At 43.9% G+C, this 115,343-nt stretch carries 77 protein-coding genes and 3 tRNA genes; 40 read left to right on the forward strand and 40 right to left on the reverse strand.

The annotated features are described in order from the left end of the window. Positions 1-284 (reverse strand): hypothetical protein (locus T489_RS13315; protein WP_031580103.1); only part of this gene is annotated, 284 nt, incomplete at its 3' end. 99 nt (positions 285-383) lie between these two features. On the opposite strand from T489_RS13315, the gene T489_RS15085 reads away from it, so the two are divergent. Beyond that, on the forward strand, positions 384-635 hold the full coding sequence (locus T489_RS15085) for a hypothetical protein (RefSeq protein WP_198020381.1): 252 nt from the start codon (positions 384-386) through the stop codon (positions 633-635). 132 nt (positions 636-767) lie between these two features. Here T489_RS15085 and T489_RS0100015 read toward each other — a convergent pair whose 3' ends face one another. From T489_RS0100015 to rlmD, 5 genes are all read right to left on the reverse strand, one after another. Then, positions 768-980, reverse strand: coding sequence for a hypothetical protein (locus tag T489_RS0100015; RefSeq protein WP_031578007.1), 213 nt, complete (start codon positions 978-980; stop codon positions 768-770). 202 nt (positions 981-1,182) lie between these two features. Further along, positions 1,183-4,410, reverse strand: a complete 3,228-nt coding sequence (locus T489_RS0100020; protein WP_031578008.1) for a protein kinase domain-containing protein — start codon at positions 4,408-4,410, stop codon at positions 1,183-1,185. Positions 4,411-4,512: 102 nt separating this feature from the next. Then, a complete protein-coding gene (locus T489_RS15730) occupies positions 4,513-4,845 on the reverse strand; it encodes an IS3 family transposase (RefSeq protein WP_051621645.1) in 333 nt (110 codons plus the stop codon). A 17-nt stretch (positions 4,846-4,862) separates the two neighbouring features. After that, positions 4,863-5,306 carry a recombinase family protein gene (locus T489_RS0100030; protein ID WP_051621647.1) on the reverse strand — a complete coding sequence of 148 codons (444 nt, stop codon included), beginning with the start codon at positions 5,304-5,306 and terminating at the stop codon, positions 4,863-4,865. 268 nt (positions 5,307-5,574) lie between these two features. Next, on the reverse strand, positions 5,575-6,915 hold the full coding sequence (gene rlmD, locus T489_RS0100035) for a 23S rRNA (uracil(1939)-C(5))-methyltransferase RlmD (protein WP_031578010.1): 1,341 nt from the start codon (positions 6,913-6,915) through the stop codon (positions 5,575-5,577). Between the two features lie 311 nt (positions 6,916-7,226). Between rlmD and T489_RS0100045 the strand changes: the two genes are divergently transcribed. After that, positions 7,227-7,616, forward strand: coding sequence for a (deoxy)nucleoside triphosphate pyrophosphohydrolase (locus T489_RS0100045; protein WP_031578011.1), 390 nt, complete (start codon positions 7,227-7,229; stop codon positions 7,614-7,616). A gap of 106 nt (positions 7,617-7,722) precedes the next feature. On the opposite strand, the gene T489_RS0100050 is transcribed toward T489_RS0100045, so the two are convergent. Next, entirely contained in the window at positions 7,723-9,177 is a 1,455-nt protein-coding gene (locus tag T489_RS0100050; RefSeq protein ID WP_031578012.1) for an SEL1-like repeat protein, read from the reverse strand. 740 nt (positions 9,178-9,917) lie between these two features. On the opposite strand from T489_RS0100050, the gene T489_RS0100055 reads away from it, so the two are divergent. The 4 genes from T489_RS0100055 (at position 9,918) to T489_RS0100090 (ending at position 17,874) form a co-directional block, all read left to right on the forward strand. After that, a complete protein-coding gene (locus T489_RS0100055) occupies positions 9,918-10,796 on the forward strand; it encodes an NAD(+) kinase (protein WP_031578013.1) in 879 nt (292 codons plus the stop codon). 331 nt (positions 10,797-11,127) lie between these two features. Beyond that, on the forward strand, positions 11,128-12,801 hold the full coding sequence (gene recN / locus T489_RS0100060) for a DNA repair protein RecN (protein WP_031578014.1): 1,674 nt from the start codon (positions 11,128-11,130) through the stop codon (positions 12,799-12,801). A gap of 2,075 nt (positions 12,802-14,876) precedes the next feature. Beyond that, on the forward strand, positions 14,877-15,128 hold the full coding sequence (locus T489_RS0100085) for a hypothetical protein (RefSeq protein WP_031578015.1): 252 nt from the start codon (positions 14,877-14,879) through the stop codon (positions 15,126-15,128). 409 nt (positions 15,129-15,537) lie between these two features. Then, positions 15,538-17,874 (forward strand): S8 family serine peptidase, encoded by a 2,337-nt coding sequence (locus T489_RS0100090; protein ID WP_157608016.1) that lies wholly within the window; start codon positions 15,538-15,540, stop codon positions 17,872-17,874. A 131-nt stretch (positions 17,875-18,005) separates the two neighbouring features. Here the strand turns inward: T489_RS0100090 and T489_RS0100095 are convergent, their stop codons facing one another. From T489_RS0100095 to T489_RS0100105, 3 genes are all read right to left on the reverse strand, one after another. Continuing rightward, the gene (locus T489_RS0100095) at positions 18,006-19,496 is read right to left on the reverse strand and encodes a hypothetical protein (RefSeq protein WP_031578017.1); all 1,491 of its coding nucleotides are present in this window, start codon (positions 19,494-19,496) and stop codon (positions 18,006-18,008) included. 354 nt (positions 19,497-19,850) lie between these two features. After that, positions 19,851-21,146 (reverse strand): TerB family tellurite resistance protein, encoded by a 1,296-nt coding sequence (locus T489_RS0100100; RefSeq protein WP_031578018.1) that lies wholly within the window; start codon positions 21,144-21,146, stop codon positions 19,851-19,853. A gap of 459 nt (positions 21,147-21,605) precedes the next feature. Continuing rightward, positions 21,606-24,545, reverse strand: coding sequence for a sulfatase-like hydrolase/transferase (locus T489_RS0100105; RefSeq protein WP_031578019.1), 2,940 nt, complete (start codon positions 24,543-24,545; stop codon positions 21,606-21,608). Positions 24,546-25,459: 914 nt separating this feature from the next. Here T489_RS0100105 and T489_RS0100110 point away from each other — a divergent pair. From T489_RS0100110 to T489_RS0100165, 10 genes are all read left to right on the forward strand, one after another. After that, positions 25,460-28,714, forward strand: coding sequence for a protein kinase domain-containing protein (locus T489_RS0100110; RefSeq protein WP_031578020.1), 3,255 nt, complete (start codon positions 25,460-25,462; stop codon positions 28,712-28,714). 208 nt (positions 28,715-28,922) lie between these two features. After that, a complete protein-coding gene (locus tag T489_RS0100115) occupies positions 28,923-30,650 on the forward strand; it encodes a coiled-coil domain-containing protein (protein ID WP_031578021.1) in 1,728 nt (575 codons plus the stop codon). A gap of 152 nt (positions 30,651-30,802) precedes the next feature. Continuing rightward, positions 30,803-31,573, forward strand: a complete 771-nt coding sequence (locus T489_RS0100120; RefSeq protein WP_031578022.1) for an FHA domain-containing protein — start codon at positions 30,803-30,805, stop codon at positions 31,571-31,573. Continuing rightward, positions 31,570-32,178, forward strand: coding sequence for a 4Fe-4S single cluster domain-containing protein (locus tag T489_RS0100125; protein WP_031578023.1), 609 nt, complete (start codon positions 31,570-31,572; stop codon positions 32,176-32,178). Before T489_RS0100120 ends, T489_RS0100125 begins: the two co-directional genes overlap by 4 nt. A gap of 2 nt (positions 32,179-32,180) precedes the next feature. Next, complete coding sequence (locus tag T489_RS0100130) at positions 32,181-34,103, forward strand: AAA family ATPase (RefSeq protein ID WP_031578024.1); 1,923 nt, start codon at positions 32,181-32,183, stop codon at positions 34,101-34,103. Continuing rightward, positions 34,100-34,855: a PP2C family protein-serine/threonine phosphatase gene (locus T489_RS0100135; RefSeq protein ID WP_031578025.1), complete on the forward strand. Its 756-nt coding sequence runs from the start codon at positions 34,100-34,102 to the stop codon at positions 34,853-34,855. The genes T489_RS0100130 and T489_RS0100135 overlap by 4 nt, the downstream gene beginning before the upstream one ends. A gap of 304 nt (positions 34,856-35,159) precedes the next feature. After that, the gene (locus T489_RS0100140) at positions 35,160-35,726 is read left to right on the forward strand and encodes a hypothetical protein (RefSeq protein ID WP_031578026.1); all 567 of its coding nucleotides are present in this window, start codon (positions 35,160-35,162) and stop codon (positions 35,724-35,726) included. 1,065 nt (positions 35,727-36,791) lie between these two features. Beyond that, positions 36,792-37,388, forward strand: coding sequence for a hypothetical protein (locus tag T489_RS0100145; protein WP_031578027.1), 597 nt, complete (start codon positions 36,792-36,794; stop codon positions 37,386-37,388). A 328-nt stretch (positions 37,389-37,716) separates the two neighbouring features. Beyond that, positions 37,717-39,054, forward strand: coding sequence for a Na+/H+ antiporter NhaC family protein (locus T489_RS0100155; RefSeq protein ID WP_051621648.1), 1,338 nt, complete (start codon positions 37,717-37,719; stop codon positions 39,052-39,054). Positions 39,055-39,612: 558 nt separating this feature from the next. Then, complete coding sequence (locus tag T489_RS0100165; protein ID WP_031578029.1) at positions 39,613-41,310, forward strand: AAA family ATPase; 1,698 nt, start codon at positions 39,613-39,615, stop codon at positions 41,308-41,310. Positions 41,311-41,656: 346 nt separating this feature from the next. On the opposite strand, the gene T489_RS0100170 is transcribed toward T489_RS0100165, so the two are convergent. The 8 genes from T489_RS0100170 to aroG all read right to left on the reverse strand — a co-directional run bounded on the left by T489_RS0100170 (position 41,657) and on the right by aroG (position 52,815). Next, entirely contained in the window at positions 41,657-43,012 is a 1,356-nt protein-coding gene (locus T489_RS0100170) for an NAD(P)/FAD-dependent oxidoreductase (protein ID WP_031578030.1), read from the reverse strand. A gap of 334 nt (positions 43,013-43,346) precedes the next feature. After that, positions 43,347-44,693, reverse strand: coding sequence for a zinc ribbon domain-containing protein (locus T489_RS0100180; RefSeq protein ID WP_031578031.1), 1,347 nt, complete (start codon positions 44,691-44,693; stop codon positions 43,347-43,349). Between the two features lie 462 nt (positions 44,694-45,155). After that, positions 45,156-47,621, reverse strand: a complete 2,466-nt coding sequence (traN, locus tag T489_RS0100185; protein WP_031578032.1) for a conjugal transfer protein TraN — start codon at positions 47,619-47,621, stop codon at positions 45,156-45,158. A 765-nt stretch (positions 47,622-48,386) separates the two neighbouring features. Beyond that, the gene (locus tag T489_RS0100190; RefSeq protein WP_031578033.1) at positions 48,387-48,920 is read right to left on the reverse strand and encodes a flavodoxin family protein; all 534 of its coding nucleotides are present in this window, start codon (positions 48,918-48,920) and stop codon (positions 48,387-48,389) included. 61 nt (positions 48,921-48,981) lie between these two features. Continuing rightward, entirely contained in the window at positions 48,982-49,509 is a 528-nt protein-coding gene (locus tag T489_RS0100195) for an O-acetyl-ADP-ribose deacetylase (RefSeq protein ID WP_031578034.1), read from the reverse strand. A gap of 78 nt (positions 49,510-49,587) precedes the next feature. Next, a complete protein-coding gene (locus T489_RS0100200; RefSeq protein ID WP_031578035.1) occupies positions 49,588-50,208 on the reverse strand; it encodes a DNA-3-methyladenine glycosylase I in 621 nt (206 codons plus the stop codon). Positions 50,209-50,415: 207 nt separating this feature from the next. After that, on the reverse strand, positions 50,416-51,648 hold the full coding sequence (serA, locus tag T489_RS0100205) for a phosphoglycerate dehydrogenase (protein ID WP_031578036.1): 1,233 nt from the start codon (positions 51,646-51,648) through the stop codon (positions 50,416-50,418). A gap of 96 nt (positions 51,649-51,744) precedes the next feature. Further along, on the reverse strand, positions 51,745-52,815 hold the full coding sequence (gene aroG, locus T489_RS0100210) for a 3-deoxy-7-phosphoheptulonate synthase AroG (RefSeq protein WP_031578037.1): 1,071 nt from the start codon (positions 52,813-52,815) through the stop codon (positions 51,745-51,747). A gap of 731 nt (positions 52,816-53,546) precedes the next feature. Between aroG and T489_RS0100220 the strand changes: the two genes are divergently transcribed. Then, positions 53,547-55,331, forward strand: coding sequence for an ABC transporter ATP-binding protein (locus tag T489_RS0100220; protein ID WP_031578038.1), 1,785 nt, complete (start codon positions 53,547-53,549; stop codon positions 55,329-55,331). A 132-nt stretch (positions 55,332-55,463) separates the two neighbouring features. After that, positions 55,464-57,338: a peptidase U32 family protein gene (locus tag T489_RS0100225; protein ID WP_031578039.1), complete on the forward strand. Its 1,875-nt coding sequence runs from the start codon at positions 55,464-55,466 to the stop codon at positions 57,336-57,338. 63 nt (positions 57,339-57,401) lie between these two features. Here the strand turns inward: T489_RS0100225 and T489_RS0100230 are convergent, their stop codons facing one another. After that, entirely contained in the window at positions 57,402-57,785 is a 384-nt protein-coding gene (locus T489_RS0100230) for a VOC family protein (RefSeq protein ID WP_031578040.1), read from the reverse strand. 315 nt (positions 57,786-58,100) lie between these two features. On the opposite strand from T489_RS0100230, the gene T489_RS0100240 reads away from it, so the two are divergent. Further along, the gene (locus tag T489_RS0100240; RefSeq protein ID WP_031578041.1) at positions 58,101-59,552 is read left to right on the forward strand and encodes an NCS2 family permease; all 1,452 of its coding nucleotides are present in this window, start codon (positions 58,101-58,103) and stop codon (positions 59,550-59,552) included. Positions 59,553-59,775: 223 nt separating this feature from the next. Here the strand turns inward: T489_RS0100240 and T489_RS0100250 are convergent. The 3 genes from T489_RS0100250 to T489_RS0100270 all read right to left on the reverse strand — a co-directional run bounded on the left by T489_RS0100250 (position 59,776) and on the right by T489_RS0100270 (position 61,844). After that, positions 59,776-59,863 (reverse strand) — tRNA-Ser (locus tag T489_RS0100250). A 696-nt stretch (positions 59,864-60,559) separates the two neighbouring features. Further along, positions 60,560-60,647 (reverse strand) — tRNA-Ser (locus T489_RS0100260). Between the two features lie 369 nt (positions 60,648-61,016). Further along, positions 61,017-61,844: a vWA domain-containing protein gene (locus T489_RS0100270; RefSeq protein WP_051621650.1), complete on the reverse strand. Its 828-nt coding sequence runs from the start codon at positions 61,842-61,844 to the stop codon at positions 61,017-61,019. A gap of 402 nt (positions 61,845-62,246) precedes the next feature. Here T489_RS0100270 and cmk point away from each other — a divergent pair, with 402 nt between their 5' ends. Together cmk and T489_RS0100280 are read left to right on the forward strand one after the other, a co-directional pair. Further along, a complete protein-coding gene (cmk, locus tag T489_RS0100275) occupies positions 62,247-62,927 on the forward strand; it encodes a (d)CMP kinase (protein ID WP_031578043.1) in 681 nt (226 codons plus the stop codon). A 121-nt stretch (positions 62,928-63,048) separates the two neighbouring features. After that, the gene (locus T489_RS0100280; protein WP_031578044.1) at positions 63,049-63,375 is read left to right on the forward strand and encodes a TusE/DsrC/DsvC family sulfur relay protein; all 327 of its coding nucleotides are present in this window, start codon (positions 63,049-63,051) and stop codon (positions 63,373-63,375) included. Between the two features lie 581 nt (positions 63,376-63,956). On the opposite strand, the gene feoB is transcribed toward T489_RS0100280, so the two are convergent. Next, positions 63,957-66,302 (reverse strand): ferrous iron transport protein B, encoded by a 2,346-nt coding sequence (gene feoB, locus T489_RS0100290; protein ID WP_051621651.1) that lies wholly within the window; start codon positions 66,300-66,302, stop codon positions 63,957-63,959. Next, positions 66,303-66,527, reverse strand: coding sequence for a FeoA family protein (locus T489_RS0100295; RefSeq protein ID WP_031578046.1), 225 nt, complete (start codon positions 66,525-66,527; stop codon positions 66,303-66,305). It abuts the gene before it with no gap. 544 nt (positions 66,528-67,071) lie between these two features. Here T489_RS0100295 and T489_RS0100305 point away from each other — a divergent pair. Beyond that, positions 67,072-67,162, forward strand: a tRNA-Ser gene (locus T489_RS0100305). A gap of 633 nt (positions 67,163-67,795) precedes the next feature. Here T489_RS0100305 and T489_RS0100310 read toward each other — a convergent pair. Continuing rightward, complete coding sequence (locus tag T489_RS0100310; RefSeq protein WP_031578047.1) at positions 67,796-69,214, reverse strand: MocR-like pyridoxine biosynthesis transcription factor PdxR; 1,419 nt, start codon at positions 69,212-69,214, stop codon at positions 67,796-67,798. Between the two features lie 303 nt (positions 69,215-69,517). On the opposite strand from T489_RS0100310, the gene pdxS reads away from it, so the two are divergent. After that, entirely contained in the window at positions 69,518-70,423 is a 906-nt protein-coding gene (gene pdxS, locus T489_RS0100315; RefSeq protein WP_031578048.1) for a pyridoxal 5'-phosphate synthase lyase subunit PdxS, read from the forward strand. Between the two features lies 1 nt (position 70,424). Continuing rightward, positions 70,425-71,012, forward strand: a complete 588-nt coding sequence (gene pdxT / locus T489_RS0100320) for a pyridoxal 5'-phosphate synthase glutaminase subunit PdxT (RefSeq protein WP_031578049.1) — start codon at positions 70,425-70,427, stop codon at positions 71,010-71,012. A 231-nt stretch (positions 71,013-71,243) separates the two neighbouring features. On the opposite strand, the gene T489_RS0100325 is transcribed toward pdxT, so the two are convergent. Then, the gene (locus T489_RS0100325) at positions 71,244-71,762 is read right to left on the reverse strand and encodes a hypothetical protein (RefSeq protein WP_031578050.1); all 519 of its coding nucleotides are present in this window, start codon (positions 71,760-71,762) and stop codon (positions 71,244-71,246) included. 301 nt (positions 71,763-72,063) lie between these two features. Continuing rightward, positions 72,064-72,702 carry a metal-dependent hydrolase gene (locus T489_RS0100330; RefSeq protein ID WP_031578051.1) on the reverse strand — a complete coding sequence of 213 codons (639 nt, stop codon included), beginning with the start codon at positions 72,700-72,702 and terminating at the stop codon, positions 72,064-72,066. A 317-nt stretch (positions 72,703-73,019) separates the two neighbouring features. On the opposite strand from T489_RS0100330, the gene T489_RS0100335 reads away from it, so the two are divergent. Both T489_RS0100335 and T489_RS0100340 read left to right on the forward strand, forming a co-directional pair. Then, positions 73,020-73,466 carry a BspA family leucine-rich repeat surface protein gene (locus T489_RS0100335; RefSeq protein WP_031578052.1) on the forward strand — a complete coding sequence of 149 codons (447 nt, stop codon included), beginning with the start codon at positions 73,020-73,022 and terminating at the stop codon, positions 73,464-73,466. 283 nt (positions 73,467-73,749) lie between these two features. After that, positions 73,750-75,039 (forward strand): MalY/PatB family protein, encoded by a 1,290-nt coding sequence (locus tag T489_RS0100340; protein ID WP_051621653.1) that lies wholly within the window; start codon positions 73,750-73,752, stop codon positions 75,037-75,039. 91 nt (positions 75,040-75,130) lie between these two features. On the opposite strand, the gene T489_RS13325 is transcribed toward T489_RS0100340, so the two are convergent. From T489_RS13325 to T489_RS0100370, 5 genes are all read right to left on the reverse strand, one after another. Further along, on the reverse strand, positions 75,131-75,355 hold the full coding sequence (locus tag T489_RS13325) for a hypothetical protein (RefSeq protein WP_037318312.1): 225 nt from the start codon (positions 75,353-75,355) through the stop codon (positions 75,131-75,133). A gap of 294 nt (positions 75,356-75,649) precedes the next feature. Continuing rightward, entirely contained in the window at positions 75,650-78,334 is a 2,685-nt protein-coding gene (locus tag T489_RS0100355; protein ID WP_031578055.1) for a conjugal transfer protein TraG N-terminal domain-containing protein, read from the reverse strand. Positions 78,335-78,534: 200 nt separating this feature from the next. Beyond that, on the reverse strand, positions 78,535-79,623 hold the full coding sequence (gene aroC / locus T489_RS0100360; protein WP_031578056.1) for a chorismate synthase: 1,089 nt from the start codon (positions 79,621-79,623) through the stop codon (positions 78,535-78,537). Further along, the gene (gene prmB / locus T489_RS0100365) at positions 79,623-80,621 is read right to left on the reverse strand and encodes a 50S ribosomal protein L3 N(5)-glutamine methyltransferase (RefSeq protein WP_084155351.1); all 999 of its coding nucleotides are present in this window, start codon (positions 80,619-80,621) and stop codon (positions 79,623-79,625) included. Before prmB ends, aroC begins: the two co-directional genes overlap by 1 nt. 481 nt (positions 80,622-81,102) lie before the next feature. After that, complete coding sequence (locus tag T489_RS0100370) at positions 81,103-81,300, reverse strand: DUF1107 domain-containing protein (protein ID WP_031578058.1); 198 nt, start codon at positions 81,298-81,300, stop codon at positions 81,103-81,105. Between the two features lie 833 nt (positions 81,301-82,133). On the opposite strand from T489_RS0100370, the gene T489_RS0100375 reads away from it, so the two are divergent. The 10 genes from T489_RS0100375 (at position 82,134) to T489_RS0100425 (ending at position 93,102) form a co-directional block, all read left to right on the forward strand. Further along, on the forward strand, positions 82,134-83,093 hold the full coding sequence (locus tag T489_RS0100375; RefSeq protein WP_031578060.1) for an AAA family ATPase: 960 nt from the start codon (positions 82,134-82,136) through the stop codon (positions 83,091-83,093). A 93-nt stretch (positions 83,094-83,186) separates the two neighbouring features. After that, positions 83,187-84,080 carry a DUF58 domain-containing protein gene (locus T489_RS0100380; RefSeq protein WP_031578061.1) on the forward strand — a complete coding sequence of 298 codons (894 nt, stop codon included), beginning with the start codon at positions 83,187-83,189 and terminating at the stop codon, positions 84,078-84,080. A gap of 3 nt (positions 84,081-84,083) precedes the next feature. Next, the gene (locus T489_RS0100385) at positions 84,084-84,539 is read left to right on the forward strand and encodes a DUF4381 domain-containing protein (protein WP_031578062.1); all 456 of its coding nucleotides are present in this window, start codon (positions 84,084-84,086) and stop codon (positions 84,537-84,539) included. Further along, positions 84,527-85,525 (forward strand): VWA domain-containing protein, encoded by a 999-nt coding sequence (locus T489_RS0100390; RefSeq protein WP_031578063.1) that lies wholly within the window; start codon positions 84,527-84,529, stop codon positions 85,523-85,525. The genes T489_RS0100385 and T489_RS0100390 overlap by 13 nt, the downstream gene beginning before the upstream one ends. After that, positions 85,518-87,179, forward strand: a complete 1,662-nt coding sequence (locus tag T489_RS0100395) for a vWA domain-containing protein (protein WP_031578064.1) — start codon at positions 85,518-85,520, stop codon at positions 87,177-87,179. Before T489_RS0100390 ends, T489_RS0100395 begins: the two co-directional genes overlap by 8 nt. Continuing rightward, positions 87,173-88,819: a BatD family protein gene (locus T489_RS0100400; protein ID WP_031578065.1), complete on the forward strand. Its 1,647-nt coding sequence runs from the start codon at positions 87,173-87,175 to the stop codon at positions 88,817-88,819. Before T489_RS0100395 ends, T489_RS0100400 begins: the two co-directional genes overlap by 7 nt. Positions 88,820-89,158: 339 nt before the next feature. After that, on the forward strand, positions 89,159-89,578 hold the full coding sequence (locus tag T489_RS0100405) for an H-NS histone family protein (RefSeq protein WP_051621654.1): 420 nt from the start codon (positions 89,159-89,161) through the stop codon (positions 89,576-89,578). 232 nt (positions 89,579-89,810) lie between these two features. Further along, positions 89,811-90,107, forward strand: a complete 297-nt coding sequence (locus T489_RS0100415; RefSeq protein ID WP_051621656.1) for a hypothetical protein — start codon at positions 89,811-89,813, stop codon at positions 90,105-90,107. Positions 90,108-90,632: 525 nt separating this feature from the next. Continuing rightward, entirely contained in the window at positions 90,633-91,298 is a 666-nt protein-coding gene (locus T489_RS13930; protein ID WP_051621657.1) for a rhomboid family protein, read from the forward strand. A gap of 187 nt (positions 91,299-91,485) precedes the next feature. Continuing rightward, complete coding sequence (locus T489_RS0100425) at positions 91,486-93,102, forward strand: methyl-accepting chemotaxis protein (protein ID WP_031578069.1); 1,617 nt, start codon at positions 91,486-91,488, stop codon at positions 93,100-93,102. A 107-nt stretch (positions 93,103-93,209) separates the two neighbouring features. Here T489_RS0100425 and pyrF read toward each other — a convergent pair whose 3' ends face one another. The 6 genes from pyrF to T489_RS0100455 all read right to left on the reverse strand — a co-directional run bounded on the left by pyrF (position 93,210) and on the right by T489_RS0100455 (position 102,477). Beyond that, on the reverse strand, positions 93,210-93,920 hold the full coding sequence (pyrF, locus tag T489_RS0100430) for an orotidine-5'-phosphate decarboxylase (RefSeq protein WP_031578070.1): 711 nt from the start codon (positions 93,918-93,920) through the stop codon (positions 93,210-93,212). A 73-nt stretch (positions 93,921-93,993) separates the two neighbouring features. Then, the gene (locus T489_RS0100435; RefSeq protein ID WP_031578071.1) at positions 93,994-95,208 is read right to left on the reverse strand and encodes a tetratricopeptide repeat protein; all 1,215 of its coding nucleotides are present in this window, start codon (positions 95,206-95,208) and stop codon (positions 93,994-93,996) included. 25 nt (positions 95,209-95,233) lie between these two features. Further along, complete coding sequence (locus T489_RS0100440; RefSeq protein WP_031578073.1) at positions 95,234-95,572, reverse strand: lipopolysaccharide assembly protein LapA domain-containing protein; 339 nt, start codon at positions 95,570-95,572, stop codon at positions 95,234-95,236. Between the two features lie 182 nt (positions 95,573-95,754). Next, complete coding sequence (rpsA, locus tag T489_RS0100445; protein WP_031578074.1) at positions 95,755-97,419, reverse strand: 30S ribosomal protein S1; 1,665 nt, start codon at positions 97,417-97,419, stop codon at positions 95,755-95,757. Positions 97,420-97,689: 270 nt separating this feature from the next. After that, positions 97,690-101,625 (reverse strand): ATP-dependent RNA helicase HrpA, encoded by a 3,936-nt coding sequence (hrpA, locus tag T489_RS0100450; RefSeq protein WP_031578075.1) that lies wholly within the window; start codon positions 101,623-101,625, stop codon positions 97,690-97,692. Between the two features lie 204 nt (positions 101,626-101,829). Then, on the reverse strand, positions 101,830-102,477 hold the full coding sequence (locus T489_RS0100455) for a flavodoxin (RefSeq protein WP_051621659.1): 648 nt from the start codon (positions 102,475-102,477) through the stop codon (positions 101,830-101,832). Between the two features lie 414 nt (positions 102,478-102,891). On the opposite strand from T489_RS0100455, the gene T489_RS0100460 reads away from it, so the two are divergent. Continuing rightward, complete coding sequence (locus T489_RS0100460; RefSeq protein WP_198020382.1) at positions 102,892-104,586, forward strand: alpha-amylase family glycosyl hydrolase; 1,695 nt, start codon at positions 102,892-102,894, stop codon at positions 104,584-104,586. 178 nt (positions 104,587-104,764) lie between these two features. Here T489_RS0100460 and T489_RS0100465 read toward each other — a convergent pair whose 3' ends face one another. Next, on the reverse strand, positions 104,765-105,706 hold the full coding sequence (locus T489_RS0100465; RefSeq protein ID WP_031578078.1) for a hypothetical protein: 942 nt from the start codon (positions 105,704-105,706) through the stop codon (positions 104,765-104,767). Positions 105,707-106,206: 500 nt separating this feature from the next. Here T489_RS0100465 and T489_RS0100470 point away from each other — a divergent pair, with 500 nt between their 5' ends. The 3 genes from T489_RS0100470 to T489_RS0100485 all read left to right on the forward strand — a co-directional run bounded on the left by T489_RS0100470 (position 106,207) and on the right by T489_RS0100485 (position 113,700). Then, positions 106,207-107,961: a potassium/proton antiporter gene (locus T489_RS0100470; protein WP_031578079.1), complete on the forward strand. Its 1,755-nt coding sequence runs from the start codon at positions 106,207-106,209 to the stop codon at positions 107,959-107,961. A 538-nt stretch (positions 107,962-108,499) separates the two neighbouring features. Next, on the forward strand, positions 108,500-112,567 hold the full coding sequence (locus T489_RS0100480; protein ID WP_031578081.1) for an SEL1-like repeat protein: 4,068 nt from the start codon (positions 108,500-108,502) through the stop codon (positions 112,565-112,567). 149 nt (positions 112,568-112,716) lie between these two features. Continuing rightward, positions 112,717-113,700 carry a glycosyltransferase gene (locus T489_RS0100485; RefSeq protein ID WP_031578082.1) on the forward strand — a complete coding sequence of 328 codons (984 nt, stop codon included), beginning with the start codon at positions 112,717-112,719 and terminating at the stop codon, positions 113,698-113,700. A gap of 101 nt (positions 113,701-113,801) precedes the next feature. On the opposite strand, the gene T489_RS0100490 is transcribed toward T489_RS0100485, so the two are convergent. Then, on the reverse strand, positions 113,802-115,328 hold the full coding sequence (locus tag T489_RS0100490) for a fumarate hydratase (RefSeq protein WP_031578083.1): 1,527 nt from the start codon (positions 115,326-115,328) through the stop codon (positions 113,802-113,804). Between the last annotated feature and the right edge of the window lie 15 nt (positions 115,329-115,343).

The following is a 115,343-nucleotide window of genomic DNA, read 5'->3' on the forward strand; positions in this document are numbered from 1 at the left end:
ACGATGGAATTATCATGCTCTTTGGCGGTATGAACAGTCGTAGCCGGAGGCACTTCAATCATGAAAAAGGAACTGCTTTCAGTGGTATCATCAGCTGACGGCTCTTTACATTTACCGGAACCACCACTGATAAGACCGAGTTCTCTCAATCTGCTGATTCTTTTCAAATAAGTCTTATACGATATTCCCTGTTCTGAAGTCCACCGAGTGGTGCTCAGACCGCTGCTCTGCTGTTCATAATACTGATTCAGCCACAGCTGATGCCTTGGATGTGTTTTAGTCATAAGATTATCTCCGTAAAATACGGTGACATCTTAAAGCGTTGTTTTTGGAAAATGAATAACCCTAATTGCCTATACGCTTACAATGTATTTTGGTTAGAAGTGGTAAAGGAAAAAAATTATAGCTGGTTTAATTTGAGGTTAAATTCCACGGAAAACAATCCACACGAGGAGGAAAAGCTCCGCAAACAGGAAGATGAGCTTCAGCAGGAGCTCATCAGCCTGGCTGAATCCAGGAAGAATTATAGCCATATTGTTTCAAAGCTTCAGAAGGTACGGGAAGAACAGACAGAACTGGAGAACAACCGGAATCGCGTTCACTCTCCACTATTTTCAGCATTTTCGTTTATGTAGCCGGCCACTGAGCAGTTAAACCTTAGTCTGCTACGAGGCTCGATGGCTTGTAAATATGCAGACAAATACCACATAATATTATCACCCACCAGCGGAAACGTCGCGATCTGTGACAATTCTTCTTCGACATTTTTATTTATTAAAATTTCTTGATTTTGCTATATTTTCAGCCATTTTTGAATATTTTTCTTCAGCAGCATCATGAAGTTCCTGTGCGGCCTCATAATTCCCTCGTCTCTCTGCTTTTTTGTAGAGATGCCAAAGCCTTCCTGCTTCTCTCTTGTTTTCAGAAGCCCTTCTTTCATATTCTCTCTTAATATCGTCGTTTTCGTCATACCATCCCATAAACACCTCCCAAAATACAATCGCCTTTTACTTAAATTTTACTGTTGTTTTTTTTATAACTAAGTTTAAATTAAATAATTGTGAACTGTTTATTAGATATAACTTATATCTCATACATTGTTGTTATCTTATCGTAAACATGTAAACAACGAGGAGTATATAAAAGAGGGAATCGCGTTCACTCTCGTATTGTATTTAACACTTAGGTAATATCGACCCACATAGCAACGCGTACAGCACAGGAGTGATTTTCACCGCTTTCATAATCGTACTCACTCATTGCGTTTCTTTTTCCTCCGAAATCAATTTTTCCTTTTGAATCAACATATGATACCCATGTTTGATAATATCCTATCGTTCTTAACCACCAATCACACATGCCATATTCATCTTTTACTAAAAATTTTTTGGACAGTCGAAATGAAGGAAGACTACATTTTCTAAGTTCTTTTTGAAGATATCTATGGACTTCGTTTATGCTAAGGATAAATATTTTATCCTCTGTTGGATTTCCTGAATTAGCACTTTCTAGTTCCTGAAGTTGTTCTTCATGCCATTTAATTCTGTAGTTTCGTCTTTCTTCATATTCTTGATCTTTATCTACTTTGGTAAGGGAATTAAATATTGCTGTTAAATTTCCGGCTATTGTATTAGACTCATAATCTATTCTGTTTGCATTACTTTCTTCCAGACGCTTTAAACTTTCTTCATGACTCTTTCGAATAAAACTGATATAGTTCTCTTTGTCTGGATTATCGTAATTAAATAAAGAAGAAGATAATATAATTTTCTTTTCGTTTTCGGAAAATGAATTACGTAAGAAATCTGAGTTTAACCATTTTCTTAAAGATGATGTTTCCCATGTGCATGCCGAACCTCCTTCATTGAAATTTTTGCATGCTATAGCATTACAAGATAACAATAAAACCTTCTGATCTTTTTCAACATCCAATACAATCCATTGAATAGGCTCATGAGTATAGGGGTTTATACCCAACTCAACTTTTTCTCCTTTAGTTAACGGAATCAATTGTACTGATTCATAATATTTATGTAGTTCGTCTATAAAAAACTTTTGCAGATCTGATTTCAAACCTTTGAATGCTTTTTTCATGTCATTGACGGATTTAAAATCTGAGAAAAAATTTAATAACTCAGGGCTATAGATTATTTCATTTTTATTTTTTTCAAATAATTGGTATTTAATACCTTCAAAAAAACCATTTTTTCCGTCGGAAATGTAACATTGTTTTACAAAGTTAAAAAACTGATTTAGATCCTTAAAAATATACCTATCATTCACATAGAATAAATTGTCTACGTAATTTGAATATTTTTCAATAATACCAATCTTTTCAACATTTTGGCCAGATAAGGGATCTATTGTATAAGGTGATGATAGCGATTTTTTGAAATAATCCAGATAAACATTATTGCCACTTTCTTTGCTTAATAAGTCATCAAGTTGTTTATTGAAATTATAGAATTTTAGCAGTTCGTTCGAATCTCTCAAATTGTTTGCATACTTTAGACACTCTCTGTAATTTTTAAATATGAAATTATCATCAATAACTATCATTTGTTGAATACTGTTTTGGTATTCTTGTAGTTCATTTAATGATTTTTCTGAAAAATCTTCCTTTTTGAAATTTTCAATATCATCAGATATTTCTCTGTTAAATTTTATGAGTTCCTTTGCTTCCAAATTTTTTGCATAAAACACAAAATCTGTGACACTTTTAAAATAGTATTTACCCTTTGCCAAGATTATTAAATTGTCAATTGTCGGGAAATTTTTTTCCAACTCTGCTATTTCTTTTGGGGCAAAAATTTTCTTTAATTCATTTAAATCTGATAAATTTTTTATAAAATAATCCGAATAATCTTGAAGATTATCATTGTACATAGCACTTATAAAATTGTTGAATTCAGCAATGCTAGAATAGATGGTGTTATCTATTTTGAAATCTTGTCTACCTGTTAAAGAATGTCCCAATCTCAATGCCTGAAGAACAGAACCGACTTCTTTTATTCGAAGTAGTTTGCAATTTATACTAATTATATTTTGGTATATATCGTTATTTACTTCACAAAATTGAGAATAAATAGATAAAAATTTATTCTTTAAAAATTCATATGCTGAATTAATAAGTTTCTTATTTTCCCCGTTGTTTAGGATTACTTCTTCCAATAACTTATTGCCATAATCTTTTATTGAATTGAAGACTAAACCATCCCAGCATAACTTCTTATAATTAGGAGCTATGGTGTATATGAGATTAAAAAACAAGGTATCTGATTCTTTATCATTCTTACAATTAGGTAAGGAAAATTCCGCATCTTCACATGTGCGTGCAATTTCTTCATAACCGTTTTGTCTGAATTTTTTAGATAGCAGTCCGCGAGCAAACTCTTTTTTACCTTCTTTGGGATTAAATAATAGTTGTTCGACTAGTGATTCTATTGAAGTGTATTTTTTCAAATTATAAACATAAAAAAATTGTTTTTTGTCTTCGGATGAATTTAGAACAAATTTTCCATCTGTTTTTATCCAATTTTCTAATTCATTATAAGTCCACCGACGATTTGGATTGTCCTTAATATTTCTGTTTGATATATCCTTAAATGTTAACCCAAGAATTAAATTCTTTAATTCGCTTGGAAAATCCTTGGGAAATGGTATTTTTTGAATCATTGCATATCTTGATATATCATCTATATTGACATTTTGAAATGGTGTATACCCCGTAAATAATTCGTACAGCGTAATTCCAAATGAATAATAATCAGACTCAGCCAAAAAAAGCCCAGTTGTTGTTTCCGGGGCTGAGTAAAATGGGGATTTCCCGGTTTGCGTTACAACTACTGTATTATCACTTACAACAGAACTTATACCGAAATCTATGAGAACAATGTGGCTTTCATCATCTGAAATCATCATATTTGATGGTTTTAAGTCTTTATGAATTATTCCTAAATCATGAATAGTTTTTAGTGCTTCATTCACAGATGGAATTATTAGAGTTTTTAACTCATCTAAAGAAAATTTTACACCGTTAACAATCAAATTATTAAGATTACCATTCTTATAGTATGGCATTACTATAAAGGGATATTCATCTATGTTGTCATAGGCAATAATTTGGGCGATATACTTGTTATTTATAGAACTTAACTTTTTCAATACTTCATTTTTTACAGCATTCTTACGTCTATATAACTTAATTATCACTTTGTTTGATATTTCGATATCTGTCGCAAGATATAAATCGGCTTCACCTGAATTTCCAGTTAATTTATTTTCAATTCGATATCTATTCAGTAATGTACGACCTAGAAGATTAGGAATGTTATTATTATCAATATCATTATTGTTAATTACTGTTTTTAATTTATAACCAAACGTATTTATTACTGTTTTATCAGACATATAACCTTCAAAAAATAGTATCTTTTTATTCTCTTGACGCAATTTATTATGGAACAGATGTTAGATAGCGGAATAATTTATCCCCTAAGAAGTTGCCTAAAATCAATATGAAACCCCGTTTCTGTATTGATAAGGAGACAGCATCCCCAATGATGAATGCGGTCTGAAGCCATTATAATACGAAATCCAGTTAATTATCTTCTTTATTCCTTCACTTCGTGACGAGAATTTTCTGTTTACCGGTAAACACTCCCTCTTTAATGCGGCCCAGAATGATTCTGCTACCGCATTATCCCAACATTGGCCTCTTCTGCTCATTGAACATCTGAAGCCTTTGGATTTCAGAAGTTTCTGAAATTGGTAAGAGCAATAATGAGAACCCTGGTCAGAATGAAAGATCGTGCCTACAGTCGGATTTTCTTCCTTTACGGCCATCAATAAGGCACCTCAAATCAAGTCGGCATCCATGGTTGCTCCAAACTTATAGCCGACAAGACAGCGGGAAGATAAAAGTAAATCTTCACGCCCAAATCTCTCAGTAAACGCAGTGATTCGATTACTTCCACGTTATCCCTTCCAAAACGGGATAAACTCTTTGTTATGACGCGATCCAATTCATGATTTTTACAATCATTCAACAGCCGGTTAAATTCTTTACGATTTGATTCAGTTTTTGCAGAACCAACATCCATATAGACATCAACCAAATGCCAATCATCTATTTTTGACACATGACGAGTTACCCCAGAAATCTGTGCCGCAAGACTTTTCAGTTGCTCTCTTCCTGCAGTACTGACACGGGCGTATATTCCGACTCTTTCAACTGAAATTTTATCTTTATGGGCTGGGATGAATAGGACCTTTGGATTTAGCTCAAACTGTTCTAATTTTCTCATTATCTACTTTTCTATATACTAAAAACCACTCTTGATGTGAGGTAGTTTTTCTAAAAACTACTTATCATTGCCAAAAAACTACCTTTAAACTACACATCATAATTGAAACTTTTCTACAATGTTTTTATGGTAATTAAACCGTAGCCACAACCCCTGTATTTACAGGCCTAGCTGTACTTTCGCATACAGTAAAAAGCCCCTTACAGTCGTGTTCAAAAAAGCATCAAACTTCGCAAAACCTTTGATTTTATGGCCTTTTTTTCGCTCATTATTTAACCATTGATAGTAATACCACCGTCTCGACGTGCAATGTATGCGGGAACATATCCACGGCTATAAGTTTATCGATCTTATAACCGCAGGCTGAAGCCTCCGCCATATCTCTGCACTGTGTTTTAGGATTGCATGAAATATATGCGATTCTGTCAATTCCTGCAGATGAAAGGGCTTTAAAAACACCTGGGGCACACCCTTTTCTTGCTGGATCCAGAACGGCTTTTGTCAGTCTGTGTCCCTCTGAAATAATTTCAGGGAGTACCTTTTCTACAAGCCCCACTCTGAAATCTACATTGCTGATACCGTTGGCTTTTGCATTACTATTGGCATTGTCGATGGCTTCCTTTACACATTCCACGCCGTAAACCATGCGACATTTTCCGGCAAGATAAAGAGAAATAGTTCCTATACCGCAGTACAGATCAAGGATTTCATCATCTGTTTCAGGTTCAAGCAGATCAACGGCCAGAGTATAGAGTTTTTCAGTCTGTTCTGTATTGATCTGCAGAAATGAATAAGGATTTACCACAAACTTAAGATTCAGAAGTTCGGCACTTATGCAGTCTGAACCGGACAGAACTTCCATTGAATCGCCAAGTATTCTGTTACCTGAACAGTCGTTCACGGATACCAGAACATTCCTGATTCCAATGGAATTCAGTGTATTCATCAGTATTTCAATTTCTCTGAATTTTCTGTATACCACCAGCACGGCCAGCTTTTCACCATCATCCGTACCTCTGAAAAACACATAGCGAAGTGTTCTGTCATTCTCTTCCCCTGTCTCTCTTCTGAAAGATTCGGAATTAAGAGTGTTTCTGAGGCTGTTTCTGGCAATATTTATCCATTCAGGTTCCACGGCACATTCATTTACGGAAATAATATCATGAGAATTGCGCCTGTAGAGCCCTACCTGATATTCATCATTAATTTTTTCGACTGCATAAATCGCCTTGTTTCTGTACCTGAAAGGATTATCCATTCCGACGAATCCCTGATACATTTTTTTCTCAAAAAGATTTACCGGCAGATTTTCATACAGATCCAGCAGTTTTTTTTCCTTAAATGATATTTCGCTTTCATACCCGATATTCGTGTACGAACATGAACCGCACTGATTTGTACAGAACGGAGTACATCTCGGCACGGTCTGTTCAACAACCTGCTGCAGTCTGCCCTGAGCATATTTTTCCTTAACGTCGTAAAGTTCAGCCTTCACGACTTCGTTCGGGTAGGCTCCCCTGATAAATACTTTCAGACCTGACGGAGAATAGGCAATACCTTCACCTTCTTCAGTAAGATCCTTTACCATAAGCTGTAAAACTTCACCCATTTCTCTTTCCGTCCTAATTCTGTCCAGGGGAAACAAAACCGTTCATACCGTAAATAATAATGATATATGCGGAATTATTCCGGTACACCGTATTCTTTTTCCAGAAGATTATAACCTCTTTACCGATTTTTCTGAAAACATCCTGCATAATTATATATAATAACCTCGCGGATAAATGTCGGCACTCTTCAGATACGATGTCCGGCAACAGTAAATGAATACTGCGACACTTTCAGTCATTCCGCAGAATTTCCGGAACCGCGGAATCTCTCCGTAATCTCCGGAACCGATAAACACAACCGGGAATATCAATGAAAACCATTAATGTAGTGGCTGCTGTTATCATAAAGGATCACAGAATTTTTGCAACACAAAGAAGTTACGGCGAATTCAAGGATGGCTGGGAGTTCCCCGGCGGAAAAATAGAATCAGGAGAACTTCCTGAAGATGCCCTCAAACGTGAGATCAGGGAAGAACTGGAAGCGGAAATCAATATTCATAACCTGCTTGATACCGTGGAATACGACTATCCGGCATTTCATCTTTCAATGAAGACGTATATCTGCTCTCTGGCCGGAAAACATCTCTCCCTGCTTGAACACAGCGATGCCAGATGGCTGTCTCAGGATGAACTGGATTCTGTAAACTGGCTCCCCGCAGACCTGAGCCTTATTGAAAAACTGAAACAGATTTCAGTTTAATCAGATTAAACCGCGGCATCCATTAAACCTTTCACTGGTACGATGTACCGATTCAACAAAAAATAAGGGAGCCTCCGGCTCCCTATGTTTTTTCATATAACGACTTTTACTTAAGATTAAGCAGCTCGCTCACCTTAGCCTTCTTTTCATTGAAGTCGGTGATACCAAGACTGTCGGCCTTGTTCTTCCAGAAAGTTGCCTTACTGTTGTCCTTGTCAACACCGATACCCTTTGAGTACATTACGGAGATTGCAACTACAGCCAGTGGATAATCATTGTAGGCAGCCTGTTCAACCCAGTAGAAAGCCTTGCTCATATCCTTTGTTTCACCGCGGCCGTTCGCCACCATAACACCGATATTGAACTGAGCAGCGGCTACATCTACATCAGCGGCTTCCTTGTACCACTGGTAAGCTTTACCGTAATCCTGCTTGACACCGAGTCCGTTTTCATAGGCGTATGCCAGAGAATTCTTTGCATCGGCACTGTCATGTTCCTCGATGGCCTTCTTGAGCCATTCGATACCTTCTTCCCTTACATCAGGGGAATTGCCGGTCTTAACATAGATTTCACCGAGCTTTGACTGAGCCTTGATATGATCATGTTCAGCGGCAAGCTTGTACAGGGTAATCGCCTTTACGTTATCCTTCGGTACACCGAGCCCCTGATCATACATGGTAGCCTGAATATACTGAGCTTCCAGCATATTGGCTCCTGCAGCCTTGCTGATGTAATGGAATGCGAGATTGAAATTCTTTTCTATACCTGCGGAAGGTTCGCCGTAGAGATAGATCTTACCGAGCTCAAACTGAGCCAGATGATTGTCATTGTCTGCAGCCTTCTTCAGGTTTTCAACACCCTGGGCAGGATTTCTTAAGATACCGTTGCCCTGAATTCGCATCATACCGATATAGTATTCACACTCAGGATTGCCCTGAAGCATTCCCTTTTCAAACCAGGAAAGAGCATTCTGATAATCACCCTTTTCATAAAGGAGAGTACCGTAAAGCGCCTGCCCCGGAGCATAATCAGTGAAGGCAACCTTTCTTGCAAGATTGTATCCTTCCTGCTGCTGAGAAGGATCCTTCTGATTCAGCAGCCACTTGGAATATTCATACATGCTCTTAGGATCTTCCTTTTCGGCACCGATCTGGAATTCTCTGACTTCATGGTATTTATCAAGGTAGCGGAGGGCTCTTTCCTCCTTCCATACGGCAGCCTTGTCAAAATATTTGTAGCCTTCATCGAATTTTCCCTGATTAATCAGGAACAGGCCCCATTCATATTCAGCATCGGTTCTTTCAGCATCCGCCGCCATGTGCAGATAACCGAGAGATTCATCAAGAGACATGATTTCCGGATTGGTGTCACCAAGCTTGTATAATGCAAACATCGCATCATCATCCTGCTTTGATTCAACCAGCTTAACCCAGATTTCCTTTGCCTCCTCAGGCCTGCCTTCCTTCAATGCCTTTACACCTTCTTCATAGGTCTTTGAAAAACATCCTGTAAGTACAAGCGAAGACAAAAGTATTAAAGAAGCAAGAGATTTAACTTTCATTTCTACGATCCCAATCCTAAATCGTTAAATATTTTATCGTAACTATCTTATTATTCTATTTTTGCACCTGTTCCTTCTTTATCCGGATGACGTCAGGATACGCATATCCATTCTGAAACAGAAAAATCAGTATTTTGCAAAAATCAGCAGTTTTACATGAAAAACATATTAATGTAACTGTACAAAACATAAAAGAATGAATATGGCATTTTGCTACCTCATCGACATTGTTGGCTCACAAATTTCTTAAAATGCGGACTCCGTGGACAAAATGCAACCTGTTTTTCATATTTCTGCACTGCTAAAACGTATTCTCCGTGATGATTTGAACCTCTTCACCGGCTGAATTATTTTCTGCTGAATGATGGCTGATAAAAACATCCGTTTTTCAACCGTATTACCTTGAATATTTAGGTAAATGAGACACAATATTCAATTCACGGCAGTTTTAATGTAAAACATTATACATTTTTTTAACATTTTATAAAATTATAATTTTTTTTGTTTTTCTGTTAAATTCAGTTTTTATCAGGCCTCAATTTATACAATCTTCAGACATAACAGGCCATAACTCTCTGAAGGCGTGCATCCGGCCGGTAAAATTAAACAAGGTTCCGTGATTTTGTGTTAAACTACATAAGGACTGACAGACGTCTGTTTTCTTATATAAGGATGACTCTGCCGTCCGGCTGTTTTTTCTCAGCAACACCGATACCAGCATAACACGAGAGATTTTCGTCATGTCAAAAGAAATCAAATCAGTGATTATTTACAGTCGCATCAATGATGAATCTGTAGTTTTTACCCTGATAGATCTCGTAAACTTTCTTGTTGAGCAGAAAATAAACGTCATTATTGAACAGTCTACCAATGACAAGCTCAGACTGAGCATGCCTACCCTTAAATTCGCAGACATGAAGGATCAGGCAGATCTGATGATCATAGTCGGCGGTGACGGCTCCATGATCAGCGCCGGCAGAAAAATAGCCATGGTTGGCGTACCGGTTCTTGGTATCAACCGCGGACATCTGGGCTTTCTGACCGATCTTGCCCCAAAAGACATACGAAAGGCTCTTTACAGCATTCTCAAGGGAGAATACGTACTTGAAGAACGTTTTCTGCTCTCAACCACCATCAAAGGCCCCAAGTGTCAGCACGCACTGGCTCTTAACGAAGCTGTAATCCACGGTGTTAAGACGGCTCACATGATTGATTTCTCAATCTTCGTTAACAACAAGTTCATGTATTCCCAGAAAGCCGACGGACTTATCGTAAGTACCCCTACCGGTTCAACGGCATACAACCTTTCCGCAGGCGGTCCGATTATCGAACCGTCTCTCAATGTTCTTTCCCTGGTACCGATGTTTCCTCATTCCATGAATCTCAGACCATGCATTCTTAGCGGTGACAGCAGCATAAAAATCTGCTTCAGAAGCAGAATCACTCCCGAGGAAATCACGGTAAGCTGCGACGGTCAGATTATCATGACTGCGGATGACCGCTGTGAAATCTGCATCGAAAAGAATGAAGTACCTATTAAAATATGTCATCCTCATACCTATGACTATTTCAAGGTACTCAGATCAAAGCTCGGCTTCGGTTCAAAACTCGTGGACTAACGTTCTGAAAGACTGACGGCCGTCCGTCATTCATTTCAATGTTTTTCACTCCCACTCGCGACATGTTCCTTATACCTATATATATAACCGAACATCTTCACGAATAATGCGTAAAGCCTGAGATAAATCATGTCATGACGAAAGCCACGTAACCTGCAGTGCCGTCCGTAACCGGATTCACTGAACAAAAATAACACATATAGTAATTATTTTTACCTTATCTGATGATATTCGGAAAATTAATTGTATAATTCTCCTTAAACAGCGGCGAAAAAAAACAAACGCCGGATAATCAGTATATATGTCTGAACTAATGAATTTGGGTGATTAAATGCTTGAGTCTCTCTCAATAGAAAACTATGCCGTAGTCAAGAAAGCCACTCTGGACCTTCACAGGGGAATGAGTGCCATTACAGGTGAGACCGGTGCCGGTAAATCCATTTCGGTTGACGCGCTTGAACTGGTCATGGGAGGCAGGGCCGACAGCAAATCAGTACGCAACGGTGCCAATGCCACCACCATCTGCGCAACCTTCGACCTTTCAGATTCTCCTAGAGCCCTGGGACTGCTGAAGGAATACGAACTGCTTTCCGAAGACAACGAACTGTGCATCATCAGAAGAACGATTACCAGAGACGGACGCTCAAAAGCATTTGTCAACGACATACACGTGAACACCAATATTCTCAGGGAACTTTCCGCCAGACTCCTGAACATTCACGGTCAGCACGACGGACAGCTGCTGCTCAAAAGCGAACATCAGATAGAATATCTGGACGCCTTTGCGGAACTCGGAGATCTGCTGAGTGAGGTTGAGTCCCTGTACTACACCTATTCAAACGGGAGAGACGAGGTTAACCGTCTCGGTGAACTGCAGAAGGACATGGTTTCTGAATACAAGCTTACCATGTACCAGACGGCTGAACTCAGCAGACTTGCTCCTAAAGAAAATGAATTTGCGGAACTGTCAAATGAATATGACAGATTAAGCAATGTCCATACCCTTCTGCAGAACAGCATGAACATTCACGGACAGCTTACAGATGATGAAAACGGCATTCTGACATCCCTGAACACTCTCGTAAACAGCATGAGCGGACTGGTAAAAATGGACAGAAGTCTGAGTCCCCTGCTTCAGAATATTGAAAATGCCAGAATCCAGCTGGAAGACGCCGCCGGAGAAATCAGTCAGTACAGTTCCACTCTCGAAGCGGATCCTGAAAGACTTTCCTTTATTAATGAACGCATGACTCTTTACACCGACATGGCTCATAAATATTCCGTGACTCCGGATGAACTGCATAAGGTTCTGGAGGAGCTTCATGACAAATCCACCAGATTCACCTCCATAAAGGATGAGATTCAGGCAAGAACCGCGGAAGTTGTGGCCGCCAAGAAAGCTTTTATGGAAAAAGCTCATGAGCTGAGTGACAGACGCAGGGAAATGTCCGTGGAATTCTGCAGAAAGATCACTGAAATGCTTCATGAACTGTCCATGCCAAACGCCATGTTTGAAGTTGAGTTTTCCGAAACACAGCCTCATCCAAACGGAATTGACAGTGTATGCTTCAAATTCAATGCCAATGCCGGCATGACTCCGGATCTAATCTCCAAAACAGCCTCCGGCGGTGAAATCAGCCGTATTGCCCTGGCCATTCTGGTTCTGACCGCAAACAAGATATCGGCTCCGACTCTGATTTTTGATGAAATTGATACCGGCATAAGCGGTTTTACCGCGGCCACCACCGGCAAGCTTCTGCGCCGGCTTGCAAAGACATCACAGGTAATAACGGTTACCCACCTGCCGCAGGTTGCGGCATCAGCGCACAATCAGTACGAAGTACTCAAGAAGGATATCGATAACGAGACCTTTACTTCCATAACTGAACTTGACGACGAAGGACGTGTTCAGGAAATTGCCCGTCTTCTCGGAGGTTCGGCTATCTCTGATTCTGCTCTCGCCAACGCCAGGGAACTGCTCAGCACTCAGTCGGCTGAACAGTAATGTAACAGAGGCGGTCCGTCCGCCTTTTTCCATGAATACAGAGCCTGTTTCCGACATATTTTATCCATCAGGCAAGCCCGTTTCAGCGCATGATTTCCATCTTTTTCATTCGCACCGCTTTTTTCAGCCGCAAAAATACATTCACCCCTTATTTTTTTGTATGTATATATAGTGATTTATATCACATTATCTTGTGTTTTTTATGTAATTTAATTACATGTTAATTTGATGTAAATCAAATATTATTTTTTACAATTAAACATAATCAGTATTTCTGTATACTATTTCACAGTTCAAGCAGTAACTTGACAACGTTTTCAAACACATGAAAATATTTTCATGTAATTTTTTTAGGATTTTTTCAAAAAAATCTTGTATAAAATATCATCGGTAACTATCATGAGCTCCGTGAACAGGGAAATATACAGTTCACATTCAAACAAGAATAAATAATCATTAACATTTTAAGGAAAAAATAAAAATGAGATATTTTATAAAGAAAGTAAGTAACGCTACTTTAGCTCCAGTAACCCGTGAATATAACTTCAGTTACGTTAAGCAGAACTACTAATTCATCAACTTTAATTAACTGATGTCTGAATTTTAATAATCCACACACACATAAAATTCATTCAATTGGTTGGCTCAAAAATTTAAACTACTCAAAACAGATTTTTAAGCAATTAGTATTTTACAAGGACGTAAACAATGAAGTATTTCATCAGGAAATCAGATTTCAGAGCTCTGGCTCCGGTAACCCGTGAATACCACTTCAGCTACGTTAAGTAACTGCAGAGGTTAAGCGATAAGGAACAGACAGTTCTCTAATCGAAAACACATTTAGGCTGTTGCAGACACCATATATCCTTGAACATGACATAAAAGGATAACTCCCCCCGGGGAGCATAATAAAAAAACAATTGATCAAACAGAAAAACGGTCTGCAATCATCAACATAACACAGAGGATAAAACTTATGACCAGTTCAATCAGTTAACCATCAGCACGCCGATGTTGTTAACCGCACTGAATAACTGAAGACGGGGAACCGGAAAGGATGCCGGTTACGGTTTTTGAGTCAATGCGGGAAATCGGTAACTTCAGGTCCTGCCTACTTATTTACCGCTGTAGACAACCGGACCTCGCATAACCCAGACGGCACACGGGCACATTGCCAGCTTTTTAATATTTCCTTCATGGGATGTGTTCTCCGTGAGATGACAATCCGGAACGCCGTTAAAAGTCCTCAAACCATTTATGCGAAGACCGTGGAATCTATTCGTTAAAGAGTCTCTGCCTCATTTCCGGACATCCTCAAGGTCCGTTAATCAGGCGGAGAGGTATGCAGGTTTTCATTAACATCAGGCTGTGCCGTACGGCAGTAAAAGGATTTACGCCTGCCGCACAGCCGCAGAGGATTATTAAGATGATACTCCCGGAAAATAACAAACTCAGAAGACCGGAGATTCCGCTGCCAAAGCACTCTCCGAACGGTACGGGTGCCCATAACATTTAACGTTAACCGTTGAATAAGGGTGTTTTCCCAGAAAACATCTTACCTTAAAACTTTATTATTTCTAAATTAGCACTTTTTTCTAAAACTCAGTTTTTTAGCTTGTGACTGAGTTTTAGTTTTTTGCCGCTGTTATCCGGTATCTCCTTTTCCGGAAAAAACGCTCCGCACAGACCTTCCATTCATGGAATGCCAACCTGTCTCTCCAGGCTTTGATAATAAAAGTTCCGCCGTCATTTATCCATTAAAAAAATTATTATAATTGTTCGCTTTTTTAATAATTTCGGATATAAACATCATAAAAATGTTGTGTTTTTAGATAATTTTTCAGTTATTTCTGATAAAGATTTAATCATTTTTTTTGACACTGTTCTAAAAAACAGCGGAAGACACATCTCAATCTGTATCAATAACGGTCAACTTATTTTAAACTCGGTCACGTTATCTGTAATCATCAACATTACTGATAACTAAGTTGAATATTTCATTCAGGGACGCATGCATTTTCATGCCTGCGTCAATATATTGAACATATTCATTTACAATAAATATTAAGATAATTATGAAAAATAAATTAATCTCAGCTTTATCAGTGGCATCAGTACTTGCCTGTGCAGGTGCATATGCTGATGAGTTTGAAAGTAACGGACTCACCATTATTACTGATAATTTCAAAGTCGAAGATAATTTAGCCTCCAGCGGCGATAAAACAGTTCAATCATTACTTATTGTCAGAGCAGAAAATGAAATAGCCTCACTCGGCGACAAAAAGGTTGTTTACGGAGAAAAGAATCCGGACACCTGGCTTTCGTAAAAGATGAGAATGATCATAACTACATCATCACCAATAAACTTCTCGTTCAGTGCAACAAAGATGTTTACTGCATTCCTGCAGGTCTTGAAGTTTCACAAATCAGCAGCAGTATCTACGAGATTACCGTAAGAGATTACGAACAGTGGTCTGCTCTCAGGGAAGAACAGGGTAATACTGCAGGTGTCCGCAGTGTTTCACCTTCCTATGATTACTGTCTTGAACCTTCATTGAAATAGTCAGGCTCATTCCGGAATCATCCTTAACTTCAATTATTTAATATCCGGTCTTTACCAGACGGCCTTTTCTGCTGAATTATTTCAACGGAAGACCTTTTCTGCTGAATTATTTCAACGGAAGACCTTTTGTGCTGATAAATTCCGTAATAACAGAACAGGATTCATGTAAACAAATGAAAAATATTAAACCGAAACTCTATTTAACTTTTTTCAATGCACTGCTCATAAGCTCCCTGGCGACACTAACAGCCTGCGGCGGCAGTTCCGGCTCTGATTCAGGTTCACCAGTCAGCGATACCCAGGCCGGTGATTCATCAGTAACTAACGGCTCAGCCGGAGACGATACCGGTTCATCAGAAAATCAGAATGATGAGATTGAACTGGAACTCGGAAAGAACGATGCGGTTTCCGACACAAAGGCTGCGGCATCAGACAGTTTCACGCTGTCCCTTCTTGAATACGGAGACATGTTCACCGGAAAGCCGTACATTCTGAAATACACGGTAACATCGTCTAACGGCTCAAATGTCGCCTCAGATAATTTCAGCATCACCGCCCAGTACGGTCAGTTCAGCAGAATTCACCCGCAGACCGGCATGACCGCACCGTCCGGCCAGATCTACTATTACGTACCTGAAAGCGTACTCGACACCACCGATAACTATTATTACTTCACCGAAAGCATCTCTCTGACGACTTCAGCGGGAAAGACTCAGAAATACCGTATGAGCGTGGGTGCAAACACTGCGGCAGAAGACACGCTGTTTACCGAACAGTGGCACATCAAAAACATCGGACAGAATCCGTTCAGCGTCAGACGCGCCCCGGTTGCCGGCATAGATCTCAATGTTATCCCCGCCTGGCATCTTACTGACAGCAGCAGCGAGCTGATTTCCGGCAGGAACGTAAAAGTCGCTGTCTGGGATACCACTGTTGATTTCAACCATGAGGATCTCGCCTCCAGAAAATACGCCCCGTTCTCAAAAGCATCATTCATTAACGGCACTCTGTACCTCAGTGAGGTCAGACAGGACAGCGGCATTCTGCACGGAACCATGGTTTCAGGTATTATCGGTGCTGAAGCAGCCAACGGCAAAGGCTTAAGAGGTATCGCATATAACTCGAAACTTGCCTCCTACGAAGCAAACAGAGCCAATGTTGCCTACCTTGCCAGAAAGAACGACCTGGATATCGCCAATGCAAGTCTCGGTCTTGACAACAGTTACGCCTACGAACCGACTCTGGAAATGTACTACCAGAGTATATTCGAAAACAGCATTCCTCTCATCAAGGCTGCAGGGAATGAATTCGGCCGCGTAACTTTCAGTAACAGCTCCTATTACCCGCAGAAGTGTGTGAATCTGGGAATCAGCTGTCAGCTTAACCAGACATCTTCATTCAACCGCGGCAGATATCTCATCAACGTAGGCGCCATAAACTCCCTTGGTAAAAAATCCTCATATTCAACCATTGGTGCACACCTGTGGGTTTCAGGCACCGGCGGTGAATTCGGTTATACAGGTACAAGTGATTCCTCAGCGGCAATCGTAACCACCAAGTACAGCTACGATCCTTCAGACTACGACGAAGGATTCGAAAGCAGGACTCCGTGGAGAACCGCCGGCAGCACCTACAACGCCAGAAAGAACTACACTCACGTGATGAATGGCACCTCTTCAGCCACTCCATCCGTTACCGGCGTATCCTCTCTGGTTATTCAGGCCAAGCCGGACATCTCCGTTCCGCAGCTGAGATATATTCTGGCCACCACCGCCAGCAACGACACCACATCCGGCTGGAGTACCCTGAAGTATTCTCCGGTTAAGGGCAGCGTAAGTGAATACGGTCAGCAGATAACCTTTGACAACGGCTGGCACTCAAATGCCGCAGGCTTAAGATTCTCAAACTACTACGGTTTCGGTGTGGTTGACGCTTATAAAGCGGTACAGAAGGCTCTGGCATGTGATCAGGATGATTCATGTCTGAAGAGAGCGGTGCTTCCTGAAGACTATAAGAGTTCCGGTTCAAATCCATGCTCTTCATCAGACGGCGGCAAAAACGTTACCTGCGTATTCACCGGCTTTGTGAATACCGATAACGCCAATGACAGAAATTCATACATTGATATCGAAAACACCTCTCTGAATCTGTCATCCTTCACCTATGCCAGCGATACATCAAACAGCTACTGCAGAGCGGCATATCAGGGAAACACTCAGGGCATTGCCTATGCAAACAATCTTCTGCAGATAGAAGTTACCTCTCCTAACGGAACCAGAGCCCTGCTCAAGCCTGTATATGCAAACTGGGATTTTGACGGCAAAACCATGAGAAAGATGCTTGGTCTGTCAAACTACCGTTATGACTTCAGACTCAACATATCTGAATTCTTTACGGAAGTGGTATCAGCAAGAAGCAGCTTTACCGTTAACTTCAAGAGCAAATGCGCAATTGACGTGAACACTCTCAACCAGAACATTTACATGCTTCTCGGCGGTTACTCCAACTAACATTCTGTTTATATAAAACAGATTCGGTCAAAACATTATTGTTCCGTACTCCGGACAATAATGTTTTTTGCTTTCTTACGATGAATCAGGTAAAGAACAGAAAAGGCTTCCGCCGGAAGCCTTTCATCTCTCTAATCATTCTGCCGTAACTGCGCCGCAATGGCATCCTGTCTCTTCTTTTCCCTTGCAATCATTTCCGAGGTCTGGTTCTCATGGAAACCGAAGCCTAGACCTATCTGGGCAAATATGAGCTGTTCCCTTTCGGAAATCTCTCCGTCGACATAAATCATGCGCAGAAGCTTAAGCAGCAGAAGCTTGATTTCATCAGGATCCTCCTGCTGATATTTTTCCCTGAATCCCGCGATGTCATCATACGGAGCGTATTTGACTGAAGCTCCGGCCCTGAATGCTCTGATACCTTCTTCATCTTCAGGCATGCCGACAGAATCCATCATTCTGAGCAGAAGCTTGTGTCTTTCCTCATCAATCTCACCGAAACTTGCAAGAATATAGCCTAAAAGAGTCATCAGCAGACGGTCAGCTTCAGCATTGCGGTATTTCTGCACGGTCTCGGAATTCATTTCTCCAAACACTCCGGACTGTCTTTCACTCTTTTCGGACAGATTACCGGCTGAAGATTTTACAGGCTTCTTTCGAAGGGTGATTCTGTATTTTCCCCCGGTATGGTATTTCAGGGAAAGATTGATTTCCTTTTCATTCAGACGGAGGGCCTCGCCGAATCTGCCTATAAATTCGAGTGTTCTGTCGTTAACGGCTCCCCCCGCATAAACAATCTTAATCAGCCAGTTTAAATAATCCTTGCGTCTGAACATTTCCGCAGGAGCAAGTTCTTCAAGACGCTGCAGATAATCTTCCTGTTCCGTCATTTCACCCGTTCCGGCATTAAAGCAGTTCACAAGCTTCTTTCTCTGGGCGGAATCAAGCAGGCGGATGCACTGACAGAAAACCTTCTTGCTCTTCGGACTGCCACCGTTGATTTCCGTGGCATATCCGCAGATGCGGGCAACCGTTTCGTTCAGATCGTTTTCTGAATTCTGAGGAAAATCGGCATAAAGACTGAATACCTGCTGTTCTGATTTCTGCAGGGCGCTGTTCTCAATCATGGCCCTGACGAGATTAATCACCGTAATCTGATTTCTGTCGATTCCGGAAGGCATTCCGTCAACCACGAACTCTCTGCAGCGGACATCACTTAAACAGGCTCTCACGTACTTCACGCAGAGAACGGGAATACCCAGCAGAGCTCTGCCCATATTAAGAAGTTCGATAATGATATAAAGGTTATTGCGTCTGTGAAGGATCATCGCGAAATACAGTGCAATCACCATGACTATGATAATCCATATGAGAATCGGCAGGCCGAAACCTTCCTTGTGCGCAAAATATAGGGTGTCATCAATGATTCCCGAATACCAGACCACCGCAAAGGGAATGCAGAACAGAATACAGATGAATAAAGGTACAAAAAGCAGATAGAGATTGTAAAACAGACTGGCGGTAAAGAGAGTCCCTGCCGTTTTATGAATAGTTCCGTCATCATAAGCCGAGGAACCGCCTGAATTCTCCGCGGTTTCCGATTTGTCATGATGCATATCAGTCATTTAAAGCGCCCTGTCAGATATAGATAAAATGTTCAGCCTAAATTCATTCAGTCCATCTCACATGCTGTTTTATTTTCTGTTATTTTCTTTTTATGAAGCTATGTTTTTATTTTACCGATAATTATCAAATAATCAATTTTTGATACGTCCATCACTATAAATTAATCATTGTGCATACATAAATTTAACCCGTTTTTAACATAATATTCAATTCTCTGAAACATCTGCCGTTTTATTCACCGTTATTCATCGGAATTACCTGATGAATTCTCTGACAGAATTCCTTCATTACATAAAAAAACAGGAAACAGACTCAGCATCCGTTTCCTGTCTCCGATAAATTCCGGCTCGATATCAGCTCCTTAAGGTATTATCTCTGTAGAATTCGGAACTTTTCAGTTTCGCGCTTTCGACAGGAGGAGCTTTTTTGCCGAACTTACCTCCGGAAACCTCAAAAAGAATGGCCTGTACAGCCTGCTCCTGAATATCGAGAAGAGAGGCAATGGCTAAGATTCTGGCATATTCCGCCTCACTGACGTCTCCGTCGGCATAAGCCATTTTTATAACCAGAGTAAGCAGTTCCCTGTATTTCATCAGATCGTCGCCGTATTTCTGCCGGAAAAGGGAAATGTCCTGACGAGGATTGTACTTTCTGGAAGTTCCTCTGTAAAAACGTTTGGTGTATTCCTCTTCGTAGCGGGCATCCATCTTTTCCATCATCCCAATGAAGCATTCATGTTCGTCTAAAGAAACCTCGTGATCGGCGGATGCCACATATCCCATCAGAGTCAGAGCAAAAATTTCCACGGTACCGTACCTGACATCGTACTCAAATCTTTCCTGTTCCTCTCTGGTCATCTCGTCCATATCATAGTGAACGCCGTACTGTCCGTTGGTTCTGGTGCTGAGAATACGGTTGAGAACCTTGTTGTTAATCTCAATCTTGCTGCTTACCTCACGGATGAATTTGAATTTTTCAACGCTGATATTTCCGTCCACGTAACTCAGAGCCACCAGCATGTCAAGAAGCTTAATCTTCTCGTCGTACATGTCTGCCGCCTTCATCTTGAACATGGAAATGTCATTCTCAAAATTATATCTGCTGCTCACTCCCTCGTAGAAGCACTTTCTGTACAGAGCCTGCTTGTTCGGATTATCACTGCTGATAATTGAATTCAGGGAATTTATGCAGTCGGTATCAATGCCTCCTCCGAGAGATGCCAGATACCCCGCAATTCTGTAGGCGATGTTGTCGGGCTCGTTTTCAATAACCAGATGCTGATACCTGTTTCCTTCGGAACCGCTTATGTTTTCGTAATTCCACATTCTGCTGTGGAAATCATCATAGATTGATTTTATCTCCGCTCTGGTTCCTTCAACGCCGAAACGGCATAACATGCTTATCATGGTAAGTACCACGGCGGCCGGGATGGAAAAGATCAGCAAAAAGAGGTAAACTTTGCCGAATCTGTAGCCGGTAGCAGAAATCATGAAGGAAATAACGAAAAATATCGTTGACATGCTTATACGCACGAAACTGTTATCACGTAGATAACTTAACACGGCTGCTCCGAACATCCATACCCGAACCAGCGGAATCCATATCATCTGTTTAAAGGCGTTTTCGTTTTTCTTTGGAATACGGTTCATCTACTATATCCTGAATTTGTGCATCAATATCAGCACAGGCTGAATGCCGTGTAGCAACGTTTATCCTGCACTGCCTGTGTCTCCGGCATAATCGTATCGTATACGTCACCTGCCGCTTGCAGTAATCACATCCGCTCTTTCCATCTTTTGATATATGTGAGCTTTATCTTAAGGCATCAGAGATAACACCTAATCTACATCATTATTATACTGTTTCATCATATCACAGTCATCAGATTACCATTACAAATTCCTCTCTTTAATTTGACGGATTACACGAGACCGTTGCAAAACATCCGGAAATCCGTATATAACGCATCGACTGTCATTGCCATTAAAACACGTGCGGTAGTGTTTCAGGCCTCAGGATATTCAGGTCGGAATAACTGTATCCAAAGCCAAAATAAAAGCGGAATCATCTCTGATTCCGCTTCCGGTTACTGTTCGGCAGTTTATTTATCAGTTGCCGTTCTTCATCTGTTCGGCATGAGCCTTGGCCTCTTCAGCCTTCTTTCTGGCAGCTTCCGCATCAGCCTTAAGCTTTTCGGCTCTTTCCTTGGCGGCTGCAGCTTCAGCCTTGGCTCTGGCAGCCTCTTCCTTTATCTGCTTCAGCTTTTCCTGATGAGCCTTCAGAAGAGCGGCTCTGGCTTCAGCATCGGCATCGACGGTTTCAGGCTGCTGAATTTCCTGATGAGCTTCCTCTGGTTCCTTAACCTGGGCTGAATCAGAAGAAACAGACACGTCCTGTTCTTCCTGTACGACAGTCTGTATTTCCTCGGCAGGAGCCTGAATTTCCTCAGCATTAGGCTGCTCTGCAGGAACTTCGACTCTGGCTCGTTCAGGTGCAGCGTCGTCATCAATTCTGTCTAAGGAAGTGTCGGAAGATGCCTTCCCTTTGTTTCTGTGACTCAGCATTGCCAGGATATCGGTGAAAATCACATCCTTGTTGCGGAGATTACCGCTGATGTGAGATTTGTTGCCGGTAATGGCAAACTCACCGTAAGTGTCACCGTTCTTCAGAAGAATGGTGTTTCTAGGAGAAAGCTGCTGATAGATAATTACTTCGTTCTCATCCTCAACAAAAGGATTAACTCTCATGGAGCTGGACTGATATCTGTTGAGAGCAAGGTATTCAATCATTTCACCTACGGAAATTGAAGAAATATCATTTTCATACATTCTTGACTTCTGATGCTTGTCGACGACAATCAGAGGCACACGGGTGATACCGAGCTGACCGTAGAGATCGTATTCTCTCTTGGACAGAGTCAGCGGAGCACGGTGATTGCCCACGATAACCAGAATACCGTTGTTGAAGAAGTTCATCTTTTCAAGTTCTTCAACAAATTCACCGATTGCCTCGTCCGTAAACTTGGTTACGGTTGCGAAATCATATTCAACCTTGGTAGGGTCAAGACGCTTTTCTACCGGTACAACGTAAGGAGCAGCACCTGAAGAAGTAAGGATTTCCACAAAGAACTTATCCTTGCTGTACTTGTTGTTTGACCAGAAACGAATGTTCTTGGCTGCTTCCTGAAGGAGAACCTTGTCATCCAGGGCACCGTGATCATAACGGGGCGCGGTATCAGGATAGTTAGGATGCATGTAGTCAAACAGATTATCAAATCCCCCCTTGTCGAACTGGGTTCTTTCGGCATCGGTAGGCTTTGATGAATACATTACGATGGTCTTATAGCCGGCCTTCTTGAAATCACGCGGAAGAGTTGACTTGTAGAGCGCCGGATCCGCAACGTCGGATCCGTTGTGAAGGAACGGACGCATGGTAAGCAGAGCATAGTTGGCCACGTCAGAATCATATCCTGATGAATATGAGTTCTTGAACCAGATGTTGTTTGAAGCTATACGGTCGAGATTCGGAGTCAGATCCAGTTTTTCTTCATAAAGCTTGCTGGAGAAGCTTGAAAGTGATTCAACCACCAGAAGAACAACGTTGCAGTTGTAGCCCAGCCCCTTGCGTTCGGTAATGACTTCATTCGATGAAGATACGGATATACGGCTGAAATCGAGATTTTCAATACCTCTGTTCACGTCAACCATATTGTAGAATTTGTTGTTGAACACACTTTCCGTACCGATGTTTACAAAGTAAACACCTACTGACATGGCGAGAAGAACCACAAATGAACAGAACTTAACCCAGGTGAATTTAAGTCTGTTGTTGCAGAATATAAAGGCACATATACAGATAACCGTGGTAATTACGGCTGCGGTAAGAACCCCCTGGCCGGTAGACATGTAGTGGTTGATGGCATTCGGAACTTCACGCAGATTATGATAGCTGAATGTATCAAGACCGATTCTGGAAAAAATCAGACGATCTGACTTTTCGGTATTCATGATGTAGTCTAGGAACATCAGGAAACCTGAAACAGCCGCTACGGAAGTGAATGTAATCTTTAAAGCTCTGGTCTGCACGAAAATCGCGGTGGCAAACAGCAGCACGATAGCCATGTCAAACGGGAAGTCCTGCTTGACGATGTGCAGATATCCCATGAATTCACTGCGGTAAACGATACCGACATTGTTGCGGAATACACAGTAACGGACCAGCATCATGAGAACAAGGAGCAACAGAGAGAAGCAGGCATACTTGTGATTTACAATGGTTCTGAAGAAGGTTACCAGTACTCTGGCCACCAGAACACCGCCGATGAGAAGCATAAGGTTTGAGTTATGGAGTACATATGCCCTCATCACCTCGTTGAGCGCAAAGAGACTTACGAATTCAACGATGGCGACAAAAATCAGGAATGAAGCGTAATCAGTGATACGGGCTCTGCGGTAGCGGCGTTCAAACAATGCGACCATGAGTTCCCATGCCAGTGAAATAAGACAGGCTACGGCGATAAAATAAAGCACCTGCCACTTGTTGAAGGTCTCAACGGATGTCTGTTCAACAACGTCTCCTGTCAGGAAATAAGGCTTTTCGTGAGAAGCTTCGAAATCATTCTTTTTAATGTTGAAACACAGTTCTTCCGGAGTGTTTTCCACCGGTTCTATGCCTTCAAAAGCAAAACGTTCGGTAACAAGTTCATGGGTACCGGTTCTGCCAGAAATGGTGAATCCCTTGAAGCAGACTTCCGAATCATGTGAATCATCCAGTTCGAATTTAAGCTGTCCCAGACGATTGGTATTATTGAGAGGGATGGTTACCTTTTCAAAATCCTCGGAACTTGAAATCAGGTAGCCGGAGCTGAAACGCTCGTTGTATTCCTTTCGACCGTCACCGAGTGAATATACCCTGGTGTCGGTGGAATACTTTGCCTTAACCTCGTAAGAGAACTCTATCGGGTTTGTAAATCCCGCCCCCATCAGATTGATTGCAACTGTAAGAACAGCTGCAACAAGACAGATAATAATCGTACGTAAGAACGCCATAACTCAAAATCCATTTATCATTCATGATCGACCCATATACCAAAGTACCACAAAGCCGCTGAAATCACACGGGTGACATGCAGGTATTGTTATACAGATATCAATCATTAAATCAACGTTGATACACAAGTATTAAACGGCTGAATCAGACTGAATGAAAAAAGACGGGCAGTCCCCTGCTCCGAAAAGAACCAGATACCGTAAAAAAAAACAGTAGGCTTCGTGTCTCTGAACACCTCACGTGTTGTTCACCCTTCAGGGTACGGCTCTTTTTCTCTATTTATGGAATTCCCTGACGCTTAACATCGGGAACCGGGTAACATCACCGGGGCATGCAGCAATGCCAGGAAGAACCTGAAACTGCGGAACATGACCTCTGATCGTCCCTAATAATCAGTCATATCCAGTTTCCATTCATCAATTTTTCAGACATATCCGACATCCGTCATTGACGTCAGAGACATGCAGAAAAGAAGACAAATAAAAAAACGAATTAATTCAGTGCAATAATTTATCAGAATTCGTCATATAATAAACGACATCACATAAAAACAATTGTTTTAATTAAGCATGATCATGTTTTTTTGAACTGTTTGACCATTTTTTAATCTTTTATTTACACTGTTTTAACATTTTTATTATTCTTTTTTACAAAAATTCCATAAATTTCCAACATTTTGTTTTTTCCGTCGGCAAAGTCCTTGTTAAATCCTGAATTTTATGGATCCGCGCCTCATTATTTTCAGTAACGGAAAGCCGTATAAAGCCATATTCACCAGCCGGAACACTCCGCTTTTTCAACGGCACACGCAAAAAGAACCGAATTCTGCCGATTTTTACGTTCTTTCTGTCTTTTTTATATAGAATACACAAGTATCAGATTAAACATTACATTCATACACCGGAACAGCATAATGAACGACAATACTGAAATCAGTCGGAAACAGACGATAATAAATGAAACACAGGAAAGCAGCGGCGGCAGCAGCAGCACCAAGCTGAATCTGATGAACAGAATACATACTGCCGTCAACGTCACTCCGCATGAAAAGGTTCCGAGTCTGATAAATACGCTGATTGACGGAAAATACAGGGTTACGGACGTACTGCTGGAAAAGCAGACCGGCGAGGCCAATCTGTACATCGCAGAGGACGAAGAAAAGAACATCTTCATGGTGAAGCACTACCGCAGAAAGAATGCCGTAAAGGAGGAGGTGATTAAGAAGCTGTCCGTCATCGACTCCCCTTACATTGCCAGAATCGTCAGCTACGGTACCATTGAAGGTTTTCAGTATGTGGTAATGCCGTACTACCACGGCAACAGTCTTGATAAAATCATTCACAGCGGCGTCACCCTTTCAGAGGAAGAAATACGAACCGTAATTCTCCCTCCTCTCAATGAAGCGGTCAGAACCGTTCATGAAGCCGGAATCATCCATAAGGACATCAAACCGGCCAACATCATTCTATCCAGGGACGGAACGGGACTGACTCTCATAGACTTCGGCATCAGCTCTGACACCGACGGGCAGACCGCGGTGGTAACACATACCGGCAACACTCCGTTCTATGCCGCTCCGGAAACATATACTGGTCTGTTCCTGTCCGAGTCAGACTACTATTCACTCGGTATCAGCATTTATGAAATGGTAACCGGAAAAATCCCCTTCCAGTCTGATTCAGCAGATCCCGAGGTAATCGCCAGATTTGCCCAGATCCAGAAAATCCCCTATCCCGACGGCGTGCCTGAAAGTCTGAGAAATCTCATTGACGGTCTGACATACAAGGACATATCCAACAGACACGACCCCTCCAACCCGAACAGAAGATGGGGATATGAGGAAATAAGCCGCTGGCTGAAAAGAGAGCCGGTGGCGGTTCCCGGCAGCCATGCAGATCCGAACCGTGATTCTGAAGATAATGACGAAAGAAACGGGTTCAGGGTTCCCTACGTATTCAAGGGCAGAAGAATCTCCGGAAACCATGAGCTTGTAATTTCACTTTTAGGCGACTGGAACGGCGGTATTAAGGAATTCCGTCGAGGCGTTCTCACTCGTCATTACGAAACCAACGGCATGACTGAAGAGGCGGAAAAATGCAGAGCGGCCGACAGACTTATGGCAGAGTATGATCAGAACGGAACCGGAAAGAATATCGATACCGTTTATTTCGAGCTGATGTACAGTCTTGACAGATCCGTTACCGATCTGTACTGGAAGGAATTCTATTTTGAAGGACTTCAGGACTACGGAAACGCCCTTATAAAGGCCATTTACTCAACCCCGGAGGAAGCCACCTATGAAAAAATCAGACTTATCGGCAGAAAGTCATTTACTACACTCCGGGATACGGGAACCCCGTCCATGCTTTCCTCGTTTACCCGAAACGACACGCTGAGATTTTCCGATGCTGACAGAAGACTTATCGATACCGCACGCACCCTGGTGGAAAACGACATTCTGAAATTCTTTCTGGAAAACAGCGAAGATGAAAAACAGAAAATCTACATCGAACTGGTGGATACGGTCAAAAAAGCCATGCTTGCCGAACCTTTTTCCGGCGACTATTCAACAGAACTCAGACTGGCTCTCCGACTCGGTCATCTCATCGGCGGAAACAGAAGCTTCTGCATCGGACCGCTGCTTTTTGAAAGTCTTGATTTCTTTGAACAGGTGTTCCGCGAACTTAAGGAAAAAGACATAGTCTCCTACATCAATTTCATGCGCATAAGCCGGTCGGATACTGATGAAGTACAGAAATTTCTTTCCGCAGAGGACTGCAGAAGATTCAGGGACTGTCTTCTCCCTGAAAAAGGCTGCATAATTCTCAGAGACGATTCTCTGCTGTTCCGCAGTTCAGCCGAACTTTTCCGCTATGCAGACGAACTGTGGAGTGAAGGTCAGCTTGCGGAGTTTTACGATCTCGTGACCGAAGTGCGCAGATCATATGCTGATTCTGATCTGGAAAAAACTCTTCAGAATGACAGTCCGGAAGAATTTCAGATTATTCGCCGCAATTTCGACAACATGCTGAAAATTGACAACCTTTACTACCGCAACTCGAAGGATTTTATTGAACAGATCTCTGAAATTACCGGTAATTCCACAAGACTTAACGAATATTTTGAACAGCATAAAACACCTCTGAAAAAGCTGTTCCGCTTCATAGAGGGGAAATCATCGCCGACTCTCGAAAAGTTCCTTGCCGACACATTCGATTTCAGAAGCACCAGTGTTCAGGGAACTCCGGAGGTCGGAGGGACGGTACGTTTCGGCTCATACTATCAGGAATGCTCTGCGGAAAAACTTCTGTACGGACTCAGATGCTTTATCTGGAGACTGGACAGAATCAACAGAATGCTTTCAGACAGCATCGTGGATTTTACCAGCAGCATGGGACACGAGGCCAGAGGTCTGACGCCTCCGGGAAGAATGTACGACAGATATACGGATACACTCATCCGAATGAGAATTATCAGACGTGGTCAGGTTATCACTCAGTTTGCCCTGGGACTTCTGTGTCTTATCTCAGAACTGTCGATTCTGTATATTTTAATTCTGGCTGTCATGATAATTGTGATCACTGCCATCATAGTACTTCTGTGCATTCCGAGACTCATTCTCTGGATCACCGCAGAGATAATCAGGCTGTCTGGACACAGAACTCCGATTGAGTGGCTGGTGGCATCCATCGATGAACACGGTGCCCTTCTTATATCCGAAAAGGCTCTGGACGCACGATGCTTCTGCGCCGATCCCAAAAGACAGGCGGACTGGACGCACAGCGAACTCTGTTCATGGTGCAACACCTCTTTTTACAATACCGCTTTCAGTGAAACCGAAAAAACGGAAATAGTCACCGTTGAAATACAATCATCCGGTAACATCCTCGAGAACAAAGTATTCATTCCAAACGAGGTACAGTATCTCAAGTACCTGTGTCTTAACCGCAGTCAGGACACTCCAAGACAGGGAATGTACGAAGGGGTACCTACACTCCGCACGCGCAGACTTCTCGGTATAAGGCCTCAGGATGAGTACTGCGCATGGCTTCTGAGAAACTGCACTCCCGGCAGAAACGTAAAAGCCGTTGAATCTGACGGAACAGTCGGCAGAAGAGGCTTCGTTACGGTTATGCCGGTAAGAGTCGCCGTTTACATAAGCTACTGACGGAATCTGCATCACGCATGAAAACAAGGCATGAACGCCTCTGATGATTTTTCTGTTAACTCAATCGGATTATTATGTATAATTTCTAGTATATTTTTTTTATTCTGTAATAAACTTGGTTTATACAGCATCTCCGTACTGACGGTGAGTAATCACAGGGTAACGGAGACAGACGTTCCAGACAGCATGATTTAAGGAGAATACGGGAATGAGCGGTCCAAAAGACGGGAAAATATACAATCGGAATTCTGAAGCAATAGCCCGCATGGAGGCGGAAAGAAACAGACAGATGCTCATAAGAAGCTTCAACAGTAAAAAAAACAGTGTGCTTTCACTTCTTCCGGAAATCATGAACCAGCTTGATAAATTAACCACAATTTCCGCAAAATCCGGGTTCAAAACCGGTATCTCCTGTGAGAAATTCAGGCAGTATGCCGAGGAACTCCAAAAAACGGTATACAGCATAAAGGTTGCAAACAGTGCCCCCGTCTCCACTGTTGAAAGCCGCAGGAGAGAGCTTGATTCCGCAGCCGACAGCATAAGACAGGTCTGGAAGCAGGTTGCCGATGAACAGAGTCGCATAAATCATCTTTACGAACAGAAGCTCCTCAGAATCAGCAATCTGAGAAAATGCGTCGGTGAAATCAAAGTTCAGATCGATGAAGAGCTTAAGAAGCATGCAAACCTTCTGGAGGAAGTCATGAACAGAATGCAGGAGTACGGCATCAGCTCCAGCAGTCTGGTTAACGATATCTACGAGTTCCACATGCAGAGCATGCAGACTGCTCCGCAGCTGTGCAAATCTCTGGGAGCAGATGCCAGGAAAGACGAGGAACAGTATCTTGCCGATTCTCTCAGTCTGTACCGCGGCTTTAAGGAGAAGATCGATACCTTCCCATCCAGGTGCGAGGAGGTAAAGGAACAGCTCAAGGCTCAGTATCTTAACACACTGTCTGATGAAATCTCCGGTCTTCTGCAGCAGATCCGTGAAAAAGAAAAACAGGAAGCGGCAAAAAGAAAGGCCGAAGCCGACAGACAGGAACAGGAAAGAAAACAACAGCTAGAAGAACGTGAGAGGATCCTTGCCGAACTGCATGAGCGCGTAACCGGAAAATTCGATGTCCTGGAACAGTCCGGAAGCATGCAGGACAAGACCAGGGAGAAGCTTGCGGATCTCAGAAGCATGTGGCAGGAAAACATGGAAGCAAATATAGACAACCTTGAATACATGCGTCAGTTCTACGCTCTTTCCATAGATCCGAAGATTAAACAGCTTAAGGATGAAATCGAAGACTATCAGGAACTTCTGAAGCAGTACAATGAAGCCTATGACCAGTATGTTGTTCTCTGCAACGAGCTCAACGAGGAGCCCGGGAATTTTGCCATGTCTGAAGAAGGCATCAACCACATATACGCACAAGTGTCCCGACTGAAGGATTATCTGTACGATGACTACAACAACAGATATATCAGCAGATCCATCAACGAAGTCATGAAGGAAATGGGATATGACGTTATCGGCTACAGCGTTGAACATGAACGCGGATACGGACATGAAGCGCTGTACCGTTTCAACGACAGCTCAGCCATCAGCGTATGCATGACGGATAACTACCTTACGATAGAGCTCGGCGGTATCGACGATACGGATCGCGAACCTGATGAGGCTGAAGCCCGTGAACAGGTTGAAGACATGAAGAAATTCTGCAGTGACTACAAAATCATTCAGGAAAAGCTGAAATCAAAAGGCCTTGAACTGAAGGACGGTCACGATCTTCCTCCTGATCTCGAATACGGTCAGATCCATAATCTCCGTGATTATGACATTGATGATGAAACCATTGAGGAGCTGCTGAACAGGGCTCATGCCGGCCGCAGGACTCATGCCGGACAGGCGGCTGCGGAAGAACAGAAGCACCTCACCGCAGACGAATAACCTCCCTGCTTAAATTTCCGCCTGAGTGTAATGCTCAGTCGCATTTTACAGGCATTATAAGGCGGAATACGGTATTCTTTCTGTATAATAACGGATAAGAGCGGTAAATCAGCTTTTACCGAAAAAAACATCAACCCGGGACAAAAACAATCATGGCAAGAATAAAAATCTGTCCAAACATCAACTGTCAGACCGAAAATCTGGCAACAGCCACTGAATGTGAAGCATGCGGCTGCGATCTTACAAACATTAAACCGACGCTGAAACAGGAAACTCCGCCTGAAGCGGCAGTTTCACCGGAGGTGACGTCCGCAGAAAAAGAAGCCGTACCGCGGAAACCGGCCGCTTCAGCTTCAGAAAACACTCCTTTTTCAGCAGCAGACGCATCCCCTGCTGCTCATAATTCCGAAGCAGAAAATGATGTCGGTACGGAATTCGTAAAAATCTGTCCTGAATGCGGACAGAAAAACCGCGGTGTTGCCAAAATCTGCACAAAATGCAAAGCCTCCTTAAAGAGCATCAGAGGAGTTCATTTACCGAAGGACGCACCGGCGGCCGCTCCCTCAGCCAGACCGGAACCGCGCCGTGTCATGGCAGTACCTGAAATCAGACTGATGTCTTCAGACGGACAGGAAATCTTCAGAGTCACCGAATCAAATCCGGTATTCAGTATAGGCAGAGAGCAGGTTCTCAGCGGTTTTCTGAGAAACTGCGATTATGTAAGCCGCCGTCATGCGGAAATCTCCCTCATTCAGTCAACGCTGACCATCACGGACCTTAACAGCACCAACGGCACCTTCGTCAACGACTGCAAACTTGAACAGGGACGCAGAAGACCGCTTGAAAACGGGGACAGGGTATCACTTGGAGGCTTCTGGGGAACTGAAAAAACCGGATGCTTCACCGTAGAGTACCGCAGATGAACATAGCCAGACTGCTTTATCCCGTCAGAGTTCTGGGACCTGGAAACAGAATGGGAATATGGTTTGCCGGTTGCACTCACGGATGCCGGGGATGCAGTAATCCGGAACTGTGGCAGATGCAGAAGAAATACGAGACTACCGCAGATCATATTCTCGAAATAGTCAGGTCGGTAGCCGCAAGTTCTCCCATTGACGGATTTACCATCACCGGCGGAGATCCCTTTCTGCAGAAGGACGCACTGCGCATACTGTTGCCGAAGCTTGCGGAAATATCGGAAGACATTCTGGTATATACGGGTTTTAACTACGAGGAAATCAACACCGGGGAAAACAGGGACATTCTTGACTTCATCACCGTACTGATTGACGGGAAATACATCGAGGAGCGCAACAACAACTGTTTTCTGAGAGGTTCTGACAATCAGAGAATACACATTCTGCAGAAGAACCGTGAGAAATTTTATCTAAACTACCTCAGCTCCGGCCGGAATCAGATACAGAACTTCCGGACGTCTGACGGTTTTATTTCCGTGGGAATCCACAACCCCGACTACAGTCGGGAACTGCACGAACGTCTGCTGAAAAAAGGAATTATAAGGGTGTAAACATGGATAATAATGAGCTGCCTAAATGGCATCAGGAACTGACCATATTCAACCGCATAAAGCCTCAGATTATCATCGAAGGCAATATCATGGATAAATATGTCTATCCGGAGGAAAACGATTATCAGTCCAAGGGAGTCATTCTTAATCTTAAGGATTATCTGAATGCGTTCTTCCGTAATCTCGGTTACCACCACGTGATTTTTTACGATCATCTTAAGGGCTTCTACAACGACAGCTGTGACGACGGAAAGAAAGCCATTGATGATTTTGCTGCTCTGGTGAGCGGGGATGTTACCGAAGACCACATTGCTGCGCCGTTCAGCGGACGCGGGGCAAATGCCGCGGAGATCATAGACCTTGCTCTCGGTCAGAAGGAGGAATCGGTGGCCGTTATCATGGATTTTGTATCCAGATACATCGTAAGCCCTACCCAGCTTTCACCTGACGACGTGCTGAGCTTCACCCGTCTGCAGAAAGCAGTACTTGGAAGCAGCGAAGTGGTTGAGAGCAGCGGCGTTCATCTTAAAAACACCGTAATCCTTCTCACCCAGAAGGTCAACGACCTGCCGGTATGGTTCTATCTGGACAATCCGCTCAGCAAAACCATCAACATACAGCCACCTACCAAGGAAGAACGATTCAGTTTCGTGGACACCCAGTTCAAATCTTTTTTCGACAGGGAAATCTATCAGGCGGAAATAGGCAGATACGAGGATGAGTCCGGTCGCGGGGAGCTTAAGAAATTCAAGGAAAAATTCACCGGCATTACCGACGGTTTTTCCTACACCACTCTCAACGATCTGCGCATTCTCTGCAAAAATCAGAAATTCCATCTGAACGAACTCACCAAGGTGGTGGATCTTTACCGTTACGGCGTAAAGGACAATCCATGGGAAAAACTGGATTTTAAAGATTTTGAACACGCCGAGCAGGAATTCTACCAGCGTGTGAAGGGGCAGGATTACGCCATTGCCAAAACTCTTGATGTGGTAAAGCGAGCCATGACGGGAATGAACGGTCTGCAACATTCCTCCCACACAAAACCGAAGGGCGTGCTGTTTTTTGCCGGCCCTACCGGTACCGGTAAAACAGAGACTGCCAAAACTCTGTCACAGAAGATCTTCGGCGATGAAAGCAGATGCATAAGATTCGACATGAGTGAATACAGCCAGTCGCACAGTGACCAGAAGCTGCTGGGTGCTCCTCCGGGATACGTGGGATACGAACGCGGCGGTCAGCTTACCAATGCGGTAAAGAACAATCCGTTCTCCATCCTGCTGTTCGACGAAATCGAAAAGGCGTCCCCTACCATTCTGGACAAATTCCTACAGATTCTCGAAGACGGCAGAATGACTGACGGTCAGGGCAATACGGTTTATTTCTCCGAATGCATCATCATATTCACCAGTAACCTGGGAATCTATGTGGATGTGGAAGATCCCGTAACCCACCAGATCCGCAAGATACAGAACGTCACTCCGGACGAAGACGACTATGAAACCATCCGCAAAAAGGTAGGCGGAGCCATTGAGCATTTCTTCAAGTACCAGCTCAACAGACCGGAAATTCTGAACCGTATCGGTGAAAACATTGTGGTATTCGACTTCATACGTCCGGAAACCGCCGACAGAATCACTGATGCACTGATTAACAAAATCAGACGTGAGCTTCTCGAAAGCAAGAATATCACTCTGTCCCTCAGCGATAAAGCCACGGATAACCTCCGGAAGCTTGCCGCAGGGAATCTGGAGAACGGCGGTCGAGGTATCGGCAACATCATTGAAGAATATCTGATAAATCCGCTGTCGAGATACATGTTTGACAACGGAATCCGCAGTAACACGGGCCTCACAATCAACGACATAGTCACGGACAATGGTTCCGTCAGTCTGAACTGCACACTTACCGAGGGTAATCCATGAAAGCTGTTTGTCATATCGTAAAGGGACCTTATCATCAGGAATGCGAGGACAGCGCTCTTATCATGGGAGCCGGCAGGAGTCCGCTGATTTTTCATGAAAACAGAACCGAAACGGAAATATCCTCGCCGGTTCTTATTGCCGCGGCAGACGGCGTGGGAGGTCTCCCCGGGGGCAGAAAGGCATCTGAGTTTGCCGTCAGGACTCTCAGTACCATGAACGTCTCCGGAGACGAAACCACATATGCCGAAACACTTAAGGAGATCAACCGAAGGCTCATAGACTATGCCGCCACGGTTCCCGGACAGAATACCATGGCCACAACCCTGAGCATGGTCTACCTTGACGGTAATACGTTTAAAATCGCGCACACCGGCAATACCAGAATCCAGACACTTAACGGCGGTTATTTAAGACAGGTTTCCACCGACCATACAACCTATCAGATGCTTATGGATCGGGGGATGCCTGAAGAAGCCGAAAAAGCGCCTAAAAACGAAATCATAAGCTGTCTCGGAGGCGGTAATGAAAAGCAGCTTTACAGGATTCAGGTGAACAGTCTGAAGGTCTCACCAAACCAGAAGATGATTATTCTGACCAGTGACGGCATCCACGACTACGTTGATATTGATTTTATGGAAGACACGCTCAACCGGGACGACCTCTCACTTGGAGAAAAGGCTGATCTTCTGATCCTTCAGGCACTGAAACTGGAGTCGGAGGACGATAAAACCGTACTTATAGTCGAGCTGTAGAAAATAGCATTAAATCACGTATATCCCGAACGGTTCTTACCATGCCTGCCGTCCGGGATTTTTTTATTTTTTTTCTGGCGGAAGCAGGCTGAGTTACGCACCTGTAACATTCAGCGGCAGCAAAAAATGTCTGGATAGCTGCAGGAAAAAAGGAGCTGGGTACCACCTGAAACCTTAAATTCATAAACCGCATTCAGTTTCTGCAGTGCTGCACTTATCAAATCATGAGTTATAAATGACAGAAATCAGGATTTCAGGGTATAATGACCTAATTGTTTACATCACATCACAAGGAATATTTACCATGTACAATGGCAGTGAGAACAATAACAGTTCAAACAACGGATACACCACAGCCCCAGACGGAAACTACAACAGAGACTATTCGGGCAACGGATACAGAACCAATACCGATAACTATATGAGCAGCGGCTATATGAGAACGGATATGAAGCTTCGAAATGAAGCCTCATCCTGCCGTAAATGGATGATTATTGCGATGGCATTACATGTGTCTGCCGGGATTCTTTCCATTATGGGACTTCCGGCGGCCATAGTTACTTTTATTACCATGACAAGGGTAAGGAGTTTCTTTGACAAAGCCAGAATGTACGGAGATCGTACTTGGGTTTCGATAGCTCTGTGGACATACGGTATTTATATGGTTGGCTGTGTCGTAACAGGCTTCCTTATAGGCTTCAGTCTTGTGTTGGAACATAAAGATGAAATACAGTCAGGTGAAGCAATGGTTAACGGATTTTTACAGGAGCATCATGTGGCTTGTCTGATGTTTTCACTCATTTCCATCGTGGTCGTCCTGTATCTGCTGGTTGTCTGGATTAAAGCATTTGTAGCTCTGAAGAAGTACTGAGACTCACTCATGCAACAGCCTAAAGGATGTCTGTATTTACGGATATCTGACACACTTATTTAAAACAGCTGATCTATGCCTGCATTCATTTCGTCTGCAGGCATTCCTCTTCTAAAAAATGGCATGCCTTAGTCTCTGTGTGAACCTCTGTACGAAACATGCTTAGTCTCATTCTACGTAAAATCGTCTCCGGCCTCATCATCATAAAGAACAGACTTTATTAAGGAATGGCTGAAACAGCAGTGTTATCCTGATGATTTTTCAGTACGTTTTTACATTAAAATAAATCAACTGCTTTTCTAAAATATTCAGATTTATCCAGCGCGAAAATTTTTCATTTCCGCAGATTATGTCTTCCACGGTAAAGTAATCTGACCACGGCTCCCTCCACAGATTTCGGTAGTCACCAGAACATCATGTTACTTATAAAGTGACATTATTTTAGGATTCTTCTTAATATAACAGCCCGAAAAATTCCGGCAGGGGATATGACTTATCAGATTAATTATAATTTCAACATGATTGATTATCACGATTAATGCAGATTAATTATGAAGCCTTAAAATTAATCTTCATTAATCAATATATTTCTGTCACCTAATCATATAAATTAATATTATACCCCATGTTTTTCAGAAATAATGTACTGGAAACAGAAAATTACATGAATCCATATTGAGAACAGGATGGATTATCCGACTGCGGCCATCATAACTTTTTTCTCTGTATATGTTGAAAGCAGTCTGCACTATATCCGTTCTGAAAAACACTCATTAAGCCCCCTGCCGTTAAAGATTTTTAATATTAAATTTTATCAATAATCATAAATAAGCATCCCCTACTTATCCGTCAGTTTTTACCGTAATTATTCTTAAGGATTCATCATTCTCTTTCAGCTGCGAAACAATAATTATGTTAATTCTCTCTGCAGATATATAAATTCATGATCACTCTTTCTTATTTTTCACGTATAATAATGATATTGACATTTTGGCATTAATTTATTCACGGCAGGATACCGTCAGACTCTGATGTATTCAGAATTTTAAACAGGAGATTTTGAATATGCGTTTTTTGATGTGGACATTACTCGGTTTTATACTGTTTTCCGTATCCAGCGTTGTCATTCAAGAAAACAGTATAAGACCGGAGAGCAGTTTCCTCAGAATGATTATGGCACTGATACAGTTATCCATGCTGTTTCTGTATTTCAGTCGCCATCTGTATGTGCGCATTTTCAGATTATTCGTCAACCCCGAAGACAGTTTCTTGACACTGTTAAAAAAAGCCTTTTTTGGATTCCTGGCCTTTATGTATCTCACGGGGCTCAAAACGTTATACGACGACGGATATACTGGAAGCGTGATTTTTCTTTCACTGCCTCCTGTCATTTATTTACTCACCCGCAGGTTCACTAATCAGACTCTGCGCTCAAGAATCAGCGGAATCATTCTTGATTTTGCGGCCTGGACCCTAATCGGATGCTGCATGGCAATTTTTTCATTTAAGGTTCTGGCTGATTTCGATGAACTGCACGACGGTCATTTCACGTTTGTTCAAGCCCTTGTTTCATTTGCCGTCATCATCATGAACTTCTCCTTTATCTTTCTGTACTGGACAAGACACCTGTATCTGAAACTCTACAGATATATCATATCCTGACCTCTCCGCAGGAGGCTCTTCAACACTGTTAATTCATTGATAATTATAATTTTGGTCCCTTTCATTTCAGGGATATTCCTTATCTAATATCCTAGTATACCTAAAGGAATAATAAACTTTTTCACTTTTTAAACAAAAAGAATCTTGTTACATGCCGTGGTTATGTATAAAATCACAGTACGAATCCTTTTATGAATCAGACATCGTCCGCCTGTGACGCTCCTTATTTCGTAAAAGCATTCGTTTCATCAGATATCACAGACACTCCGGAACCTTCCCGTCACACACAATACAACGGTCCGGAATACATAATAAAGGTAACCAAAAAATGCTAAACAATAACAACTCAGACAACGTCTATCAGGACGGCATCAGACCGAAGCCGAACATCAAGGCTCTGTTTCCGATTCTTATTTTTCTGGTCTTCTACCTCGGAAACGGCATTTACTATGAGTACATTAGTCCCATCGAGGGCAAAATGGGCTTCTACATCACTTCTGTGGTGGTATCCTTCGGCATTGCCCTGATTGCCGCCTTCATACAGAACCGCAAACTCAATTTTGAAGAAAAAATAAACATCTGCAGTAAAGGCATAGGTGACAGCAACATCACCATCATGCTGCTTATATTCCTGCTGGCAGGTGCCTTCAGCGGACTTGCTTCCGTTACCGGCGGTGCCGTCAGCACGGCAAACATGCTGCTAAACATCATCCCGGCAAATTTTGCGATACTCGGTCTGTTTGTCATCGCCTGTCTTATTTCCATGTCCATGGGCACCAGCGTCGGTACCATCAGTGTTCTGGCTCCGATAGCACTGGTAGTTGCCCGAAACGGCGGTATTTCCGTTCCTCTCTGTGCGGGAACCGTCGTCGGCGGAGCCATGTTCGGTGATAACCTGTCCTTCATATCCGACACCACCATAGCCGCCACCAAAACCCAGGGCGTGCAGATGAAGGAAAAGTTTCTGGCAAATATAAAGCTGGCGCTGCCCGCAGCCGCACTGACCGTTGTTGTACTTACCTTCATATCTCTGAGCACCGGTACGGAAACCGTCGGCGAATACGACTTCAAATTCCTGCTAGCCCTGCCTTATTTCATTGTTTTTATTCTGGCACTCGCCGGAATCAACGTGTTTGTGGTACTGATAATCGGCATAATACTGTTTCTTGCCTTCGGTTTCGGTCTTGATACCATCAGTTATGCGTCAGCATTCGAAGCCATGGGCAAAGGCACATCATCCATGTTTGAAACCATGATTGTTACCATTCTGGTTGCCTCTATTTCCGCTCTGATTAAAGCCAACGGCGGCTTCGAAGTCATCCTCGGATATATCAGAAATCACTTTAACGACAAAAGAGGAGGAATGTTCGGCATTGCGGTTCTGACCTCATTCATGGATATAGCCACTGCCAACAATACCGTAGCCATAGTGGCTGCAGGCCCTATTGCCAGGGACATCAGCCGTGAATTCGGAGTATCAGGCAGAATTACCGCCTCCCTGCTCGATACCTGCTCATGCATACTGCAGGGTATTATTCCGTATGGAGCTCAGCTTCTCGTTGCGGCCAGCATCATGGGTATCAGCAGCATAACCATCGTACCGTGGCTGTTCTATCAGTTTATTCTGGCGATATTCGTAGCCATAGTCATCATCAGAGCCAGATAATTTCAGATTATCAGGCCATATAAAAACAGGCTCTGCATTTTCTGCAGAGCCTGTTTAGTCAGAAGGCCCGCACAGGTGTACGTGTCCGTCAGATACCTTTACTTCTCTGTTGTCGGTTCTTTATGATCGTCATGACCATGAAGCTCTCTCAGGGTATCCTCAATATTCTTCATCACCTTGCTCTGAGTAGAACGCAGAATCATGCGGTTTGACTGAGCATAGGTGAAATTTCTTATCAGCTACAGCAAAGGAAACGGACATGATGCATCAGCCAAACAGGCAGAAGCCGCAAATGCTTCTGTTCACGAGCCTAATGACTGCGTTAAGACCGCGACGTGTTCTATTCAACAGCCATAAAGATCAATACATGTTTAAAAATACACCTAAATCACCGGTATTAAGGATACGTCATATTTATTCACTAAAAATTATGCAGGAATCATAACTGTTGAATTATTTGCTGATACTGGTTAAATTACTGACAGATGAGCTGTACGGATAATTGTTCAAAGGAAGTTCCATCCTGTATCACGGATAAAAATTCAGTGCTGTGATAAAATGACAGCAGATGATGTTGAGTTTGGGGAAGTTAAAGTTATGGGAAATATTCTGAACCCTGATAAAGATAACAGCTTTATCAGGCTGGTTAAATTCAAAGATTCTGAAATTTTTGTGGATAAGACAGATTTTATAGGAAAGATATCCGCAAAGATCAGTGCCGATAAGCGTTTCTTTGCCATAACCCGCCCCCGCAGATTCGGTAAAACAGTAACTGCTGACATGCTTTCAGCTTATTATTCCAAAGGATATGCAGGACAAAAAATTTTTGACAATCTGAAAATTTCCAAAGAAAAAAATTATGAAGAACACCTGAATAAATACAATGTCATATACATCGATATGAACTCCATAAAGGATAAGTATATTTCGTATACGTCAGACAAATCCCTTTATATCGAAGATATCGATGACATCGTAGATTTTCTGCAGTACCTGGTTATTCTGGATCTGAAAGAAAACAAAAACTACGCAGAACAAATAAATAAAGCACCCCTTGTTGGAAAGAAATCTTTATCTTCAGCATTGGATGTTATATGCAGATACACTGGTGAACCATTTATTTTAATTATGGATGAATGGGATCTGATATACAGAGAGTACAAAAATGAAACGGTATTACAGGAAAAGTTTATAGAGTTTCTGCGAGGTTTATTTAAATCAAAAGATGGTCAGGATTGCTTTGCTTTAGCTTATCTTACCGGTATTCTTCCTATCAAGAAATATAACTCTCAATCAGCTTTAAACGGCTTTAAAGAATACAATATGCTCGCCCCCGAACCATTTGAGACATATTTTGGTTTCACCGAAGATGAGGTTGCCGAAATTGTAAAATCACCTGACTGCACATTATCACATCAGGAACTGAAAAAATGGTATGAAGGATATAAACTCAATGGCATTGATATTTATAACCCCAACTCTGTTGTTTCTGCTGTCAGCGATGGTAAGTGCAAAAGCTATTGGAGCGGAACTTCATCAAACGAAGAATTTGTACGCCTCATCAATACTGATTTTCAAGGCATAAAGGAAGACATCATCAATTTAATCGAAGGTGATGAAGTTACTTTCAGCTGTGCAAATTTCCAGAATGATATGGTAAACATCAAAGATAAAAATGATGTCTTCAGTCTTCTGGTATGCCTCGGTTACCTTGGATGTGCAGAAACAAAAAATCAATATCGTAAAGTTGCCTATGTTCCGAATGCTGAAATCAAAGCAGTGCTGATGGATATTGTCAGAGAGCAGAACTGGTACGAGCGAATGGAAACAATAAAACGTTCAGAAAGCCTGCTAAAAGCAATAAAAGAACTTGATGGAGCAACCGTAGCTACACTTATTCAGGAAATCCACAATTCTTCGGCTGTAACTCTGCTCGACTACAATGACGAGGAATCACTCACTTATTGTGTAATGACCGGACTTTTATGGTCAACTCTTGACGATTACAGCTGTCACCGTGAAGATCAGTCAGGCAAAGGACGAGTTGATTTAGTGTATGAACCAATAACAAGGAGACAGCCACTAATCCTGATTGAGTTTAAGTATGACGGTTCTGCTGAAGAAGCCATTGCTCAGATTAAAAAACAGGAATACTGCAAACGCTACACCGGACAGTTCAAAAACATCATAATTGTAGGAATAAATTACAGCACAAAGACTAAAGATCACCAGTGCCTTATTGAAAAACTTAATTAAGCAGACGCATATTTCAGCGGATACTAAAATCCAGACCTATAATCAATGGAAATCGTTTTAATGCAGAAACATAACGTTGAGGCTTATTCAAAATTCGCTTAATAACTGTATCCTTGGTATAAAAACATACAGCTTATTCTTCAGAATGTTTTTCGCAGAGTGCTTTGTTGAAAGTAGTCATCCGTTTTACATTTTGATTTTGATGTTCAGTATTCGGTTTCAACTGAACGTGTTGATGAGCCTATAGAAATCATGCCTGCCGAGCATACAAAAACAGGCTCTGCATTTTCTGCAGAGCCTGTTTAGTCAGAAGACCCGCACAGGTGTACGTGTCCGTCAGATACCTTTACTTCTCTGTTGTCGGTTCTTTATGATCGTCATGGCCGTGAAGCTCTCTCAGGGTATCCTCAATATTCTTCATCACCTTGCTCTGAGTAGAACGCAGAATCATGCGGTTTGACTGATCATAGGTGAAATAACTCCAGATCCAGTCCATAAACACGAAGAACTTGTTTTTAACACCGAGAATTGAAACCAGGTGTACGGCCATCCAGAGTATCCATGCGAAAAATCCGCCCAGCCTGCACCCGGCAATTTCAGCCACTGCCTTGTTCTTACCGATTGTAGCCATACAGCCGAGATCCTTGTACACAAATCCTTTCAAAGGCCTCCCCTTCTCCATGGCAATAATGTTTTTGGCCAGAAGCTCACCCTGCTGAATTGAAGGCTGAGCCATCTGAGGATGTCCGTTAGGGAATTTAGGATCACCTTCCATAAGAGAAATATCGCCGATGGCAAAGATATTATCAAAGCCTTTAACCCTGCTGTAGTTATCGACCATGATACGTCTGCCGCGTCCGAGAGCACTGTCAGGAATACCGTTTACCTGATTTGCCGTTACACCGCCTACCCAGATAAGATTTCTGGTACCTATGGCGGAGCCGTCATTCATCCTGACCTTGTGATCCTCATAATCGGTTACAAAGGTATTGAGCTTCACCTCGACATTCATGCTCTGAAGGAACTTCAGAGCCTTTTCTGAAGATTCTTCCGACATGCCAGCCAGAAGTCTCTTTCCGCCTTCGATAAGATGAATGTGAACCTTTGAGGTATCCATGTCCGGATAATCCTTCGGCAGAACATAACGTCTCATTTCCGCAATGGCGCCGGCGATTTCCACACCTGAAGGACCGCCGCCTACAATAACAATGTTCAGGAATTCATTCCTTTCCTGTTCATTGGAACAGGTTATGGATCTTTCAAAGCTTGCCAGAAGAGTGTTTCTGAGTCCCATGGCCTCAGGCACGGTCTTCATCGGTATCGCCCATTCCTCAACGTTCTTGTTGTTGAAGAAGTTGGTCTTTGTACCGTTTGCCAGTACCAGATAGTCATAGTCAATCTTACCTATTGAAGTCTGAATGTAGTTACCTTCAGGATAGATACAGGTAAGTTCCGCCATACGGAAAAAATAGTCCTTGCGATCCTCAAACAGCTTGCGGAAAGGGAAGGAAATGGAGCTTGGATTGAGACCTGCCGTGGCAATCTGATAAATCAGCGGCGGGAACTGATGGTAATTGTTCTTATCGACAAGAATCACCTGAAAATTTGATTTCTTCAGCCCCTGGGCCAGCCTTAATCCTCCGAAACCGCCCCCTATGATAACCACTCTTTTTTTGCCGTTACGTTCAATATTGAAACTCATACAAACCTCAAAACACAAAATTCTTATTATGTAGTAAATACTGATAATGTTATCTTTTTATGCGGAACATCTTCTGACAGGCGGACGTTCTCTTCTGTTTATGATCAGCACCGGCACCGAAATGCAGCCGTCAGTTTCATTTTTATGCAGCCATAAATTACCGCAACATAAAAACTCAGTGAAATCAGGCACTGAAACCACTTTTTAGGGATTATAGCACGACTTGTTTATACAGAATGAAACACAGCTCGGAAATACTGCAAGATGAATAAAAAATCTCCGGCCAGGGAAACCGAACCGGAGACGAAATCATAAAAAAGTAAAAATATATCCGTTATGCCGCCATAACCGCAGACAGAATGACAATAACAAAAACCACGCCTGCTGCGACATAATTGATGACGTCTGAATAGTTTTTCTTTGGCTTGTTGCCTGAAGCCAGCTCATCAAAAATCTTGTTAGTCACCGCAAATCTTGCAGCACACACGCCTGACACAGCAAAACCGCCGGCCATGGCGAACATGGAAAGCAGAGTTACATACTTGGCACCGTAATCATGATCGCTCCATCCCAGAATCATGGCAACGAGAAGAAGTGCCATGCCTGCTCCCACAGGAATAACAGCGGTCTTCATGTATTTACTGATTTCATTTACGTATTCAATGAAATAATATCCCTCTCCCTTGACCAGAGCATTCACGGTAGCCTCAATAACCTTCGGAGTAACGTAGAAGGCATAACCGAAACAGCCGGCTCCGAGGATAGCCATAAGCACCTTGATAAAATCAGTCGTTACCACTGCAAGCACCAGAAGAACCAGCGCACCGGCGGCACAGCCGAGAAACGCATTTATCTGTCTCTCTGCCGCCCCTGCAAGATAGGTAAAGGTTCCGGCGATGTCATCATCACCTTCATTATTTTCTGCACCGCTTTCGTTTTCTTCAGTCTTTGGCTGCTCCTCAGGCTGATTTTCGGTCTCCTGTGCAGGTATGTCAGCCATTTCTTCCGCAACGGAAGTCCGCTGAGCATCGTCAGAGACAGGAGATTCCTGTACCGCTTCCACAGGCTCAGATGAAGCACCGTCGGTTCCTGCGTTGTTCATGGCCTTCTGAATCATGGCGGCAATACCGCCTGCTCCGGCCTGTGAAGATGAAGAGAACGATGAAGTGGCAGAATTCACCTGCACTTCAGGAGTAATCAGCTCTTCGGCTGAAGAGTTTTCTGCGAAAAAATCCAGCGTATCGTCAGCCGTAACTGATGTGTCAGCGGAAAGATCCTCGGTAACAGGCTCTTCAGTTCCTGAATTTTCTCCGGAAAGATCCAGGGTAATCTCACTGTCTGAAGACTGAACAGCAGGAGCTTCCTCTGCCTCAACGGAAATATCATCAACGACAGGAGCCTGCTGTGTCGGAACCGGCTCAGACTTGTCGATTACGATGTTGGCCACGTCGTCTTCAATGGTTTTGGCATCAAAAACAACACTGTTGTTGGCGTCAGTGCTCTTGCCTTTATTTGTACTGCTGTAGAAACCTCCGGAAGTCCCCTCGGCTGCCGCTGCAGGTCTGTTCTTGGAAAAATGAAGTTTGCTTGCAATGCTGTTATCCTTTGATATTCTTGCACCGCATTTTTCGCAGAACAGCACGTCATCATCAAGTTCAGCGTTACATTCCTGACATCTCATAGAAAAATCCCCGTACCGACCGGTTTCATGCAAAACTGACCGGCTAAAACCTCTTATTTTATTGTAACTGTTGATTGATCCCCGTCGTCATACGACACTCAGTATCATACAGCCTCCAAAGCATACAGAGTGACTGAACCAGTGACCATAGAAACGGATAGTTTTATTTTAAAGGTTAAATCCTTACCAGACTACCTTTTATACTTTTATCATGGTTAATTATGAATACAGCTAACATATTTATCAATATCTATAACAATTATTAGCTAAAATCTCACACAAATTAACATTTAAGGCTTACAAAAACGGATGTTTTTCCGGACTGTAAAGATATTTTTACAGACTTATTGTCGGGAAAAACGCATCTGTCCGAGGGGATTTTTTCTTATTTCTCACACTTTAAGAACAATGTACAAAAATTTGCCGAAAAAATCATGTACAGTTGGCTTCAGGCTTTGGATTTCAAGGCTTCGCCCCCTTCTGCAGACGTTCAGCATTTCTCTGTCTGCTATCACTCCTTCCGCTCACGTTTAAAACACTGCCGCTGCCGGTAAGTCCGTCCACGGACATTCTGCTTACATCCAGAAGATCGGTGTTTTCCACGTATCTAAGCCACTCAGACAGATCAATCTTTTTAAAATCAACCTCTGATAATCGGGAAAGAGGAATACCTCCGCATACTCCGTCCGGAAAGTCAAAGCCGGATTCCGGGAGCTGTTCCATGACTATTCTTGCCAGAGGAGAACTGAAACAGCAGTATCTCTGTTCGTAAACCACGCATTTTCCCAGAACCTTTTCAGTGCACGATCTCCCGGTATACATACAGGAATCAAGCTTAAGCTTCATGGAGGTTTCTATCTCGTTCGGCCTGCATGACGTGGCTATCTCCTCCAGGGTTTTAGCCAGCTGATAAGCCACATATGCGGCCATGACTCCCTGCATTGCCCCGATCACTGCGGGATTCATCTGAATCATGCTTATTCCCTCCTCACTTACGGTTTCTGTAAACAGCGCCTCTTTTGCGGCTTCCCCCATGGTGTTCTCAACAATTTCGGCAAGCCTTGCCGTTATGGCCTGCATAAACTCCTCTCTCGCCTTCTCGACCGCCGTATCCATGACACTGCCGATAACGCTGTCGGCAGTCCCGGATATCAGCCCCTGAGAACCGGTCATCAGTGTTCCTCCTGCCCAGGATCCCATGGCTGAAGATGTGTTTTCGAGTGAGGCATATGCAGTTTTAAGTGCCGCCATATATGTAATCATACGGATATATGTTCCGGCATCCGCGGTATTTGGCGCATTACAGCAGTCCATTCTGCCGAAATAACCTTTTCTGCAGGTATCGGCCGTTCCCTTAAAGACACTGCATGAACGTTCGGAACTCTGTTCGCCGGTACAGACAACGTCACTCTGCATGTACTGAAGAGTCTGCAGAAGAAGAACCGCTTCTTCTACCCCTTCGTTATTCTCTTCCGGCACGTCGTAGGCAGCCATAATGCCGGCGTCAGGTTTCGGGAAACCGTCGGACAGCTGCTGAACACGTTCATCCACGGGAACCTTTTTACCGGATTCCGACGCAAGCATTTTCCGCAGTCTGTCACCTCTGACACTGCCTTCTGCTTCAGGTCTGTCATCAGATAAATCATTCTCCCGCTCATAAACATCAAGTCTCCGGCAGAAAGGATCCCATAGTCCGGAAAGTCTTCCGTCCCTTAAAAAGAAATCCGGCATTCTGAAGGCATCGGAACAGAGCCTTATCCCAGACCTTACAATGCATTCATAATCTCCTGAATCATTGCCGTTCACATCTGATTCGTCTCCTGAAATACGTTCAAGACACTTTCCGCCAAGTACAGTTCGGGGGTTTCCGGCGAATAACCCGGTACATTCGGAATTTCCCCAGAAATCCTTTTCGACAAGATTTCCGGTATCGTACAGAATACGGAAATTCATGTATCCTTCACCGCCTCCGGTAACGGACACGCGTTCCCTGATTTTCAGATTAAGCACCCTGCCTGCAGACTCCTCGCGGGAAACGGATGCGGCCTTCAGGATCATCGGCCAGATGTCCGTCTCAAGACGGGTGATTTCACTTCTGTTAAGTTCACACCTGCCTCCCGTCTCCGGCGGAAAATCATCATTCGGCAAATTGAGGAGTTTAACCCAGAGATTTTCACCGTTCCCCGACTCATCATCCTTTCCGGCTTTTTCTCCCTCGACTTCCGCTTTTACCCAGAGCTGAATATAATCATCATAATAAACGGTATCCAGGATAAGAGCCCTTATCACCTCCGGACGTTCTACGGTAAGACCGATTTCCTTTTCAAAAACGGTACAGCTGCCGCTTAGTGAATTGTCTCTGGTGTCTCCCAGCCAGAACTCCGTGCATCCGTGTTCATCCCTGCAGACGCCGTAATTAAAGGTTCCGAAGAAAGATACCGGCGGTACGGCCTTAAAATCATGCGTAAGCAGGCAGTGACGACCATTGCCGTCTCCCGCGTTTATCCCTGTATCATCCGTGGCCGCCTCTCCGCCGCCAGCACTTTCTCCTTCAAATCGGCATTTTACGGTTCCCCGTGCGGAGAGCCGCAGCATATCCCCGAAACTGCAGTCTCCGGAATCACTGTTTTCCGAAATTCCGGTGATATCCGCTGTTCTTTCCTTTTCCATGATTTCAGTGAGTTCACCGTGAGTAGAAACAATATCACCGGCATAAAGCTGCCCCATATCGGAGAGCCCCTGTGCCGAAGATAAGGAGTCCATGATGCCTGAAGTATAAACGTCATCGGTCATGCTCTCTGCAAGAGTCTGACGCAGTCCCGTACCGAAATCCCTTTCCGACGGTACGTCAGCGGAAACGGCCGCGGCACTTAAAAAGAACGGAATTATGCAGAAATGCTGAAGGCTGGATATTTTTTCAGAAAACATATGCTTGATGTCAGTGCGTAGAATAAAAACGGTTCTTAAAGAAAAGGGCTGTGGCCCGACAGGCCTGTTTTTATCGCACGTGTGGATGATTCACCGGATAAAAAGCCTTAAAAAACAGAATGTCCAGTATCAGAAAACAGTCTGATTCCCGGCAGGTTATCAGTTCTTCCTGAAGAAAAATATAATCATGTCAGCAGTTTCATCCGTATCTTCTTTCGATACGCATATAAAATGCGACATTATATTTTGCACATTGAGTGATACTGTCTGTAACATACCGATTACTGACAGTTCCTTACCTGATAATGAGACAGAACGTGTGTTAAATTTTTAACACATATATTTATTTATATAAATATTGTTAAAAATTTTAAAAACCATCTATATTTATGTGATATCGTATATATATCTTTAATAAAAATTCTGCATATCCATATTTAGTCGTATATGTCTCACTTTTTCGGTCATGTCTTAATTAAAATATAAATTACCCTCTCTTAGAGGAAAAGAACAGCACCGACTTCGAACATTCTCCTCTTTCTGACACCGAGCGTTTTCCTCCTTTAAGCTCGTGTAATCGATGTCGGTGCATTTTCTCTTCATGTAACGTTCAGCTGGTTCAGACGGACCGGCTTTTTATTTTTCCGGCCGGTACAGAACCGTTTCAGAGATTCAGGTATTTATGATTTGCCTCCGTATCATTCCGTTATAAAAAAACGCTCTGTTCTGAACAGAGCGTTTACATGACTTGAAACAGGTGGACTGCTAGACATTTGCCCCCATCATATAGGCAGTATTAAGAATTTCCTTTCCTTCAACATCCCCCTTGCGCCAGTTACCGCCTCCATAGAGCTTGCCTCTTATCTCGGCATTCTCAATGCAGTCGGTAAAACCTTCCAGGGCCTGCATGGTTCTTTCAATCATGGTGTCGTTGTCAGCGGCTGCCGCAATGAAATAAAATTCCCTGCCCCTCAGTTCAGGATAGACCGGCATCAGTCTGTCTATGAAGGTTTTCATCTGACCGCTCATACTGTAAAAATACACGGGAGTTGAAAGCACTATGACGTCGGCATCAAGCAGTTTGTCAACCAGGCGCTCCATATCATCCTTAATCACGCAGTGATGGGTTGATGAACATACTTCACATCCGCGACAGAACTCTATTTTGCAGTCACGCAGATAGATTTTTTCAGTACGATGCATGGCATCACGCGCACCTTTTAAAAAGCTTTCCACCATCATATCGGTGTTGCCGTTTTTTCTGGGACTGCTGACAATCGCCAAAACCTTTTTTCCCATATCCACCTCCTGCCGCACTTGTCGGTTTTATGCGGGAATAATTCAGAATTTCCGCCTGATTCTATGCCTTCTCGCAGAATACAGCCACATTTCTGGTCAGGGCATCATACACATCGTCATTAAAGCAGACAAAATACACTTCTATCTCATAATCAGAATTCTCAGACAGCCAGTCAAACACGGTTTCCACGGCTATGCGTGAAGCCCTGTCTATCGGATATCCGTAAACACCGCATGATATGGCACTGAACGCAATCGATTTCAGGTTATGCTCTCTGGCGATATCCATCGAGTTGCGGTAGCATCCTGAAAGCTTCACCGGATCGGAAGGTCTGTCGTGATATACGGGACCGACGGTATGAATGACGTATTTTGCCGGAAGTCTGTACCCGCGGGTGATTTTGGCCTCGCCGGTTTCACAGCCGCCCAGAGTTCTGCATTCAGCCAGCAGCTCAGGGCCTGCGGCACGATGAATTGCTCCGTCAACCCCACCACCGCCTAACAGCGTTTTATTGGCGGCATTGACAATGGCATCCACGCTTAGTGTAGTTATATCCGCTTTAATCACCTTGATTTTATCGAAAATCATTACTGTTCCATCCGTTTGTTTCATAATCTGCGGGAATCAGGCAAAAACACTTTAATTCCTGTCTATATATTAATTTTACTATCGATAACAGATAACTTCTTTATCGCCTTCACATTTTTTTACCGCAGTTGGGAAGTCCGACACAATTCTTCTGTAACAAGGACAGTCCCTGTCATGATCATTGATAATCCCCGCGGCCTGCAGATACGCATATACGGTAACCGGCCCCAGATACTTCAGCCCCCTCTTTCTGAGATCCCTGCTGATATCTTCGGAAAGCGCATTTGATGAAGGAATCAGACCTTCATCATGCCCCTCGTATATGACTGTCACATTATCCGTATACCTCCAGATGTATTCTGAAAAGCTTCCGAATTCATCCGCTATTTTCTGAAAACATCTGGCATTATGAATTATCGCTTCAACCTTTCTGCGGGAACGGATCATGCCTTCGGTGTTCAGAATTCTTTCGATATCGGCTTCAGTATAGGCCGCCACCTTCACATAATCAAAATCGTCAAAACAGGCTCTGACAGTATCTCTTTTTCTGATGATGATTGACCAGCTGAGACCGCACTGCAGTGCTTCCAGCATCAGACATTCAAAATGCCTGCTGTCGTCATGCACGGGGATGCCCCATTCTTTATCATGGTATGCCTGATTTTCAGGGGAGGTGTTTTTCCAGTCACAGTAAGCCATAGCTATCCTTCAGTGTATATCGGTATATCTGCCATTATGCCACATAATTGGGTTATACATGCATATATAATCAGCATGTATCGTAAACTTTATGCAATCTTCTGTCTGAACATTTTTTCAGACAAAAAACTCTGCGCCGGAAAAGACGCAGAGTTTTTCGTTAACAGTCATCGGAATTCCGGCATGTCCGGAACTCAGAATATCGGACTAGAGCAGTACACGTGCCTTTAAGGTACCGTCGATAGCCTTGAGCTCGTGAAGAACATCTTCAGGCTTGTCGCTGTGGATTTCCATTACAACATAGCCGATTTCAGGAGTGGTCTGAAGGTACTGTGCTGCAACATTGATACCGCGGTCTGCAAACACCTGGTTAATCTTGTTGATTACGCCAGGATTGTTCTTGTGGATGTGAAGCAGGCGGCTTACGCTGTTACCCTGGGTTGGAAGAGAAACTTCAGGGAAGTTTACTGCAGTCAGGGTTGAACCGTTATCTGAGTATAATGCAAGCTTGTTGGCTACTTCGATACCGATGTTCTTCTGAGCTTCAAGGGTTGAAGCACCAATGTGCGGAGTAAGAATCACGTTATCGAACTTGGTTAATACGCAGTCAAACGGATCGCCGTTCTTTGCAGGTTCTACAGGATAAACGTCACATGCGGCACCTGCAACCTTGCCTGATTCAAGAGCATCAGCGAGAGCATTGATGTCAACTACGGTACCTCTTGAAGCATTCAGGAAGATAACGCCGTCCTTCATCTTGGCAAATGCGGCTGCATTGATCATGTTCTTGGTGGTTGGGCTTTCAGGAACATGCATGGTCACAACGTCTGCTCTTGCAAACAGTTCATCAATGGTTTCAACCTGATGAGCATTACCAAGGGCAAGCTTGTTTTCAATATCATAGAAAATAACGTTAAGACCGAGGGCTTCGGCGATGATACCTACCTGAGTACCGATATGACCGTAGCCGATGATACCGATGGTCTTGCCGCGGGCTTCATAGCAGCCCTTTGCATTCTTGTCCCAGCCGCCGCGATGTAAAAGAGCGTTCTTGGCAGGAACGGTTCTGAACAGCTGAAGGTATTCACCGGTAACAAGCTCTGCAACCGAACGGGTATTGGAGTAAGGTGCGTTGAATACTGGAATACCGCGGTTTCTTGCGGCTTCAAGATCAACCTGGTTGGTACCGATACAGAAACAGCCTACAGCACAGAGCTTGTGGGCATGTTCAAAAATTTCATCGGTAAGGAAGGTACGAGAACGGATACCAAGGAAATGAACATCCTTGATCTTTTCAATCAGTTCTTCCTTGTCCAATGCCTTTTTGAGATACTCAACGTTGGTATAACCAGCTTTGTTAAAGGTCTCTACAGCACTTGGGTCCACGCCTTCAAGTAATAAAACCTTAATCTTATCCTTATCAAGAGAATAACGACTCATCTCTTCTCCTTATTTTTCCCTAATATTTCCGGCTACACGATAATAAAAATAAAACAGTCCCGCTGTAAAACAAGGGACTGTCTGCTAAATTCAAACTTACTTGTTTACAGCTCTGCGGCTCTTAACTGCGTTAGAAAGCATTTCAAGAACGAGTTCGGTATCTTCCCAGCCGATACAAGCGTCGGTGATACTCTGACCGTACTTGAGCTTGTCTGCACAGCCTTCAACCAGATCCTGTCTGCCTTCAACCAGATGACTTTCAATCATAACACCGAAGATGCCCTTCACGCCGGAAGCGATCTGCTGACTTACGTTTTCGGCAACTTCAACCTGCTTCTTGAACTGCTTTGAACTGTTTGCATGGCTGAAGTCAATCATTACTACAGGATCAAGACCGGCCTTGCTGAGATCTTCAACAGCCTTGTTTACATGTTCGGCTGAGTAGTTTGGTCCCTTACTGCCGCCGCGGAGAATGATGTGACAGTCTTCGTTACCGAGGGTCTTCACGATGGCGCTGTGACCGAACTTGGTTACTGAAAGGAAGGTATGTTCTGAAGCAGCTGACTTGAGAGCATCCATTGCAATCTTAACAGTACCGTCGGTACCGTTCTTGAAGCCTACAGGAGCGGAAGTACCTGAAGCAAGTTCACGGTGAACCTGTGATTCAGTGGTTCTTGCGCCGATTGCAACCCATGAAATGAATTCATCAAGGTACTGCGGAGTAAGAACGTCAAGGTATTCGGTAGCAATAGGCATGCCCAGTTCATTGATATCAAGAAGAAGCTTGCGGCCAATCTTGAGACCTGCATTGATATCGTATGAATTATCCATGAACGGGTCATTGATTAAGCCCTTCCAGCCTACTGTTGTACGAGGCTTTTCAAAATAAACACGCATTACGACTTCAAGGGTGTCGGCATACTTTTCACGGAGCTTGAGCAGACGTGATGCATATTCCATGGCAGACTTGACATCGTGAATTGAGCACGGACCGGTGATGACAACCAGACGATCGTCCTTGCCCTTCATGATGTTGTGAATGTTTTCTCTGCCTTTGATTACGGTAGCGGCTGCGGTATCAGTTATAGGATACTTTTCGCTGAGAGCCACTGGAGGTAATAAATTGGTAATCTCTTTGATTCTTAAATCGTAAATTTTTTCGTTCATTTTTTTAGTCTTATAATTCTGTAAGGATCCTTTGATGTACCTGATTTCCGTCAATACGTCTTGAACGGACGGATAAAAAGGCGGTTACGGATCACAAAAACCGGGTAAAGCAAAAAACTTTGTCTCATTGTAAAGGTACATCCGACAATAGTCAAATCTTAAAATCCCCTGTTCGACTATTTATATTGACTGTTACCGATAACTTTTCAAAGAATGTGATCTGAAAACACATAACCGGTATGCGGTTCTGCAGAGAATTAAAGCATCCGGAGGCTTCAGTTCCGGTTTTCTGCTTTATTCTACGCCTTTTTCACTATGGGGAAATGAGAAAATTTCTATGATAAACCCCATAACTGTACGTATTTTAACCGTTTTCTGAAAATTTCAGCGTCCCTGTCAGAGTATCGTCTGCGTGCGGTACGCCAGCCTCATGAAAATCCTTATGATACGCAGCTGTAAAACTTTCTGAAAACGTCTTTCCTCCGATGTTTCGGCATTCTGAAACACAGACCGGGATGCATACTGTCTGATCCATGAGGACTTTTTGCGCACAATCTGTTCTTTTCGGGCGCCTATTTGAACTTTTTACCAATAAAGACAGATTATTTACAGTGCTTTTTCTGTATAATATAGGAATATCTTCATGAGAAGGGTTCGTTTCCTCCGGACACGCGTTCTGCGTGCGGAACAGGAAAACTTTTTCGGATTTACATAATAAGACAGTCTGATTTATGGCTAAAGAAACATTAGAAAACGTTAGTCTGATAGATACTTACAAAAAAATCTATCCATACATCAAACCTTATATCGCCGTAGCCCTGCTGGGTATTGCACTCACGGTTCCTGTAGGCGCGCTTGATGCAGTAATCGCCTACTTCCTGAAGCCTTTTATGGATGAAGTTCTGGTAAACAAGGAGGAAAACTTCACCTCCTACGTACCTTTCATCATTATTGCCTTCACTCTGGTTCAGGGAATCTTCATTTACCTTTCAGCCATTGTTAACGGATATGTCGGCAACAAAATCACCCTGAATCTCAGAAGAGACCTGTACAACAAGCTGATTTACATGGACAGTGCCTATTTCAAGGACAACAACTCCGGCAACATCATCTACAGATACTACAATGACGCCGAAATGGCCTCCAGCGGTCTAATTAACAACCTGAAACTCGGTCTTACCAGATTCTTCTCATCCGTATCCCTTATCGGTGTTCTTCTTTACAACTCATGGCAGCTCAGCATCATTGCCGTGGGCGTGCTCGTTGTTCTGTTCCTGCCTCTGAGAATAGTCCGCAAGACCATCAAGAAGATCATGAACAAGACGTATACCGAAAGCGCATCACTTCTGTCTCTTTATAACGAAACATCCAGCGGCGAGAACGTAATCAAGTGCTACAATCTTCAGAAGCGCATGAAGGACAATTTTGAAACCGGAGCCTCTCAGTTATTCAGTCTGGCCATGCGTCTTATCAGAAACACCAACTGGCTCTCACCTACAATGCATCTCGTGGCAGCCTGCGGTGTGGCCATTGTAATCGCCTTCGGTGGCAAGCTGATTATCAACAAGACCATCACCAGCGGTGAATTCGTTTCATTCATCGCCTCTCTCATCATGCTCTACACTCCGCTCAAGGCCATCGGCAACAACTTCATCGAACTGCAGAAATCAGCCATCGCCCTGGCCCGAATTTATGAGATTTTCTCATACAAGCCGGTTGAGGAAGTGGAAAACGCCATGAATAAGCCTGAACTCAAAGGCATCAGTGAATCCATTGAATTCAGGAACGTTTCCTTCAGCTACAATTCTTCCAGAAAGGTGCTGAACAACGTAAGCCTGAAGGTCGGCAAGTCTCAGACCGTAGCCTTTGTAGGCAATTCAGGCGGCGGCAAGTCAACCATCTGTTCCCTGATACCGCGCCTTTATGAATGGCAGGAAGGCGACATCCTGATTGACGGCGTAAGCACCAGAAACTACGACATCAACTCCCTGCGTGAAAACATTTCTTATGTTTTCCAGGACAACTTCCTTTTTGATGACACCATCAGAAACAATATCATCATGGGCAAGTCGAACGCCACCGAGGAAGAAATCAGACAGGCCGTAAAGAATGCCTGTCTGGAAGACTTTATTGCCAATCTTCCTGAAGGTCTTGACACCAGAATCGGCGAACGGGGCACTCTGCTCTCAGGCGGTCAGAAACAGCGTATAGCCATCGCCAGAGCCTTTATCAAGAATGCGCCTATCGTTATTCTTGACGAAGCAACCAGCGCTCTGGACAATAAATCCGAAAAGGTGGTGCAGGAAGCTCTGGACAATCTGATGAAGGATCGTACCGTGTTTGTTATCGCCCATCGTCTTACCACCATCCAGAGCGCCGATCAGATTATCGTGGTCAACGAAGGCAATATCGTGGAAAAAGGTACTCACGACGAGCTTCTCGCGCTCAACGGTTTCTACAGCGGTCTCTACAACGCCAAGCTGCGTACCGCCGAAAACGAAGAAAACGGAAAGTAGCAACATACCGGCTGACGTCTTTATCGGTCTGACGCCGGTCGCATTGAATCACAGATGCAAAAAACCTGCCGCGGCAGGTTTTTTGATAAACGGCGGATAGTTTAGTTTTTACATGATTTACAGGAATTTCAGATGAGAAGCATTGAACTCTTGGCTCCGGCAAAGGACCCTAAATGCGGCATGACCGCCATTCTGAGCGGCGCCGATGCCGTATATATAGGAGGCCCGTCATACGGCGCCCGCGTCAATGCCCCGAATACTCTTGAGGATATCCGGGAACTGTGTGACTTTGCCCACCAGTACGGCGCCAGAATTCACGTGGCATTAAACACCATTCTGAACAACCGCGAACTTGATGAAGCCAGGGAACTGGCATTTGAACTTTACGATGCCGGAGCCGACGCCCTGATTATTCAGGATCTCGGTCTCCTTAACGGCAGTCTGCCTCCGATTGAACTGCATGCCAGCACTCAGCAGGACAACAGCGCCCCCGACAAAATCAGATTTCTTGAAGACGCGGGGTTCTCTCAGGCCGTGCTTGCCAGAGAACTCAGTATTAAGGAAATCATGGACATCAGAGCAGTCGCAAAAGACATAAAGCTTGAAGCCTTTGTACACGGAGCCCTGTGTGTGGGCATGAGCGGAAGGTGCTATCTCAGTGCCGCAGTGACCGGCAGAAGCGCCAACCGCGGTGAATGCGCCCAGCTGTGCCGTGTGGCCCAGTCCCTCTATGACGAAAACGGCAGGATTCTCGCAAGAGACAGATTTCTTCTGTCACTCAAGGATCTTAATCAGACTGCAAATCTGCGGGAACTGATTGATGCCGGCATATCATCCTTCAAGATCGAAGGTCGTCTGAAGGACGAGGGATATGTACGCAACATTACCGCCTGGTATCGTGAAAAACTGGATCTTATCATTGATGAACGTCCGGATCTCTGCCGCAGTTCATTCGGCAGAACCGAAACCTCATTCACTCCGAATCCCGCCAAGAGCTTCAACCGCGGTTTCACGGAATACAACACCCATGAGGAAAAGGATAATTATGCCAATTTCAACGCTCCCGGCTATGTAGGGGAAAAGATTGGCAGACTTACAGGCGTTACCGGTCACGTACTGCACTTTAATCTTTTCAAGGGAGTCACGCTGCATAACGGGGACTCTCTCAACTACTATAAGAGCGAGGCCGAGCTTGCAGGATTCAGAATCAGCAGGGTCATAAATGACACTCAGGCTGAAATATTTCAGGATCTGCCGTTCATCAGACCGGGAACCATGTTCTACCGCAGCAAGGATGCGGAATTTGAAGGTCAGCTTACCGACAGCTCATCAGTAAGAACACTGAAGCTAAGACTGGAATATTTTGAAACGGATACAGGTATCGGCCTAAAAGGTTCCGACGAGGTCACCGAAGGACATGAAATTACCGTAACCGCCGACCTGCCTGAATGCAATGAAGCCAGAGATCACCAAAAGCTTACCGACAACATCACCGGTAAAATCGGCCGTCTCGGAGGCACCTGCTATGAGCTTGAGAATCTCGGACTGAATCTTACACATCACTGGTTCGTGCCTCAGAGCATGCTGAATGATCTCCGCCGTTCCTTTATCGAAAAGCTCAGAATCACCAAAAACGCCCTGATGAAAAAAGTGACCGTTCATGAACCGGAAAAACTGAAGGACGTTCGTATAGCCGAATCCGAAATGAATCTGGGATTCAGGGCGAATATTTTCAATGACAGAGCCAATGAATTCTATCTGACTCACGGAGTCCAGAACACTGTTCCGGCCTACGAAAAGGATCAGGGGGATACGCCGAGGGAAGTACTTGTATCCAAGCACTGTCTCCACTACTGTTTCGGTCTCTGTCCTTTAAGACACAGGGCTCCGAAGCAGGATCTCTACCTGAAAATCGGCAAAACCTTCTTTAAAGTCAGCAACAGATGTGCAAAATGCAGAATGGTGCTGGAAGGACCGGTGGCAAAACCTGACTGCATCAGAGACTAGCATCATGAGGGACTGCATAACGCGGTCCCAGACAGCATTCCGGCAGCCGTGAAACCAGAGATGCTATACGGTTATTTCGACCAGCAGATTCTCAACTGCAACCACACAGGATTCGTAATAACCGTCACCGGTGGTTCTCGGACCTGAGGATACGGTGTAACCGTCGTTTTTCAGTCTTTCGGTAAGTTCATCCACCGCGGCGGCAGAACCGACACTGAAAGCAAGATGAGCGTAACCTGTCCGGTACGGATTCGGCTGTTCGGTCTTCACCTCAGGTCTTGTCATAATCTCCAGTCTTGCCCCGTCGGTAAATGACAGAAAATATGATCTGAAATCAGTGGTCCGGTTGTGATACTGAACTCCTGCTGTGGCCTCAAAATATCTGCAGAAAAATTCTCTGGTCTTCTCAAGATCCTGTACATATACGGCCGCATGCTCAATTCTCATATTCATTTCTCCGTAATAATTTCTGAATCCGATTAAACACATTCGGATCTGTACCTGATACAGAATAAAACCATTTTCCATATCTTCTTCATATTAAGGCATTGTACAGGAATAAGCAACGGCTCACGCAACTGCAGAAAAACCGTTATTCCCCGTGTCCGTAATTACAAAAACCCCGTATTCACAACATTTTTTTTGAATCACCAAAGATACAATGAGAAGAATGATGATTATTTTTACGGCAGGAACCGTTTCATTCAGTACAGCATGCACCGGTCTGCCTCTCCCGGTCAGAAATTCCGGAAGGAGTACCCCATGTCTTCTCAGTTTTTCAATCTTGATAAAAGATTCGGTCTTACGGCCAATAAGACGAATGTCAGAACGGAGCTGCTTGCAGGTCTGTCCACATTTCTGACCATGGGATACATAGTGGCCCTCAACCCAAACATTCTTACCGGCTTCCAGACAGGAACTCCTCTGTGGAACGCCATATTCATCTCCACCTGTCTGTGTTCCGCCCTGGGCACGTTCTGCATGGCTCTGATGGCCAACAAACCGTTCGCCATGGCTCCCGGCATGGGGATGAACACCTTTTTCGCCACCATTGTCGGCAACATAGCCGTTGCCACCTCAGTTCCCTATGAAACGGCTTATCACGCCGGCATCATAATCATTCTCTTTGAAGGTCTGATTTTCCTGATTATGGGGCTGCTCAATCTGAGACACCGCATAGCCGACAACATTCCCAACTGCATAAAAATAGCCATCAGCCCCGCCATCGGCATGATGCTGATATACATAGGTTTCGGCAGCAATGTAAGCATCTATGCCGAAGGCAACAACTATACCGAACCGTTCTACATCATGAAGGACTTCTTCGGAGCCATGACCCCGACCTTTCTGAAAACCAGCATGGGAAAAGAATACTCCCAGATGATAGTTTCGGTCATCACCATATTCCTGGGACTTTTTGTAATACTGCATTTTCATAAAAATAGAAGTGCAGCCTCTGTTATTTTCGGAATAATCTCATCATCCGTATTCTACTGGCTGGCTGATTACTTTATTCTGGGGAACAATCCTTTCAGGGCCGCTCACAGCATGAGATTCATTCCCGATTTCGGAAATCTCTATGAACAGACACTTCTTAACTTCGATTTCCATACCTTTTTCAATATCGGAGCCTACACCATTGTCATGGTTCTGATAACCTTCTGCATCATTGATATGTTCGGTACCATCGGCAGTCTTGTCGGTATGGCCGCCAATGCAGGTTTTCTGGATAAAAACGGCAAGCTTCCGAAAATCAAGGAAGCACTGATGTCTGATGCCATCGGTACGGTAACGGGAGCCTGCACGGGCAGTTCAACAGTGGTTACCTTTGCCGAATCCGCCTCAGGCATCCAGGTCGGCGGTAAAACTGGACTCACCTCATTCACCACAGCCACCCTTCTGGCATCCTGCATATTCATTGCCCCACTGGTATCGGTAATTCCTCCGGCCGCAACCTCCACGGCTCTTATCTACATCGGTCTCGTGATGATGCAGGGACTTGCCAATATCGACTTCAGGGACATTGAACAGGTAACTCCGGTATTTATCATGATTCTCACCATTGCGATATCGGGTTCCGTGGGTAACGGCATAGGTCTGGCATTAATCTGCTACACCGTAATTAAAATGATGTCCTTCAAGTTCAGGGAGGTTACTCCCCTTACCTATGTTGTTTCCGGAATTTTTATGATTAAATTCTTTGTGGCCGTATAATCCTGACGGAACAAGAATGTTACAGGTTGCCGGAAGGCTTAAGGAAATCACGGAAGTAAATCAGCCGTTCCGGTCTGAACGTTTCATACCGAAATTTTTCTGAAAGCAGAACCGGAAATCAGTAATTCAGATAAGATACAAAAACACCGGAATACAATAACAGAAAAGCCTGTTCTGAAATTTATCAAGGGGGTTTAAAAGACAGGTTTAAGAACCTTTAGAATGGCGGACAGACTGAGATTCGAACTCAGGAACGCTTTCGCGTCGCCGGTTTTCAAGACCGGTGCATTCAACCGCTCTGCCATCTGTCCGCTGTGTATGTGTTGTATTATATAGATTTTTAAAAGCTTGTAAACACCTAATTTGAAAAAAATCCCAATATTTTGTTCGAATGAATATTTTGTAAACAAAAATGCATTGAACGCCTAAAAAAACGCTCTATCTGTTCAGATAAACCTGAATATCATATCACCTGATGCTACCTGCCACAGAGTCTATCCTTACTGAAAAACCGGATTGACATAACCGGATATTTTCGAAAGAGCCTTATTAATTATCTTCATAATCAGGAACTAAAACAGCACTATCGGGAAATCATCCATGCTGTCACAGCCTCCACAGAAAAAATTAATGCCGAAGCGATAATCATTCCGAAAAAACTTTAGACTGTTTCGTTTTCAGGTTCCAGACATTCCACAATCCATTTTGCGACCAGGAAATTACTCATCTGTACGGTATGAACTTTAATAACCGTCAAAACCATGAAGATGATTCCGTCCGTTCACCGCACAGAAATAAGAACATTCAAATGCGCAGCCATTTACCGAAAAAATGAAAGAGCGTAATATAGTCACCGGAGAATACAGAAACTCAATGCAGGGCATCATTTCAAAATCAGACAATTAAATAAAATAAAGAAACACAAAAGCACTAAAACATACTTAAGGACTCGGAAACTTCAGGGATTTAAATGATTTCGCAGTATCTGCGAAGGAGAATGTTTAGAATGGCGGACAGACTGAGATTCGAACTCAGGAACGCTTTCGCGTCGCCGGTTTTCAAGACCGGTGCATTCAACCGCTCTGCCATCTGTCCGCTGTGTATGTGTGTATTATATGGTTTCAAAAAAACTTGTAAAGTAAAAAATGCTATTTTTTTGTAAAAAGCATTCTGTTTGCCTACTAATCATACAAAAACAGCATAAATGCCTTATTTTTAAGCAGTTTTATAATATTTTATTTTTCTGTAAGCTTTCTGAAAATCTGTATTTTTCTGCCACAGAAGAACAACAAAAGACAAAAAACAATTAAAATCTACGGAATGCTCAGGTATGATGACCGTTACCATCTGTTACGAAACATTTCCGTTATTTTAATCATGAACCGGATATGTATCCTAAGTTCAAAAAAAGAAACTGCCCCAGAAGCAGTTTCTTTGAATTTACAGATCTTTCCGGAAGCGCCGTTATTTCACGCCCCTGAGACTTTTTTCAGGAGCTCCGGTTTTCGGTGCGGATTCAGGAGCCTCGCTTTCAGGAGTATCATCCTTTTCTACGCTGTCCTTCCAGTTTCCCTTCATACTGCCTGAAGCGGGAGCCTCCATTGCTTCAACCGTAAAATTAACCACGGCATCATAATTTGAACGCACTGCTGAACCTGTATTCCTGTATTTTACGGCATTGTTTGTATCTATACCAAGTGAGCCGGCTTCAGATACGGCATCAATGTTCGCACCGAGAAACATGAACTTCCAGCCTTTCTTCTGCATGTCTTCAATAATGTTCTTTACGGTGGACTTCTTGTATTCCTTACTGCTGTTTTCCTGACCGTCGGTAATAATGACCACTACCACCTGAGTATCCTTGCCCTCCTTTACGTCAGGCACCTCAGACAGTCTGGTAATACTCTGACCGAGAGCATCAAGCAGAGCTGTGGTACCTGATGCAGTGTAGTCATCTCCGGTAAGTTCCCTGATGGTGTTTATATCCTGTCTGTCGTGGAGAACCTTTGATTTGTCGTTAAAAAGTACGGTGGTAACGCGTACCGGAAGCTTCATGTCACGATACTTCTGTATCATGGAATTGAAACCGCCGATGGTATCATTAGTCATGTCATACATTGATCCGCTCTTGTCAAGAACCATCAGCACTTCAGCCCTTGATGCGGTAATTTTTTCAACCTTACCGTCATTGCCCTCAGGTGCGGGAGCAGGCGCGACATCAGCAAAAGCGAAAGCCCCGCAAAGTCCCATGCCGAGTCCAAGTGCCAGCAGAAAATGTTTTACTGTCTTCATGATATGAGATTCCTCCATTGTCAGAAAAATACCGAATAAGCACTTATTTAAATCTTAACAGAACGCTCATGTTACCTGTACTAAACATCTCCGTTACTTATCGTAAATGATGAAACGGTCATATTTTGCACGGCTGTTTTCTGTACAGAAATAAGACAGTTCAATATTCCGGGCGTTCAATAAAATTTTCAAATATTTTAAACGGCACACAGGACGTTCCTAAGAACATCAAAAATAAAGCTTTAATCTTGTAAAATTCCCCTTCTTAATCTATGATGAAGTTCTTTTAATTCACGACATCACAAGTAAGATTTTCCTTTCAGACAGGACATCCGGTTCAGATTGCCGAAAACACAGAAACAGCCTGCCACATTAAAAAGGAAATCATAACGGAGAAGAATAATGCAGAATAATGTTCCCGTAATAGCGGTTGACGGTCCGGGAGGGGCCGGCAAGGGAGAACTGTGCCTCAGACTTAGCAAGAAATACGGTTTTGCCATTCTTGATTCTGGCGCCATTTACAGAGTTTTAGCCTATGCGGCCCTTAAGAAGGGTATCGCTCTTAATGCTGAAGAAGAACTCAGTGCTCTGGCATCAGGCCTCAACCTTTCATTCAAAGAAGTGAACAATGCTGTTGCCGTTATCCTTGACGGCGAAGACGTATCATCATTTATCAGAACCGAAGAAACCGGAGGAGCCGCTTCAAAGGTTGCAGTACTGCCTAAGGTTCGCGCAGCCCTGCTTCAGAGACAGCGTGATTTTGCCGTTAATCCGGGACTTATCGCCGACGGCAGGGATATGGGGACCGTCGTATTCCCTGACGCCTCAGCCAAAATCTTCCTTGATGCCAGTGCTGAAGAAAGAGCCCGCCGTCGCGTAGCTCAGCTGGAATCACGCGGAGTTGCTGCCGATTACGACAAAATCCTTAAGGAAATTGCCGACCGCGACTACAGAGACCGCAACAGAGCCACTGCCCCGCTTAAGCCTGCCGATGATGCTCTGGTACTTGATTCAACCACCCTGTCAATTCAGGAAGTTGTCGATACTGCGGTTAAATTCATCGAAACCAAGCTTGGAAGATAAATCCGGCTTCGCAGTTTCATGATCTCATGAAAGAATCTCCGGCCATGCAGCTAAACATAAAAAGGCCGGTTTTTTATTACTGATTATCTATGCCGGGATTCCGGAGACAGGAGCTCAAATAATGGAAGTTAACGGAAAAATTATTGAAACCGATGATAACGGTTATCTTAAGAATTTTTCAGACTGGGATATGGATGTTGCACGCCACATAGCTGAAGCTGAAGGTCTTGAACTCAACGAGGAAAGGACTGAAGTGATTCTTTTTGTGAGAGCTTTCTACGAAAAATACAATACATCCCCTGCCATCAGAGCTCTGGTCAAGGCAATGGAAAAGGAATTCGGCCCGGAAAAAGGATCAAGCCGTTATCTGTACAGGCTTTTTCCTGACGGACCGGCTCTGATTGCCACCAAAATTGCAGGGCTGCCGCGTCCGGTAAAATGCATTTGATTGATATTAAAATTTCAAAACTGAAAGTGGAAAAGACATGTGTCAGACATGTCTTTTTCCACTTTCAGGCCTTACCGTAATTCGAACTGCCGCAATCCGTGATGAACCACATCAACAATATCTGATATTTATCAGTTTCAACTTATCGTCCTGTAATCACCGCGCAAATCATCGTTACAGAAACATCTGCACTGATGTTTTATTCTGTATACTGATGCATTCGGTTCTCAATTTCATCAGAGGTCTGGAATGAGCTTTGCCTTTGAAGTATTTTCTTCAAAAATTATTTTTATAAAACACATTTTATCAACGTGGTAACTGCTGTCTGCAATTAATTCGTGGAATAATTCCGCTACGATACCTATAAACTTCAGCATCACGTTCCTACTCTGAATCGACTGTTCACGTCTGGGAAAATACTTTCCATGGTTCGCTGTTCATAAAATGATTGAAGCACAGAAAGGCGCTGTCATCGTTATTATCCCACGACACAGTTTATTTCAGCAGACGAAAAAAAGAAGAACCTCCAAAGAGGTTCTTCTTTTCAAAATTACTGCTTACTGAACAGCGTCTCTAAGGAATTATTCCTTAATAAACTCAAAACTGATTGCTTCTTGAGTCTGTGGAGCCTTCTTGATAAAGAGTATATAGGCAATCACCAGCAGCAAAGCAATCGCAACACCTGTCCATAAGGTAAACGGTTCACCTATGCACAGCAGTCCGAACTGGTATACCGCAAGAGCGACGCCATAGCTTAAACCGATCTGGTAGGCAATTGCAAGCCAGAAGAGCTTCTGACTGCCTATTTCCTTCTTAAGTACACCTACTGCGGCAACACACGGAATGGTAAACAGGTTGAATATTACGAAAGCCAGAGCTCCAAGCAGTCCCTTTGTACCGAGTTCATCAATATGAAACATATTGTTTCTGATGGCGGTATAGAAGGCATTCTGCTGTTCTTCATTTTCAGCAACATCTTCTGATGAAGCATCATCTTCAAGTTCCTCAGGTTCATCAACACCGACAAACACGGCCATGGTACTTATAATGGATTCCTTGGCGATAAGACCGGTTATAACTGATACAGAGGCTCTGTAGTCATCAAATCCCAAAGGAGCAAACACTCCAGATACCGGTTTAACGATATCGGCAACCAGACTTGATTCGGTATCTGAATCGTCCAGCATGACAAACTTGTTATCGTTGCCGTCATAACCGATATGAGAAATCAGCCACAGAACTGTCACGCAAGGGAATATTACCCTGCCCGCCTTCAGCACATATCCCTTCACACGCTGCCAGATGGAGAGAAGTATTACTCTCAGCATCGGAATATGATATGAAGGAAGTTCCAGCATCAGAGAGGAGGCTGAATGTCTGAACTGACCGAACTTGCTCAGGATAAAGGCTGACAGTATAACCATAAACACAGCTGACAGATACATTACCGGAGCAAAGAGTCTTACCTCTGAACCGAAAAGATTGAACACCAGCGTGTCATTGAATACGGCTCCGGCCATGGTAATGATAACCGGAAGCTTGGCGCTGCACGGAATCATTGTAGTGGTCAGCAGAGTTATTCTTCTTTCACTTTCAGATCCGAGTGTTCTTGCGGTCATCAGAGCCGGAACACCGCAGCCCGAACCGATAAGATATGGAATAAAGGCACGTCCGCTCATACCGAACAGATTGAATATTCTGTCGAGAATAAACGCCGCCCTGGTCATGTAGCCGCATTCCTCGAGAACAGATAAGAGAAAGAAAAGGATAATCATCTGCGGTACAAAACCAAGGACGGCACCCACGCCACCGACGACACCGTCACTGACGAGAGAGGTGAGCCATTCAGAAGCACCTCGAGAACTCAGCAAATCCCTTACAAAAGGAATCACCTGATCACCGAACAGTGAATCATTGGCCCAGTCTGTCGCAATACTTCCAAGCCAGCTTACGGAAATATAGTAAACAGCACACATAATCAGAATAAAAATAGGGAAAGCCAGGAATCTGTCCAGAACAATATTGTCTACGGCCTCGGTAAGGGTTCTTTTCTTCTTTTTGGAAGTTTCCGCTTTTCCGCCTGAAACACATTCACTGATAATCGTATCAATATAGGCGTATCTGTCTGCGGCAAAGGCATGATAAACGGAATCGTATCCGCTGGCGATGGCATTTCTTGCCTGTTCAACGGCGGCGCACCATTCAGGCACTTTGTTGAGAGCTTCAGGATAGGTATCACCTATAACGGCACTCTTTGCAAAAAAGAGACTGTGTCCCTTGTATAGATTCGGAGTAACGTCAACTACCTTGCGAAGCTCTGAAACGATTCTGTCAGATCCGAGGTATTCAGGTTCCTCAAGTCCCCACTTCACATTACGCAGACAGTCTTCAAGAGCATCAATGCCTTCGCCGGTGGCGGCACTGACGGTCAGAATTTCTGCATCCAGGAATTTTGAGAATTTATCGAGGTCAATTGACATATTGCGTTTTTTGACCTCATCCCACATGTTCAGGACGATCATCATAGGTACACCGAGCATCTTCAGCTCAAGGGTGAGATAAAGACTTCTTTCCAGAGATGTGGCGTCAATGACGTTGACGATAAGTTCGGCATCATTATCCAGCAGTTCAAGACTTGCAACAAGTTCATCTGTTGAGGCGCTGCTTAATGAATATATTCCGGGAAGATCTATAAGCTGAATGTTGTCACCGTATGAACCGACGTGACGGGTTACGGTTACACCAGGATAATTACCTGTACGGACATGCAGATTACAGAGACGGTTGAACAGAGTACTTTTACCGCAGTTAGGGTTACCTGCAAGCATGATATGTCTCAGGTCGGCCTTCTTTTCCTGAGTCTTTGGCGAAATACTTCCGGAAACTCTGTCTGAACCGGTAGCACAGCATCCACGAAATTCTTTCATTTATATTGTCTCCACTTCAACCTTTCGGGCATCATCAATACCTACAATTATTTCATAACCTCTAACGGCAATTGCCATTGGAGAGCCGAGCGGAGCACAGTGTGTTACGGTAAACTCGGTTCCGGGGATAAAACCCATTTCACAGAGACGGCGGTTGTATGTTCCTTCTGAATGCAGTTTGATTATCCTGCCTCTCTGACCTACCTTCATATCTTTAAGTATCATTTTTTTCTCTTATAGCCGACAGCGGTTCGCAGCATTCCTTCGGACAAAAGGCTGAACATTTGTTTTCTGCGGCTCAATCGCAGACATATTCATCCCCTGCCCGACATCAGCACATTCGTACCACTGTCCTTTAATAACGTTCAACAGCTTCATTAACCTATGATTACATTGTATTCCGGAATATCAGTCTGTGATTCCGGACCTGTTTGAGCAGTCAGACATCACTCTGTTTTCCAATGCAGTCACATGTCTATTATTATCCGGAGGTTCTTGTTTGCCTCCTTAATCATCAAATTATGTTAGCATTACCTAACAAATTTTGTTACGCTATGCTAACACAACACATATTCGTTAGCAATACCTAACACAAATTTTTTTCAAAAAAAAAATTAGCAATACCAAAAAGTCTGCTCAAATTTTCGGTCACAAAAGATACGGAATGACTATAAAGCGTGCAAAACACACATTTTTCAGACAATCAGCTGAAGTTTTTTACTTTTTTTCTTGCAATCATGAAAAAAAAAGATAAAATTACTCGTGCTTTGGTGAGGTGTCCGAGTGGCTGAAGGAGCACGCCTGGAAAGCGTGTATACGTTCATAGCGTATCAAGGGTTCAAATCCCTTCCTCACCGCCATTAGATTTCAGATCTTCTTTTAAATCCCTTGATTTCATATTATTTATCAGAAAACAATCTTTGCAGGTACACCCTGAATAATGTGTTTCTTCTGTCATTTTTACCTTAATAACACGATTATCAGACATTTTTGATTAAATATTTTTTTCAACCGCAAAAATACCGAAAACCAGTGGAGATCAGGATTTGTGAAAAACCTTTGTTTTTAAAGTTTTTTCGGTTGCGTGAATATTTTTTATATGGTATATTAAAAATATCAGAACAGAGGTTAGGAAAAAAGAACCTGCCTCATCTCCGATCTCTAAGATTCCGGGAGTGTACTGCTGCAAAGCCCGCCACTCGTCAGGAAGATTGAAACACAGGAGGCTACAGTGGGATGTTTATTTGATTTTTTGATAATTATTCTTATCCTGTTCATTATATCGTGATAATTGCGGGAGCCTCATCACGACTGAATTTACCAATAAATTGAATTAAACTTTCTTTTTGTGCAGAAAAAGAGCACTCCACCGTAATTACATGCATAATCATAGGAATGTCTGTTTTTTCCGGATTATGTCAGTTATCGGCTGACAAAAAACACCTCTCCAATAATATCTATTAGTCCGTAAGATATTTAAGGAAATTGGAACACTACTCTTCTGTTTTTTCCGTCAATACCTGATATATGGCATCTAGAGCTTTATTGATTTTATCAGTGGTCAGATTGGAGTAATTTACCAGAAACAGATGCAGATCCCTGGTTACACCTTCACAGAAATATTCAGACAGGGCATTTATATTTATACCCTTCCGATTGAGTCTCTGCTTCATTTCTCTGTCTCCAAGCTGCGTACGGATTCTCAGCAGAAAATGCAGACCGCTGTCATTTTCAATAATTTCACAGCTTTCTGATACAGGATGTTTTCTGATGCAGGATACGACATCACGATGAACTCTGGAGTACAGAAGTCTCATTCTGTTTATATGCTTTTCAAAAAACTGCCCGCTGATAAAACCGGCAAGAGCGTACTGTTCAAAGTTCGATACGGTACAGGAATAGAATGAAAGGTTTCTGTAAAAAAGATTAGCCAGTTTTTTCGGAAGAATCATGTAGCTGATACGTATGGTCGATGCCAGTGTTTTGGAAAAAGTGTTTATATAGATAACCTTCTCGCAGCCGTCCAGACTGATTAGAGGCGGTATCGGTCTGCCGTTGATTCTGAATTCGCTGTCATAATCATCCTCGATGATGTAACGTTCCGCCTTTTCATTTGCCCAGGAAAGCAGTTCATATCTTCTGCTTACAGGCATAGTCACGCCTGTCGGAAAATGATGGGTTGGGCTTACATGAACAATGTCCGCCCCGCTTTTACGCAGTTCATCTATTATAAGTCCCTCCTCGTCCATTCCAGCATGACAGCAGGAAACGCCGTTATTGGTATAAATCTTTTCAGACTTGTTGTAGCCTGGGTTTTCCAGACAGATTTTCTTATTTCTGCACATAAGCTGAATCAGCAGAGTGTACAGATACTCGGTACCGGCCCCCACGATAATCTGATTCGGATCCACCAGCATGCCTCTGAATGATTTCAGGTATTCGGATATGGCGGCACGAAGTTCCGGCACCCCGCCGGTAAGAGAAGGTTTCATCAGCACATCGTACTTATGTGTGATCACCTCCCGCATTACCCGGCTCCATACAGAAAAAGGGAAATTATCAGGATTGGTACTGTTATCAGACAGATCAACCTCCGTATGTTCCCGGTCTTTGTTCCGGGGAAGCTCTATATCAAGACACACGGAACCTTTTTTCAGGCTGGAGGGTATCATGGAAATATCGGCAACAAAGTACCCTTTTCTGGGAAGAGCATAGACAAAGCCTTCACTCATCAGCTGTTCGTAGGCATTTTCAATGGTAATTGTACTGATGCCGTTGTTCTTGGCAAAAGTCCTTTTTGACGGAAGTTTAGTCCCCGCCTGAAGAGTTCCGTTCTGAATGTCCTCCTTGATACGCGTATACACGTATTCGTATAAAGGAACATCTATATCGGTATAATCGTAAGTAAGCATAACCTATCCAAACGCTGATGATCTTAAACTGGTCATATGTTTTTCAGAACAGACTGACCATATGAAGTAAGTCTTAAATTCTTTTTTATTATATCCGCATCACATATTCTACCATTGCCGGCATCAGTATCCTACTGATTTTATAGGTTTTACATGAATCTCGGCATCCTCATGTGATGCATTCTTAAAAACTGATGTATTTTACAGCAAACTGGCATCTAAAATTTAATTAATTTGAACATTTTAATAATACCACCTCACCTGTACCATTTAAAGCACTTGATAACTAAGAGGTACATAAACATGAGTGAAGTAAACAACAGCAGAAAAGATGATTTCAACAACCGTTACGGTCTTAACAAAGGTCTTGCACAGATGCTCAAGGGTGGAGTTATTATGGACGTTACCACTCCGGAACAGGCCAGAATAGCAGAAGCCGCAGGTGCGTGTGCGGTTATGGCTCTTGAAAGAATTCCTGCAGACATCAGAGCCGCAGGCGGTGTTTCAAGAATGAGTGATCCTAAGATGATTAAGGGTATTCAGGAAGCCGTAAGCATTCCTGTTATGGCAAAGTGCCGTATCGGTCATTTTGTTGAAGCACGTATTCTTGAAGCCATTGAAATCGACTATATTGACGAATCAGAAGTTCTTACTCCTGCTGATGACGTATACCATATCAACAAGAGAGATTTCAGTGTTCCTTTCGTGTGCGGTGCAAGAGACCTCGGCGAAGCTCTCCGTCGTATCAACGAAGGCGCTTCAATGATCAGAACCAAGGGTGAACCAGGCACCGGTGACGTGGTTCAGGCAGTAAGACACATCCGCAAGATGAATTCAGAAATCCGCAGAATCAGTTCCTTAAACAGCGACGAACTTTACGAAGCTGCCAAGCAGCTTCAGGTTCCTTACGAACTGGTTGAATATGTTCATGACAACAAGAAGCTTCCTGTAGTTAACTTTGCAGCCGGCGGCGTGGCAACTCCTGCCGATGCGGCCCTCATGATGCAGCTCGGTGCTGAAGGCGTGTTCGTAGGTTCAGGTATCTTCAAGTCAGGAGATCCTGCAAAGAGAGCAAGAGCCATCGTTCAGGCCGTAACCAACTACAATGATTCAAAGCTTATTGCCGAACTTTCAGAAGACCTCGGTGAAGCCATGGTTGGCATCAACGCTTCCGAAATCAAGATCATCATGGAAGAAAGAGGTAAGTAACATGAAAATCGGGGTACTCGCACTTCAGGGCGCCTTTTATGAGCACAGAAAAATGATTGAGCAGCTGGGAGCAGAGTGTATTGAAATCAGACAGTTGAGCGATCTCACCTCAAACAGGTTTGACGGTCTCATGCTTCCAGGCGGCGAAAGCACTGTTCAGGGAAAGCTGCTTGCTGAACTCGGAATTACCGAACCTCTTAGAAATCTGATTAATGCCGGTACCCCGGTACTTGCCACCTGTGCCGGACTTATTCTTCTGGCAGAGGAAATCGAGGGAGGCGAAAAACCATATCTTGGAACCCTGCCTGTAGCCGTTAAAAGAAACGCATTCGGCAGACAGCTCGGCAGCTTTGAATACACCGGCAGCGTTGGAGATCTGAAGGATTTCAAGATGACCTTTATCAGAGCTCCTATAATTACCGCCGGCCACAGCGACGAGGTTCAGACCACAGCCGTGTTTGAAGACAAAATCGTAGCTGTGAAATACAGAAATCAGATTGGTCTGGCATTTCATCCTGAACTTGATCAGGACACCAGAATACATGAGGAATTTCTGGAGCTGTGCAAAAGCTTCAGTCTGAATAAATAACAGGCTTTGGTGTCTGTCGGGGTAGTCTGAAATAAATCACACACCTGTATAGTAAGGTGAACGACAGCCCCCTTTCTGACAATAAAAAACTGCACAAACACCGTTCGGTTCATTACTGAACGGTGTTTCGCTTCATTAAATCATTACTGTAGGGATATAACGGAACAATCAGGGAACACATCATTTTCATGACGAAAAACAGTATTCCCCCATGTATGGAGCCGGAAGTGACTATTTGTTGGCAGCCAGGGAAAAATCCAGCTGTTCAAGATCTATTCTGTCTTCCAGAGAGTCATCAACAATAATCATGTTCTTTTCACAGAACTGTTCGAAAAGCTCGTCAATACGGGTACCGCCTACCACATGCTTAAGCACGGAACGCAGATCCTCATAGCTTTCTATGGCCACAAAATGCTCTCCGTTGCTGGTTTTAATGAAGAAATCTCCTTCACTTACCAGAATACTGGCCTGCTCGGCACTGAGATCAAGATAATTTTCCTCACACCTCAGACAGCCGATGGCGCTGTACAGACATTCAAGCACTTCGTCCCTGCTGTAGATCTCATTCCCGGTTCTGCTTTTGTAAAACATTGACCAGGCCTGAATTCTGCATACGGGAATTCCCTTAAGCGTTTTTACGTTCTGAACTCTTTCTGAAACGGCAACCTTGCGTCCGCGAATATCAACGACATTTTCTTCAAACTCACCTGCAGCTGTTTCACCAGCGTAAAGATCTTCTGTTTCGTTCATAGGAATAACTCCTTATCAGTACGTTTCCTGAAAATTATTTTCCTGAAACATATTAATTAAAGGAAGAACCTACTTTAACTATAGCATTAAACCGGCTATTTTTGTCAAATAAGCCCATAATACAGGCTGTTTTTTGACCGTTTTCAAATAAATAAAAAAAATATCCTAGCAAATGAGTCTGAATATAAATTAATTCAGAACTGATAATTTAATGTTTTTATACCGCTAATGCAGAAAAACTCTGAATCAAATCAGCCGTAAAAGAACTTTCAGGACAGATGATGACACGAAAACCCTAATTTTATCTGACACTGGCAAGCCAGCTGAACAGTCCCAGAATATCTGCAGGAATGAGAACCATAAGCCATATGCTGAGTGCGGTACACAGCATAAACAGAACACGATCCGCAAATCCGTCATCCTCAGCCAGTCTCAGACAGTATTTACAGAAGGAAAAAGGATAAAAGAAATAAATATCGTAGCTGTTGAGAAAATCCAGAAATATATGAGTCAGAAAAGCTATTTCAAAAAAAGGCAGTGCCCGGGGTTCAATAAGAAAGACACAGAATGACAGAGAAATCATTCCGAAAAAGGAATGCATGAAAGCCCTGTGCTTTATATTCATCCCGAGAGCACAGATAAGCACGAAACCTATGCTTCCGCGAACAACATCAGAAAGATGTTCGTTTCCGGTTATGGTCCGGTAAAGATCAAGGTTATACTCACCGTCTATGACCACAAAGGCAATTACCGCCAGAAATACCAGAGCTATAAGCAGAGTCGCCCTGCCGTGAGGCCTGGAAAGTCTGGAATCTATGTCGGACACGGTTCCCCCGATGACAGAGGCGATAATGCCTGTCACAAAGGTCTGCCAGTCTCCGGGATGAACCAGTAGCAGGGAAGCTGACAGCCCTGCCACCAGATGTGTTCTGCCTTTCATGATATTCAGCGATAATTAAAATCAAAAATAAAAAATATATCTGTTAATTTTCAGAAAATACTATCACAAATACTAATTAATACAAGCAATATAATCGATATTTTCTCCTTTTTTGTCCGAATGCTCAAGTAATATGCAAGACTGTCCTTCCATCAGTTTCTTAAGGATGTTTATCCGGGCATCAACCTGATTCGGCTTAAGTTTCTTATGGTTCTCTTCAGGACATCGCAATCAAGTGGAGATGACGAATCAAATATGTGATTTTATTAAAAGCTCCAGCAAGTGAGTTTTATAAGATATCAGTTTAAGAAAGAATTATGCAGAACATTCGCAGCAACAGTCTTGAATCTTTGACAATAAATTACGATTTTACCTCATGCACCTCCAGGTATTATACCAATCCATTCTATAAAACCGAAAGAGAATCAGCCCGTTATATCAGACGACTGGATATTGAAATAATCTTAACAGACAAGGTACACTCTCTTGAATGTGCCTTTAGCGGAATGCCAAAACTTGAATACGTAAATCTAAAAGATACTTCGCATATCGAAAGCATGAAAGAAATATTCAGTGAATTCAACCAGTCAATCAACCGCCGGGACACGACCAGCGTAACCGACATGAGTGAAATGTTTTGTGATGCAGATTCCTTCAATCAGCCGATTAATACCTGGAAAATCACCGGACTCAGGTCAAAATACGACAGTTTCTGTAACGCCAGAGCTTTCAGACACCATGCAGACATTGAATTGTTCAGCTGAAATCCTACATGATTCATCTGAAATTTTCTGTTTAATCAGACTGCAGAACAACCTGCCGATTCCTGTACACGCAGTGTCCATCATCCTTATTTTCGCCGCTCAGTCTGCAATTATTAATATTTTTTAAATTTCCGGTTGACAGTCGCCGACTTAAATGCAACAATAATTCATACATAACCGATATGATTTAAGATAATTTAAAAAAACAGCTAAACAATAAATACCGGCCTGATACTTAATATAACAATAAACTGCCGGAATTCACGACCGTAAGGAGATAAACATGATTTCTGAAAATAATCAGCAGAACAGTCTCAGTGACGTTACCTATCCGCTGTATGAAAACGGATATTCCTATACCGGAATCAATGGAAACATCCGCGACAGGCTTCCAGTTTTTGACGACATTCTTTCACTTAAATGGCAGAGAAGTCTGGCCGACCGTAATGGTGATACCAGAAAGCTTCTCCCTTTATGGATAGCGGACATGGATTTCGAGACCGTGCCGACGGTAAAGGAAGCTCTTCAGAAAAGAATCTCCACTGGAATCTACGGATATTCGTATATTCCCGAAAGCTACAAGGAAGCCGTGGCCGACTGGTTTAAAAACAGATTTCACCACAGTCTGCTGAGTCGTGAAATCATTCCTTTTACCGGCGTTATTCCTGCAATAAACGCTGCCATATACGCTTTTACCAGACCGAGAGCAAACGTTCTGCTTCAGACACCTGTGTATCATCCTTTTTTTAAGGCCATAGCCTCTACCGGCAGAACTCTGCTTAAAAGTCCGCTTGTGCGAAAGGACAACCGCTACGAAATAGATTTCGTGGGCTTTGAGAAGGTTATTCGGGAACAGAGACCTGAACTTTTTGTTCTCTGCAACCCCCAGAATCCGACAGGACGAGTGTTCTCCAGGGAAGAACTTCAGAGACTCACCGATATCTGCCTCAGATACAGAGTGTTCATAGTGGCTGATGAGATTCATTCCGATATTGTCTTTAAGCCGACAGCATTTACCTCCACCCTGAATCTTAACAATGAGGAACTCAGCAGACATCTTATCGTCTGCACCTCCACCAGCAAGACGTTCAACCTGGCGGGTCTCGCCTCCGCAAACATCTTCATAAAGGACACGCTGGTAAGAAAAAGATTTCTGGAAACTGTGGAAAAGCTTGGACAGCAGGGTCACGGTCCGGGGTTTATTCAGACCATCGCCGCCGAAACAGCCTACAGAACCGGTAAGTACTGGCTGAGGGAAACCATGTCATATATTCAGGAGAATTTTGCTTACGCATACAAAAGACTGGACGAGGAACTTCCGCACGTATGGCATTCCGAAAAACCTGAAGGTACATACTTCCTGTGGCTTGATTTCAGCAGATACGGTTTCAGTAACAGAGAACTGGAAAACCTGCTGCTGGTCAGATGCCGCATTCAGGCAAATCAGGGCTATATTTTCGGAGAGGAAGGCAGCGGTTTTGTAAGAATAAATATTGCCTGCCCTAGAAGCATTTTAAAGGAAGCTCTTGACCGACTGGTCGAAGAACTCAAAACTATCGTGTATAAACACTGAAACGAGCCAAGATAAAACTGATCATACCTGATAACGGAATATATAAATAAAAAAGATAAAAACAGAAAAGAACATTTGAGGAAACTGAGATTTAACGGAGGAAAAAAAGAAAATCAGAAAGGCAAAAAAAATCGCCGTGGACATTGCCGTCACACGGCGAAATTCTGTTCTTGTGCTTTGCATAACCCGCCTTCATCTTCTTCTTGCGGTCATCGTAGACTCTGGCATGGTTGAATTTCAGGTCGTAACGGCACACAAAGTTAATCACCTGAGGGATGTTTTCAGCAGTCCCCTGCTTCTTTTTGTTCTTACTCATTTCTTTCTCCGTCTGTTATGAACAGTATTACTTTTCCGTTTTTATTATCACCGCGGTAATGTAAATATTTTTCAGAAAACATAATATATTATTATTTGATTATCTTATACCATTAATAGAAAGATCTTTCTGAACAATCATTGTTTTCCATATCTTTCTTTAAATGTGAAGAATAATTTTATACCTATTTTCACAGAATGCAACTGATTTTGGTAAAAAATTACTAAAAATCATAAATCCATACATAACACCAAACCACACGGCCTTATTTGGTAAAGCCTTTATTGTGAACGGCTATCTATCTGCTGAAACATCTTTCGGAGCCGCTCCTTCATACGCCTCATGAACAAGACTGCGATTTTTCAGAAAGTCGGAATAATACACGGTCTCACTGCTGATATCATCAGGCTCATTACTTTTCAGCCGTTCGGTATCGGAGAGACGGGAAAAATCCCTGGTTCCGTTAATCTGTGCTCCGCCATGAAATATTCCGTTATCCGAACCGGAAAGGTCGCGAACGCTCATCCCGGATGAATCCTTTCCCCTAACGTCATAGGCATCCCTGATTATTTCCAACGCCTTTAACGGATTCTTTTCCATCAGAGCTCTCAGACCTCCGGCGATTTTCGCCTGTTCGGAATCAGGAAGGACACTTTCCATTAAAGGACGCAGCTGATTGGCTCTTGATGTCAGAGCGTAATTATTCCTCATTTCCTCGGCCAGACGATTATATGCCTTCGGACTCTGCAGCACGGCTCTTGATGCCGAAATGCCATCAAACGTATAGCCGCCGCTTAATGATGATTCCGCTGATTTCAGGCGGTTCACCTCCTCCCTCCTGCTTGCCGCCCTGCTAGCGGCTCTGCTTAATTCGCCCGATCTGCCTACGCTGTCAGTATATGTATCAGATGAAACCCGTCCGGTACTGATGTCCCTGGCCAGAGTTCTGCTGAACTGAGCCTGCAGAGATTCATCCGCTGCAAGTTTTGACAGCTCACTCTGAAGTTTAGATACACTGCTGCGCGAGCTGTTTGCTCCCGCCGCCTCTGCTATGGTGCTGAGTCCAACCTTTTCATTATTCAGATCAAGATCCAGATCTTTTCGATCCTTCGCCCCTAGTCTGTCAACCACTTCCCAGGTTTCATCATCAATCATTTCCTCCTCCGTTATTCCCTTTTCCTTTCTCTGCCCTGTTTCTCCGCTCAGAATCATTCCTATGGCACCTCTCAGAGATGACTCGTCAGTACTGCTGAGCCCCGTACTTGCACTAATGCTTCTGGCAAGACCGTTAACCATGGAATATGATTCCGAACTTCCGCTGGACAGTCTTTTCCCCATCGATTCCAGACTGTTATGGGTAATTCCCTGACTTGAAGAAACGGAACTGCTTTCACGAAGCATTCTTCCGAAGCTTTCCTCCGCGCTTCTTGCTTCACTTTCAGCATTGGACAAAGCTTCCCGAAAACCTTCCTTAAGAGAAACGGAAGGCATCATGGACACTGCTCCGGTTTTGTTGATGCCTGTAAGAGGAGCTCCTGAAAACAGTGAACCGTGACTTACCACGGCCTGTTTCTGTTCGAGTGTCGGGTAAGGCGTTTTATCGGACGAAGTCCCCGTAAAGCTCCCGCCGGTTCCGGCAATGGAGTTCACCGCGGAAACACTGCCGTAAAGAACAAGCATGGCGAGAGCCGGAACCGAAGCGGAAAGATAGCCTCCGAGAGCGATATAGGATTCCAGCCGGTGACTGATACTTATGATTCCGTTAAAACTCTGAGGAGGAATCTGCATTTCGGAAAAACTTCCTGAAGCAGCATATGTCAGATAGAAATTTACCAGAATAAGAAGAGGCTGCCACAGTTCCACCCATACGGTTACTCCGAGATATCTGGCCACAAGCTTCAGTCCGTTGTCGGTTCCCATGAGAATCAGCGGCATGAACGGAGTCAGCATAAACAGCAGAGACTCAAAAAAGGTCATCAGCGGCCGAAGCATGGTAAAAAACAGACTCTGCTTCAGGGATGATGCAGTACTGATGCTGTTTACGGTCTGATTCAGTGTCAGAGCGGAGCCCAGGGCATGTTCATCCAGATATTTGCTTTTGGCTGCCCTGACATACACGGGGAGCAGGACGGATGAAAGAACATAATCCTCCATTCTGGTATTGATTAGACCAAGGGAGCTTACGGCACTGTTTACCGTTTCCCTGTAGCTTCTGCCGTCTCTGAATCCGGCGTTTTCCCTGACGAAAGAATCTTCAAATGCACTGAAAAGAGCCTCGGAGAAAACTCCCTTCGTATAAGATACCAGTTTTCCATGAGCTTCACTGCATGTAAGCAGTTCATCATGACCATCCGTATTTATCAGGGTACCGTAGGTTGATGATGAAAAACCCGATTCTCTTACAATGTCTTCGGCACTGAAAATATAATCCTCGCTGAATGTTCCCAGATCAATGCCTGTATGAGTGCATTCCCTGAAATAGTTTGTCCATGATTTTTCAAAATTTCCTCCTCCTGCTCCGTTCACCGTCGAAAGTACGGAGATTTCAGAAGTTTTCCGGCGCAGGTCATTCATAATCACAATGGCAGAGGCAAAACCGTTATCCGATCCGTCTGTACCGGAAAAGGCTGTTCTGACGTATTTTGACACTCCGTATCCCATGGTGGAAATAACCGATGCTGAAACGGCAGGTCCCAGGGGAACACCGGATACGTTAACCGACTGACCGGTATAACAGTCCTCAATATTTACACTTGTTTTGGGAACCATCATGGTAAGATACAGCAGCGCTGTCATGAGAATTCTGCCGAAAGAAATCCCGTCACCTGACATGCTTCCCCTGAATCCCTGATACAGCACACCTATAATAAGACCTATTCCGGCCAGAGTATTCGGAATACTGCTGCTAAAGAACAGTGCCGAAGCGCGAAGCACTGAGGCCAGAAAAGAGCTGTCTCCCACCGAGTATATGTTCCACATATGATGTCACCTCGATTTTTACGGAATGTAAGATAAACCACAGACGGAGCATCATATGAAAACTGAGGTTGATGCGTCCTACAGAAAGCCTTTAGCGGCGGTAGTACACAGATAACCGCGGATGTTCGGAAAACCAATACAAAAAAAACAGAGCCGGCACTTTCGCCCGGCTCTGTTTTATGAAAACGCCAAATCAGATATTAAGCGATTTTAGGAGTACTGCAGACAACATCGGCACACTGTGCGCGGTTGCGCAGGAAATGATCCATAAGAGTAAGAGCCAGCATCGCTTCGGCAATAGGTACGGCTCTGATGCCTACGCAAGGGTCATGTCTGCCCTTGGTAACAACGTCGGTTACCTCGCCCTGAAGATTTATGGTCTTACCAGGAATAGTGATGCTTGAAGTAGGCTTAAGAGCTATTTTAACCACAATATCCTGACCTGTGCTGATACCGCCAAGGATGCCGCCGGCATGATTGGTGGTAAATCCGTCAGGAGTAAGCACGTCACGATGATAAGAGCCCTTCTGTGAAGCTACAGCCATGCCGTCGCCGATTTCAACGCCCTTCACGGCATTAATGCCCATCATCGCATAGGCGATTTCAGCATCAAGACGATCAAAAACAGGTTCGCCGAGACCTACCGGAACACCGGTTGCCACAACTTCAACTGAAGCGCCGATGGAATCATGCTCCTTCAGCAGATCACACATAAACTCTCTGACTGCTTCGGTCTTGTCAGGATCGCAGAAAAAGAATTCATTGTTTTCCCTTTCGTCTACAATGCACTTTTCCGCCTTAACCGGACCGATGGCAGTGGTATAGCCTTTGATTTCGATTCCAAGCTTTTCCTTGAGGTATTTCTTGGCAATGGCACCTGCGGCCACGCGCATTGCTGTTTCACGGGCAGAAGATCTTCCGCCGCCGCGATAATCCCTGATACCGTACTTCTGCAGATATGTATAATCCGCATGTCCCGGTCTGAACATCTGGGAAATGGCAGTATAGTCGGAAGAATGCTGGTCAACGTTTTCAATTACCAGCCCGATAGGAGTACCGGTAGTCTTTCCTTCGAATACGCCTGAGATAATCTTTACCTGGTCAGGTTCCCTTCTTAAAGTGGTGAACTTGGAGGTTCCTGGACGTCTTCTGTCAAGATCCGCCTGAAGATCCGCCTCAGACAGTTCAAGCCCCGGAGGACAGCCGTCCACGATTGCCGCAAGGGCCAGACCGTGACTTTCACCACAGGTAGTTACGGTAAACAGTTTACCAAAGGTATTGCCTGCCATTATTCTTCTCTCCTGTACTGCTCAAAATATGGAGCATATTCAATTAAATCATCATAGGTCATGACGAACACGCCGTCACCACCGTTCTTAAATTCCACCCAGTTGAACTGCACTTCAGGGAATTCCTCTTCAAGTGCCAGACGACTGTTGCCGACTTCCACAAAAATAACACCGTCATCTGACAGATAATAAGAAGCTTCTGCCAGAATAACCTTAACAAGATCAAGACCGTCATCACCGGCAGCCAGTGCAAGTTCCGGTTCAGCATGATATTCCTCAGGCATGTCTTCCATGTCAGCGGCGTCGACATAAGGAGGATTGCATACGATTAAATCATACTTGTCCTGTTCATTAAGAGAATCAAAGAGATCACTCTTGATTGGAATTACCACGTCTTCAAGTCCGTAGTTGTATATGTTTCTCATGCAGACATCAAGAGCGTCTTCACTGATGTCAACGGCGTCAATGGTGGTATCACCGTTGAACTTGTTGGCACAGGCGAGAGCAATGCAACCTGAACCGGTGCACAGGTCAAGAATGCGTGAAGGGGTCTTTTTGAGATACGGTGCGAATGAATTGTTAATCAGTTCGCCAATCGGAGAACGAGGAATGATTACTCTCTCGTCGACATAAAATTCAATACCGCAGAACCAGGCTCTGTTTGTAAGATAAGCGGTAGGTACTCTGTCTCTTACTCTGATGGTCAGGGCTCTGGCGATGTTTCTCTTTTCCCTGTCGGTAAGCTTGGCATTCATTGTTTCAGGATCTCCCGGCGGATCCAGATTGATAAGGCAGAGAACGAGATAAAGAGCCTCGTCCCAGTAGCTGTCTGTACCATGCCCCAGATACACGTTGTTTTCGATCAGATAACTGGTAACATAACGAACAACATCATTAATTGTTTCAAGTTCACTGACAATTTCAGCTTCTACATCTTCGGGAAAATTCTCTTTGTGGAACTTCTTGCTTTCAACTTCATTTTCAATAATGTCATTCATAAATATCTTCCGATGTCATCCATAAGGAATAACGGCAGGACTCACCTTCCGTCTCCTGATTCTGAATTTCTACATATATTTAAAACCGAGGTAAACACATTCTTTAATGTTACAGGCAAAACACGAGTCAGACAAAAGACTTTTTACTCTGATAACATTTACTGAGATATTTACCTTAATTTCCGCAGGTATGACCGGACTGAAAGACAGTAACGGCTGCGATACCGTTACGGCATCTGCGGACAGTTGTATTAGTATATACTGCTTGACATTGTTTGCAATAAGAATATTGCCGGAATCCTTACATACGGCAGTTATAGACAGCTCTGACCAAGAAACTGAGATACGTTAATTCTGACATTGAAACTGAATCGTTGCAGTCTCATTTCATTATTAATGACAGTAAAACAAAAAAGGAACCTCTTTATACAGAGATTCCTTTTTGCTGTAGTACTGCACGCAGGTGAACGATAACGTTCAGTTAGCTCTTGCTTGTTTCGATGTAGCTGTTGAGTTCCCTTACGGTATCACGATGCTTATCATCAGCTCCCAGAGGCATCAGCACTGACCCCTTATCAAATTCATATGCTCCACGTCCGTGTATATACAGTCTTCCCTTAAAAAAAGTACGCACATACCTTGCAATCATTGCCGGGGTATATTTCTTGAAAATTCTCATGTTGTTATAGTCCTTTAAAAAAGGCTGAAATATTATAATTGTTGTCTCTTATTGTTATTATGCAGCCTGTCATACAACGGCCACTCACAATCAAGTGTCAAAGCCGTTCCTATCCCTTTAAGTATAACAATTATGACACGGCAAAATTGAGATCCGTATTTTATTTTGATCCGCATGTAAATTTATCAGACGTTTTTGTGATGAAAATATTACATCCCTCGTATATTTGTTTCTTTTTTAATCAAAAAACCAGGATAAATTATTAAAAAAGAGGAGTTTTTAAACGACTGTATAAAACCGATGCAAGAATATGAATCAGGCAGATGATGAAATTCTGCTTCTTATGTTTATCAAAGGCTGAACGCCACAGTATGAAACAGATGATAAAAGAACGGAATTTACCGCTTTACCGTGATTCTGGAAATAACATAATGTTTTATTTTTACTACCTGCTTTTTCTCTGATTATTCCGCATGGATTACACCTGATTCAGTCCAAATACTGAAATCATTCTCATGACAGAGCATCTTCCGGTACCGATCAGCGACAAAGAAAGCTTAATAATCGATTAAAAAAACAGCAACACCCAAAAATATTAACCAAACCTTATTATAAAACAATACAGACTACACATTTTTGGATAAATCTATTCTTAAATAAAGAATGATGTATGCTATATTCTATTAAAATTTTAGTCTCCTGAAGTAACGCATTACATTTATGCTGAACAATTCGACAGGAGAAGAAAAACAGAGTTTTGAATAAATAATACTACCATTAAAAACAGCTTGTTTCTAAAGGTAAAATACAACTCAGAAAAGGGATAATAGCAAATGTCCAATGAAGCTATCATAAAGGTTCGTGACTATATGAACAAAAATATAGTCGGTCAGCCGGAACTGGTTGACGGTCTTTTAACCGCATTACTGGCGGACGGTCATATTCTTGTTGAAGGTCCTCCAGGACTTGCAAAAACAAGAGCAATCAAGCTTTTGTCTGAATGTATCGAGGGTAGATTCCACCGTATTCAGTTTACCCCTGACCTGTTACCTGCAGACTTGACCGGTACTGATATTTACAGACCGCAGGATGGTACTTTCGTATTCCAGCCTGGTCCTCTGTTCCATCACTTACTGTTGGCCGATGAAATCAACCGTGCTCCTGCAAAAGTACAGTCAGCATTGCTCGAAGCGATGGCAGAACGTCAGATAACCATTGGTCGTAAGACTTACCAGTTACCTGATCTGTTCCTTGTAATGGCAACTCAGAACCCTCTGGAACAGGAAGGTACCTATCCGCTTCCTGAAGCACAGCTCGACCGTTTCATCATGCATCTGCAGTTAAACTACCCTGACCAGGGTACCGAATTACAGATTCTGAGATTGAATCACCTCGAGTCTAAGCACGCAGCCAAGGAACAGCCTCCTGTAATCACTCAGGTAGAACTGTTCGAAGCCCGCAAGGATGTATTATCCGTAACCATTCCGGATATTCTTGAAAGCTATATCATCAACCTGACCATGGCTACAAGACGTCCTTACAGCTACGACTCAACCGACCTGGCACGCTGGATCAGCTGCGGTGTTTCACCTCGTGCTACCATGGCGCTCGCTAACTGCTCTCGCGTTAAAGCATGGCTTGACGGTCGTAATTACGTTGCTCCTGAAGATATTCAGTACTGTGTATATCCAGTATTCAGACATCGTATCTTCCTCTCAATGGAAGCAGAAGCAGACCGCGTTGATGCAAACCGCGTAATTGAGCTCTTAACCAAGAAGGTTGTTGTAGGTTAAGTCCATTATTTCAGGCCGGGGGGAACCCCTGCCTGATTTTATGGGCTCTGCTGCTTTAACCTAGACTATAACAACAATAAAAGGATAAACTCAATGCCTAATGGGATTGAACTTACATTCGAAGAACTTATTCAGGTTCCTCCACTGACTCAGCTGCTACCTAATACAATGGTGGCAAGTCAGAGATATGGTATTCTGCGTTCAATGAGTAAGGGACGCGGTATGGAATTTTCAGAAGTTCGTGCCTATCTTCCTGGCGATGATATCAGAAACATCGACTGGCGTATAACAGCAAGAACAGGAAGACCATATACAAAAATGTTCCGAGAGGAACGCGATCGTAACGTATACATCATTCTTGATCTCGACCCGGCCATGTACTTCGGCTCACAGGGACAGCTCAAGGCCCGTCTCGGTGCCCTGATTGCAGCATCCTGTGCCTGGCAGGCTTTGGAAATGAAGGATAAGGTTGCCGGCATGATTATTCTCGGTAACACTCCTATCAGACACCAGCCCGGTGGCATGCGTAAGGATGTTCTGGCATTCATTCAGAAGATTTACGACGCCTACCAGATAGGTTTAAGAAGAAAAAGTTTTGATTTTAACATCGGCGACGGTTTAAAGTTGCTGGTTAATCATGCAAGACCAGGCAGTGTGTTCCACATCATCAGCGATTTCTACAGATTAGACGACAACTCAATGCTTTACCTGAGACGTCTGAACAAATCTCATACTGTAAGAACCTACCAGCTGTATGACAGAATTGAAGTAAACATCGAAGGGTCAGGTACAATCGGTATTGATACCGGCTCAAGTCAGGGCTTCATCAGTTCTCTCGACAGTAACTTCGTAGAAAATTACCGCCGTATAGGCTTACACAGAATACATCACATTGACCGTATTCTCTCAGAAACATCACAGCGCAACATCTGTATCGATGTATCTGAAGCATTATCAAAGGCTAATAAAAACCAGGATAGGGAATAAGTCATGGAATTTGATTTTTCTTTACTTAGAGATATCCATGAGGGCGAACCTCCGGTAGATTTCTCATACGGATTTCTATGGTGGATTGTTCTTATTGTCATTTTGGCGGTTATCTGTTACTCCGTCTACAGACTTTTACCGCTCTTTGCAGCTATTAAACGTCTGAACAGAATCGATCTCAATAACGAAGCTTTCATTCCTTTAATCAACTACTGGTTAAAGGAAACTGCGCTTATTATGTATCCTAGAGACGTTGTGGCACCGTTATACGGTCTCAACTGGCTCAGATTTCTGGATCAGACAGGCAACACCAACTTTGAAGCATTCACAAATGCCTGGGAAGAAGTTATCTACGACTGGCAGAACATTGAAGTTCCAATCAGTGAAAAGAAAATGTTGGTTAAAGAATGTAAGAAATGGATTTATTCTAATATAAGGAGAAGAATATGGGGGCGCTAGGAATTGGTTCTTTCTGGTGGGTATTTCTGATCCTTGCCTTTTTGCCAATCTTAATCCGCTTTTTGCCGGGCAGAAGCAAGAAGGATGAATTCATTTACATCACCTCATTACCAAAAATTCTTGATTCCGAACCAAAGAACAGAGTTCACATGATTTTCGGTATTGCCTATGCCGCATGGGTTTTCCTTATGATTGCCCTGATGAGACCTATCTATTACGATACTCCAATCGTAATTGAACAGCCTCACCGCGACATTATTCTGGCTGTTGACCTCTCAGATTCCATGAGATATATGGACATGCTTGATTCCGAAACCAACAAGCCGGTTCAGCGTATCGATATCGTAAAGGAACAGGTTCGTGAATTCATTCTTTCACGTATCAAGAGTAATTCAAACGACCGTATCGGCATTATCCTTTTCTCTGATCAGGCTCAGGTGCTGTCTCCTCTCACTTTTGACAAGGGACTTCTCCTCAAGCTTGCTGATGAAATTGATCTTAAGCTGTCAACCGGTCCTCTTACCAACATCTCAGGTGCCATCAACATGGCAATTACCAGATTTGAGGAAGCAGGCACCAACAAGAAGATTCTTGTTCTTCTTACCGACGGCAAGAATACCGTTGCCGGCATGACTCCTGTTCAGGCTGCCCAGATCGCCAACGAACACGATATGAAGATCTACACCATCGGTTTCGGCTCAGACAACACATCTGACAATATGGATGACGATGCTGAAGGTGCAGCGACAGACAAGATTGACGAATTTACTCTCGGCGAAATTGCCAAAATCACACATGGCAGCTATTATCGTGCAAAAGACGGCAAACAGCTTCACAACAAATATCAGGAAATCAACTTCAACGAAGCTTCAGAAGAAGCCCCCCGTTCATATCAGCCTGAAGTGGAACTTTACCACTGGCCACTGTTAATTTCCCTGATTTTATCAATCTGCACCGGCATCGTAGTAAGGAGAATAAATGGCTGATTTCGTATTATTACGTCCATGGTGGCTGATATTACTGTTACTACCGTTAATATTTGTATACGTGGACTTTGCAAAGCATTACAAGCTGCAGAACTTCATCAATGAAGACATTATTAACTACCTCAAGCCTAAGAAGAACATCAAGAATGATTTTGATGACGAAGAGGATGAGAACATCAACGCTGCCGTAACATCAGAAGAGCAGAAGCTGCTTATCAGCAAGCCAAAGCTCTGGAAAAAGTTCGGATGGCTGGTTATTCCTTACTTCTTTGCAGTTGTAGCGTTATGCGGTCCTGCAATTCCGCAGGACGGAGAAGGTTTCCAGAACGATGAAAACTGGATCTGGGTTGTTGACTCATCACTTTCAATGCTTGCCACCGACCTGAAGCCGAACCGTTTCCAGCGTGCAAGATTTAGTCTCATTGAACTTCTCCACGCCTCAAAGGATCACCGTCACATCGGTATTGTGGCATTTACCAACGAAAGTTATGTTGTTGCCCCTCCTACCGATGACGCATCAAGCCTGCTCTACCTTCTGCAGGAACTTGATCCGGCAATCATGCCAAGAGAAGCTCAGGGTTCAAATCCTCTTGAAGGCTTAAAGGAAGCCCGCAAGATTCTGGACCAGGACCACAAGACTCCGGGTAACATTCTGCTTGTTCTTGATGACGTAAAGACAACTCCTGAAGAAGTTGCCGACCTCATCGCCTATATAAAGGAATGTCCTTACCCTGTATACATTTATGCTATCGGAACACCATCAGGTTCTCCGATTCCCGTAAACGAAACCTTTGTCCGTGACAAGAATGGCAACACCGTTATGGCTCAGTCAAACTTCGAACTGATTCACAAGGTTGCTAAGGATACCGGTTCACAGGTTTACTTTGAAATGAATGATCAGGCTCCTTTACTGGAAAAGATCTACAGCTATAAGCATTCAAAGTACAAAGTTACCGAAAAGAGTAAATATACACATAAGGACATAGGTTACTTCTTTATGCTAGCATGTCTGATCACCGCCGTGTGCTTTATCAGAAACTACTTCTTTGTTATCGCACTTGCATTCACCCTCTTCACTTCATCCGTCATGTACCCTCAGGATGCCATGGCAGCTGATGAAGAAGTGAGCCCGCAATACATTGCAAGTCACCCTAATGAATACGGCCATCAACTCTACATGGAAGGCAAGTACGAGGAAGCTCTCAAGTACCTGACCGATCATTTCTGGAGAGGCAATGCCTACTACAGACTCGGTCGTTACGACAAGGCTCTTCCTGAATATGAAGCCATGGGTAACGATGCAGAAGCGAAGTACAATATCGGAAACTGTTTTGCCCATATGCAGTCAACCAACGCTGCATCTCTTGATAACGCAATCCTTGCGTACGATCAGGCTCTCGAACTCAACCCTGAGCATGCGGATGCCAGCATGAACAAGACAGTAATTATCGAATATCTGCGCAAACTGAACGAACTCGCAAGAGCCCGTCAGGAAGCCCAGATTAAGGAAGCAAGGCTTAACGGTCTGACCTCCGCAAGCAATGACATGGGTTACGCCCCGCTCCCTACCACCACCACCGGTACACTGTTACAGCGCAGAATGGCGTTACAGCAGAGTAAGAAAACTTATAAGATTACGGAGCAGAAATGGTAAAGCTAAGTTTATTCTTTAAATTACTGGTACTTGTTTTACTCTGCACTTTCAGTACCGCACTGGTTTCAACTGCAGAAGCAAAAGAAGAGAATACCACCATAAAGATTTCCACTGATAAGGAAATCTTCTCTGGAAAGTCTTTTAACGTCAGAGTTACGGTAATTACCAACGTTAAGCTTACCGCAAGCAGCATTCAGTACGAACATCTGAAGAACAAGTTCCAGATCGGCAACCTTAGGTTCACTCAGAATCCGGCTGAAGACAACAAGGATCTCACCGTATACAAGTGGGACATCCCGCTGCTTACCAATGTATCTGGCATTATCAGCATTGAACCGTTCAGTTTCAGCGGTCTGAGCAAGGCTTCATCCCCTAGTCAGATCAATGTGATAAAGCGTACTTCAAAGACATACGCAAAGAAGTTCATCAAGACTCTTCTGCGTAATCCTAACGCCATTGAAGGTCAGCTTGTGATGTATCGTGTGGAAACTGATATTCTTCCTAACGTGAAGATTCAGACCTACACTCCGCCTACGGCTGAAGACGCAACCATTGAACTTTATCAGGAAAAGGTAATCAGTCGTGTAAGTAAGGAAAATTCCATTAATCAGCCTATTTACAAAACACAGATTCGTGAATACAAGATTATCTTCAACAAGCCTGGCGCAAAGGTAATTGAAGGTCCAACCATTGAGGGTTTCATCAAGTCTAACGGCAGCAACAATTCTTTCTCCCAGAAAGGTGAAATTCAGAATATTAACGTAAAGCCGAATCCTGAAAAGCATCTTGTATCAGAAAACATCACCGTGGCTGTACAGTGGACTCCTGATGAAAAGGAAGTATCTGTAGGTCAGGCCATCACCCGCTCAATCACTATTCGCGGTACTGATAACGCCCTGTCCCAGTTCCCTGCAATGGAACTTCCGGATTTACCTGATTATGATGTGTATGTTGAAAAAACCAAAGAATCAGAAAAACTGATGAAGAACAAAAAGTTCGTTTCAACACTCACCCTGAAGCAGGTATTTGTTCCAAAGAAGAACCACACCACCTTTAACATTCCTGATGTTAAGTTCACCTGGCTGAACCCTAACAACGGGGAAAAGAAGGAAGCAACCATTACCGGCGCAACATATGAAGTTTCAGGTTTCAGTTTCAATGACTATATTCCTAGAGACCCTAGATATGCTCACTGGCTGTTTGCAGGCGTTGCCTTTATTCTGATCTTCGGCGTATTCACCTACTACAGCATCATCTGGTATCGTAATCGTGTAGGCATCTACGGAAAGCTGCACAAATATTTCGATTACCAAGGATACTGGAAACAGATGCGCAAGTCATGGTCAAAGAACGATCCTTTCCAGACCAGAAACGCTATTCTGGAATGGGCTCAGAAGAGATGGCCTGGTCAGACAATTGTCGGTCTGAATGACATTCCGTTCTATACTGCAAACAAAGAGGCCTTTGACAATCTGTCAGCTGCATGCTGGGCACCTGATCATCAGGCCTGGAGCGATTCAGAAATCAGAAAGGTTGTTTCAAAGAACAAGAACTACAGAAGACCGAAAGCTAAACACGGTATTAACCCATACGGTCTTAACGGCGAAATTTACGAAACCGTTACTCAGAAGCTGAAGTAATTCAGATTATTACTGCAAAAAGGGAGCTGAAGCTCCCTTTTTTTATTCACCGCTTTAATAAATTTTCCATTCCCGATTCCAACGCTTATTCATTTAATTATTGACGGTATTTAAATAAGGATACAACGATTTCTGATTAACATCTGTTAGCATCAGCTGTAAATTCATGTGTTCTACGCTTTATTTTTATCAAAACGGGATATTCATCTGTAGTTTTAATTTTCTTTTTTATTTAAAATTATTCAAAAGCAGGTTAAATAAAATTTAAATAAGCTTTATTTATTCCTCTTTTATTCATCGGGTTATCCATGATTATCATCAGGTCTTTAGGAGTCAATAATGGATTTTCTTTCTGTTCTTACCAATGGAAGACTGCTTAAAAGCGCGGTTGCGGATCTCACCTCCTCCGAAATACAGGATATAATCCAGAAGCTCCAGAAAATACATGATGAAAAAAAGATTGACGAAGAGCTGAGTGAAAAAGTGCGCAAAGAGAGACAGGAAGCCCTCAATGCCATTAAAGCCATCATGGCTCAGAACAACATCAGCGCTACCGACCTTTCCATGCTTGCCGAGTCAACCGAATCCGAAAAACAGATTCGCCGAAGAGTCGTACCTCCTAAATACAAATTTACCGATGAGAACGGCAATGTACTTACCTGGACCGGTCAGGGTAGAACCCCACTTTCATTCAGAGAATGTATCAAAAGAGAAGGCAAAAGCATGGACGACTATCTCATAAATCACAATAACGACTGATTTCAGCTTTTCCACTCCGGATAATCCAGCCTCCAGATGCAGAAGGTTCATGAATGAGGCTGCAGTTCTTAAACATGACCTCTGCCACTTCTCATCAGACATTCTCTTTGTTTTTCTGTCAGAAAAACAGATTGTACGTTTTTAGAAAAAATCAGTCTGTCTCCCCTCTATATAATTAACACGTCAATCAGAGAGAAAAACATAGATACAACAAATGATAAGGAGAAACAGCATGAGAATTTTATCACCCGTACAAAGACGCGAATTCAACGAACTGGTAAAGGAAATCGAATTAAAAAATTTCACTTACTCTTCCGAGGTTTCACACTACATAACCAGTAATCATATCGGCAGCAGATATCCAAATATCTCCGGAATATCCACTTTCAAACGGGGATGTGACATCTGGACAATGGAAGGAGGCTTTCCCCGTGACATATACGCAATGCTCTGTCAGAGACTTCACCTTTCAGGTAAAAACACCACAGCCGTAGCGGTGGCGTTTACACCGTACAGTATGATGAAATAACGGACAGATGTTTAGTTCGGAACACATTAGATCTTCGCTCCGTACTAAACGACTGTTTTCAGTATCAGGCATTATTTTTATCACATAGCTTATATTTTTTATTCTCAAATTTAAAAAATATGCTATAATGACAATATATCAGGCACGTAAATTAAATTCTGTGTCTGACGGTACGAACAGTATCGATGTTTGTATATTATATGGTGAGGCATAGCCGTTAGCTCCTGTACGGCAAAGCCGAAGCCGCAGAATAAAGCTCCTTGACGATCGGACATTGGCTGTTGTCTCCTTGCGGTCAATGTCCGACTCGCCGGTCATTAAGATTTTTCCATAGCTCCTACTAGGACGAAGTGCCAGAACAGTATCCGGCACGGAGTCTGATTCATCAGTCGGTAACCTGTCGCTTTTCCGCCAATATTCTGACGCCCTCTATGATTTATCACCAATAAAGATAGCCTGAATATATGATATGACATAAAATATTAAAAACTATTATTCAATACTTTAAGCATTCCGAGGATTTATATGAAAAATCAAGTACTCAGTATTATTCTGTTTCTGCTCGCTGCGGGAGCGTGTATTTACTGTTCCGTAATCTACGCTCATCCGGCCGATCTGATGTGGACCAGATACGATCATGATCTGCTTCACTATCTCTCTTTTCTTACCGCAAACTTCACTCATTTTGACAATGTTCATCTGACTGAAAATCTTATAGGTCTCGCCATCATATGGTTCCTTTTCTACAGCCCAAACGTCAATACCTACCCTGACAAGGTGGCAAGCCTGCTGGTTTCAGCCATTGCGGTAACATGCGGCATAGCCTTCGTTAACCACACCATAGGCACCTACTCCGGACTGAGCGGAGCCCTTCACGGAATGTTTGCCTACGCCGCCATATTAAGATATTTCAAAGACGGAGACGTAAAGGGAATACTCCTCATCATCGGTCTGATTATCAAGCTCTATGTCGATTTTAACTGGCCAGAACTTACATTCAATGAACTGGCTCAAAAGGTCTACGGTGAAACAATCACCATTGAGAAACAGATAAATCCCGATGCAGATTTCAGCTACAAAACATGTGGTGAAGCACATCTCTATGGAGCCATTGCAGGTTCTGTTCTGGCTTTAATCAGAGGACTTTTCTTTGGTAAAAGCAGCATGATTGTAGGTCGTTCACTCCAATAAACAAAAGCTTTATAATTCAATCCATCCAAATAAAAACAGGATCGTATTATCAATATTGAAAATACGATCCTGTTTTGATTTTATATTGTATACAGATCACTGACGTCAGCATTTTCACGTGTGATAATCTTAGAAGTACGCTCCGTACTTAGGATAAATATATTCATTACTCATAGCAGGCATAACAATGTTGAACAATCTAACTGTATCCAGCAAGCTGAAGCTGATGTCAGTATACATTCTGATTACATTCGCCATAGTAATCACGATATCTCTCTACAAAATGAATGCTGCTACAAAACAGCTACCGGATCTTCGCACCTGCATCACATTTGTTGATGCGGCAAGAAACGCAGAAGCTCTCTTTAAGGAACTCCGTATAAGTGCCATCAAAGCACCCATGACTATTGATGACAACGAGCTTAATTCCTTCAACGAGGCTTATCAGAGAAACAGAGAGAACTTCAACAACGTTATTTCCGTAATCCATTCAGGGTGCAAACACGACGAAGACTGCCTCGAAATCGTTGATCAGATGGAAAACAACCTTAAAAACTATGATAAGGCAAAGGAAGATGTATTCCGTCTGACTAAGGAAGGCAACAAACGCGGTGCATTCCTTGCCATTGAAGAGCATCTGGTTCCTATCGGGGCAAGTATTGATAATGAGGTAAACAAACTCATCGGCTTTGCCAACAAATTCACTGAAGACATTGTTGTTGATGTTAAAAAATCAACCAACCCGCTATCACTTCTGATTGTTGCAATTATTGCCCTGCTCTCCATAATTATTTACATGTACTTACTCGGCAGATCAATTATCTCACCTATAAGAACTCTGGCCAATGATGCACACATTCTGTCTGAAGGGGATCTCAGAACCTTTGTATCACTTGATTCAGATGATGAAATCGGCACTCTTGCCAATTCATTCAATCAGATGGTTGATTACCTGAGAAATATCATTTCAGCCATCAGATCAAACTCAAATGAGCTGAACAAGAACACTCAGAAAATGAAAGAGACCAACATGTCTGTTTACGACAGTAATGAAAAGATTTTTGAAAAGGCGACTTCCGTTTCAGAAGCCTGTACTGAAATGGCAAAAACCTTTACTGAAATTGCCCAGAACTGTTCAGAAGCATTCAATAATTCCTCCAAGGCTCATCAGACCGTAATATCCAGCATGGATATCACCAGGGAAGCAGTGGAAGAAATCAAACAGCACAGCTCAAGAACTCACGAAAACTCAGTAAAAATCAAGGCTTTCGGTGAAAAAACAAAGGATATCGGCTTCATTATCAATTCCATCAGAGACATTGCCGAACAGACCAATCTGCTGGCACTTAACGCCGCAATTGAAGCTGCCAGAGCAGGTTCAAACGGTCGCGGTTTTGCGGTTGTTGCCGATGAAGTGCGTTCCCTTGCATCAAGAACAGCTGAATCAACCAAGGAAATCACTGACATGATTAACACCATTCAGGAAATGGCTGACAGCATCTCCGAAGCAATGGAATCCCATCTTGAGGATATCGTAAAAATCGAAGGACGCTCCCATGAACTTGAGCAGAGTCTTCATGACATAAATAGCACGGTAGACATCGTGTACCAGCAGCTGACTCATATTTCCGCGGCAACCCATCAGCAGGATATTACCTGCAGTGAAATCGACTCCATGATTCACGTGATAGCGGACGCAACCAGAAAGACGGCAAATACCGCCCGTGACGCCCAGTCATCATCTGAGCAGGTTGATAATATTTCACTGATGATGTCCGACAATATCAATAAGTTTAAACTCTGATATACCGTAATGACAGCCCAATAAAGTACAAAACCCCGTTATTCGACTGACTGATAACGGGGTTTTAATATGAAGTTTACTTATGAAAACAAACGGAATACCGGCTGTCAGTCGATATTTCTGATTGACTCATTAATGGCTCTTAATGCTTCCAGAGGATTTTCCGCTCTGGTGATAGGTCTTCCGATAACAAGATAGCTTGAGCCGTTCTTTAGGGCATCCTCAGGAGTCACGATTCTAATCTGATCACCGGCATCAGCAGTCTTAGGACGGATTCCCGGAGTTACCAGCTTGAATTCACTGCCAAGAGAGCTTCTCAGCATTGCAGCCTCTCTTGCGGAACATACCACGCCGTCCAGACCGCAGTCACGGGCCAGGGTAGCAAGTCTTGAAACCTGCTGATTAACATCAACGGTAATACCGATGCTTCTCAGCTGTTCCTCATCCATGCTGGTAAGCACGGTTACCCCGGTAAGAAGAGGTCTGTCACTGCCGAAGCTTTCCAGAGACTTTACGGCAGCCTCCATCATCTTCGGACCGCCTGAGGTATGAACGTTAACCATCCATACGCCAAGATCGGCGGCAGCGGCAACAGCTCTGGCCACGGTATTAGGAATGTCATGGAACTTGAGATCCAGGAATACTTCAAAGCCCATGTTGTTCAGACGGGTAACGAACTGAGGTCCGAAACGGGTAAACATTTCCTTGCCGACTTTAAGACGGCATTCTCCGGCAGCAAGACCGGAAACAAGATTCATGGCTTCAGCCTCTTTTTCAAAATCCAGAGCTACAATAACCTTTGGATCCACATTACTCATATATAACCTCAGCTGTAATAATTTTCGATTAAAAGAATTGTTTTATACAAAAAGCCGTTATGCCGGCGGTGTGTCAAGCGTCCTTTTCAGGCTTTTCCACTGCGACCGTTCTTACGCCGCCTGCCCCCCATTCACTTATCTGATGAGGTTTCATCTGTTCCCAGCGGTGACAGCTCGGACACTGCCAGAACAGAACGGACGATTTGAAACCGCAGTGTTTGCAGATATAACGGTAATTACCTGCAAGATGAGCATCCATAATGGATTTAAGCACGGCAAAACGTTCCTGATTCTTCGGATCAAGACCTTCGTAAAGATTTCCGAGGATGTAACTGAACAGTTCAAAACTCGGAGACTTTTTGAGGAGTCGCATTACAAAGGCTTCAGCCTCTTCAGGAGTTTTGTTGGCCATAATCAGATCAGCCACGGCCATGACAAGCTGCGGACTGTCAGACAACTGCAGCCATGAATTCAGAACCTCGAGATGCTGCAGCTCCTGTCCGGGATAAAAGCACTTTGCAAGTGATTTAAGGCAGATAGGAATCATCTCAGGATCAGATTTCACGGCTTCCTGAATATAGGTCAGGGCATTTTTGGTCTGCCCTATTTCAATCATGATTTTAGCCATGTTGAGATAAGCTCTCACACAGCCTTTATTAACGATGGAGGCCTTTTTGAAATAATCATTGGCCTTTGCATAATTTTTGCGGGAATAAGATTCATTTCCCAGCTCGCAGTAAAATTCAGACTGTCTTTTCAGAATTCCCTCATCGGCAAACTGTTTGAATGAATCTATAAGATCTATGGCTCTCTGCCACTCCTTCTCCTGTTCGTAGAGAGTTACCAGAAGTCTTACTGAGGCTTTCTTGGCGGAGTTATAACTGATAAGTTCCCTTAAGATGTCTTCCGCCTTATCCAGAAGACCTGAGCTCATGAAATCCCTGGCCAGCTCAAGCAGAACGGCCGTACGCTGAACCGGTTCAATTTTAGCGGTGGTCAGAAGATTATTATGGAAACGAATGGCTTTTTCGAGATCCCCTCTTTCGCGTAAGAGTGTTCCCAGAGCAAGCCCCTCTTCGAAACTGTGTTCACCATCGGAGTCATAGTACCTTATGAATTCATCAACGGCTTTTTCCTTATCTCTGTAAAGGAAATAGTTGATTCCCTTCGTCAGAAAGCCGATCTTTCTGGTCTTCTCCGATTGCTGTGATTTATTAGCCTGTCTGCTTCCCATTACGTAACCGTAGAACACGGCTACAGGCAGCAGCAGAAACAACAGTTCGAACATAACTCAAGAAATTCCTCAGTCAGGATTAGTCCTTATTATCACCATAATCTATAAGCAGCTTATCCTGGGCACTCTCTAGCTCATCGGCACATTCAGAATACTTCTTTTCAAGTCTTCTTATGGTGAGCCTGTAGGCATAACATTTAAACCAGAGTTTAACTATAACCCAGCCGAAAACGAGTGCTGAAAGACAGACACCGGCAAGAAGAGATATCGCACTGATGGTACTTACTGTCATTTCAGTCTTTACAAAGAGAACATTGAATTCAGCAACGGCTGAATTTGAAACCCCGATGGTTAAAGCAAGAACGGCAACAAAACATAAAAGCAGTACATAAACAACGGTAAGAATTTTCTTTAACATAAACGAGGTCCGAACAAATAAAAAACAAATCTAACGGATGTTAATATTATACATTATTGAACAACATTGATCTAACAACATATATCAAGATATTGCTTAATTTGTACACTAAAAACAGAAACGGCACCGTGAAGGTGCCGTTTGCTTTAAGAGCTTTTAACCTTGCGGTTAAAAATCAGCTATTACTGCTTAGCATTCTTGAATGCTTCAGCCATAGCGTTGCTTCCCTTTTCAACTTCGCTGTTAGACTTCTTGATAGCTTCGATAGCAGCTCTGTCTTCAGCTTCGTCCTTAGCACGGATTGATAAAGAGATTACGCCGTTCTTGCGGTCAATACCTACTCTCTTAGCTTCTACGGTATCGCCAACCTTGAATGCAGCAGCTAAGTCATCAATACGATCTGATGAAGCGTCAGAAGCGCGGATGATGCCCTTGATGCCGTCGCCGAGGTCAACAACGAGCTTGTTGCTTTCAACTTCAGAGATAGTACCAGAGAGGATGCTTTCCTTGTGAGCATCAAGGAACTTTGAAATAGCGTCTTCTTCAAGCTGCTTAACGCCTAAAGAAATACGTTCTCTTTCTGGATCTACGTTAAGAACTACAGCAGTAACTTCTTCACCGCGGGTGTACTTGTGAGCAGCATCGCTGCCAGCTTCGTGGCTTAAGTCAGTGGTGTGAACGAGACCGTCGATACCGCCTTCAAGACCGATGAAGATACCGAAATCGGTGATGCTCTTAACCTTACCAACAACCTTGTCACCCTTAGCGTGGTTTTCGCTGAAGAGCTGCCATGGATTTGGCTTGCACTGCTTGAGGCCTAAAGAAATACGACGACCTGATTCGCTGATTTCGAGAACCTTAACCATAACCTTTTCACCGATGTTTACAACTGATGAAGGCTGTACGTTCTTGTTGGTCCAGTCCATTTCAGATACGTGAACGAGACCTTCAACGCCTGGTTCGAGTTCAACGAAGCAGCCGTAGTCAGCGATGTTGGTAACAACGCCTGGGAATTCTTCTCCCTTAGGGAAGCGCTTATCAACATCAGTCCATGGGTCAGCGGTTAACTGCTTGAGACCTAAAGATACGCGTGAACGTTCCTTTTCGTACTTAAGAACCTTAACTTCGATTTCATCACCAACGGTAACAACTTCACCTGGGTTCTTAACACGCTTCCAAGCCATATCGGTGATATGGAGGAGACCGTCAACACCGGCGCCGAGATCAACGAATGCACCGTAATCGGTAAGATTCTTAACCTTACCCTTAACAATCTTGCCTTCTTCAAGGCTTGCAAGTACGGTTTCACGATCAGCTGAATCGTCATCTTCAGAAACTGCGCGACGTGAAACAACAACATTGTTACGAACCTGATCGAGCTTGATTACTCTGAATTCAAGTTCCTTACCTTCGAGCTGTTCGTTCTGTAAACGAGCGTCTACGAGAGAACCAGGAAGGAATGCACGGATATTTTCGATAGCAACGGTGAAACCACCCTTAACCTTACCGTCAACAATACCCTTAACGATTTCTTTTTCTTCGTAAGCCTTTTCAAGCTTAGTCCAAGATTCAAGACGCTTGGCCTTTTCACGAGAAAGGATGGTCTTACCATCACCGTCTTCGATGCTTTCAAGTACTACGTCAACCTGATCGCCAACCTTAACGTCTAATTCATTGTTAGCATTCTTGAATTCAGAAACAGGGATCTGACCTTCAGACTTGAAACCAGCGTCAACCCATACAAAATCGCTTTCGATTCTAACAACGATACCGTGGATTAACTGACCTAAAACACTCTTCTTGAATGAAGAAGTATTTGCGCCTTCGAATAATTCTGCAAAACTCATATTTTATAACTGTATATTTAAATAAAAAAACGCCCTAACATCCTGTAGAGACGGTCAACAAATATATTCAATCCTTCCATGGACCGAATTCCAATACGAACACGGTCAGCATAAACCGTATTCAGCATCGCGGATTATAACCAATACTGAACAAATTTGATACTGTTTTTTTAATTTTTTTGAGATATAAGGCCGGAACCGGCCTTATATCTCAAATTTTTCAGTTTCTGGGATGTTCCGCTCATGCGATAACTGCCTGCGGATACCGGTCTATCTGCGGTAAAGTCCTCTCAGTCTGTCGATTTCGACATTCAGACGTTTGTCGGAAACCGGACTGATTGTTCTCAGACTCTGGGCAAAATACGAAACTCTGAGTTCCTCAAGCATGTATCTTACACGATGCACGTCTGCAGGCACGGTTCTGCCGGCAAAGAGCCCCATGAGCGAATTGTAGTTGTCCTCAACGGATTTGAACTTGTTGAGCATCACCGTGTCACGGTTGGGATCAATCTGAACCTTTTCAATTCTGTTCAGCATCGCATCAAGATAAACCTCGAGTCTCGGGAAGAATTCCATTGTTGACTCGGTGGCGAATCCCTTGTGAATCAGAGCGGTAAGCTGCCCGCCCATGTCACTGTAGGCGTATGCGGTACGGAAATCCATTTTCCCCTTCAGCTTCTTGCGAACATCATTGGCCTTGACCAGAATTCTTTCGCATATGAGGGAAAGCCGGTGCACTGTATCATAAATCTCCTCCTTGGCGGCGTTTACCAGTCTGTTGAAGTCCGCCGTCGTCGAGGCCACGCCGCCGGTACGGCTCATGATATCGTCAAGAGCCAGAGATTCCAGATCGTCAATCAGGATTCTGACGTTGCCCACCATATTAAAGTACATCGCCAGCTTGGCTCTGTTCGGAAGTGATTTCTCAAGGTAGCTTATCGGATCTGGAATCGTAAGCATAATCAGTCGCTTCTGTCCCTGCCACATCTGTCTGTCGGCCTCTTCAGCCGTTTCAAACAGTTCCAGGCTTACGCTGTCCTTGCGGTCACGAAGTGCGGGATATGCCACGATTTCCATTCCGCCGACCATACGGCTCTGGGTTTTAGGCAGAGTGTCGAAATTCCAGCTTTTTATTCCCTCCTGCTTAGGCATTTCCTTTACGACCTCGGCAAGAGATGCCTTAACCTCGTCTCTCAGAGTATGTCTGATGTGTTCAAGATCCCTGCCTTCCATCAGAACCTTCTTTCTGATGTCGGTAACCTTGAAATTGAATGTCAGGTGTCTCGGGAGCTGGCTTATGTCGAAATCGTCCCAGGTAACCTGCTGACCGCTGAGTGAGGTCATCTTGCGGCAGATGGCATCCCTGAAGCTTCCCATTGACGGATCCAGAGCCTCGAACAGTATATTGCCGTAATCAGGTGCCGGAACAAAGCATTTTCTCAGTGCTTTCGGAAGAATTCTGATCATGGTTGTAAAGAGTTCAAGTCTGAGTCCCGGAATCAGCCATTCAAACACGTCGGAAGGAATCTGATTAAGAACGCTTACCGGAATCACGGCGGTGACGCCGTCGTTCTCCGCGGTAGGATCAAAATTATATTCCAGTCTGAGCTTATACTTGCCGACGGTCAGATGATCCGGGTACTTGTCCGCTGACACCATGGAGGTATCCTGCTGCTTGAGCATTTCAAGATTGAAATTAAGGTATTCCAGATCCTGCTTCTTCCTCCCCTTCCACCAGTAACTGAAAGTTCTTACGTCACCGATATCCTCAGGTATTCTCTCATCATAGAAGGCAAACAGGGTATCGTCGTTAACCAGAAGATCTCTGCGGCGTGATTTTTCCTCCAGCTCAACCACCTCGCTTATCAGGCGGCGGTTGTTGGCGAAAAAGGCTTCGTCGGTAATCATTTCTCCGCCGACCAGCCCCTCCCTGATGAACATTTCGTGACAGAGAGGAGGATTGATGGAGGTATAGTTGACCTTGCGGCCGTTAATTACGGCAAGACCGTACAGAATTCCCTTCTGCAAGGCTATGACCGCCCCCTGCTTTTTGCTCCAGTGTTCATCACTGTACGAGAATTTAATGAGCTCCTTTGCGTAATGCTCAACCCACAGAGGATCTATTTCAGCCACCATACGGGCAAAAAGACGGCTGGTTTCCGTAAGTTCCGCGGCCATTACCCACTTGATGTTCTTTCTTGCAAGTCCGGAGCCCGGGAAAATCATGAATCTGTTTGAGCGGGTACCTATATATTCACTGCCTTCAGGACTGCGCATGCCGATCATGCTTAAAAGACCGCTTAAGAGTGATTTATGAATTTCCTCATAAGTGGCCGGAGCCTCATTGAACTTAAGTCCGAGATCCTTCACCGCATCCTTAAGCTGGGCATAAATGTCCAGCCATTCCCTCATGCGCATGTATGACAGAAATTCCCTGCGCATCTTCTTTCTCAGGGCACTGCCGCTGAGCTCATCCATCTGCTGTTTCAGATAATTGTACAGATTGATGATTCCCATGAAATCGGAGCGGTCGTCATCAAAACGGCGGTGATATTCCTGGCTGGCGGTTCTGGCCGTAAGCGGACGTTCACGAACCTCCTGACTGCTGAGGTTTGACGCGATTATCAGAACTTCGGACAGCGCCCCCTGTTTTCCTGCCTCCACCAGCATTCTGCCGAGACGAGGGTCACACGGCAGAGCCGCCATCTGCCTGCCGGTTTCGGTAAGTCTCAGTTCCCCGTTGCGATCCCTGTAAATCGCACTCAGTTCCTCAAGCAGCTTGATGCCGTCATTTATCTGACGCTGTTCCGGGCGATCAAGCAGAGGAAATGTTTCAATACTGCCGAGACGCAGACTGATCATGCGCAGAATAACCGCGGCCAGATTGGTGCGGAGGATTTCCGGATCCGTAAATTCAGGCCTTGCCATAAAATCAGCTTCACTGTACAGACGGATGCAGATACCTGAGGATACACGGCCGCATCGCCCCTTTCTCTGATTTGCGCTGGCCTGTGACACCGGCTCAATCGGCAGACGCTGCACCTTGTTGCGGTAACTGTATCTGCTGATTCTGGCGGTTCCCGGATCTATCACGTATCTGATGCCGGGAACTGTTACGGAGGTTTCGGCCACGTTTGTGGCGAGAACAATGCGTCTCAGGCCGTGGGGAGCAAAAATCTTGTTCTGTTCCGCAACGCCGAGTCTTGAATACAGCGGAAGCACTTCAGTTGAACGTAGGTTTGCCCTGCGCAGATAATCAGCCGCTTCGGCAATATCGCGTTCACCGTTCATGAAGACGAGGATATCGCCCATCATTTCCTCATCAAGAGATTTCACCGCTCTGAGAATACCGGTAAGTAGCACGTCCTCGTCAATTTCCTCGTTTTCGTCATCAAGGAGATCATCAAGAGGTTCATAACGGACTTCCACGGGATAGGTTCTGCCTTCCACCAGCTTAACCGGAGCATTACCGAAATGTCTGCTGAAGCTTTCGGGATCAATGGTGGCGGAGGTGATAATTACCTTCAGGTCCTTTCTCTTTTCCAGAAGACCTTTCAGAAAACCCAGAATAAAATCGATATTGAGACTGCGTTCATGCGCTTCGTCGATAATGATGACTTCATATTCATTAAGGAAGCGATCCTGCTCAAGTTCGGTAAGCAGAATACCGTCCGTCATCAGCTTGATGACGGTATCGTCTGAGGTCTTGTCCCCGAATCGAACCTTATAACCCACGACAGTGCCCAGCTCGCATTTGAGTTCCTGACTGATGCGGTCGGCCACGGTTCTTGCGGCAAGTCTTCGCGGCTGGGTGTGACCTATCTTGCCGCGACGGCCGAAACCTGCTTCAAGACAGATTTTAGGAAGCTGAGTGGTTTTGCCTGAACCGGTGTCGCCGGCAACAATAACCACCTGATTTTCCTTAATCAGTCTGATGATGTCATCCTTTTCCCTGCTTACCGGAAGCTGTTCGGGATAAGTTATTTCCGGTATCTTTTCAGCACGTTTCTGAGCAGATTCAACCGCAGCCGCGGCCTCAAGGGCTAGCTCGGTCACCTTTTCCTCATCAGGTTCGGCAACAGGCCTCTGTCTGGTTCCGAAAACCTTGCGGGCCTTCGCCAGTATGCGGTTACGGTCTCTTATAAGAGCATCTTCAAGAACTTTGGCTATTCTGCTGTAGGTTATTTTGGTTGAAGCTGTATTCATATGTAGTTATTGTCTTTCGGGGATTAAAAATAAAATATCCGCAGATAACGGCCGGCAGCACGTGCTGCCGGCCTGAAAGTAATGTAATTTCCGAGGCTGATTATACGGATATTACGGCGTTTATTCAATATATCCGCCATATGAGTCAATAAGGAGAACGGCCGTCATCATGCGTAAAACGGCCGAAAATCTGAACACAAAGGATTATTCCGACTTAATCCAGTTTCTTACCTTGAACGGCAGTTTATGAGTTTCATTCTGGGCCTCCTTTCCCTGAATGGAGAGAACTCCAGTTACCGACGCACCCGGAACGGCTTTTCCGATTTTAACGTCAAATCCGGAGCTTCCGCTTCCCTCATGAGTGTTGAACGGTCTTACCGTTTTGCCTGAAAAATCACCGCTTTCCAGAAAAGTGTAGACTGCCATCGGCAGATCCCCGTGCCAAACCGGAGCTCCGAGATAGATTACGTCATATGGAGAAACATCTATGTTTTCAGCAAGTTCCGGTCTTGTGTTCGCATCCTTTTCTTCTCTTGCCTTCTTTACGCATTCACTGTAATCGGCAGGATAGCTGTAGGCGGTTCTGATTTCAAAAAGTCTGCCTCCGGTCTGTTCGGCAATTTCTTTAGCGACAAGATATGTATTGCCTGAGGAGATACTGCCTACCGCATAGTTTTCACCGGTTCTGGAAAAATAGGCCACAAGAACCCTGTTCTGAGAACCTTCAGTTCCAGCCGCCCCGCTATCAGACTGAACTGCCGCCAAAACCGGACTGCAGAAAGAAAAAGATGCGAGAATCACCGCTGCAACACCGGCTGCCTTTCTCAGACATGAACACTTCATAAACTTCATAATATTTAGGCCTCCCGACCGGAACTGAAACCATGCATCCGTCAACAAGATAAAGAACGCTTCTTAACCATATTCCAAGGTTTATTATCCATTCATTCTTTCAGGGAATGTAAAATAACATTTCCTGATTTTGTACTAAAACAGTCATTTTTCAGCTATTTATACAATTTGTTAAAATCAAGCTCCGTCAAATCACACGTTTATTTAACATGCTTATAACAATTACAAATAAATTTATGCAAAACAGTATTTTTTTTATATAAAAGCTCTAAAAATTGCTATACTTGTCAACATGGAGTCAAATAGACTGACACAATAAAAAACAAAACATCACGTTTTGTTTTTATTTGTTTTAAAAATTAAAAAATCATCAGCAATAAGATAACAGGGAATTTTAGTTATATGAAATCCACCATGAACAAATTATATTTGGCAATCATGTCACCCCTTCTTGCAACCTCACTCACAGCCTGCGGAAGCAGCGGTAGCGAAGAAGGCGGCGAAATCACTGTTGTGGACGCAACCCTCAAGGAAGCATCAACATACAAGAATAATCTGTTCTGTAACAATCCAAGCACCGCCGTTGAAGACATCTGTAACATCCGCATGTATCAGATTATGGTGGAAGCATTCAACAACGGTGACGACACCATTAACTATGACGTCGGCTACGGCACCAGTAATCACAAGGGGGATATCCAGGGTGTTATTGATCAGCTTGACTACATCAAGGGCCTCGGCATCAATGCAATATGGTTAACTCCTGTATTCCAGAGTGCCGATAACGCATCTTCTGTTACTCCTCTTGACGCCACAGGTTATTTCGGTGAAGACTACTACAAGATTGATCCTCATTTCGGCAGTGAAGACACCTTCAGAACTCTGGTTGACGCTGCTCACGCCAAAGGAATGTACGTATTCCTTGACGGTGTATTCGGTCACTTCAAGTCAACCATTTCAAAGACCTCTCCGTCATACATCTCTCTCGTTTCAACCGACGTATGTCAGGGTCTGGGCTCAACCTACACTGCCGGAGAAGGCACTCTCTGTGCGGATCATTCTCAGGAAGCAACCCTTGATTTCTACAAGGAACTTGCTGCCCACTATATTACTGAATACAAGATCGACGGCTGGAGACTCGACCAGGCTTATCAGGTTCCTGTAAAGAACTGGAAGGAAATCAGAGAAGCTGTTGAAGAAGCCGCAAAGAACACCACCTACACCAGAAACGGAGAAACCGTTCATCCTCTCGGCTACATGGTCGGTGAAATCTGGTCAGGCGACAGCCAGATTACACAGTACGGTTACGGTTCCGACTCACTCCCAGGTCTTAAGTCAAACTTTGCCTTCAATACCCGTTACGGTATCGTAAAGGCTCTGGCAGTTGAAGAATCTTCAGCATACAATCACAAGGGCACCACAATCCAGAACGAACTCGTTAACGCTGAAAACACCTATCCTGATTTTGCAGTACCTAACTACTTCATCTCAAATCACGACCTCGTACGTTTCGGAGACCTGCTTCAGAGAGGCGTAAAGAAGAAGGCTCTCTCTTCAGGCAACTACGATTCCGATAAATACTGGAAGCGTTACAGACTGGCACATACCGTTATCGCTTCATTAAGCGGTCCTATCACTATCTTCTACGGCGATGAATGGGGTCAGGAAGTTCCTAACTTTGACGTTCAGAAGAATGAAATGGGTTACTATGACGACCATGTTGCACGTGTAACCGGTCAGTTCAGCGGTTTCAGCTCAGATCAGGAAAACCTCAAGAACTACGTATCTGAAATGCTGAAGATCCGTAACAATTCAAAGGCTCTTTCAATGGGTACCATGACCGATATCGGTACCGACAGCAATCTCTTTGCAGTCAAGAAGACCTACGGTGATTCCGAAGTAATCGTGGTAATGAACATTCAGGAAGACAAGCAGATCAACGTAACATTTGAAAACAGCCTCTTCTCTGATGAATCAGCCGCAATCTCTCTGAAGTACATGGATCTATCCAAGGCCTCCTGTTCAGAAGAAGAAGTATATCCTGCAGGCACCACCTACAGCTTTACTCTCGAACCTCTCGGAGCTGCTGTATTCTTCAACAAGCTCTAAGCTGAAACAGTCCGGTATCCGGAGTTTATGAGAATAAAATCCGGTACATAAAAAAATAAAGGGAAGGATGCAGACATCCTTCCCTTTTGATTTGTCATTCTTCATCAGGCATATACGGGATTCCGCAGCGGGCATGCGCGGCTAGCGCCGTCCTACAGAATTCCCGGCACGAGTCTGATTACTCCTTATCAAATATCAGCGGACTCATGCATCTTCTTATGGATACGTAAGTCGCCCTGTTCCTGTTTCTTTCAATAAAAACAGGTTTCATGTCACTTGATATTTTTGGAAAGAACCTGTCCATAATCATTTTTACCTGAAACTGATCCAGAGGAATGCAAAAACGGTTTCTGGCACAGAATTCTCCGTTATCCGTCACGCTGTAGTAATCACCGCGCGTACACAGAAAATAAATATTGAATCTGTACTCGTCTCTCACATACAGATTAAATGCATCAAAACTCTCATCACTGTTTCTTATGGTCCACAGGATTTTATCGCACTCCACCAGCCATCTGCCCCGCTTTATTCCGTCTCTCGGCAGTGTATGGAATCTTCTGCCGTCGAAACCGTGAACATAATTCTGTCCGACAACCACGCAGAAATAAGAACACGAGAATAAATATCCTTCAAGATAAGATCTGATGATTTCGTCCTTCTGCTCCCTGTACTGAGGATTGTCTTTTAGCCATTTTCCGAAAAAGTGTCGTGACAGCACAAAAACAAGACCGCCGTATAATGCTTCAAGGCCGAGCAACGTCATCAGCCTCAAATAAAGATCTCCGTCACCCGCATCAGTACAGAGTTCGGAATCAATGACACAGAACAGGCAGAATGCCGCCAGAGGCAGAACCATCAGAGGAATGTAATAGTCTCTCCTCAGAATCATTCTGATGTACCGGAGGCTGAGATCTCCCGTAAGAGTTGACGATGACACACTGTGAAGCTGGTTCTCAGAGGCATATTTCCGGTATTCTCCGCGCCATGCCTCACTGCTGAAATAGCCGTTGTTTCCAAGCAGTGTCGTGAATCTGTCCGCTCTGTCACTGTCAATCCATTTTTTCTGAAGAACATATAACAGATCCCGAAAAAAATAAGACTGAATACCGCATAGACCCACACGTTTGCCGGATCGAGCCAGAACATAAGAGCAAACACAAAAATAAAACGGCAGTATTGTATAACATTACGGTTAGAGAATATATCAAAGTTATATTTCTTATTCATGCTAATTATTCAAACTCTGCCGACTTCACATTTTCACGTACTGACGTTCACCTGAACCGTCTTCGTACCGCAGGTTCTCCCGATGAATAATCGGTAATGTTAAAATACAAAAATTTCATAATTATGATTTTACTGTCAAAAACTGACAGCTTTTTAAACAGACGGCAGGAACCATGCGTTTTTCATGTTAAGATAACAGGAGGAGTTTTGTTTATTATTTAGCCAAAAATATAAAATCTTTAAATTTTACTGTTTTTGACTCAAGTTTAATGTTTATAATTACTGAAAGCATTTACAGAACATGGATGGAGCGCTGATTTATAAAGCCGTGAACTAACTTTCAAAAACGGCACTGACACCGAATCAGCCGATAAGAACAGGGATTAATTCAGAATGGACCAGCTAAATCACATTATGTTGATCATAGGGCTGCTGCTGTCATGCAGCATCTTTGCTAGTCGAATTTCCTCAATTATGGGTCTGCCGGTTCTGCTTCTGTTCCTTATTCTCGGAATGATGTGCGGAGAAAACGGAATTATTCTCGGCATTCATTTCAGCAATTATCATCTGGCCTTCTATATCGCAAATCTGGCTCTTGCGATCATTATTTTTGACGGTGGCTGTCAGACAAGCTTCTTCACCTTTAAAACCGCATCAAAGCCCGCAATAATACTTTCCACCCTCGGGGTACTGATTACCACGCTTATTGTCGGCGGAGCCGTCTACTACATATTCAAAATGAGCTTTTTTGAATCACTGCTTGTAGGATGCATGATCGGTTCAACAGACGCCGGTGCGGTGTTCTCTCTACTGGGAAGCAACGGTGTAAGCCTTAAAAACAAGGTTCAGGGACCGCTGGAAATTGAATCCGCAACCAACGACCCTATGGCGATCTTTCTGACAATTACAGTTATTGAAATCATCAAGGCCACAGTCAATTCCAATGACGTTACCGCCTCAGAAACATTTACCATTTCAAACGCCCTGCTGTTCTTCATCAAACAGTTCTCCTTCGGTATCGTGTTCGGCATCGTATTCGGCTATCTCGGAAGAATGCTTCTGAACGCCATAAACATTCCTAACGGTCTCTACTCCCTTCTGGTGCTCGGCGTGGCCTTTACCGGTTTCGCCATCACCTCATCCATGGACGGTTCAGGATTCCTGGCAATATTCATCATCGGCATGATCATCAGCAACACCAACATGAGACAGCTGCTTTACATACGTCCTGTGCAGGACGGTCTTACCTGGCTGTCGCAGATATGTCTGTTCCTGATGCTCGGACTGCTGGTTGAACCGCCTAAACTTATAGAACACACTGTCGACGGTCTTATCGTGGCATGCGTCATGGCGTTTTTTGCCAGACCGGTCGCCGTATTTCTCTGTCTTAAACTGCTGTTCAAATTCAGCACCAGGGAGCTGCTGTTCATATCGTGGGTAGGCCTGAGAGGCTCAGTACCTATCGTACTGGCTATCTACCCTATCATGAATGACATTCCTAACGGAGACATCTTCTTCAACATCGCCTTCGTGGTGGTGATATTCTCGCTGCTGGTACAGGGAGCCACCATTCTTCCGGTGGCGAAATTCTTTGACGTTTACGCTCCAAGCTCCACCACTCCGGTAAGCAAGGGGCAGATGGGTATAACCATTGACGATGACTATGAAATCTTCAATTACGAAATCAAGCATAAAACCTGTCAGGATCAGCTGCTGAGCGAAATCAAGTTTCCGAACAGAACCATGGTTGCCTCCGTATTCCGCAAGAGCCAGATTCTGCATCCGGTAAGCCGCCTCAAGCTTAAGAAGGGAGATATCATCTCCATTATCGGACACTCCGACGACGAGCTTCTGCTGAATGCAATCTTCAACGGTGACACTCCGGTCAAGAAGGTTCATTATCCTTATAACGGAGATATTCTTCTGTCCGGCGAAGCCAACATGACTGAAATTGCCGAAAAATACGATCTTGTCATCACATCAAAGGAACAGGATCTTAACCTCGGAGACTTCCTTTCATACCACCTCGGCGGCATTCCTACCGTAGGTGAACGTCTGACCGTCATTGACTGCCGCTTCACCATTTGTGAAGTATTCGGTTCGCAGATTATCAAGGTGGGCTTTGAAAAGCTTGAAAACAACATCTGATTCCGGAGTTTTCCGCCGAAAAAAATACAATCGGGCACTAAAATCATTTTCAAGCCTAAAGCACGCTTATTCCCGGATATATTTTTGCAAATTTTGACTGAATTCTTGATTATTGCAAGAACTTGTCACTGTTTTATGTTGTATTTCTTCATATCCTGTATCATATAAAGTATCGTGTGTATACTATCTATCAATGCTTTGAGCATGCTCCGCATCATCATAATCCCTTCATGAAGAACGGGAACCATAATAATTCATAACATGATGCCCGCAGAGCGGTAGATACTGAAAAAACAGTCCGCGGGCAGCATAAGCCCGTAAAAATAACAAATCAGCACTTGCAGGAAAAACAGTACAGCAAATCTCACCGCCGGCAGACTCCGCTCTGCAGGCTGTTTCCGCTGCCACCCGTGCTTCCCGCCGGCTGATCCCGTTAAAGGACTTTTTCCTGACGGCAGAAGGCTCAAATCCGCAGTACCTTTTCTTACGGATAAACTCTGCAGTCAGAGGCAAAGACAATAAAAATAAAGAGTTTAGCATGAACAGACGTCGTAATTCAGGTCTCTCAAAACCTGCTCTTCTTCTGGGTATTGTAGTTGCAGCCGCAAGTGTCGGTGTCGGTACCTATACCGTAATAAAGGCAAAAAAGGCCCAGGAAAGCGAAAACAATTTTGAAAACATCGATCCAACTTCTCCGGTTTCCATCGCCGGGGCTCTGTACGGGTGTATTCTGTCCGACAGTTATGACGAAATGCCGGAACTCGTTTCCATGCTGAAAACGTATGAGGCGGAAAATCCGGATATTCCTGAAAAAAGCGATGATGACGAGGATTCTTCTGAAAGCTACGGCTATGAAGAACAGAATACGGGTGAAGAGGAAGGATTCGGTTTATCCGTCTCTGTCGACGAAAGCGGCGTGGATATCAGTAAATACCTGTCAACTGCCGCCAACTCCAATATCAAGGACAAAATCATCTATCTTTCAAACCAGCTGAATTCAGAAAAGCTGATTCCCGAGACCTATGCCTTCTACCTGAACTCACTCAGCAACATCTTTGAAATATACAAACCTCATTCCGAGGATGAACAGCATATCAAGGATTCGATCATTGCCTACACCGTCTACAAAAACAATCCTGACTACACAATTCAGGATGTCAGGTCCATGTTCGGTCCGTATGACGCCCTTAATCTGGCGCGCTATCTGATAGGTTCAAACGACTACGAACGCGCATCGGGTTACGAGCTGCGCAGATTCATAACCGATGAATCAAAAAGCCTCATCAGTCAGATCCCGACAAATCTGAACAACAGCACCATGCTGAACCTTTCCGCATCCGACTTTGTAGGCTTTAACACCAATACCCTCAAGGACGTCATCAGACTGCAGAAAGGACTGCCGGCAGTCATTGCACACATTCCGATGATCAGGGAAGAAACCCCGAAGGAAAACCATGACAGCATCGATATGCTGAAGTCCGCATTCGAATCAACGGTAAGAAAGTCTCTTGACTTCGCGGAGCTAGGCAAAAAATACTACCAGTGCATTGCCACAACCAGTGAACCGTTCTTTCTTACCGGTATAGTAACACCGGTAAAATACAAGAACGTTGCCAATCTGGACAAGATTCAGCTTCATGCATACAAAATGAATATAACTCAGCCGATAACAGGATGTCCTGAGCTCAAAAACGTATATATTCTGGCTCCTGATCTTCGGGGGTATTCAGATCTGCTGAGCCGTGCATCGAAGAAGATGAGTGACGACGACAGAAACAACTACCACAAGGATATTTCCCTTCTTGAAAGAATCAACAGCGGTTCCGAAAGCGAGATCACCCTTACCCTTCTCGGATCAGATATCGCCGCCGTGGAAAACCATCTGGAGCAGAATCCTGAACAGGGTAAATTTGTGGGAAATACGGAGCAGGGAATTCTCTTCAACCTTAACCTCCCTTCCATGAAGCTGCTGAAGACTCTGGAAATAAGTCCTGACACCAGACAGATCTTCGCTCCTACAAAAATGCTTACAACCAAACGTACCCAGGCCATTAACAAACTGAAAATCATAACCGATTTCATCGAAGTCGAACAGAGACTCGGGAAGATCAATTTCGGCATGCTGGAATATGAACCGTACAAGTTCATGGCTCAGATAAGAGGCAGAGAAGTCAGCAACAGCGAGCTTTACACTCAGCCCCCTGCCGGAACTTCAGGTTCCGAGACAGCTGCTGTTCAGACCGAGACCGAACACACGGATACAGTTCATGAAACCGTTGAGACCGCCTCAGCATCAACAGATGCACAGCAGTCTTCCGAGACTGCCGGCATTCAGGCCGACACTCAAACGACGGAAACTGTTCAGGCCGAAAATCCGGCAAACGATACCGAAGAAAAATCCTGTTCCGACGGCTCAGATTCCTGCGTGGAAACAGCCTCTGCAGACGCTCCTGAAACAGCTGATGCCGGAGTAAAAGAAGAAACTCCGGAAGCTAATGTCATCGTGGAAACCGCCCATGTAAAAAATCCTGAACCGGGTTCGGCCGAAGATCTGTCAAACAACAGGAGCGTGGAGGAAGCCGCCAGAGAATCCGAATCAGTGGAAACGACTGAAATCACCTCTCCGGAACAGCAGGCGGAACCGGAACGGCAGGAGAACCTGCTCACACCGGAAATGCTGCAGGAAAAAGACATTGCCACTCTCAAGCTTCTTGTGGATGAAAAGAACTCTGACGCCATGTACGAACTGGCCAACCGTTATCTCAAAGGACACAACGGTGTTAAAAAGAATGTCAAAAAAGGCATGTCCCTGCTGGAACAGGCCTGCAGCCTCGGCAATTCCAATGCTCAGTACATGCACGGACACTTTCTGCTTGATGACAAAAAGGCTTCAGCCGCCGACAAGACAAAGGGAGCACGTTTTATCATAGAAGCCGCCGAATCCGGACATTCAGATGCCATGTATCAGGCAGGTCAGCTGCTCTACAACGGGGAGTACGGCATTAAGCGAGACCTTCAGAAGGCTTTTGAATACTTCTCAATGGCTTCGGAACAGAACAATCAGGATGCCACCTACATGATGGCAAAAATGTACCTCAACGGAGAAGGTGTCAAGGAAAACAGACAGCGTGCCTACAATCTGCTGATACATACTGCCAAGACCAATGCCAGTGCCGCCTATGAACTCGGTCTCATCTATGAAGGCGGCATTATTGACGGCATCAGGGATGAACGTCTTGCAACCGAAAATTTCATCTTCGCGGCCCGTAAAGGTAACAAAGAGGCATACCGCAAAGCTGGTCTTGCCCTTATTGAAACCAAAACCGGAAGCAAGGAGGCTCTGCGCTATCTCGAACCTTACCGCGACAGAAACGACAAGGATGTTGATACGGCACTGCTTAATTACTACATAAAGATGAACAACAGCAGAGAAGTGGCAAAGTTCATCGCCGTGGCGCCTCCTGAAATTCAGGAACGCTATCCGGTGGAAATGGGCATGCTCTACGAAACAGGCAACGGCGTGGCTCAGAATTACGCCAAGGCGGAGGAATACTACCGTAAAGGTACCGAAGCCAAGATACCTGACGCATTCTGTAATCTCGGTGATCTCTTCTATTACGGAAAAGGACGCGACAGAGACCTGAGAGCCGCCGTTGGACAGTACACAAGAGGCTCGGATCTCGGGTCCGTAAACTGCACGGAAAAACTTGCTTTCATCAAGTCAACCGAAAACAGCTACCGTAATTACGGCGAAGCACACGCCCTGATTTCCGGCATTCCGGATCAGAAAAGATCGGAACTCAGCAAGGCTCTGCTGGTATCCATGAACCTCTACGGCAAAGGGGTTCAGAAATCCCAGACGGAAGCCATCAAAATACTGAGAACCATGAAAACAGACAGTGCCACCGTTGTCCGTTCGATCTATGAGGATTCCTCCAAGGGAAACATGTGTGTGAACCCTATCCTTGCAGGGACCATCGGGGTGAAAAATAAAAACTCCATTCAGATATCCATAGGTCTGCTGAGTGATCTGTTCTTCATAAAGGATTATCAGGCAAACAACGGTACGCTGAATTTCAATGAAATTCTTTCAAAAACCAAAAAGATATGCAAACAGCCGGTAATTTCTGTAATGTTTGATGCCGTAGGAAACGTCCGTAAACCGGCATCAGCCGCACCTACCGATCCTGAAGCACAGTATCGGCTGGCCATGAGTCTTTTCCAGGACGGTAAATATGAGGAGTCTTTCAAATGGCTGAAACAGTCCGCAGATCAAGATTACGTAAAAGCCCAGAACAACCTCAGCATCTACTATCTGTTCGGCATAGGTACAGCGCAGGACAGCAAAGCGGCTCATGACATTCTCATCAAGGCCGTAAGCCGCGGCAACGCCAAGGCTCATTTCAACCTTGCCGCATTCAAGATGTTCGGCATAGGCTGTAAGGAAGACAATAAAAAGGCGCTTGAAATTCTGCATACCGCCGCCAAAATGGGAGAAAAAGCGGCCGCTGTTCAGCTCACCTACAATTATCTGAACGGCACCTGGTCCTCCAAGAATGAAGATGAAGCCTTTGAGGCTCTGATGCATATTCTGACGGACAGGTAACTGTTATGGGCGGATATCCGGTCAGGAGTGATTCCTGATGAGATATCTGCCGTTATCATGATTTTTTGCCGTTAAAGCTGATAATATGACCGCTTTAAGGTATAATACCTCGGGCTTCATGGTTTTTATGGTATTGCAGGAATGATTTTATGAAGATTTCAGTTGCAGTAATCACAATCAATCCGGACAGAGAGCATCTGAGCGACTGTCTTCATTCAATTGTCAGTCAGAGAGTGATTAAGGCAGATGAAATCCGTATCTATGACAGCTATGACGACAATTCGGTGTTCAGTATAGCCGAGTCCTACGGAGCCAGGGTAATCAAGTATCTGCCCAACAGTTCATCCGGGGCGAAATCCAAGATGAAGGAACCGGTCAAATACTTCAAAACCGAACTGGTTAAACAGATCGTATACGAAACCAGAGATGATGACATCCTGATTCTTCTCTCCGATGACTGCAGAATTGATCCGAGCGCCATCAGCGAACTTTTCAGATACTTCCTCAAGTATCAGGATCTGGCTCTTATCTACGGCCGCCAGCTCGCCGAACAGGACTGCAACTATCTTACAAAATACGTTCATAACATATTCTTCCCTATTACCAAGAGAGACCAGCCTCTGTGGCATCTCATGAAGATATACTGTTCCTTCAATTTTGTGGCCTACAGGGTAAAATTCATCAAGGAGGAAGGTGTTATGCCTTCAGCCGAAGTGAGTGAGGATATGTTTGACAACATCTACATGAGCGGAAAGCTGTCCGATAAAGGATACCGCACCATGTACAATCCGCTGGCCATCTGTCACCGCAAGAGAGAGCTCAACGTATTCTATGTGTACCAGTATGCCAGAGGTCTGTTCAGATTTCTGAAATCCAATGACTGGCTTACGGAAAAATGGTGGATGAGAAAAACGGATCTTGAAACCTTCTTCATCAATTTCAAAGACTATATCAGAAATTACAATTCCATTCCTTTCGTTTCTTTTTACGCCACCATCTGCTTCACCGCAGCCAAAATAGGCGAACTGCTGGCAGAAATCGATTATCAGCGTTCCATCAAACGTAAAACCATTAATGGCAAGGAACTGCTGGCGACCACCCTGTTTGACAAGGAAAACAAACTCTACAAGTAATCTCTGCAGAGTCCGTATTCAGTTTTGAATTATTTTCCATAACAGCTAAAAACCCGGGACTATAAAATCCCGGGTTTTTTCGTTATCGGATGTTCAGCTGATTATTCAATGTACTTGAAATCAATCTGCTTAATCTTTTCCTTCCATTCTGCAGGACCGGTAAGGTGAATGTTGTTACCCTGAGAGTCTACAGCAACGGTTACTGGCATATCCTTAACTTCAAATTCATGGATGGCTTCCATGCCGAGTTCAGGGAATGCAACCACTCTGGCCTTCTTGATAGCCTTTGATACCAAATAGGCGGCACCGCCAACGGCCATCAGATATACGGCACCGTGCTTCTTGATTGAATCGGTGGCCTGCTGACCGCGTTCTGACTTACCGATCATACCGATAAGACCGGTTTCTGACAGCATGGTTTCAACGAACTTGTCCATACGGGTAGAAGTTGTTGGACCTGCAGGTCCGATAACTTCATCACCTACGGCAGGAACAGGTCCTACGTAGTAGATAAACTTACCCTTGAAATCAACACCTTCAGGTAAAGGCTTGCCCTGCGCGATGAGGTCGCAGATACGCTTGTGGGCAGCATCACGGCCGGTCAGAATGGTACCGCTGATTAACAGGGTTTCACCAGTCTTCCAGGTTGCGATTTCTTCCTTGGTGATACCGTCAAGGTTTACTCTTCTTGCACCGTCTGCATTGCCGAGTTCAATATCAGGCCATTCATCGAGTGAAGGAGGAACAAGATTTACAGGACCGGTACCGTCAAGTTCAAAGTGAATATGACGTGATGCAGCACAGTTTGGAATGATTGCCACCGGCTTTGCCACGGCATGGGTAGGATAGCTCTTAACCTTAACGTCAAGAACGGTGGTCATGCCGCCGAGGCCCTGAGCACCGATACCGAGCTTGTTGATGCGATCGTAAAGTTCAAGACGAAGCTTTTCTTCTGAGGTTTCAGCACCCTTGGCAATAAGATCTTCGATATCGATAGGATCCATCAGGGCTTCCTTGGCGAGAACGGCAGCCTTTTCCATGGTACCGCCCACACCTACACCTAAAATTCCAGGAGGACACCAGCCGGCACCCATATGTGGAAGCTGTTCAAGAACCCAGTCTTCGATTGAGTCTGAAGGGTTAAGCATTACCAGCTTTGACTTGTTTTCTGATCCGCCGCCCTTGGAAGCGATGAGGATTTCAACCTTGTCACCAGGAATCATTGAAATATGAGTAATTGCAGGAGTGTTGTCCTTGGTGTTCACACGGGCACCGATTGGATCAACGAGCACACTCTTACGTAATGGATTTTCGGCACAGCAGTATGCTCTGCGGGTACCTTCGTTAACCATTTCTTCAACGGTCATATTGCCTTCAAAGGTAACATTCATACCGATGCGTACGAAACAGGTAACAATACCGGTATCCTGACATAAAGGACGGTGTCCGATAGCACACATCTTTGAGTTAACGAGAATCTGGGCAATGGCATTCTTTGCCGCAGGGTTCTGTTCCCTTTCATAAGCCTTCTTTAAGGATCTTACGAAATCAATCGGATGATAATAGGAAATATACTGCAGAGCGTCATAGATGGAATCTATAAAATCCTGCTGCTTGATTACGGTCATGTATGACTCCTTGTC

Origin of the sequence: Ruminobacter sp. RM87, from assembly GCF_000701925.1 — a bacterium.
GTDB classification, from domain to species: domain Bacteria; phylum Pseudomonadota; class Gammaproteobacteria; order Enterobacterales; family Succinivibrionaceae; genus Ruminobacter; species Ruminobacter amylophilus.

Excerpts from the sequence above, each read along its gene's own strand:
- prmB (WP_084155351.1), bottom strand. The coding sequence starts at position 80,621 with ATGAATGACATTATTGAAAATGAAGTTGAAAGCAAGAAGTTCCACAAA.
- pyrF (WP_031578070.1), bottom strand. The coding sequence starts at position 93,920 with ATGAGTAATGTGGATCCAAAGGTTATTGTAGCTCTGGATTTTGAAAAA.
- T489_RS0100200 (WP_031578035.1), bottom strand. The coding sequence starts at position 50,208 with ATGGCTTACTGTGACTGGAAAAACACCTCCCCTGAAAATCAGGCATAC.
- rlmD (WP_031578010.1), bottom strand. The coding sequence starts at position 6,915 with ATGGGTGAAGTTTTACAGCTTATGGTAAAGGATCTTACTGAAGAAGGT.
- T489_RS0100470 (WP_031578079.1), top strand. The coding sequence starts at position 106,207 with ATGGACCAGCTAAATCACATTATGTTGATCATAGGGCTGCTGCTGTCA.
- T489_RS0100395 (WP_031578064.1), top strand. The coding sequence starts at position 85,518 with ATGGCTGATTTCGTATTATTACGTCCATGGTGGCTGATATTACTGTTA.
- T489_RS0100165 (WP_031578029.1), top strand. The coding sequence starts at position 39,613 with ATGACAGCAGATGATGTTGAGTTTGGGGAAGTTAAAGTTATGGGAAAT.
- T489_RS0100370 (WP_031578058.1), bottom strand. The coding sequence starts at position 81,300 with ATGAGAATTTTCAAGAAATATACCCCGGCAATGATTGCAAGGTATGTG.
- rpsA (WP_031578074.1), bottom strand. The coding sequence starts at position 97,419 with ATGAGTTTTGCAGAATTATTCGAAGGCGCAAATACTTCTTCATTCAAG.
- T489_RS0100095 (WP_031578017.1), bottom strand. The coding sequence starts at position 19,496 with ATGACTGATATGCATCATGACAAATCGGAAACCGCGGAGAATTCAGGC.
- T489_RS0100110 (WP_031578020.1), top strand. The coding sequence starts at position 25,460 with ATGAACGACAATACTGAAATCAGTCGGAAACAGACGATAATAAATGAA.
- T489_RS0100240 (WP_031578041.1), top strand. The coding sequence starts at position 58,101 with ATGTCTTCTCAGTTTTTCAATCTTGATAAAAGATTCGGTCTTACGGCC.
- cmk (WP_031578043.1), top strand. The coding sequence starts at position 62,247 with ATGCAGAATAATGTTCCCGTAATAGCGGTTGACGGTCCGGGAGGGGCC.
- T489_RS13930 (WP_051621657.1), top strand. The coding sequence starts at position 90,633 with ATGAAAAATCAAGTACTCAGTATTATTCTGTTTCTGCTCGCTGCGGGA.
- recN (WP_031578014.1), top strand. The coding sequence starts at position 11,128 with ATGCTTGAGTCTCTCTCAATAGAAAACTATGCCGTAGTCAAGAAAGCC.
- T489_RS15730 (WP_051621645.1), bottom strand. The coding sequence starts at position 4,845 with ATGGCCGTAAAGGAAGAAAATCCGACTGTAGGCACGATCTTTCATTCT.
- T489_RS0100310 (WP_031578047.1), bottom strand. The coding sequence starts at position 69,214 with ATGCTTACTTACGATTATACCGATATAGATGTTCCTTTATACGAATAC.
- T489_RS0100105 (WP_031578019.1), bottom strand. The coding sequence starts at position 24,545 with ATGGCGTTCTTACGTACGATTATTATCTGTCTTGTTGCAGCTGTTCTT.
- T489_RS0100490 (WP_031578083.1), bottom strand. The coding sequence starts at position 115,328 with ATGACCGTAATCAAGCAGCAGGATTTTATAGATTCCATCTATGACGCT.
- T489_RS0100020 (WP_031578008.1), bottom strand. The coding sequence starts at position 4,410 with ATGTCTGATAAAACAGTAATAAATACGTTTGGTTATAAATTAAAAACA.
- T489_RS0100130 (WP_031578024.1), top strand. The coding sequence starts at position 32,181 with ATGGATAATAATGAGCTGCCTAAATGGCATCAGGAACTGACCATATTC.
- aroC (WP_031578056.1), bottom strand. The coding sequence starts at position 79,623 with ATGGCAGGCAATACCTTTGGTAAACTGTTTACCGTAACTACCTGTGGT.
- T489_RS0100190 (WP_031578033.1), bottom strand. The coding sequence starts at position 48,920 with ATGGGAAAAAAGGTTTTGGCGATTGTCAGCAGTCCCAGAAAAAACGGC.
- hrpA (WP_031578075.1), bottom strand. The coding sequence starts at position 101,625 with ATGAATACAGCTTCAACCAAAATAACCTACAGCAGAATAGCCAAAGTT.
- T489_RS0100140 (WP_031578026.1), top strand. The coding sequence starts at position 35,160 with ATGTACAATGGCAGTGAGAACAATAACAGTTCAAACAACGGATACACC.
- T489_RS0100120 (WP_031578022.1), top strand. The coding sequence starts at position 30,803 with ATGGCAAGAATAAAAATCTGTCCAAACATCAACTGTCAGACCGAAAAT.
- T489_RS0100030 (WP_051621647.1), bottom strand. The coding sequence starts at position 5,306 with ATGAGAAAATTAGAACAGTTTGAGCTAAATCCAAAGGTCCTATTCATC.
- feoB (WP_051621651.1), bottom strand. The coding sequence starts at position 66,302 with ATGAAAGAATTTCGTGGATGCTGTGCTACCGGTTCAGACAGAGTTTCC.
- T489_RS0100135 (WP_031578025.1), top strand. The coding sequence starts at position 34,100 with ATGAAAGCTGTTTGTCATATCGTAAAGGGACCTTATCATCAGGAATGC.
- T489_RS13325 (WP_037318312.1), bottom strand. The coding sequence starts at position 75,355 with ATGAGTAAGAACAAAAAGAAGCAGGGGACTGCTGAAAACATCCCTCAG.
- aroG (WP_031578037.1), bottom strand. The coding sequence starts at position 52,815 with ATGAACGAAAAAATTTACGATTTAAGAATCAAAGAGATTACCAATTTA.
- T489_RS0100330 (WP_031578051.1), bottom strand. The coding sequence starts at position 72,702 with ATGAAAGGCAGAACACATCTGGTGGCAGGGCTGTCAGCTTCCCTGCTA.
- T489_RS0100055 (WP_031578013.1), top strand. The coding sequence starts at position 9,918 with ATGTCAAAAGAAATCAAATCAGTGATTATTTACAGTCGCATCAATGAT.
- T489_RS0100230 (WP_031578040.1), bottom strand. The coding sequence starts at position 57,785 with ATGAGAATTGAGCATGCGGCCGTATATGTACAGGATCTTGAGAAGACC.
- T489_RS0100385 (WP_031578062.1), top strand. The coding sequence starts at position 84,084 with ATGGAATTTGATTTTTCTTTACTTAGAGATATCCATGAGGGCGAACCT.
- T489_RS0100460 (WP_198020382.1), top strand. The coding sequence starts at position 102,892 with ATGAACAAATTATATTTGGCAATCATGTCACCCCTTCTTGCAACCTCA.
- serA (WP_031578036.1), bottom strand. The coding sequence starts at position 51,648 with ATGAGTCGTTATTCTCTTGATAAGGATAAGATTAAGGTTTTATTACTT.
- T489_RS0100440 (WP_031578073.1), bottom strand. The coding sequence starts at position 95,572 with ATGTTAAAGAAAATTCTTACCGTTGTTTATGTACTGCTTTTATGTTTT.
- T489_RS0100280 (WP_031578044.1), top strand. The coding sequence starts at position 63,049 with ATGGAAGTTAACGGAAAAATTATTGAAACCGATGATAACGGTTATCTT.
- T489_RS0100085 (WP_031578015.1), top strand. The coding sequence starts at position 14,877 with ATGAAAAATAAATTAATCTCAGCTTTATCAGTGGCATCAGTACTTGCC.
- T489_RS0100090 (WP_157608016.1), top strand. The coding sequence starts at position 15,538 with ATGAAAAATATTAAACCGAAACTCTATTTAACTTTTTTCAATGCACTG.
- pdxS (WP_031578048.1), top strand. The coding sequence starts at position 69,518 with ATGAGTGAAGTAAACAACAGCAGAAAAGATGATTTCAACAACCGTTAC.
- pdxT (WP_031578049.1), top strand. The coding sequence starts at position 70,425 with ATGAAAATCGGGGTACTCGCACTTCAGGGCGCCTTTTATGAGCACAGA.
- T489_RS0100015 (WP_031578007.1), bottom strand. The coding sequence starts at position 980 with ATGGGATGGTATGACGAAAACGACGATATTAAGAGAGAATATGAAAGA.
- T489_RS0100455 (WP_051621659.1), bottom strand. The coding sequence starts at position 102,477 with ATGAAGTTTATGAAGTGTTCATGTCTGAGAAAGGCAGCCGGTGTTGCA.
- T489_RS0100295 (WP_031578046.1), bottom strand. The coding sequence starts at position 66,527 with ATGATACTTAAAGATATGAAGGTAGGTCAGAGAGGCAGGATAATCAAA.
- T489_RS0100220 (WP_031578038.1), top strand. The coding sequence starts at position 53,547 with ATGGCTAAAGAAACATTAGAAAACGTTAGTCTGATAGATACTTACAAA.
- T489_RS0100380 (WP_031578061.1), top strand. The coding sequence starts at position 83,187 with ATGCCTAATGGGATTGAACTTACATTCGAAGAACTTATTCAGGTTCCT.
- T489_RS0100405 (WP_051621654.1), top strand. The coding sequence starts at position 89,159 with ATGGATTTTCTTTCTGTTCTTACCAATGGAAGACTGCTTAAAAGCGCG.
- T489_RS0100270 (WP_051621650.1), bottom strand. The coding sequence starts at position 61,844 with ATGAAGACAGTAAAACATTTTCTGCTGGCACTTGGACTCGGCATGGGA.
- T489_RS0100145 (WP_031578027.1), top strand. The coding sequence starts at position 36,792 with ATGCGTTTTTTGATGTGGACATTACTCGGTTTTATACTGTTTTCCGTA.
- T489_RS0100225 (WP_031578039.1), top strand. The coding sequence starts at position 55,464 with ATGAGAAGCATTGAACTCTTGGCTCCGGCAAAGGACCCTAAATGCGGC.
- T489_RS0100335 (WP_031578052.1), top strand. The coding sequence starts at position 73,020 with ATGCAGAACATTCGCAGCAACAGTCTTGAATCTTTGACAATAAATTAC.
- T489_RS0100325 (WP_031578050.1), bottom strand. The coding sequence starts at position 71,762 with ATGAACGAAACAGAAGATCTTTACGCTGGTGAAACAGCTGCAGGTGAG.
- T489_RS0100155 (WP_051621648.1), top strand. The coding sequence starts at position 37,717 with ATGCTAAACAATAACAACTCAGACAACGTCTATCAGGACGGCATCAGA.
- T489_RS0100045 (WP_031578011.1), top strand. The coding sequence starts at position 7,227 with ATGAAAACCATTAATGTAGTGGCTGCTGTTATCATAAAGGATCACAGA.
- T489_RS0100050 (WP_031578012.1), bottom strand. The coding sequence starts at position 9,177 with ATGAAAGTTAAATCTCTTGCTTCTTTAATACTTTTGTCTTCGCTTGTA.
- T489_RS0100480 (WP_031578081.1), top strand. The coding sequence starts at position 108,500 with ATGAACAGACGTCGTAATTCAGGTCTCTCAAAACCTGCTCTTCTTCTG.
- T489_RS0100355 (WP_031578055.1), bottom strand. The coding sequence starts at position 78,334 with ATGTGGAACATATACTCGGTGGGAGACAGCTCTTTTCTGGCCTCAGTG.
- T489_RS0100390 (WP_031578063.1), top strand. The coding sequence starts at position 84,527 with ATGGGGGCGCTAGGAATTGGTTCTTTCTGGTGGGTATTTCTGATCCTT.
- T489_RS0100195 (WP_031578034.1), bottom strand. The coding sequence starts at position 49,509 with ATGATTTTCGATAAAATCAAGGTGATTAAAGCGGATATAACTACACTA.
- T489_RS0100375 (WP_031578060.1), top strand. The coding sequence starts at position 82,134 with ATGTCCAATGAAGCTATCATAAAGGTTCGTGACTATATGAACAAAAAT.
- T489_RS0100400 (WP_031578065.1), top strand. The coding sequence starts at position 87,173 with ATGGTAAAGCTAAGTTTATTCTTTAAATTACTGGTACTTGTTTTACTC.
- T489_RS0100100 (WP_031578018.1), bottom strand. The coding sequence starts at position 21,146 with ATGAACCGTATTCCAAAGAAAAACGAAAACGCCTTTAAACAGATGATA.
- T489_RS0100425 (WP_031578069.1), top strand. The coding sequence starts at position 91,486 with ATGTTGAACAATCTAACTGTATCCAGCAAGCTGAAGCTGATGTCAGTA.
- T489_RS0100415 (WP_051621656.1), top strand. The coding sequence starts at position 89,811 with ATGAGAATTTTATCACCCGTACAAAGACGCGAATTCAACGAACTGGTA.
- T489_RS0100180 (WP_031578031.1), bottom strand. The coding sequence starts at position 44,693 with ATGAGATGTCAGGAATGTAACGCTGAACTTGATGATGACGTGCTGTTC.
- T489_RS0100340 (WP_051621653.1), top strand. The coding sequence starts at position 73,750 with ATGATTTCTGAAAATAATCAGCAGAACAGTCTCAGTGACGTTACCTAT.
- T489_RS0100125 (WP_031578023.1), top strand. The coding sequence starts at position 31,570 with ATGAACATAGCCAGACTGCTTTATCCCGTCAGAGTTCTGGGACCTGGA.
- T489_RS0100170 (WP_031578030.1), bottom strand. The coding sequence starts at position 43,012 with ATGAGTTTCAATATTGAACGTAACGGCAAAAAAAGAGTGGTTATCATA.
- T489_RS0100485 (WP_031578082.1), top strand. The coding sequence starts at position 112,717 with ATGAAGATTTCAGTTGCAGTAATCACAATCAATCCGGACAGAGAGCAT.
- T489_RS0100115 (WP_031578021.1), top strand. The coding sequence starts at position 28,923 with ATGAGCGGTCCAAAAGACGGGAAAATATACAATCGGAATTCTGAAGCA.
- traN (WP_031578032.1), bottom strand. The coding sequence starts at position 47,621 with ATGTTTTCTGAAAAAATATCCAGCCTTCAGCATTTCTGCATAATTCCG.
- T489_RS0100435 (WP_031578071.1), bottom strand. The coding sequence starts at position 95,208 with ATGTTCGAACTGTTGTTTCTGCTGCTGCCTGTAGCCGTGTTCTACGGT.